This window comes from Paenibacillus xylanexedens (genome assembly GCF_017874615.1).
In the GTDB taxonomy this organism is placed as follows: Bacteria; Bacillota; Bacilli; order Paenibacillales; family Paenibacillaceae; genus Paenibacillus; species Paenibacillus xylanexedens.
In genome coordinates this window covers 1-115,343 of sequence record NZ_JAGIKV010000001.1, presented here as the reverse complement: position 1 = coordinate 115,343, position 115,343 = coordinate 1, and the positions used below count along the sequence as shown (strand labels likewise).

The following is a 115,343-nucleotide window of genomic DNA, read 5'->3' as shown; positions in this document are numbered from 1 at the left end:
GCAATGGCAATTCAGCGTCAGCTGATTGTTGACAAAGTTACACAAGGTGGACAAATTCCAGCATTCGGCTTTGTACCTCCAGGTATCCGTGGTGAAAACGGCGAATTCCGTGATGAGCACAAAGACGATTACTTCACAGAAAATGTGGAAGAAGCTAAAGCATTGCTTGCTGAAGGTATGAAAGAAGAAGGTTACACTACATTGCCAGCTGTTACTTTGATCTACAATACTAGTGATGGTCACGCAAAAATCGCTTTGGCGGTTGCTGACATGTGGAAACAAAATCTTGGTGTTGATGTGAAAACAGAAAACCAAGAGTGGGGCGTATTCCTTGAGAACCGTCAAAACCAAAACTTCCAAGTAGCTCGTGCAGGTTGGTCTGCTGACTACAACGATCCATACAACTTCTTGGAAATGTGGACTACTGGAAACACAAACAATGATTCCAAATTCAGCAACGAACAGTATGACAAAGATGTTAAAGAAACTGTAAAATCTGCTGATCCAGCTGCACGTATGGCTGCATTTGCTGACGCTGAGAAAATCCTGATTCAAGATGAAATGGGCGTTATGCCAATCTATTACTACACTAACGTATCTTTGACCAAGCCTTACCTGAAAGGCGTACAACTTGATTTCAGTGGAGCTATTGACTTCACGCGTGCATATCTGGAAGAGAAATAAGTTGTTCTGAAGTCTAATATGAATACTTCGGGATATATATGTGGAATTCCATATATATCCCGATTTTTTGTATGTGCACCGATTTTCCTTATAATTCTTGAAATTTCCGATAAATGGATTGGACTTTATTTCTGTCTAATTCTACAATCGATTTGTATACAAAATATTGTTTGTGGAGGTGTGCAAGGGTTGGTTAAGTATGTGTTGAAAAAACTATTATTTATGCTGCTATCGCTTTTCATACTCGCATCTGCAACCTTCTTCCTGATGAAGGCTATTCCGGGTGACCCTTTTACATCCGAGAAAAAAGTATCGCCTGAAATTCGGGTCTTGCTGGAACAGAAGTATGGATTGGACAAACCGATGTATGAACAATACCTGAAGTATATGGGTGGAATCATTAAGGGAGATTTCGGAGTCTCAATGAAATATCTCAATCGAGATGTAGCCGGAATGATCGGCGAAACATTCACCGCTTCGCTGAAGCTTGGAGTGTTTGCAATTGTTATCTCCATTATCGTGGGTGTTCTGCTGGGCCTTATTGCTGCAGTTTACCATCGTAAACTCATTGATGATATCACGATGATCCTCGCTGTCATAGGGATAGCTGTTCCGAGCTTCTTGCTTGCTTCACTATTGCAGTATCTCTTTGCTACTAAATTAGGCTGGTTTAACGTTATGGGCTTTGATGGGCCATTGGATTACGTTCTTCCGGTTGCAGCGCTATCTGCATCACCAATTGCCTTTATCGCTCGTTTGACGCGTTCGAGCATGCTTGAAGTCTTACATGCAGATTATATCAAAACAGCTAAAGCCAAAGGTCTGAAATGGCCTGCAATTATGTTTAAACACGTTGTAAGAAACGGTATTCTACCAGTAGTAACTTATGTTGGTCCAATGACAGCGAATATCATCACAGGTTCCGTTGTAATTGAACAGATCTTTAACATCGGGGGAATTGGTAAAGTATTCGTAGAGAGTATCACAAACCGTGATTATACTATGATCATGGGGATTACGATTTTCTATGGTATCCTCCTGATGTTGGCTCGTTTCTTTACGGATATCGCTTACGTGCTGATCGATCCTAGAATTAAGCTGGAAAGCCGGAAGGGGGCATAACGTTGTCTGGCACGAATAATAAAAAGAATGAAACGGCGAACACGAACCTGACTAGTCAGGCAGCGGTTAAACCGCAAGAAAGTGTATCCCTTTTTAAAGATGCCATGTACAGACTTGCAACCAATAAGGCTGCAATGATCAGTCTGAGTGTGTTGGTTCTTGTCGTGATTTTCTCTTTGATTGGTCCAACTTCTTTGTTTACAAGTTATAATTATTATTCCAATGATTTGTTGAATGCCAATGCAGCACCGAGTGCGGAGCACTGGTTCGGTACGGACGAGCTTGGTCGCGACGTGTGGGTAAGAACTTGGGTAGGAGCACGTGTATCCCTTACTGTAGGTTTGGCCGCAGCCTTGATTGACCTTGTTATCGGGGTTATTTATGGAGCGATCATGGGTTTCTACGGTGGACGTGTAGATGGAATTATGAACAAGTTTTCCGAAATCCTCTACTCCTTGCCGTACATGCTTGTTGTAATTTTGTTGCTGGTTGTACTGGAACCAAGTCTGACAACGATTATCATTGCCCTCACCATCACAGGCTGGATCAGCATGTCATGGATTGTGCGTGGTGAAATTATGCAACTCAAAAACAGAGACTTTATTCTTGCTGCAAGGTCCATGGGAGCAAGCACAGGACGTCAATTGTTCCGTCATTTGCTGCCCAATGCAATAGGACCGATTCTTGTAACATTGACGTTGTCCATTCCAAATGCAATCTTTGCTGAAGCGTTCCTGAGCTTCCTTGGATTGGGTGTATCAGCACCAAGATCTTCACTTGGTTCTATGATTAATGATGCACTTACAGGCTGGACGCTATTCCCGTGGCGGATGTGGTTCCCAGCAGGTCTGATGGTTCTTACAATGCTTGCATTTAACTTGCTCGGAGACGGTCTGCGTGACGCACTCGATCCGAAATTACGTAAATAGAAACAGGAGGTGGGATTATGGAGCCGATTTTAACTGTCAAAGACCTGAGTGTGTCGTTCTCAACACGTTCTGGTGAATTTGATGCCGTTAAACATGTGAGTTTTGAACTTGGCAAAGGAGAGACGCTGGGGATCGTAGGTGAATCGGGTAGTGGTAAGAGTGTTACCGCCCAAACCATCATGAAATTGATTCCCTCCCCGCCTTCGAAGGTCAAAAGCGGAGAAATTACTTTTCACGGGCAAGACCTGCTGAATAAGACAGACAAACAAATGGAAGCGATTCGTGGTAAAGATATCGGTATGATCTTCCAAGATCCAATGACTTCATTGAATCCTACCATTAAAATTGGTAAACAAATTACTGAAGTATTGCGCAAGCATCAGAACATGTCCAAACAAGCGGCGAATAAAGCGGCTTTGGAGATGCTGGAACTTGTAGGTATTAAGAATGCGGCTATTCGCATGAATCATTATCCTCACCAATTCTCTGGTGGTATGCGTCAGCGTGCCATGATTGCGATCGCGCTTGCATGTCGTCCATCCCTTCTGATTGCGGATGAGCCGACAACTGCACTTGACGTTACAATTCAGGCTCAAATTCTGGATGTCATGAAAGACATGCAGCAAAAGCTGGGAACATCGATCATGCTGATTACGCATGACCTTGGTGTCGTAGCGGGTATGTGTGACCGTGTTGTTGTTATGAAGGAAGGCGAAGTTGTTGAAACAGGAACAACTGCTGAAATCTTTAGTAACCCTCAACATCCATACACGATTAAATTGCTGAATGCTTTGCCTCGTCTGGACGAGCCCAAAAAGGAAAAACCAGCTCCGGCTGGCATTATCAAAGGCAGCAATAAGCCTCTGGTACAAGTGAAAAACTTGAAACAGTACTTTAATTTGGGTAAAGGTAACATTCTCAAAGCGGTCAATGACGTAAGCTTTGATATCTTTGAAGGTGAAACACTTGGCGTTGTAGGCGAGTCTGGCTGTGGTAAATCCACAACAGGTCGTACCATTCTGCGTCTTTATGAGCCAACTGGCGGAAATGTTAACTTCAACGGAACGGATATCTACAAGTTGTCCCCGCGCAAAATGAAAGAAATGCGTAAAGATATGCAGATGATCTTCCAAGATCCATATGCATCTCTTAACCCGCGTTTCAATGTTATGGATATTATCGGGGAGTCACTCGATATTCATGGTCTGGCTTCCAGCTCTAAAGAGCGCAAGAGACGAGTGGAGGAACTGCTTGATCTGGTAGGTTTGAATCCAAGTCATGCACTTCGTTATCCACATGAATTCTCCGGTGGTCAAAGACAACGGATCGGGATTGCGCGTGCGCTTGCTGTAGACCCTAAATTCATCATCTGTGATGAGCCATTGTCTGCACTGGATGTATCCATTCAGGCGCAGGTCGTTAAATTGCTTGAAGAACTTCAGCAACGTCTCGGCTTGACATACCTGTTTATTGCGCATGACTTGTCAATGGTTAAACATATCAGTGACCGTGTAGCTGTAATGTACATGGGTAAAGTGGTTGAGCTCGCAGAAAGTGAAGAACTATATGCGAACCCTGTCCACCCTTACACCAAAACATTGCTTTCCGCGATCCCTGTACCTGATCCGGAAGTGGAAGCGAACAAACGTCGCATCTTGCTGCCAGAAGAGCATATGAGCCCGATTCAGAATGGATCTGGCGGTCCTGCAAATGATCCGTACAACCTGGAAAATTCTCAATTGATTGAGGTTTCCAAAGGTCACTGGGTTGCAGAACCTTACGTATAATAGGAATATTAAAGCGATATGCTATTATTGATGTATTAAGTGCCGCCGACTCGTTCGGCGGTTTTTTTCGTATTTTAATCACTTTCTTTTGACGAAGCGGCCTTGAATTCGGTACAATCAAGAAAGGCTCTTTGAAGCAGAATAGGAGGCAGACCTCATGAACGGTATTACCGAGGCACTCCGCAGCGGATCAAGACTTGCAGAAGATTATATCTGTTCAAGAGATGCTGCGCGTGGCCTTTACGAGTATGACATTCGCTGGGAATCAGGACTTCAGGCGCGTGCCGAGTGGCTGGACCAATCGGAAAACACACGTATTGATCGTCGTGATCTGGCAGAGTATTTACGTATATATAATAAGCGGGTGAACGACCATGGAGAGGTTCATGCGTCCATCACACGTCTTGCAGAACAAGATGCACTAGTGGTTACAGGAGGACAGCAGAGCGGTCTGCTCACCGGACCACTGTTCGTCATATACAAAGCCGCCAGCGTAGTGGCAGCTGCGCGTGAAGCGGAAGAAAGACTTCAACGCCCGGTAGTCCCATTATTTTGGATTGCCGGTGAAGACCACGACTGGGATGAGGTTAACCACACATATCTGCCTGATCATCTGGGAGACATGAAGAAGGTTAAGTTACAAGGACGATTCGCAGGAAGGGATTCTGTGAGTAATGTTCATGTGGATACGCAGCAGTGGATGAATGTACTCGAACAGGTGGAACATCTTTTACCTGATACGATACATAAACCAGGACTGATGAAATGCATCACAGAGATCCATCAATCCAGTTCAAATCTGAGTGATGCATTTGCCCGCATGATATCTGCTTTGTTTGCCAGCAGTGGACTTGTTCTAATGGATGCATCGGATCCAGATTTACGCAGGTTGGAACAGCCCGTGTTTGAGCGGTTGATACGAAAAAATGAAGTGCTGCGCAGCGCATACACTCAAGGTGCTTCGCTGGTACAACAAGCTGGTTATGCTATGCCTGCCGAAGTGGCGGAGGATGGAGCCAATCTGTTCTACATTCATGAAGGTACGCGTCTGCTCTTGTTGTTGAAGGACGGTTTATATAGTGATCGCAAAGGTTTGGTTTCTTTCTCAGAGGAACGTTTGCTTCAGGAACTGGGAGAACATCCGGAGCGCTTCAGTAACAACGTATTGACACGACCATTAATGCAAGATTCCGTGTTGCCTGTAGCCGCTGTTATTTTGGGGCAAGGTGAAATTGCATATTGGGGTTTGACTCGGGAAGCATTCCGTCAGTTCGGCCTGCAAATGCCCATTTTGTTGCCGCGGTTATCTTTCACCATCATGGAAGATATTCATCACAAACATATGAAACAATATGGACTTTCTTTTCAGGATGTTCAATATCATATGGAAGAAAAGAAGGAGCAGTGGCTCGCGCAGCAGGAGACGTTCCAGGTAGATGAACAGTTTGACAAGGTTCAGGAAGCGTTTCTTGATCTGTATGGACCGTTGCTTGATGAGATCGCGGAGATTCATCCGGGGCTGGAACGAATTGGCGATACCAATTTGAGTAAAATCAACGAGCAAATGCAGTATCTGAAACAGCAGACTCACAAAGCTATCGAAGATAAACATAATGTGAGTCTAAGGCACTGGAACGGCATTCAGAACTCCTTATTCCCAACGGGCAAACCACAGGAACGAGTACATAATGCACTCTTTTACCTGAATCGTTATGGCACCGAGTGGATCGATGAACTGATTAAGGCCTCAAGCGAATTCCTTGGAGAGCATAAGGTTATTGCACTATAGAGCCCTTTATAATAGAAGAAACACCAAAACGAGGAGGATATGATATGACTACACCTGCATTGCAAAACAGTATTGTTAAAGATATGGGACTCGCTTCAGAGGGTCACCTGAAAATTGATTGGGTAGAAGCGCATATGCCGGTACTGAACCGCATTCGTCGCCAGTTCGAACAGGATCTGCCCTTCAAAGGTTTGAAGGTTGCCATTTGTCTTCATCTGGAAGCGAAAACAGCTTACTTGGCAAAAGTGATCCAAGCGGGTGGTGCAGAAGTAACAATTACGCATAGCAATCCATTGTCTACACAAGATGATGTTTGCGCAGCATTGGTGGAAGACGGCGTTACGGTGTATGCGAAGTACAATCCGGAGCCTGCGGAATTCAAATCACTGCAATTGCGTGCGCTTGAGGTGAAGCCTGATCTCATTATTGATGATGGTGGAGACTTTGCAACCATTATTGCATCCGAGCGCCCTGACCTCGCAGCAACAATTCGCGGAGGAGCAGAAGAAACGACAACGGGTATTATTCGTTTGAAAGCATTGGCGAAAGAAGGCCAATTGAAGTTTCCAATGGTTGCGGTTAATGACGCATACTGCAAGTATCTGTTTGACAATCGCTACGGTACGGGACAATCTGCATTCGACGGGATTATTCGTACAACTAACTTGGTTATCGCTGGTAAAAACGTAGTGGTAGCAGGTTATGGCTGGTGTGGTAAAGGTGTAGCGATGCGTGCCAAAGGTCTTGGTGCGAATGTGATCGTAACCGAGATCGATCCAATCAAAGCGGTAGAAGCACACATGGATGGGTTCCGGGTCATGACGATGGTGGAAGCCGCCAAATTGGGCGATTTCTTTATCGCGGTTACAGGCAATAAGGATGTTATCACAGGTGAGCATTACGATGTGATGAAGGACGGAGCGATCCTGAGTAATGCAGGTCACTTTGATGTTGAAGTGAATAAACCTGAATTGGCTAAACGTTCGGAATCGATTCGCACAGTTCGTCGCAACATTGAGGAATATCGTTTTAAAGATGGTCGTAAAATGTACCTTCTTGCAGAAGGTCGTCTTGTGAACCTGGGTGCAGCAGATGGTCACCCTGCCGAAATTATGGATACGACGTTTGCTCTGCAGGCGCTTGGTCTGCGTTATGTAAGTGAGAATTATAAAGACTTGGGTAAAAACGTTGTTAATGTACCTTATGATATTGACCAGCAGGTTGCCAGCTATAAACTTGAAAGCCTGAATATTGGCATCGACTCCTTGTCAGCTGAGCAAGAGAAATACCTGGATAGCTGGAAATTTTAAGCACTATCCAATAATTACAAGCTGATGAAATGGTTCAATAGGTATAGAATGGTTTATTGATGATATGGCTCATGTGCGGGTAGACATACGATTGCCCGTTTAAGGGAAGCGTCTTTGATCCTGAGTGACAGGATCAAGGACGTTTTTTTATGCTGAAAAATTAAAAAATCAAGTCATGCAAGAAGGGTTTTGATTTTTTTGTGCGAATCTATTATGCTTAGGTGGTGGAAAGTGGGGCAAAGTGGGAGAAACGGGTGAGGAGTGAGTGGGCCAATGTTTATGGGGGAGTTCCAACATAGCATTGATGATAAGGGTCGGGTGATCATTCCGGCTAAATTCCGCGAATCTCTGGGACCGTCTTTCGTTGTCACACGGGGTTTGGACCAGTGTCTTTTCGTGTACCCCATGGAGGAGTGGGGGGTCATGGAACAGAAGCTCAAAGCACTGCCATTGATGAAATCTGATGCACGTGCGTTTACCCGGTTTTTTTTCTCGGGTGCAACCGAATGTGAACTGGACAAACAGGGCAGGGTAAATCTGCCGGGCAATTTAAGAGAGTATGCCAAGCTGGACAAGGATTGTGTTGTTCTTGGCGTGTCGAACCGGGTGGAGATTTGGAGCAAAGGCATATGGGAGAGTTATTTCAATCAATCCGAAGAAGCATTCAACGACATTGCCGAAAAGCTGGTCGATTTTAATTTTGATTTATAAAGTCAGGAGGGGTGCAGGTTGTTTCACCACATAACCGTACTCAAAGAAGAGGCAACAGAGGGATTAAACATCAAGCAGGACGGTATATACGTGGACTGCACTTTAGGCGGTGGCGGACATAGCTCCGTGATTGCTTCCAAGCTCGGTCCAGGGGGACGTCTGATCGCACTTGATCAGGATGATTGGGCTTTGGATAATGCTCGCGAGAAGCTCGCAGCTTATGGAGAACGTGTAACATTGGTGAAAACCAATTTTCGAGATCTGGAACAGGTACTCAAGGATCTGGATGTACCAATGAAGGATGGTGCACCACAGGTCGATGGTATTTTGTACGACTTGGGTGTGTCATCTCCGCAATTTGATGAAGGAGAACGTGGATTCAGCTACAATCACGATGCTCCGCTCGATATGCGAATGGACCAGGATGCAATGCTGACGGCCAAAGAGATTGTGAATGAATGGCCAGAAGAAGAGATTGCTCGAATTTTGTATCGCTATGGTGAAGAGAAGTTTTCGAGAAGAATTGCCCGTGTTATCGTCGGAAAACGAGCGCAGTCTACCATTGAGACGACAGGTGAACTCGTGGAACTGATCAAGGAAGGCATCCCGGCGGCAGCTCGCCGTACTGGTGGACATCCTGCCAAACGAAGCTTCCAGGCATTACGCATTGCCGTCAACGATGAGTTGGGTGCGTTTGAAGAAGGGTTGCATCAGGCTGTTCGTTGTCTGGCACCAGGAGGACGTGTATCTGTTATTACCTTCCACTCCCTTGAGGATCGGATATGTAAACAGATTTTAAGCAGTTATCTGGAAAAATGTACATGTCCACCCGACTTTCCGTTGTGTGTATGTGGGGGCAAGGGGTCCCTGCGTTTAATTAACAGAAAACCGCTGATTCCAACGGAAACGGAATTGGCCGAAAATTCACGTGCACGTTCAGCCAAGCTGCGCGTAGCCGAGAAATTGTAGATCAAGAGTGGAGGAGAGAATCGGAGTATGGCATATACACGTGGTAATCTCGCTGTAAAAGAAAAAGCGTCCCAGGAACGTGTGACCCAGCAACGATACAAAGAAACCACCAAAGTGGTGACCCGTCGTACGGGTCTTCCGGCACGCGAGAAGATTTTGTATCTGATTACCCTGGTTGCAGTGATCCTTGTTGGAGGAGCCTTGATGTCTCGTTATGCTCATATCTATGATCTGAACAAGCAGGCACAGTCCACTATTTCGGAAGTCAAGGGGTTTGAGAAGACGATTGCAGACCTGCAAGTGGAAAAAGAAACATTGAACAACCAAGTCATCGCAAATGCAAAACAACTTGGGTACGTTGAAGCTTCCGGTAAGGATGTCATTTTTGTACCTCGCTCAACAAGTACGAAATCAACAGGTACTGAATCGTCCTCGAATACAGCAAGCAGTAAGTAAAGAGGTGTTCCGATGATAAAAAGAATAAAGATGCGCACGTTGCTAATAGGGGGATGTATTACCCTCTTTTTTCTTGTACTCGTAACCCGAATCTTTTTCATTCAAGTAGTGAATGGCGGTGTATGGCAGGAACGTGCGGCCGGTTTGGTAGAGCGGGAACAGACGATTAAGGCTGCACGTGGAACGATTACGGATCGTAATGGTAACATTCTGGCTACCGATGCGCCTGCGTATACGGTTTCCGTTAATCCATTATTAATTAATGAACTCGGAATTCAGGATGTTGTTACGAAGAAGCTCTCTGCCCTTCTTGGGAAAAATGAGAGTGAGATGCGTGCTCTGGTCACAGCGAAGAAAGAAAATGGCGATTTTTTTCAGCAACGTGAAGTACGCAGTGAAGGATATAAGATAAGTCCTGAGCTTGCGGAAAAAGTCAACGAACTGCGTGAGGAATTACAAGAAGAGTACAAGGCTCGTAATGCCATTGTCATGGCTCAAGAATCGAAGCGGTTTTACCCTGAAGAAACACTTGCTTCTCACCTCTTGGGATATATGAGCCGTGATGGGAAAGCTGTCAATGGACTTGAAGTCTCATATGATGAAGCACTGACAGGTACAGACGGATATCTGAATTATCAGAAGGATGCCAAAGGCATTAAACTTCCGGATTCACAGGATAACTATCTGCCACCCCAGAACGGTAAGAACCTTACGCTGACCATCGATGATACGATCCAGTTCTACATTGAGGATGCAATGAAAGAAGCCGTTGCCAAGTATAATCCACTGAGTATGACGGTCATTGCTGCGGACCCAAACACGATGGAGATTCTAGGGATGGCCAACTGGCCAACCTTTAATCCTAATACGTACGGCAGTACGCCCGATCAAAAGAACTTTATTAATCATGCTACTCAATCAATCTATGAGCCAGGTAGTACATTCAAAATAGTTACGCTAGCAGGGGCTGTGGAAGAAAAACTCTTCGATCCCAATGCAAGTTTTGAATCCAAACGCATGTATATCGGTGGTTTCCCGATTAGTGATAATGGTCATTCCTATGGTTGGATCTCGTATCTCGAAGGTGTCAAACGGTCAAGTAACATTGCTTTTGTTAACTTGGGTTACAACATGCTTGGCGGTGAACGTCTGCGTCATTACATAGACGAATTCGGTTTTGGCAAAAAGACAGGTATTGATCTGCCGAGTGAGGCAGCTTCACCGATCAAGCCACTGGTCTACAAATCCGAGATTGCTACCGCAGCCTATGGTCACGGTCTTGTACAGGTAACACCAATTCAACAGGTCGCAGCGATCTCGGCGATTGCCAATGGTGGCAAGTTGCTGGAGCCGCATCTGGTGAAGGAGATCAAGAACCCGAATGATGGGTCCACGGAAGTGATCAAACCTAAAGTTGTTCGTCAGGTGATTTCCAAGGAATCTTCCAAACTGGTGAGTGGTTATCTGGAACAAGTGGTTGCAGACCAGACGATTGGTACCGGTCGTAACGCCTATATTGAAGGTTACCGTGTAGCTGGTAAGACGGGTACGGCAAGAAAGGTTGTTAACGGAGCATACAGCAAGTCAAAAGACGTTGTATCGTTTATTGGATTCGCACCCGTGAATAATCCGAAGATTGCTATACTTGTTGTCATTGACCAACCGGATGGAACCAACATTGGGGGAGGAACCGCGGCGGCCCCGGTGTTCAAAAAGATTGTCAGCCAGACTCTTCAATACATGGGAATACCCAAAGATACAGCCAAAACTCCTGACAAAAAGTCAAAAGAAGTCTCTGTCGTGCAAGCCAAGGCGCCTGACTTGAGTGGCAAGACAGCCAAACAAGCCAGAAGCCAGCTTCTAAGCGCAGGCATTGCTTATGTGACTCTTGGTCAAGGTGATAATGTAATTCGACAGTATCCGGTTGCTGGCGCATCTATGAATCCGGGCCAACGAATCTATCTGCTAACGGAAGAAAGCAGCAAGATGAAGATTCCCGATCTAACAGGTGAATCTCTCCGCGATGCTCTTGAAGTACTTTCTCTCATGAGAGTGGGGGTTACAGTCAAGGGCGAGGGTTATGTCGTGAAGCAAACCGAGCAGGTCGCAGGTGAGCAGAGAACTGTACAGTTGAACTTGCAAACTGCCAAAGCTGCAGTGACAGGTATAGCCGATGAGGCTCCAATCTCTTCTGATCCGTCGTCAGAAGCTGAGGTGAAGGAACAAGAGGCTTCGGGCGGAGAAGGTAAAACCGAAGGAACAGACGAAACAGATAACAATAAGGCTCCTGCCAATGAATCCGAATCCTCTGATAATCCAGCAACAAACGGGGCTTCTCTTCCATAGGGAGCTCTACAGCTTGTTCTAACCCCCGGTTGTCCTGAATATTCATGAATGGAACGAATGTCATGATTTTGGGACGAGTGGGGGGATCTTTTCGTGAAGGGATCAAGCGTAAATCTGCGGCGCAGGCTGCTATGGAGTTTAATGATTTTAGTTTTGTTATTTTCGGCCCTGATGATCAGGCTTGCTTATGTACAGCTCGGGGAAGGCCCTGAATTGTCAGCAAAAGCAGAAGAATCCTGGCGGCGTAATATACCTTACTCAGCCAAGCGAGGGGAGATCCTGGATCGAAATGGAACCTCTCTGGCCTATAATGTGACAACACCAACCATTATGGCCATTCCGGCTCAGGTTAAAGAAGCTGAAACGACAGCTAAAGCGCTGGCCCCATTGCTTGGGATGACGGAAGAAAAAGTGCTGGCAACCATCAAGAAACGAGAACTCATTGTACGACTACAACCCGGCGGCCGCAAAATTACGATGGAGAAAGCTCAGCGCATCCGTGATTTGAAGCTTCCGGGTATCGTTGTTGCTGAGGACAATAAACGTTTTTATCCTTATGATGATTTGGCTGCTCATATTCTCGGCTTTACGGGGATTGATAATCAGGGCTTAACGGGTGTCGAGAAGAAATATGATGATAAGCTGAATGGTTTGAATGGCAGTGTGTCCTACTTGTCCGATGCGGCCGGAAGGCTAATGCCGGGCTCATCCGAGAAGTATGTGGAACCGAAGGACGGCCTTAACCTCAAGCTGACCATTGATAAATCCATTCAGTCCATCATGGAGAGAGAACTGGATCAGGCCATGGTGAAGTTCCAGGCGAACTCAGCATTGGCCATAGCGATGAATCCCAAAACGGGTGAAATTTTGGGGATGTCCAGCAGACCGGGATACGAACCTGCCGATTATCAGCAATATCCCGCGGAGATATACAATCGCAATTTACCGATCTGGATGACCTACGAGCCGGGCTCCACATTTAAGATTATTACCTTGGCGGCGGCGCTTGAAGAGAAAAAGGTCAATCTGCAACAGGATCAATTTTTTGATCCCGGATATGTTGAGGTGGGTGGAGCCCGTCTGCGTTGCTGGAAAAAGGGCGGCCATGGAAGTCAGACCTTCTTACAAGTTGTGGAGAACTCATGTAACCCGGGCTTTGTGGCTTTGGGGCAGAGGCTGGGAAAAGAATCGCTCTTCTCCTATATTAAAGACTTTGGTTTCGGCACCAAGACAGGGATCGACCTCAGCGGAGAAGCCAGTGGAATTCTGTTCAAACTGTCCAGAGTGGGACCTGTCGAGCTTGCAACGACGGCTTTTGGTCAAGGTGTATCGGTAACGCCCATTCAGCAAGTAGCTGCTGTGTCAGCGGCCATCAATGGGGGTAAACTTTACAAGCCTTATGTTACGAAAGCGTGGGTCCATCCGGTCACCGGAGAAGTCATGGAAGAAGCCAAGCCGGAACTGGTTCGTCAGGTGATCTCGGAGAATACATCCAAACAAGTACGTGAAGCACTCGAGAGTGTTGTCGCAAAAGGTACCGGGCGTCCGGCATTCATTGATGGATACCGGGTCGGTGGCAAAACAGGTACAGCCCAGAAGGTTATCAACGGACGTTATTCCTCGACCGAGCATATCGTATCCTTTATCGGATTTGCACCGGCAGATGATCCACAGATTGTGGTCTATACCGCAGTTGATAATCCCAAAGGAATTCAGTTCGGAGGTGTGGTTGCCGCCCCGATTGTGCAGAACATCCTTGAAGATGCTTTGCATTATATGAATGTCCCTGTTCGGAAGGATCAGGTCGCGAAAGAATACAAGTATGGTGAAACCAAAATCGTGACAGTCCCAGACCTGACAGGAGCTACTGTTGAAGATCTGTACGAGGACCTGAACATGAATTTTATGCTGGCGAAGTCTGGCAGTGGTAAATACGTGATTAATCAGGCACCTAAACCTGGGGCGAGGGTAGATCAGGGATCAACCATCCGCATTTATATGGGGAATGTACTGAACGATGCACATGATCACACAAAGGATGAATAAAGGGGTTTAGGGGTAGTTTGAGGCTTCTAGCGCAACAAAATTCATCCAAGTGCGTTTCATTATTGGGTTGTATTGACGATATTAATAAATACAGACATATGTTAAAACAGAAGTATAATTGGAAAAGTGAGGTTATTCATGTGCTTTTAAAACAATTCGCATCGATGCTGACCACCGCCCGCCTCGTGGGCGAATCAAATACAGAATGCCAAAACCTTCAGACAGATTCCCGGCAGGTAAAACCGGGTGATCTGTTTATCTGTCTTCCGGGACATACGGTAGATGGTCATGATTATGCAGAAAAAGCTGTCAATGCCGGTGCAGTTGCATTGGTGGTTGAACGGCAGCTGGATCTGCCTGTACCACAATTGCTGGTGAAGGACAGCCGATTTGCGATGGCTGTTCTGGCAGATTTCTTTTTTGACTCGCCAAGCCAGAAGATGAATATGATTGGTGTAACGGGAACGAACGGAAAAACAACGACCACCTATTTGATTGAAAAAATCATGAGCGATTTTGGACGCAAGACGGGATTGATCGGTACTATTCAAATGCGGTATGACGGTCGCACCTACCCGATGTCAGGAACAACACCAGAGGCGCTTGATCTGCAGCGTAGTCTGCATGATATGGTTCAGAAAGGTACGGACTGCTGTGTTATGGAAGTTTCTTCTCACGCATTGGAACAAGGGCGAGTAAAGGGAACAAATTTCCGTACTGCGGTATTCACTAACCTGACGCAGGATCATTTGGACTACCACCATTCCATGGAGGAATATCGCGGGGCCAAAGGATTGTTCTTTGCACGTCTGGGTAACGGTTATACGGAAGATGTTTCACAGCGTAAATTCGCTGTTATCAATGCAGATGATCCGGCTGCGGCTTATTTCATCTCTGTGACTGCGGCTGAAGTGATTACATATGGCATGGGTGAAAAGGCGGATGTACGCGCATCCCAAATCTCAATCACGTCTCAGGGAACTTCTTTCCACGTGGATACATTTGCAGGCAGCGCGGATATTCGCTTGCGCATGGTAGGCAAATTCAATGTATACAATGCAATGGCAGCCATCTCTGCAGCACTGGTGGAAGGTATTCCGCTGGAAGAGATCAAGCGCAGTCTGGAGACGGTTCCGGGCGTGGATGGACGTGTTGAAGGAGTGGACGAAGGACAGCCATTTGCTGTTATTGTCGATTATGCCCATACACCGGATGGACTGGAGAATGTGCTGCGGACGGTGAAAGAATTTGCCGAAGGGCGTGTAATCTGCGTGTTTGGCTGTGGTGGTGACAGGGACCGTACGAAACGCCCTCTCATGGGGAAAATTGCTGCGAATTATAGTGATTTTGTACTGGTTACTTCCGATAATCCACGGACAGAAGATCCGGATCTGATTCTCAAAGACATTGAACAGGGCCTGATTGAAGAATCCGTTCCTGCTGAACGTTATACGATGATTGTGGATCGGCGCCAGGCGATTCATGAAGCTATTGAAATGGCAAGCCCAGCCGATGTAGTATTGATTGCGGGCAAGGGTCACGAGACCTATCAAATTATCGGCAAAACCAAAACCGATTTTGATGACCGAATCATAGCCAAAGAAGCGATAAGGGGCAAATCCAATTGATAAAAAGAACATTGGCACAATTGGCCGAGATGTGTGGAGGAACATTAAGTGACGTTGCTGCTCATGGCAATGTAATGGTCGAAGGGGTGTTTACCGATTCGCGTAAACCTCTGGAGGGCAGTTTGTTTATCCCGCTAGTGGGTGAAAGGTTTGACGGACACGAATTTGTGCAAGCCTGTCTAGAGAAGGGTGCTGCAGGGGCGATCTGGCAAAAGGATCATGGTACTCCGCCACAAGGAGCTGTCATTATTGTTAACGACACACTTGTCGCATTGCAAGCACTCGCATCTGCTTATCTAACGGAGAATAAAGCTGCTGTTGTTGGCATTACAGGGAGTAACGGCAAGACGACAACGAAGGACATCGTGGATGCGATTCTCTCGACGACGTTTAAAGTGCACAAGACGCAGGGCAACTTCAACAATCACATTGGTTTACCACTGACTGTACTAAGCATGGACCCGGATACCGAGATTATCATTTTGGAGATGGGTATGAGTGGTCGCGGGGAAATTAACGATCTGTCGGTTATTGCGCAGCCTGATGTAGCGGTCATTACCAATATTGGTGAATCACATCTGCTTCAGCTGGGGTCCAGACTGGAGATAGCCAGAGCCAAAGCCGAGATTGCCGCGGGATTGAAGCCTGGCGGGTTACTGATCTACAACGGAGACGAGCCTTTAATTGCACAAGTTCTTGAAGAGCCCACAACGAAACAACCCGATGGATTGCAGCGGTTTACATTTGGTCTGCAAACCGATAATGATGACTATCCTACCGGACTTATGAATGCGCAGAACGGGGTAGTTTTCACCACCAAACAGTCTGGAGAACATGCATTTACGCTACCTCTGCTAGGAACGCATAATGTCGTTAACTGTCTGGCTGCTTTAGCGGTAGCCCGTCATTTCAAAGTGACGACGGAGCAGATTGCAGCGGGATTGTCTCGTTTGAAACTGACAGGCATGCGTATTGAGGTTACTCAAGGCGTTAGTGGTCTAACCCTGCTGAATGATGCATACAATGCAAGTCCAACCTCCATGAAGGCTGCAATCGATGTACTAGAAGGTCTGAAAGGATACCGAATGAAAGTGGCTGTGCTTGGTGATATGCTTGAACTCGGTCCCCAAGAGCAGGATCTGCATTACGGAATCGGAGAGTATATCACATCGGCCAAAATGGACATGGTGCTGGTATATGGTCCGCTATCAGCCAAGATTGCTGAAGGAGCAAGCAAGCATATGCCTACAGAGGCTGTGCATGCTTTTATAGATAAAGAAGAAATGACCCGTTATCTACTGGAGAAACTACATCCCAGAGACGTTGTTTTGTTCAAAGCCTCAAGAGGCATGAAGCTGGAGGACGTGGTCGAAGCACTACAAATAGCACCATTACAGAATCGAGTAGACTAGAGGGGTGAACCCATGGATTTTCAGGTATTACTGTTAACAATCGGCGTTTCATTTATTCTGGCGGTGATTGCCGCACCGCTCCTGATTCCGCTGTTACGCCGGATGAAGTTCGGACAGCAAGTTAGGGAAGATGGGCCTCAGAGCCATTTGAAAAAAAGCGGAACACCTACAATGGGTGGAGTCGTCATTTTAGTTGCGTTCACATTGGCCTTTTTGAAATTTTCGGCAGTCAAGAATACAGACTTTTATGTCTTGCTTGTGGCTACGCTGGGATTCGGGCTAATTGGCTTCCTGGATGATTACATCAAAATTGTATTCAAACGTTCGCTGGGACTGACGGCCAGACAAAAAATGCTGGGCCAATTGTTCTTCAGTGCAGTGATGTGTTTCTTGCTGATTCAGAATGGACACAGCACAGCCATCTCTATTCCGGGAACGTCATTCTCGTTTGACTGGACCGGATGGTTCTATTATCCGTTTGTTGTATTCATGATGCTTGCCATTACCAATGCGGTTAACTTTACCGACGGACTGGATGGTTTGCTGTCAGGGGTAAGTGCGATTGCCTTTGGCGCGTTTGCCATTGTGGCGATGCAAGCTACGTCGATGCCGGCAGCAGTGTGTGCAGCAGCGATGATCGGAGCCGTGCTTGGTTTTCTGGTATACAATGCACATCCGGCCAAAGTGTTTATGGGAGACACCGGTTCTCTGGGGATTGGCGGTGCGATTGGTGCGGTAGCTATTGTAACCAAAACAGAGCTTCTATTTGTCATCATTGGCGGTATTTTTGTTATCGAGATCCTGTCTGTCATCATTCAAGTGGTATCATTCAAGACTCGTGGCAAGCGTGTGTTCAAAATGAGCCCCATTCACCATCACTTTGAATTGAGTGGTTGGTCAGAATGGCGGGTTGTTATTACCTTTTGGGCGGTAGGCGCAATTTTGGCCGCTCTTGGACTTTATCTCAACAAGGGGTTGTAGATCATGAACCATCCTGAATCATATCGCGGACAACAAGTAGTTGTGCTCGGATTGGCCAAAAGCGGCGTACAGGTCGCCAAAGTGTTGGATCGCGCCGGAGCGAAGGTTACAGTAAATGATAAAAAAGAGAGAGATCAATGTCCCGAAGCTTCCGAATTGGAGGCTTTGGGAATTTCTGTTGTATGCGGAGGACATCCGGATGATCTGATTCACAGTGGTGTGAAGCTGGTTGTCAAAAACCCGGGTATCCCATACCATGCAGCTCCTGTGCAGCAAGCTTTGGCATTGGGCATTGAAGTGGTGACCGAAGTAGAGGTTGCTTATCATCTATGTGCTGCACCCATGATCGGGATTACGGGTTCGAACGGCAAAACAACAACAACCACTTGGGTGGGGGAAATGTTGGAACATGCCGGCCTCAACCCGATCGTTGCCGGTAATATCGGAACACCTCTCTGTGAAGCGGCAGAGCAAGCTTCTCCAGATCACTGGATGGTTGTTGAACTTAGCAGTTTCCAGCTCAAAGGAACGGTTGATTTCCGTCCCCGGATTGCCAGCTTGCTTAACGTTGCAGAGACGCATCTGGACTATCATGGGGATCTGGATGATTATGTGGCTTCCAAAGCGAAACTGTTCGCGAATCAGCAGCCTGACGACGTGGCCATTCTGAATTGGGATGATGCGGTATGTCGTGGTCTGGTTCCTTACATCAAAGGCAGATTGCTTCCCTTCTCAATGATTGAGAAGTTGGATGTAGGTGTGTATGCAGATCCTCCTTATGTGGATGGAGAAGAGGATGATGTGAAGCGTCAGATTATCTACGCGGATGAAAAGGGAAATCACCACACCATTATCGACATCGAGAACATTGGCATCGCTGGACAATTCAATGTGGAAAATGCAATGGCCGCTGTGGCCATTGCCGTAGCTGCAGGAGCTGATCCAGCAGTGCTGGCTGCTCCGCTTGCAGATTTCAAGGCAGTTGAACACCGGCTTGAATATGTTCTGGAGCATAATGGCTCTGCATACTACAACAACTCCAAAGCGACCAATTCGAAAGCTACGGTTATGGCCCTGAACTCGTTCAAGGAGCCTGTTGTATTAATTGCTGGAGGGTTGGATCGCGGGTCAGACATGATGGAGTTGTTACCCTTGTTCCAGGAACGGGTAAAAGCTGTCGTTGCAATTGGAGAGACACGGACAAAAATTGCCAAGGTCGCGGAACTTGCTGGATTAAAGCAAATTAAGGTCGTCGATAATGAGGAGGACGCTGCCCGGACGTTAACCGTTGCTGTGCAGGAAGCATCGAAGCTTGCCAGTGCCGGTGATGTCGTTTTGTTATCCCCGGCATGTGCAAGTTGGGACATGTTTGCTTCCTATGAAGAGCGGGGACGCATTTTTAAAGAGGCGGCGCATAACTTGTAAGTAGGGGGGTGGAAAAGCCCCTACTTCCATGCAAGGGGTGGCCTCCTGATGAAACAGACGCGACCGGCACCAGATATTTGGTTGCTGATTTGTATTTTGGCATTGCTTGCCATCGGCATTATTATGGTATATAGTGCGGGCTCGGTGCTTGCCTTTCATGACTATGGCGATTCATTTTATTTTGTAAAAAGACAGGCCCTGTTTGCGGTCCTTGGGCTTGTGGCCATGTTCGTAACTGCTAATGTAGACTACCGGGTGTGGAGGAAATATGCCAAGCCTATATTGATTGCCTGTTTTATTATGCTCATTGCGGTGCTCATTCCTGGAATCGGTGTGGTTCGCGGTGGTGCACGAAGTTGGCTGGGCATTGGTTCGTTCGGTATTCAGCCCTCAGAATTTATGAAGCTGGGCATGATTCTGTTTCTCGCTCACTGGCTGAGTAAGGAACCGGGCAAAATCAAAACCTTCACAACGGGGCTTCTGCCACCGCTGGGATTGATCGGTTTGGCTTTTGGAATTATTATGCTGCAACCTGATTTGGGGACTGGCACCGTGATGATGGGAGCATCGATGCTTATTATTTTCACAGCCGGAGCGCGAATGAAACATCTGAGCTTGCTTGCTCTTGGTGGCGTAGCGGGGTTTGCAGCTTTGATTGCAGCAGCACCCTATCGGTTGCAGCGTATCACAGCGTTTTTGGACCCGTGGTCCGATCCGCTGGGTGCCGGATATCAGATCATTCAATCCTTATACGCGATTGGTCCGGGTGGACTGGCGGGATTGGGACTGGGTATGAGCCGGCAGAAGTACAGTTATGTACCTGAACCGCAAACGGACTTTATTTTTAGTATTTTGGCCGAAGAACTCGGCTTTATAGGTGGAATGATTGTATTATTGTTGTTTCTGGTGCTGGTGTGGAGAGGGATGCGTGTAGCCATGACCGTTCCGGATGCCTTCGGCAGTCTGCTTGGTGTTGGTATCGTAGGTATGGTCGCCGTACAAGTCATTATTAACATTGGTGTCGTCATTGGCATGATGCCTGTTACGGGCATTACATTGCCTCTGATCAGTTACGGCGGATCATCATTGACCCTCATGCTCACAGCACTGGGCATTTTAGTGAATTTATCCCGTTATGCGAGGTGACTATGCGATGCGAGTCGTTCTAAGCGGTGGCGGTACGGGTGGACATATCTATCCGGCCGTTGCCATAGCAAGACAATGCGAGTCGGAGAACCCGGACTCGACATTTCTATACATCGGAGGAACCAGAGGGCTGGAAAGTAAACTGGTTCCCCAAGAAAATATTCCTTTTAAATCCATTGATATTACGGGCTTTCGGCGGAAATTGTCCATAGACAACCTGAAAACGGTCATGCGTTTCATTCAAGGTGTGCGCAAGTCCAAAAAAATGCTGAAGGAATTCAAACCGGATGTTGTGATTGGTACAGGTGGATATGTGTGTGGACCTGTGGTATATGCAGCAACAAAACTGGGAATTCCGAGTATAATTCATGAACAGAACGCCATCCCTGGTCTGACGAACAAATTTTTGATGCGTTATGTGGACACGGTTGCCGTTAGCTTTGAAGGTTCTGAAAAATCATTTTCCGGCGCAAAAAAGGTGATCTACACCGGTAATCCGCGAGCGACTACGGTAGCCCAGGCTAGCCGTGATCGTGGTTTTGCCACGTTAGGTGTACCGATGAACAGCCGTGTTGTTCTTGTGGTTGGTGGCAGTCGCGGGGCAAAAGCAATCAATCAGGCCATGGTGGACATGGCTCCATTGCTGGAACAACTGGATGATGTCCATGTAGTTTACGTTACAGGGGATACCTATTTTGATGAAACGCGTGAAGCCATTCGCAGCTCATTGGGTACGATGCCAAACCACCTGCATGTCCTGCCTTACGTGCACAATATGCCTGAGGTGCTTGCCTGCACATCCTTGATTGTAAACCGCGCAGGTGCATCATTCCTTGCGGAGATTACGTCACTGGGTATTCCTTCGATCCTGATTCCGTCACCTAACGTGACTAATAATCATCAGGAAGCCAATGCACGCACGCTTGAGGGTGGAGGCGCATCACTCACGATGCTGGAGAAGGATCTTACAGGCAAAGTCCTGTATGAAGCCATCGCCAAGATTATGAATGATGAATCGGGACGCAAACGAATGGCTGAAGCCTCCCGGAAACTGGGGAAACCCGATGCAGCTGAAGTGCTTGTTCATGAAATTCAGCGTCTTGCTGCAGGCCGATAAAGTGTGATTGTGGGCGATTGTCACACACAAGACGGGGCTGACATAAGATACCGTATAAATCGTGACCATCGTTCCATGGCGCCAGAACACGGTCTGTAACAACAGAACATACCGTGCTCATCGGTTTTGAAGCAAAGGAGGAAGCAAACATGCATCAGTGGATATCGTTACTATCCCAGAATAATGTTGGCAGAGTTCTTGAAAACGAATCGCTAGCCAAATACACCACATGGAAGATCGGCGGTCCTGCGGATGCACTGGTCATTCCCGAGAATAAAGAGCAGATGATGAATCTCGTTCAATTGCTTCACACGTATCAGATTCCGTGGATGCAACTTGGACGGGGCTCAAACATGCTGGTGTCAGACAAAGGAATACGTGGTGTTGTGGTGAAACCAGGCGAGGGCTTTGATTATGCCGAATTTCACGAAGGCGGTGTAACCGCCGGAGCGGCGCATTCTTTTGTTAAACTCAGTGTGGTTGCTGCCAAAAAGGAATGGACCGGTCTGGAATTCGGCAGCGGTATCCCCGGCACTGTCGGTGGAGCCGTATATATGAACGCAGGTGCCCATGGATCGGATGTGTCACGGATATTCAAATTCGCTGAGATTGTACTGGAGACAGGGGAATTGATACGTTACAGCAAGGAGGACATGGATTTTGCCTACCGCCACTCTGTTCTGCATGACCGGAGAGGCATCGTGCTGGAAGCTACATTCGAACTTCAGCAGGGAGAGCGCAAAGTCATTTCGGAAGCCATGGCGGCTTACAAAGATCGCCGGCGCCGCACACAGCCACTGCAGATGGCATGTGCAGGTAGTGTATTCCGAAATCCACCGGGTGATCATGCAGCCCGCCTGATTGAAGCAGCAGGGCTGAAAGGAATGACCCAGGGAGGCGCACAGGTATCCACCATGCATGCCAATTTCATTGTTAATACAGGCCAAGCAACAGCAGAGGACGTTATCACCCTAATGCAGCAGATACAGAGCACTATATCATCTCAAAACGGTATTAACCTGGTACCGGAAGTCTTCGTAGTGGGTGAGCGGTAAACCCCGGAGGTGATACATTGGACAAATTGGTGATTGAAGGCGGGAAACCCCTCTCAGGATCCATACGCATCCATGGAGCAAAAAATGCCGCTTTACCGATTATGGCCGCAAGTTTGTTGGCAGATGGAGAAGTTACACTGCATAACGTTCCACACTTGCTGGACATTGAAGTGATGCTGTATATCCTGGAACGGCTTGGATGCACGTGTCGGCATGAACAGGGAACAGTGACGATTAATACCTCGTCTATCCGGTCATATGATGTGCCAGAAGATCTAATGAAGCAGATGCGCTCTTCCATTTTTTTGATGGGACCATTGCTGGCTAAGTTTGGGCAAGTGTCAGTGTATCAGCCAGGCGGCTGTGCCATTGGAGAACGCAAAATTGATCTTCACCTCCGGGGCCTGGAAGCGCTCGGAGCTTTGATTGAAGAGCAGGACCAACAGATTATCTGTCATGGGCAGAATCTGGTGGGTACAGATATTCATTTGGATTTCCCGAGTGTGGGAGCGACCGAGAATATCATGATGGCAGCCGTTATGGCTAAAGGGACGACAACCATCTGCAACGCCGCAAGAGAACCTGAAATCCAGGACCTGCAACACTTTTTGAATGCTATGGGTGCAAGCATTATTGGTGCAGGAACGGATACAATCACGATCAATGGCGTTGAGAGACTGAAACCTTGTTCCTATGAGATTATACCGGATCGAATCGTTGCCGGAACCGTGATGATTGCAGCAGCAGCGACACGAGGCAATGTTACGCTTACACACTGCAATCCTGCTCATCTTACTTCACTTATACATGTATTGAAGCGCACTGGTGTTCAAATCACAGTCTGCAATGATATAATGACGGTGAGCTGTATGAGCCGTCCCAAATCAGTAGACCGTATTGTGACTTCTCCGTATCCTTCGTTTCCGACAGATTTGCAATCGCAAATCATGGTGCTGCTCAGTTTGGCAGACGGATTCAGTGTGATGAAGGAAACGGTATTCGAGGGCCGGTTCAAACATGTGGATGAACTGAATGTGATGGGGGCTGATATTTCAGTCGATCTAAACGCAGCATTTATCCGTGGTGTTCCCCGTCTGTACGGGGCTACAGTAGAAGCAACCGATCTTCGTGCAGGTGCAGCCCTGGTCATTGCTGGTCTGGCTGCTCAAGGCAAAACGGTTGTGGAGCAAGTGCATCATATTGACCGGGGCTACGATCAGATCGAGAAGTTATTCCAAAGTCTTGGAGCATCGGTTGAGCGACAGTCGCCCGTTTCGAAACAGTTGGATTTTGCCAATTAACGTCCTTGGCGTCCCCTTCTTGAAAGGAGGGGACCTGAGGCTTTGTGGAGCGCTACTTATGCCTAAAAGTCAAATTCCGGTTCTGAAGAAGAATCGGCCAAAAGGAAACACAAGCCGCAAAATTGTAATTATTCTCTTATTATTATTTATTGTTTTGCTGGCTGTATTATTCTTTCGTTCTTCCATGAGTCGGATTTCGGCAATTGAAATTACGGGTAATGTATATACAGCAACTTCAGAACTGCTGGAGAAAAGCGGGCTGAAAGAAGGCGAACAATTTTTTGGGACAAGTACTGCCGAGGTTATTGAGCGTCTCAAGACCATCAAGGCGATTTCCACCGTTACCGTGGACAAGCAATTTCCGGGGATTATCCATATCAAGGTTCAGGAATATGCCACGGTTGCTTATGAGCTTGGTTCTGACGGTACGCTAAAAGCGATATTAGCCAGTGGGACAAGCTTGACGGTTCCGGCAACAATTGGTGTTGCTGTGGAGAAGCCCATATTGACCCAATGGAAGGATGATGATCCACTCAAAGCCAAACTGAGCCAGGCACTGGCTAAAATTCCGAATGAATTGACGACGGATATTTCGGAAATTATTCCGAATCCAACGCCTTCATTTCCGGATCAGATTCGGATGTATACCAAATCGCAGTTTGAAGTGATTACAACCGTCTCTCTTTTATCGGATAAAGTGGAGTATCTGAATCAGGTGATTGAGACCGAACGGCCTGGGAAAATCACCATGCTTGAGGCAGATACCTATGTCCCTTTCATCCCGGATGACCCGGAAGATGATGCTGAACCAGGAGCAAGCCCCTGATCTTTGCCATGATGAGGCTGGACTGAATATGAAAGCCTAGGCAGGTCGGGGTTTGACCCCGTCAGAGCAATGAAACTTGTTCTTTCTGAGATGAAGAAAAAATGATACACTTGAACTTATGGCACATGAGTTGCCTCCTTCTTTTTTCTTCAATGTTTTATGTCTGGCAACCAGATTTTGACACCCAAAAACATTGTAGAAAAAAGAGGGAAAGCCTGAAGTGTGTTGAATATGTTTTAAGAGTGTTTAAATTCGAACGTAATTTACTATTGGAGTCAGGAGGTGCCACAGACTTGAGCAACAATGACATCATTGTTAGTTTGGACATCGGTACATCCAAAATTCGCGCTATTATTGGGGAAATGAATAATGGAACCTTTAATATTATAGGAGTTGGATCTGCCGACTCGGAGGGAATTCGCAAAGGTGTAATCGTAGATATCGATCAGACGGTGCAGTCGATTCGCAACGCAGTGGATCATGCAGAACGTATGGTAGGTATTCAAATATCCGAAGTGTATGTTGGAATCTCGGGAAATCATATCGGACTGATGAGCAGTCACGGCGTCGTGGCTGTGTCTAATGAGGATCGTGAAATCGGAGAAGAAGACATGGAACGGGTGTTGAAAGCAGCCGAAGTCATTGCAGTTCCGCCGGAACGGGAAATTATTGATGTTGTCGCCAAGCAATATGTTGTGGATGGCTTGGAGGGCATACAGGACCCCCGTGGTATGATTGGTGTTCGTCTGGAAGTTGAAGCAACGATCATTACGGGTGCAAAAACCGCGATACATAATCTTTTGCGCTGCGTGGAAAAAGCGGGTCTGAAAGTAAGCGATCTGGTTCTCATGTCGCTTGGAGCGGGTCAACTGGCTTTGTCCAAAGATGAAAAAACGATGGGTTCAGTGCTTGTTGATATTGGAGCAGGTGCAACAACCATCGCCATTTTTGAAGAAGACAGTCTTGTTGCAACATCAACGTTGCCTATAGGTGGGGAATTCGTAACAAATGATATCGCCTATGGCTTACGCACGTTAACGGATCAGGCGGAGAAGGTGAAACTGAAATATGGCTGCGCCTGGTTGGATGATGCTGCTGCGGATGTGATGTTTAAAGTCACCCGAATTGGCAGTAATGTAGACAAGGAGTTTTCACAGGAGGATCTGGCGGCTATTATTGAACCTAGGGTTCAGGAAATATTCCAGATGATATCCCAAGAAGTGAAGCGTCTTGGTTACAACGAGCTTCCTGGAGGTTATATACTAACGGGAGGTACGGTCTCTATGCCGGGGGTTCTGCAGGTCGCTCAGCATGAGCTTGCTGCTTCGGTACGAGTTGCAGTTCCGGATTATATTGGTGTGCGTGACCCTGGTTTTACAAGCGGAGTCGGCATATTGCACAGTGTAATTCGCAGTTTGCGCATTCGTCCCTCGATCAATAACGGCGGTGGAAATAACAATAATAATAATAACAACAAGAAACCGACCAACCGTCCGAAGCCAAATGCGGCACAGGAATCGGAGCAAAAACCCGGTCTGTTCGAACGGCTGAAGAATATGTTCAGTGAATTTATATAACAGGTTGGATCCATTTCATACATTTCTTGAAGCCGTCTGAATGCGCCGGTACTAAAATAAACGCTTTCGTTCGTCGATATATGAAATTGATTCGGTTCAAATCAAAAATTGGACGGGCCATCCATGCACATTGAGGGGGAGATGGAATAATATGTTGGAATTTGATTTCGAGATGGAGAGCTTGGCTCAAATTAAAGTCATCGGTGTAGGCGGCGGCGGAAGCAATGCAGTCAACCGTATGATTGAAAATGGTGTACAAGGTGTTGAATTTATTACGGTGAATACGGATGCTCAGGCGTTACACCTGGCGAAATCCGAGCATAAATTGCAAATCGGTGATAAATTGACTCGTGGTCTTGGTGCTGGCGCCAACCCGGATGTAGGTAAAAAAGCAGCGGAAGAGTCCCGCGATCTGATCATGAACACGTTGAAAGGTGCAGACATGGTATTTGTTACAGCCGGTATGGGCGGCGGTACAGGTACAGGTGCGGCTCCGGTTATTGCCGAAATCGCTAAAGAGTGTGGTGCACTTACAGTTGGTGTTGTAACTCGTCCATTTACATTTGAAGGACGCAAGCGTTCCAGCCATGCAGAGCAAGGTATTGAAGCTCTCAAGGAAAAAGTCGACACACTGATCGTGATTCCTAATGATCGTTTGCTCGAAATCGTAGACAAAAAGACTCCTATGCTTGAAGCATTCCGTCAAGCGGATAACGTACTTCGTCAAGCTGTACAAGGTATCTCTGATTTGATCGCTGTACCGGGTCTAATCAACCTTGACTTTGCTGACGTCAAAACGATTATGCACGAACGTGGTTCAGCCCTTATGGGGATTGGTGAATCAACCGGTGAGAATCGTGCCGCAGAAGCAGCACGGAAAGCCATTATGAGTCCTTTGCTGGAAACTTCTATTGAAGGTGCTCGCGGAGTAATCATGAATATTACGGGTGGCGTTAATCTGTCCCTGTATGAAGTGAACGAAGCGGCAGAGATCGTAACTTCTGCTTCCGACCCGGAAGTGAATATGATCTTTGGTGCCATCATTGACGAAGACCTGAAAGAGGAGATTAAGGTTACAGTTATCGCAACTGGTTTTGAAGATAAACCTGCTCCACCACCACCAGGACGTAAGCCAGCTCCAGCAACAGCGGAGACGACAGATACGCGTTCGCCGAACCTGCGTCCTTTCGGAAATCAGCCGAGCAATGATCAGCTGGACATTCCGACATTTTTACGCAATCGTTCACGCAATAATAACAACGATTAATACGCAAATCAATTTATTGGAAACCCGGTACTCCTTATGGAGCGACCGGGTTTTTTCTGTTTATTTAGATATCATAGCATACAGTAATGAACAAATTCTGAACAAAGGGCCTGAGCAATTCCGACAAAAAAAGTTGGAACCACACCCCCATGATTAGACAGACTTTGAACAGGGGGCTCCGTATACTTGTGAATATGCTCATGAATATCAGGATATCGGGTACCGGTATTTCGATATGTTGCGCGCAGGCAGGTGAAGACTTTGGTTGTTTATGTGGATCTGATTTTTTTGACAAACCTGTGTATTGACGGTGCACTCATCGGAATGACCGCCTGGATGCGCAAGACAAAGCTGGTTTGGTGGCGATGGTTGCTGTCAGCCATTGTGGGTGCATTATACGTGGTCATGATGTTTGTACCGGAGTTTGATTTTATGTTCACCTTTCTGATCAAGTTCGGGTTCTCGCTGGTCATGCTTACGATTGCTTTTGGTTTTAAAGGTCTGCAGGCTTTTGCGAGGACGCTCGGTACCTTCTATGTGATTAATTTTGTCGCTGCCGGAGGTATTCTGGGTGTGCATTACATGCTTCAGAGCTCCGGTGAGTTGTTTAACGGCATTTGGTTCACGGCTTCTGGCGGTATGTCATTTGATCTGAAAATTGCTTTCTGGTTCACGTTTATCGTATTTTTTGCTGTCCTGTTTTTATTCAAAGCTGTGCAGAGCTCCAAACGGAAAACGGATCGCATGACGACCTATTTGGGTAAAGTTGAGGTCTGCATCGATGAGGTAGTCATTTCTTGTACAGGCCTTCTGGATACGGGCAATCAACTTACAGATCCCTTATCGCGCATGCCGGTCATGGTGATGGAGGTTTCGTTATGGCAAGACATGTTACCCGCTTCATGGAAGGGTAGACTCAAGGACGAGGCGCCGGACAACCTTATTCTGGAGCTGGATCAGGAAAGTTTTCAGTGGCAGGATCGACTGCGGCTGGTGCCTTATCGGGGCATTAACAAAGGGACTGCGTTTATGCTGGCAATGAAGCCGGACCGGGTGAAGGTGACGATGGAGGAAACATGTTATGAGACGACAAGAGTACTCATTGGGCTGGATGGAGGTGTTTTGTCGTCGGATGGGAAATACCAGGCCGTGATTCATCCTGAACTTGTGCAAGACGCTGCTTCTGCGCAGTCTACGGCTCTCTCTGCGGGAGCAACAGAAAAGCCGCTGAATGTGGTATAGGAGGAACGTACATGCTTGTGAAATGGAAACTGGTGGCGCAGCTGCAATATTACCGTCTGTTATTTTTATTGGGACTCAAGAGTGAAGAGATTTATTACATTGGGGGAAGTGAGGCACTTCCGCCGCCTTTGACAAGGGAAGAAGAAGAATTTTTGCTGCAAAAATTATCTTCGGGAGACTCGGCCATTCGCGCAATGCTCATTGAGCGCAACCTGCGTCTGGTGGTGTACATTGCACGCAAATTTGAAAACACAGGAATCAATATTGAGGATTTGGTCTCCATTGGAGCGATCGGATTGATCAAGGCAGTTAATACATTTGACCCGGAAAAGAAAATCAAACTGGCAACCTATGCTTCACGTTGTATCGAAAATGAAATTTTAATGTACCTGAGACGTAATAGTAAGATCCGAACTGAAGTTTCTTTTGATGAACCGCTCAACATTGATTGGGATGGAAATGAACTATTATTATCCGATGTACTGGGTACTGAAAACGATACAATCTATCGGAATATTGAAGAGCAGGTAGACCGGAAACTTTTGCACAAGGCACTGGAAAAATTAACGGAGCGCGAGCGAATGATTATGGAGCTTCGTTTTGGCTTGACGGATGGGGAAGAAAAGACACAAAAAGATGTAGCCGATCTACTTGGAATCTCCCAATCCTACATCTCTCGACTCGAAAAAAGAATCATTAAAAGACTCCGCAAGGAGTTCAATAAAATGGTCTGAAATACATCGTTGGTCAGAATGGGTATTACTGGCAAGGGTGCCAAGTACGAATAAAAAAGCCTGCCCCGGAGATAATGTACATTAATGTTTCTCCTTGGGAGGTAAATCACGATGACCCGAAACAAAGTCGAGATTTGTGGCGTGGACACCGCAAAATTGCCTGTCCTCACCAACACTGAAATGCGGGAATTGTTTCATTCCCTTCAGCAACACCATGATCGCTCAGCAAGAGAGAAATTAGTGAATGGCAACCTGCGTCTGGTACTCAGTGTCATTCAGCGTTTTAACAATCGGGGGGAGTTTGTCGATGATCTGTTCCAGGTTGGTTGCATCGGCCTGATGAAAGCCATTGATAATTTTGATTTATCCCAGAATGTCAAATTTTCAACCTACGCGGTGCCGATGATTATCGGTGAAATCCGTCGATACCTGCGTGATAATAACCCAATTCGGGTATCTCGCTCCTTGAGGGACATTGCTTACAAAGCACTTCAGGTCCGTGACAGCCTGACGAATAAAAATTCCCGGGAACCGACGATATTCGAAATTGCGGAAGTACTGAATGTGCCGAAGGAAGATGTTGTTTTTGCATTGGACGCCATTCAGGACCCGGTCTCGCTTTTCGAACCGATTTATCATGATGGTGGAGATCCGATCTATGTTATGGATCAGATCAGCGATGACAGAAACAAAGATGTGTCATGGATCGAGGAAATTGCACTTCGTGAAGCGATGCATCGTCTTGGTCAGCGGGAAAAAATGATTCTGTCGATGCGGTTTTTCGAAGGGAAAACCCAGATGGAAGTGGCTGATGAAATTGGCATTTCCCAGGCTCAGGTATCACGTCTGGAGAAATCAGCGATACAGCAGATGCAAAAACATGTAAAGTCATAACACGATGTAAAGGCAGAAGGACGATCAATCGGGGCAGTGTATACCGTTGGTCGTCTTTTTGTTTTGGACCGTTTCCACATTCGATGAAAAACAGGACATTTTTCGCCCCTGAAACATATATTGTATAGAAGCGTGAAGAACGGGCAGAAGAGGAATAACAGGGGGCGGGAATGAATGAAAGTAAATACGAGCGAAGTAGCGGCACGAGGCATGAAAATATCGGACTTTCAGACAAAGGATGTCATTAACATTACGGATGGTAAACGCCTCGGTCAGATCAGTGATTTGGAGCTGGATCTGAAGCAGGGACGAATTGAAGCGATTGTTGTGCCAGGGTACAGCCGTTTTATGGGTCTTTTTGGCGGGGGAACGGATCTGGTGATTCCCTGGAGAAACATTGTGAAGATTGGTTCAGATGTGATACTGGTGAAGATGGATGAGGTGAAGGAAAATACGTATGACGAGCGTGATCGCGAAGCGCGCCTGTATGATGAACAGCAGCATAACCGCACAGAGCGAGTGGAACGCATTGAACGGTCGGAACGTAATCAGCGTCGAACGATATAAATGAGACAGAATGTGGCTCATTTGGTACACTGGAAGTGGTGAGGTGAGATAATGGAACCCTTTGTATTGGATAAGGAATTACTTGAACGGACCAAGAACCCAAATTCAGATTTCGGTCCTGATCCGTTATTATTATATGTTGAGCCCTGGACACAGCAATTTGAACAGTTGTCAGTCGGGTTTACGACGAGGCATGGTGGAGTTGGAAAAGTTCCGTATGCTACGCTCAATTGTGCTTATCATGTGGGGGATGACCCTGAAGTTGTACTTAACAACCGCAGGCTTGTAACCGAGAAGCTTGGTTTTGCAGCAGAAGCATGGACCTGTGGAGAGCAGGTGCATGGCAAACATGTAGCTGTAATTACCGCTGAAGATCGGAGCAGAGGATTACTTGATCGTCAATCTGCGTTGCAGGATACGGATGGATTGGTCACGAATGTGCCTGGTGTGCTGTTGACTTCTTTCTACGCAGACTGTGTTCCGCTTTATTTCTATGACCCTGTGCAGCAGGCGGTAGGTCTTGCTCATGCCGGCTGGAAAGGTACAGTCGCGGGTATCGCTGTATCCATGGTGGAGACGATGGAACGGGAGTATGGCAGCCGTAGGCAGGACATTCGAGCTGCAATCGGTCCGTCGATTGGGGATTGCTGTTATGAAGTGGATGAGGCGGTCATGCAGCATGTACGGGTTTGGTTTGATGATTTCCCGGTTAATGATGAATACAAGGATTCTGCTTCTAAACAAGCATATCGAGCCGTGAATAACGGTAAAACGATGTTAAACTTGAAAGAATGTAATCGACACATTATGATGAAAGCAGGAATAATGCCGGATCATATCGAATGTACAACATGGTGTACAAGTTGTCATCCCGAACTATTTTTCTCCTATCGGAAGGAAAGTAGTGTTACAGGGCGGATGGCGAGCTGGATTGGGCTGGAAGAGAGGTGACCCTCTGTGTCATTGGAGGAGCGTATACAACAGGTAAATCAGAAGATCGAGGATGCATGTCGGCGCAGTAACCGTCATCGTGATGATGTGAATGTGATTGCGGTCACGAAATATGTCTCACTTGAAACAACGGGATCGGTGCTGGATCATGGTCTTGAGCATATTGGAGAAAACCGGTGGCAGGATGCACAGGCCAAATGGGAAGCTTTTGGTCAGCAGGGTACCTGGCACTTTATCGGTCATTTGCAGACAAACAAGGTGAAAGACGTGATTGGCAAGTTTCGTTATATCCATTCACTGGATCGTTTGTCATTGGCGAAGGAGTTGGATAAAAAAGCAGCTTCACTTGGCATCCAAGTGGAAACGTTTTTGCAGGTGAATATTTCAGGTGAAGAGAGCAAGTATGGCTTACAGCCTGAACAGGCAAGTTCTTTTTTGCGTGATATTCGTTCGTTCAACAATCTCAAGGTCGTTGGCCTGATGACCATGGCACCTCATGAGGAAGATCCGGAGCTGACGCGTCCCGTATTTCGTGGATTGCGTGAGCTGAGAGATCAACTGAATGGACAAGCCCTTACAGCAGAGCCATTAACTGAGCTGTCGATGGGAATGTCCAATGATTTTGAAGTGGCCATTGAAGAAGGGGCAACCTGGGTACGGCTAGGATCGATTCTCGTAGGAAAAGAGGGGGGTTCACGATGGGCGTAATGAATAAATTTATGAATTTCCTCGGACTTCAGGAAGAGGAAGAGATTGTGGAACGTGAGCGAATGGCTGCGCAGGAGGAAAATGATGCTGAACATCAGGAAGCTGAAACCTCCAGTCTCGATAAACGTAGAAACCAAAGGGGGAATAATGTGGTGAGCATTCATTCCCAGAAAAATGTTAAAGTTGTCCTGTATGAACCGCGTTCTTATGACGAGGCTCAGGAAATTGCCGACCATCTGCGTTCGCATCGTACCGTTGTGGTGAACTTGCAACGAATTCGCCAGGACCAAGCGCTGCGCGTTATTGATTTTTTGAGTGGCACGGTATATGCATTGGGTGGCGGTATTTCCAAAATCGGCGGAAACATTTTTCTCTGTACGCCAGATACGGTTGAAATTCAGGGATCAATTACGGAAATACTGGCTGACAGCGAGCAAGATTATAACAGAATGAGGTGAGCCACTTTTGTATCAGATTGAAAGCGTGTTGTACACGTTATACCAGATTTACTTTTACATGGTCATTGTCTACATATTGATGTCTTGGCTTCCCAATGCGCGGGAAAGCTTCATCGGTGAATGGCTGGGCAAATTAGTGGAACCATATTTAAGACCGTTTCGCCGATTTATACCGCCTTTGTTCGGTGTGCTGGATATTTCCCCGATTGTGGCGCTGATCGTTCTGCAGCTTGCGCTTAATGGGCTGATTTCCATACTCCGGTATTTTGCATATTAGAGGTTGTTCAAAAAGTCCGCTTTTGATTACGAAGGATGCCTAGTGGCATCGTCAGCATCGAATATGGAATTCAGCCGAAATAAGCGGGAGGCTTACGAAGTATGTTTTCTTCGGAAACATTGTAGTTGCTCACGTAGTTTTTTCTACGCTCCGCTACTCCATTTCTAGCTTTATCCCATCTTCTCGGTACTGAAAACCGGTCTTTTTGAACACGGACAATTAGGGTAGGGTGACATAGATGAGCGGTGAAATTTACGAACATTTTAGCCATGATGAGCGAGATTTTGTAGACAAGGCTTCGGATTGGGTTGAGCAGGCAGGTAAGTATCATGACATGAAGCTAACTGACTTTCTTGATCCAAGACAGGTTTTTATCTTAGAGACTCTTGCCAATCGCCGTAACGACGTTCAGATTCGTCTGGATGGTGGTTACGAGGCTGCTGAACGCAAGCGTGCGCTGGTTGCACCTGATTATATGTATCTGGATGATGAGGATATGGGAATGCAGGTGCTCAGTATCACGTCTGATGATCAGAAAATCTCGGAGCTGGAGCATGGGGACTATATGGGTTCCCTGCTCGGGCTTGGGATGAAACGTGGAAAGATCGGAGATATCCAAGTGCTGGAGGACGGTTGCCATACAGTGGTGGCGGCGGAAACCGGCGCTTTTTTATCGCTTCAACTGAATCAGGTGCATCGGTTACATGTGTTCACAGAGTTACTTCCTTTGGATCAGATGCGATGGTCAGAGAGTAAACTGGAGACGATGGACATTACGGTCGCTTCTCTTCGTTTGGATGGAATCTGCGCAGATGTGTATCGGCTTAGTCGCAGTAAAGTGCTGGTGCCGATCAAAGCTGGTCGCTGCCGTGTGAACTGGAAGGTTGAGGAAGATCCCTCCAAATCGCTAAAAGCGGGTGATGTCGTATCCATTCAGGGATTTGGCCGTTTCAAGGTTATGGAACAGGATGGGATGACCAAAAAAGGGCGCTGCCGAGTGAAAATCGGTAAATTTGCCTGAGTCTGTTGCAGGAAAATCCGCTTTCTTGTCGAAATGTTTATCATAAAGGTGTAGAAAATACGCGGTGTATCCGATAAACATTAAGTCAATGCTTTACATGAACGTTGGAGGATGCAATTCTGATCCTGCATTCCGTATACGTTGCCAAGGTTAGGCATCAACGATACGGCCCCTTGGGTGGTACCCATATGCTGCAAACCTTCTCTGGACGGGAAGGAACTTTAACAGGAGGTGGACAGCATGCCATTAACGCCGCTGGACATACACAACAAGGAATTTTCCCGACGTTTGCGCGGGTATGACGAGGATGAAGTCAATGAATTCCTGGATCAAGTCATCAAAGATTACGAAGGCGTCATTCGCGAGAACAAAGAGCTGAGCAATCAGTTGCTGTCCGTTCAGGAAAAGCTGGATCATTTTTCTACAATTGAAGAGACGCTTAGCAAAACGATCATCATTGCGCAGGAAGCTGCTGATGATGTGAAGGGTAATGCGAAGAAAGAAGCGCAGTTGATCGTGAAGGAAGCAGAGAAAAATGCAGACCGGATCGTGAACGAATCATTGGGAAAATCGCGTAAAATTGCTTTGGAAGTGGAAGAACTGAAAAAGCAGGCCTCGATTTATCGTGCCCGTTTCCGCACGCTTGTTGAAGCGCAGCTTGAACTGTTGACTCAGGATGGTTGGGAAGTGCTGGAGAGCCGGGAGCAGGAAGTGCGTGACCGTGAGCGGGAGATGAAAGAAATTTATTAGTCTGTCGCCTGGTTGACTTTTGTCTGCAAAGAGGCTATAACTATATTCATAATGAATAGTGATTCCATGACGGGTTCAGTACGTTATGATCTCATCCCTCAGAGAGTTGGTGGTTGGTGCAAACCAATGGATGAGTTATAGCCGAATATCTCCCCGGAGAAGTGACGCTGAAGCGGTGATCTTGATTGCCGTGTGTAAGCCGAACCGTAAGCCGTACGTTATAACGGCACCCTGCGGTAGTATAGCGGGGCATAAGCGCTGTTGATGACAGAGCATACCCAGGCTTGCCTGGATGTGGTTTGTGATGAACAGAATTAGGGTGGTAACGCGAGTATAGCCTCGTCCCTTTCCAGGGATGGGGCTTTTTTGTGTCCAAAAAAGGCGAACGTCCATGAGGCCCGGAGGGACCTCAAGGAGAGAGCCGCCCGCCGGGGGAGCGAAGCACCCGGCAATACCCGCCTCGCGGTAAGGCCATGCGGGGTTCACGCAGGGAACAGCCGCAAAATGGCCGCCACTACGCACATAAACCCTCGCACATAAGCGCCACCGATCCCCCACTGACAACCCATCCCGGGTGTCCAGAGGGCGGAGCGCCTATGGGGTCCCCCTTGGCAAGGGGGATTGAAACGCTTTTTGTGGACGGTCCAGAATCCAACCAAAGAAAGGAAAGATAATCATCATGCAACGAGTTGACGTCAAAGAGAAGGCACGCGCCAGAGAATTACGCGTGTTAGATAAATGGAAAACGGAGAATACATTCAAAAGATCCATCGAAAACCGGGAGGGCAAGCCAAACTTCGTATTTTATGAAGGGCCGCCTACAGCAAACGGTAAACCGCATATCGGTCACGTACTGGGACGGGTAATCAAGGATTTCGTTGGACGGTATAACACGATGAAGGGTTACCGTGTCGTTCGTAAAGCAGGTTGGGATACACATGGTCTGCCTGTAGAACTGGGTGTACAGAAGAAGCTCGGTATCTCCCACAAGTGGGAAATCGAAGATTACGGCGTGGAGAAATTCATTAACGAATGTAAAGCGAGCGTATTCGAATACGAGCAACAATGGCGTGATCTGACAGAAGGCATCGGATATTGGACGGATATGAATAACCCGTATATCACCCTTGATAACAACTACATCGAGAGTGTATGGAACATCCTGGCGACGATCCACGAGAAAGGCCTATTGTATCGTGGTCACCGTGTGAGCCCGTATTGTCCTTCTTGTCAGACAACACTGAGTTCCCATGAAGTTGCACAAGGGTACAAAGACGTCAAAGACCTGAGCGCTACAGCGAAATTCAAACTGAATGACAGCGGAGAATTTGTACTGGCTTGGACGACAACACCTTGGACATTGCCTTCGCACGTTGCACTTGCCGTGAATCCGGATATGGATTACTCTCGTGTTCGTCAAGGTGATGAAGTGTACATCATGGCAACCAATCTGGTTGAGAAAGTGATGAAAGATGCCAAGGGTGAGTATGAGATCGTTGGTGCACTGAAAGGTGCCGATCTGGTTGGCAAAACGTATGATCCTCCGTTCAACTACGTACAGGCTGAGAAAGCCAACATCATCTTGGGTGCAGGCTTTGTAACGGATGCAAGTGGTACGGGTATCGTACACATGGCTCCTGCCCATGGTGAAGATGACTACCGTGTATGCCGTGAGAATGGGATCAGCTTTGTGAACATGGTGGACCTGGAAGGCAAATTTGTCGCTGAGGTTACTGACTTTGCCGGACGTTTCGTGAAGGATTGTGATATTGATATCGTGAGATATCTGTCTGAGCATGGACGTTTGTTCAGCAAAGAAAAATATGAGCACAGCTATCCATTCTGCTGGCGTTGTGATACACCACTTCTGTACTATGCGATGGACAGCTGGTTTATCCAAACGACAGCGATCAAGGACCAACTGATTGCCAACAACAGTGAAGTGGATTGGTTCCCAAGTCATGTTCGTGAAGGTCGCTTCGGTAAGTTCCTTGAAGATCTTGTCGATTGGAACATCAGCCGTGACCGTTATTGGGGAACACCGCTGAACATCTGGGTGTGCGAGGAGACTGGCGAACAATTTGCTCCACACAGCATTGCAGAATTGCGTGCTCGTGCGGTAGGTGATGTGCCTGAGAATCTTGAATTGCATAAACCATATGTGGATGACGTTAAAGTCATGAGCTCTTGTGGCAAATATGAAATGAAACGTACACCGGAAGTGATTGATGTCTGGTTCGATAGCGGCTCCATGCCGTTTGCCCAGCAGCATTATCCATTTGAAAATAAAGAAGTATTCGAACAGCAGTATCCTGCGGATATGATCTGTGAAGGGATTGACCAGACACGTGGCTGGTTCTACAGCTTGCTGGCGGTTTCCACCCTTTTGACAGGCAAAGCGCCTTACAAAGCAGTTATGGCTACAGGACACGTTCTCGATGAGAACGGACAGAAAATGTCCAAATCCAAAGGTAACGTTATCGATCCTTGGGAAGTGATCGAAGAATACGGTACAGATGCATTCCGCTGGGCTTTGTTGTCTGACAGTGCACCGTGGAATAGCAAACGTTTCTCCAAAGGTATCGTAGGGGAAGCCAAATCCAAAATGGTGGATACGCTGGTCAACACCCATGCATTCCTGACGCTTTATGCTACCATTGATGGATTTGATCCACAGGAGCACCCGTTCCAACTGTCCGCACACAAGCTGGACCGCTGGATTCTGTCGAGACTGAACAGCCTGATCCTGGTTGTAGAAAAAGCGTTGCTGGTTAACGACTATCTGAACTCTTCCAAAGCGATTGAAGCATTTGTTGATGAGTTGAGTAACTGGTATATCCGTCGTTCCCGTGACCGTTTCTGGGGAAGTGGCCTGACAGACGATAAACTGGACGCTTACCGTACATTGACCGAAGTACTGGTGACTACTGCGAAGTTGGTTGCTCCGTTCACACCGATGCTGGCAGAAGACATCTATCTGAACCTTGCAACAGGTGAGAGTGTGCACATGGAAGACTATCCAGTAGCTAATGAAGCACTGATTGATGCAGGACTGGAACAGGATATGGAGACGGCTCGCCGCGTGGTTGAACTTGCCCGTAACGTTCGTAACGAAACAGGCATCAAGACACGTCAGCCGCTGTCCGAATTGATCGTTTCCCTGGATAAAGGCTTTGACCTGGCAAGTTATGAAGAGATCATCAAAGAAGAGATCAATGTAAAAGGAATCCGTACGGAGCATAATGACGCAGAATTCGTTGACTTTACATTGAAGCTGAACCTGAAAGTTGCAGGTAAAAAATACGGTAAAAACGTAGGATTCCTGCAAAACTTCTTCAAGGGAATGTCAGCTGATGAGACGCGTAAAGTGGTTTCGGAGGGTGTGCTGAACATCGTTTCTCCGGAAGGTGAAGAGCTACAAGTGACGAGCGAAGAATTATTGGTTGATAAACAGGCCAAATCAGGTTTTGCTTCAGCATCAGGTTACGGTCTGACGGTTGCACTCAATACCGAAATCACGCCAGCATTGGAACAGGAAGGCTGGGTCCGTGAAGTGGTTCGTGCTGTGCAGGATACCCGGAAACGACTGGACCTGCCAATTGAGAAAAGAGTACGTTTGACACTGGATGTGGATGCATCCCTTCAGGAAGCTATTCAGGCGTTTGATGATGTATTGCGTGAAAATGTTCTCGTAACCGAAGTGACATTTGGTTCGAATGAGTCGATGGAACGCGTTGAAGCCGGAGGCAAATCGATCGGTATTTACATCGAAGCGTAATTCGGAGCATGTCCCATTCAATTAGGACAGAATATAGCGTATAAACAAACGAGCCGCAGAGGCAGGGACATATTCCCTGGTTCTGGGCTCGTTTGTTTTTTAAGCAATAAGGCAATGATTCTATAGTGCAGTCAATCTATATTGATCAAAGGAACTGACCAAAACATGAGCGAACATGACAAGCAAACCGCATCCACTTCACAACAATCAACATCAGATAATCTGAATTCGCATGACAAAATTGAAGAGTTACATACCCTGACGAACCGTCTGGCGAATGAACTGGAACGTTCACGAATAGCGCAATACACAGAATTGCTGAACAGGCCATGGAAATTGATTGGACTTAACCTGTTGTCTGGAGCCGCACGGGGTGTGGGGATTGCGATTGGGTTTACCTTTTTCGCAGCAACGATCATCTACGTGTTACAGGTACTTGGGGCGCTTAATCTTCCTATTGTTGGAGACTACATCGCTGATATTGTGCGCATTGTGCAGCGTCAGCTTGATATGAACACCTACTAAGCGATTAAGCGAAAAAGTAGATGCAAATGATACCAAATTGCAATTAATACGTGTCATCCGTCTCCATATCCGGTTCTAACAGACCATCGCCTTCACGGTTCTCCAGGTACTGGCGATATTGCCGATTGCGCACGATGGAGACGTCATGACCGTAGATATCCGTGGCAACAAAGCTTTCGTACGCTTCAACGCAACCTTCCACTTCATCGGTGGCTTCAATCGCCATAACGTCATAGCTGTCGATATCGCGTCCTTCAGCCATGGCTGGTGAGTTCGATGTGCCCCAGCTTTCAACAATCTGCCACGTGTCTTCACCATCGAAGCCATTTTGATCATCACGCTCGTCCAGACTGGTTCGACCAAATGCCGGGGCAAGGAATTCTTCCTCTACAGGACGGTTTTCGGAGACAACGGTTTCCGGTTGATGTTTTTTGCAGTATTTGGTGTAGGGTACGGCTTCCATGCGTTCATAAGGGATGGGTTGCTGGCAGACCGCACATGTACCGTAATGTCCTTCTTCGATGGAGTGCAGTGCAGAATCGATTCGTTCCAATTGGAATTCATCATGTTCCAGCAGGGAAATATCTTTCTCGCGTTCATACACCTCCGTAGCTATGTCGCCAGGATGATTATCAATCGGTGATAATTCACCTGTCTGTAGTTTGAGGGAGTCACCAAGGCCATAATGTTCGTTCTCCGACAGTCTATGTTCAATATCTCGCTTATCGGTTATCAGTTGGGAACGTAAAAATTGTAGTTGTTCGTTAGTAAAGTGTGACATGATTTTCCCCTTTCTGCTTTCATGCTGGAATCCGGATTTTGACTCTATTGTAGGATGTGCTATTGAGGGCAAGATTACAGAAGGGAAATGTTATCGTTTTTGCCATAAGCATTGCGATGTAGCGCGTCGTGGACGATTTCCAAACAGCTGTGCTACAATAAACAAGTCTGGCGTAAGCCTGGTATCGTTTGGAAAAGACAAGAACGGAGTGACAAACAAACGTGGTGTATTATATCCTCGCTTTTATCGTATTTTTATTGGATCAGGGAACCAAGTATCTGATTGCAACCCGGATGGAACTCAGAGAAGAGATTCCGGTCATCGGCAATTTCTTTGTCATCACATCACATCGTAACTCAGGAGCAGCTTTTGGCATTCTGCAAGACCAGCGTTGGTTCTTTATTGTGGTTACGTTGATTGTGGTCGTTGCCTTGATTTGGTATTTGCAAAAGGTAAAAGATACCCCGCACAAATTGCTGCCTGTGGCGCTTAGTTTGGTGCTTGGTGGAGCAATTGGCAACTTCCTTGACCGGGCATTGACCGGAGAAGTTGTAGATTTTGTACAACTTAATTTTGGAAGTTATACGTTTCCCATTTTTAACATCGCCGATTCGGCAATCTGCATCGGTGTAGGGTTGATCATAGTGGAGACATTGCTTGAAGGACGGCGCGAAAAAGCAGCCGCGAAGATTGAAGGGAATGAACATCATGAGTAATCCGAATAAGGAACAGATTAACGACGAAGAACTAATGAATGGCAATGAACGTATGGAATGGACCGTTGCCGCTGAACATAAAAAAGAACGAATTGACAAATATATTACGGAAGCTGTGGATAACGTATCTCGCTCCCAAGTTCAATTGTGGATCGGAGACGGAATGGTTACGGTAAATGGTGCTGTAGTCAAAGCCAATGCCAAGTTATCCGAAGGGGATCTGATTGAACTACAGATTCCTGAACCGGCTGCCGTTGAGATCATTGCCGAAGATATTCCGCTGGAAGTGGTATATGAAGACAGCGACCTGATCGTGATTAACAAACAGCGTGGTCTTGTGGTGCATCCAGCACCAGGACATACGTCTGGCACACTCGTCAATGCACTCATGCACCACTGCAAAGACCTTTCGGGTATCAATGGAGAGTTGCGCCCGGGTATTGTGCATCGTATCGATAAGGATACCTCAGGCTTGATCATGGCTGCCAAGAACGATCGTGCCCATGCATCACTGGCTGCTCAGTTGAAGGACCATACGGTGAACCGACGGTATATTGCGCTCGTTCATGGTCATCTTAATCATGATCAAGGGACCGTTGATGCACCGATTGGACGAGATACCAATGACCGCAAAATGTATACAGTCACGGAACGCAACAGTAAACATGCCGTTACGCATTTTACCGTTTCAGAGCGCATTAATGACTATACTTTGCTGGATTTGAAACTGGAGACAGGACGTACCCACCAGATCCGGGTTCACATGAAATTTATCGGCCACCCGCTTGTAGGAGATCCAACTTATGGACGGAATAAAGGCATCAAAATGCAAGGACAGGCTCTTCATGCGGCCATTCTTGGATTCGTGCATCCAACAACGGGAGAATACCTTGAATTTTCAGCTCCGATTCCGCAGGATATGGAAGACGTGCTTGCTTCGCTACGCAGTCGTTAACAGCTCCAAGAAAGTACAAATGTTCGGATACTTTGTCCATGGCTTTGATCACGCAAATGCTTCATATTAAAGTGTAGAAATTTGCGTCAAATGAGGAGATGAACAACGTTATGAGTATCGATAAATATCAAGAAACTTACATTCAGACTAATTTTGCCGACCGTATCGGTGGCTCCAACTATGGTAAAGACACGAACATTTATAAATTCGAGAAAATCAAACGTGCCAAAGCTTCGGCCAAAAAAGATTTTCCCGATGTGGAACTGATTGACCTTGGTGTAGGTGAACCGGACGAAATGGCTGATGCAGGCATTGTAGCTGCACTTGCAGAAGAAGCTTCCAGACCTGAGAACCGTGGTTATGCCGACAATGGTATTCCTGAATTTAAAGCTGCTGCTGCTTCCTACCTGAAAAACGTATTCAACGTAGAAGGTATCGATGCAGATACTGAAATCGTGCACTCCATTGGTTCCAAACCGGCTTTGGCGATGATGCCTTCATGCTTCATCAATCCGGGTGATGTGACGATCATGACCGTTCCAGGTTACCCGGTTATGGGTACACATACGAAGTATCTGGGTGGAGAAGTGTTCAACATCCAATTGACGAAAGAGAACAACTTCTTGCCTGATCTGACGGCTATCCCGGAAGACATCGCAAAACGTGCGAAGTTGCTCTACCTGAACTATCCGAACAACCCAACAGGCGCAAGCGCGACGGTGGAGTTCTTCACTGAAGTTGTGGAATGGGCTAAGAAATACAATGTTGTGGTTGTACATGATGCTCCATATGCAGCATTGACGTATGATGGCAAAAAACCGTTCAGCTTCCTCTCGGTACCTGGTGCGAAGGATGTCGGCGTAGAGCTGCACTCTCTGTCCAAGTCCTACAACATGACGGGTTGGAGAATCGGATTTGTAGCGGGTAACCCGCTTGTAGTCAAAGCATTCAGTGACGTGAAGGACAACAATGACTCCGGTCAGTTCATCGCGATTCAAAAGGCTGCTGCTTATGGATTGAATCACCCTGAGATTACGGAAAAAATTGCAGAGAAATATTCTCGCCGTCACGACATGCTCGTTGCCGCATTGAACGAACTGGGCTTCCAGGCTGAAAAACCTAAAGGTTCATTCTTCCTGTATGTAGAAGCACCAAAAGGTGTGGTTGGCGGACGTCGCTTCGAATCCGGCGAAGATTTCTCCCAATTCCTGATCCGTGAGAAATTGATCTCATCCGTACCTTGGGATGATGCGGGTAACTTTGTTCGTTTCTCCGTAACCTTTGAAGCGAAGGGTGAAGAGGAAGAGAAACGTGTTATTGCTGAGATCAAACGTCGTCTGAGCGACGTACAATTTGAATTTTAATCGCATCACCCAATAGTTAAATCATGTACTAACGAAGAGACCGGAAACGGTCTCTTTTTTATGCCCATATTAGAATTTTTTCATTTACTCCCTTTACAAAATTATACAAGCAACATATGATTAGATCTTTACGTTATTTGTTATATACAGAAGTTGTTGTTGAAGGGAGTTATTACAATTGTTATCATCACGAACGAGTACGGTGTCGTCACCGGCTACAGGAACAGGCAGTACAGTGTCAGGATTAATCAGATTGTTAAGACCCAAACAGTGGACTAAAAATCTGCTGTTATTTGCTGCGTTACTATTTTCTTTTGAGGAGATTCGGACTGAAACCATTCTTGCGACGTTGCTTGGTTTTATTCTATTTAGCCTTGTTGCAGGCTGTGTTTATATTTTAAATGACTTTGTAGACCGGGACAGGGATCGACAGCATCCGGTGAAAAAGTATCGTCCTATGGCTTCTGGGCAGGTGAATCCGAGTCATGCTTTGATGTTTGGCATTATTCTATTAATCCTTTCCGTAGGAACGGCCTTCATGATGAACCCTCTATTTGGGGTGTTATGTATCGTCTATTTTCTGTTGAATGTATCGTATTCATTTGTACTGAAACATCTCGTTATTCTGGATATGATGACCATTGCAGCCGGCTTTGTACTTCGTGCCATTGCAGGTGGTGTGCTGATCCATGTGCCATTCACGCCGTGGTTTTTGATCTGTACAATGCTGTTGTCGTTATTTCTGGCCATTGGAAAACGCAGAAATGAACTTACGTTGCTTGAGGGAAATATGGGATCACACCGTAAAGTTTTGGATAACTACTCCATTACGTTACTGGATCAATTCAATACGATTGTGACGACAGCTACGATTATCAGTTATTCCCTGTTCACATTCACTTCAGATCGAACCATTCATCTCATGTGGACGATTCCATTGGTCATTTACGGCATGTTCCGTTACCTGTATCTGATCCACATGAAGAACCAGGGAGGTTCGCCCGATCGTGTGCTGTTTGAGGACAAGCCTATATTAATTACGGTTATGTTGTATGTGATAAGTGTTATTACAATCTTTGCAATCTTTGAATAAAGGCGGAGGGGGATCAGGGTGAAAAGCACGAAAGTCGCAATTTTTGATATTGATAAAACGATCATACGCAGTGATTCTATGTTTCAATTTGTGCATTACGGTGTTCGCCGTTACCCATGGCAGGTATGGAGATTACCTGTCATTGCATTACATACCGTGTTATTCAAGGCAGGCTTCATGACGGTTGAACAAGTCAAACGATCCTACTTTCAAGAAATTGAGCGTATGACTGAAAAAGATCTCGAACATTTCTTTGATACCCGCTTGCGTACGTCCATTTTTGCCGAGGCCAGTGTAGAGATGCAACATCGCAAAGAAGCAGGCTATCATGTTTTGCTGGTAACTGCATCTCCGCATGCCTATATGAAATACTTTAATAATTTTCCCTGGGTGGATCATGTAATTGGAACTGAACTTGTCCGTCATGAGAATGGTTACACATGCAGAGTTGATGGCAGCAATTGCAAAGGGGAAGAGAAGGTACGCCGAATTCAGGCTTATCTGAGTGAGAAGAATATGGTCATTGATTATGACCAGTCGTGTTCCTACTCGGACTCCTTATCCGACCTTCCGGTCATGCAGCTTGTAAGTCAACGATACTTTATTAACAAGCGTGTTCCGGACATGGAGGCATTAACGTGGGGGAAATAAAATCGAATCATACCGGTAAATGGTTGATGCTTGTTTCCGCTTTTCTGACAGCAACGGGTCAATTGTTCTGGAAATGGGGACTAACCGAGTGGATCTACCTGGGTGTTGGTTTTCTGTGTTATGGACTTGGAGCGATTTTGATGATTAAAGCTTTTGCTCTGGAAAAACTCTCAGTTGCTTATCCTCTGATGTGTGCCAGCTACGTATTTGCCTTAATCTATGGATATTTTTTGCTTGGGGAAGAAATTACGGTGCAGAAGCTGGCAGCAGTTGTGTTGCTTGGAATCGGGGTGACATTAACCAGTGTTGATCGATAGCTGGATGGTTGCCGTATTAATTGTCATGACGTTGTGTGGTGCACTGGGTGGGGCCGGACTGAAAGCTTATGCATCCAGTCGCAATCGTCTGCATGTACTCATGGGACTTGGATTCTACGGAACGGGTGCGTTGCTGAATATTGTATTGTTGAAGTTTCTTCCATTAACCGTAGTGTTGCCTGCGAACGCATTAACATATGTGTGGACTCTAATCATAGCGCGGCTGGTATTTAAAGAGACCGTGGGCCCTTTACGCTGGATAGGTGTGGCATGTATTATGGGTGGCTTACTATTACTGGTGTTCTAATTTGAACTAATGATTATTTACACGAGCACTACGATGACAGAATAACCTTCCAATCGCTGTTATCCCCAGATTTTTTTTCCTTTTTTCAAAGGGGAAATCCGGTGATAAAGGCGAACGCTCCGCTTTTTCAGGTCTTTTCTGTCCTCTCCGTTTTTGTGTAAATGATTAGTTCAAATTATGATAGTTTTTATAAAATTTATTGGATGTGAAATGAAAGCATGAACTTTTTAGATCACTTATTTTATAATCGCAGAGCCAACTGGACAGCCTTTTACCTGTTTGCGGGATTTGCGCTGTTCTATGGTTTGATGAACGGCTCGTATGTTCTGTACATTGAAAATAATGCAGAGATGCTGGGGGCATATAGCCCATTTAATACGACGCTGTTTCCAATTAATTTATTCAACTTTGATCCTTCAATGTATTATGGGGACAACAGTTCTTCCGTGATCCATCCGCTGATTTCCTTTCTCGCAGTCACCCTTGCGGCTGTAGCGAAACTGCTGGGGGGCAACTGGTTCTTTCTAATCTTGCAATCGCTGGTGAATGCGGGTTCGGTGGTGCTGGCGTATCTGTTCCTGAGTCAAAAAGAAGATAAACCGACCATCGTACCGCTGCTGTTTGCCTTACTGTTTGGTTTCAGTTCCTACTTAATGTTTACTGCATTGATCCCGGATTCGTATCCGTATGTACAGTTCGTTATTCTGTTGTCGGTGGTTTACATGCAGTATACTCGTGAGCGTCAGGACGTACGTTATGTACCCAATGCATTGCTTGCATCGATTAACTTTGGACTAACCTCGACGAATATCGTACCATTTGCTGCTGCCACATTCTTCAATATGCATGCATGGCGCAATAAGGCGAATTTGAAAAAATACATCGGTATCATGGCACTGGCGGTTCTGATCATCGTCGTATTAACTGGTATTCAGTACGTTGCCTTTGGAGGTAGAAGCTGGATTAGTAACTGGCTGTTGGGCATTCAAAATGGTGGAACCAGCTATGCAACGCCATTCCAGTTCGCTGTTCACTGGAAAGCATTGAACATGCTAACCATTAATCCGATGCTGACACCGAAGATGCATTTACTGGACCCGGGCATGGCAGCCTTTGTTACGGATCTATCTCGTTCCAATCCAATCTATGTGCAGATGACAGGTATCTTTATTTTACTACTGGCGTTCATTGGCTTCATTAAGGGCATTCGTGAACGTGAAGTGTGGACCCTTGTGCCATATATTCTGTTTGCCTTTTTGCTTCATGTAGTCGTGGGCTTTGGCCTGGCTGTATTTCAATACGATATGTACCTGTATGCGGGGCACTATCTGTTTGCGTTCTTCCTGTTGGGTGGAGGTTTTGTGATCAGCCTTCGTCCGGGATTGGGGAAAAAAGTGGTTATAGGCTTGATCATGTTATGTGTTATCGTCACGGCAAGTAACAACATCTATCGCCATGTAGAAACATTAACAACAATCAAACAATCCTATGATCAGTTGGAACAGGAACGCTCAGTGAATTAATCAAAATGTATCGATTCATATAATGAAACGAGAAAAGGCTATTGGATGTAAAGTCCAATGGCCTTTTCTTATTTAGTATCCAGCACATGAGTTAAGCAATAATCTTGGTCTTCTTGGCATTCTCGGCTGAACGTTTGGTGAGACTGCTGAGTGGACGTTTCAAAGCGAGAGCAACAATGAGACTCAGCGCGATGAACATACACAACCACAGAATATCCTTGATGGCAGTAGACCACAATATGCCGCCGACCGACTCACGCAGCAGACTGATCGCATACGTGAAGGGCATGAACGGATTCAATGCCTGGAAAAAGGGTGATGTCATGCTGATCGGGAACGTACCACCCGAGCTGGAGAACTGGAACACCATGAAGATAATGGCGATCCCTTTTCCGATATTCCCAAAAACGGACAGCAGGGTGTACGTTATGGTGACAAATACGGCACTCACCAGCATGGCAAACAGGACAAACCACAGTTTATCTGCGACATATGTACCCAGGATTAAGATATCTCCCAGGGTGACGCATACCGCTTGGAGCAATCCAATGGTTAGGAAAGTAGCAAGACGTCCGAGATACAACTCGTATCCCCGGAACTTGCCCTCTGGATTTTCAGCTTCGGCACGAAGCAGAGAAATCAGCAGTGTTGAGCCAACCCACAGAGACAGCACGCCATAAAATGGTGACATGGCCGATCCATAATTCGGAATCGGATAAAGCTGTTGTTCTTTGATTTGCACGGGACTCGAAAGGAAAGCACTTTCTTCTTCGATATCGCCACGCAAAAGTTTGGCGAGCTCGGCAAACTGGTTATTACCTTCGACTTCCCGAAGTTTGTCAGCAGCCTTACTGATGGCACTTTCCAATGCTGGCAGATCATCACGTACCAGCATGGCAACACGATGTACTCCTTTTTCGACCTCCGGCAGCTGGTTCTGGACAAAATCGGATGCCTTGCCTATCTGTTTCTCGGCATTAGGCAGATCATTACGAACAAAATCAGCTGCTTCGTTCAGTTTGTTTCCCAGCTTGGGCAGATCGTTTCGAATTAATGAAGATACTGTGTTCAGAGCTTGGATAAAACCTTCACTTTTGTTCGCGAGTGTCTCTGATATCTCATGGATCTTAGATTGTATTTGAGGCAGTTCGCTCTGGATTTTTGTCAACTCGGTCTGCCCAAACGTAATTCCTTCTTTGGCTGATGCAAGAATGTCCGCAATATCCGGAATACGATCTTTTGCTCCTTGCAGAGTTTCTGCTGAAGTGGAGAGGGTAGACCTGAGCTTATCCGCACCAGCTGCAAGTGCAGGCGATATTTCACTTTCATAAGTGTTTAAGATATTGCCACTCCCGCTGCTGATGTCCTTCGAGAGAGTATTTAACTGAGCGATGACGTCTGTTGGTGGAGTTGTATTACGACGCATGGCATCACTGATGATACCAGCCAAGCGGATCTGCAACTGAAGTTTATCTGAAATGGAGTTCAGTTGTGGAATTTTATCGGCAAGTGGCTGGCTTGGAAGCAAGTTATTGATGTTGCCCAGTAGTTCTGCCATACTGTCCACGAGTTTTACCGCAACCCCTAAACGTGAAGCAATCCGGTCGAGATCTTCTACTGTAGGAAGGTTATTAAGATCCGAATTTTGCAATTGTGCAAATACGTCTCCTGCAGCGTTAGAAATCTGCTGCACCAGCAGCAGATTTTGGCGGATCGTCGGGCCAATCGTCTGAAACGCTTCTTCACTGGAATCCACGAACTGATCTAATCCCTCTGCAAGCTCAATCCCGTTGCCGGCGATTTGTGATACTTTGTCCAAATCTTGCTCTGCTGCCGTTACGATAGACAGAGCTTTGTTCGTTTTATCCAGCGCCGTTTGGATGACATCTGATACCTGACCAAAGTTTTCATCCACTTCTCGAATGCGTTCTACCGCTTTTTGTATATCCGGTATTCGCCCTTGAATAGCCAGCACTTCGGAAGCCGCCTCATTAATTTGTGGCCAATACTCCTGCACCTTGAGCACATACTGTGCTGCTTCATTGATTTCAGGCAGTTTTTTCTCGATTTCAACGATCTTTTGAGCATCTTTTACAATCTCGGGCATGGCTTTTTCTACTTCCAGAACCTTTTGACCTGCGGCTTGAATAGCCGGAAGATTTTTCTCCAGTGTAAAAATGCCATTCTCCATTTTGCGTAATGTTGGAAGCTGGGAATTAATCTCAACCCCGGCTTCATTCAACTTGGTTAGAACAGCCTCACTGACGGCTTCAGTGAAATTTTCATTGATTTGTGTTGTTATGGCAGATACACCAGAGCCTGTGATTTTAGGAGCAATGGCATTCACCTTTTCATTAACGGTATAGATTACCTCTGGACGTTCCAGCTTTCCGTCAACGATACCTGTAATTTTGGACGAAAAGTCTCCGGGAATGAGCAGGCTGGCATAATATTCTCCTGTATGTACCCCCCGACTAGCCTCAGCTCGATCTACAAAAGTCCAGCCCAGCTTTTTGTTATTTTTGAGGCTGGTTACCAGTTCGTCTCCAATATTAACATGGATTCCTTCAACAGTCGCACCCGCGTCCTCGCTTGTCACTGCAATTTTGATCCCCTGGGTATTACTGTATGGGTCCCAGACGGACTTCACGTTGACCCAGTCATACACCCCGGGAAGTAGAATAATAGCCACAATTAGAAATATACCTGTGGGAACCTTAAGAATATGCAACCAGTCTGTTTTGTAAACGTGCCATATGTGACGCATGACTTCCTCCTAAATGTACATAAATGTAGGGCGTATCTTATTTCCATGTTGTCGCATATTTGTGAATCTTATGTATATCGCATTATTGCAGCATCTAATAATGGGTTCATGTTTATAAACTGTACCCATTTCACTTGGTACTAATTCAGAGCCTTCATATATTGCGTAAAATGAAACTCACTGTCTTTTCTAAAAAGAAGTGTTTTGCCTCTACTTAAGTATAGTCAGAGGTTTATTTTGGTTATATCAAATTTCTCATTTGCCTATGGATAAATATGCAGAAATGTTGTATAATTATGAATAACCAATGAGATGTATTGTGCATGGATGTTTTTCAGCCTAACTGCTGATTCTAAGAAGAACGTAGCAGAGGGTTTTCACCTGCGATGGTGAGGTGTTGACAGGGGGTTGTCTTTCTGTCATAATTCATGAAGACAAACGGACATATTGATTACAGAACCCTGTGAGGTCCTGCAATATGAACGACATGAATAGCACCTTTAAATCAGTCCCGTGAGACTGGCAAGGTAACGTGAACGATACATCGTTTTTTTGCTGCGGCAAATGAAGCGATGTATCCCCGAGAGTAAACTTTCTTCAGAGCGGTCTGAAGTTCGGAGACTCCTTGCCAATAAACACGGCAAGGAGTCTTTTTTTTCTCCTCGTCACGGGGCCATGATGCTGAAGGGAAATCCTGAGGAGGCTGAACGCATGAGCACAGAGACACATGTCATTATGGATGAGACGGCGATCCGCCGCGCATTAACACGGATTGCCCATGAGATATTGGAGAAAAACAAAGGAATCGACGATTGTGTGTTGGTCGGTATCCGTACACGCGGGGTTTACCTGGCAGAACGGATTGCCGCGAAGATTGAAGAAATTGAGGGCGCCAAAGTCCCCTGGGGAGAACTGGATGTGACTCCTTACCGCGATGACCGCTTGGACGAAAATAAAGCGAATCGCAAGGAAATATTGATTATGACACCTGAATCACTTTCGATCCATAACAAAAAAGTGATTTTGTTCGATGATGTGCTCTATACCGGACGGACGATTCGCGCAGCGATGGATGCCCTGATGGACTGTGGAAGACCGCAGAACATTCAGCTGGCTGTACTCGCAGACCGCGGACACCGGGAACTTCCGATTCGACCTGATTTTATCGGCAAGAATGTGCCGACTTCCAAATCAGAGGAGATCGAAGTTGCACTCATGGAAACGGACGGACAGGACGAAGTCAAAATCACTCAGAACCGGGGGGAGCAAGCATAATGATTACACAGACAGCATTGAGAGACCGAAGCTTGCTTGGACTGAAGGAACTTAGTCGAGGAGAAATCGAGTCCATTCTGAACAGAGCGGCTCACTGGGAAGCGCAGAAAGAGAAACTGGTTCCTGTACTGGAATCATGCTTCGTTGCGAACATGTTCTTCGAGAACAGCACACGTACCCGCTTCTCCTTCGAGATGGCAGAGAAACGCCTGGGCGCACAAGTGCTGAACTTTACGGCAGCTGCATCCAGTGTGGAAAAAGGAGAGTCCATCTACGATACGGTACGAACACTTGAGTCGATGGGCATTGATGCAGGGGTGATCCGGCTGAAACCGGCAGGCGTTCTGCAACAACTGGCTCAGAAAGTGAATGTACCACTCGTTAACGCCGGAGACGGCAACAATGAGCATCCTACACAGGCACTGCTGGACCTCTACACGATGAGGAAAGCATTTGGCGAACTGAAAGGCTTGCGTGTTTCCATCATTGGTGACATCCTGCATAGCCGTGTAGCTCGTTCCAACCTGTGGGCACTGCAAAAGTTTGGTGCAGATGTACGCTTCTGTGCACCACAAACGATGCAGGCACCGGAACTCGCAGAGCATGCTCCTTATGTCGGTCTTGAAGAAGCGCTGGATGCAGATGTAGTCATGATGCTCCGTGTTCAACTGGAACGTCATCAACATGGCTTAATTACTTCAGCTGAGGATTATCGCGAACACTACGGATTGACGGAAGAACGGGCATCACGCCTAAAACCAAGCACCATTATCATGCACCCTGCTCCAGTGAATCGCAACGTCGAGGTAGATGACGCGGTTGTGGAGAGTGAAGCATCACGGATCTTCCCGCAGATGGCAAACGGCGTTCCCATCCGCATGGCGGTTATGGAACGTGCGATGAAACTGTAACAGGGTCTGGCTGTAGGTCATAGGCTGACGGTACGGTCGTTCTTATAGAGCAATAAGAGAGTACACGATAAAGAAAATCATCCGGCTTGCCTGGTAAGCCGGACAGAACCGAAGCGGAGGGCAATTATGCTACAGATTATAAAAAACGCGAACGTCTTGAACCAACAAGGGGAACTTGAACGGAAAACCATCATTATAGATGAAGGTAAAATTAAAAAAATCGTTGGTCTGGAAGACCAAGCCGTACTGGATGCCGAAAAGTCAGCGCAAAGTGTGACAGACGCATCAGGCAAACTGGTCATTCCGGGATTGATCGATATGCACGTGCATCTGCGTGAACCTGGATTCGAACACAAAGAGACGATCGAGACAGGTGCCCGTTCAGCAGCACAAGGTGGTTTTACAACAATCGCTTGCATGCCGAACACAAGACCAGTAACAGATACAGCGGAAGTTGTGAAACTGGTATTGGATAAAGCCAAAGAAGCTGATCTGGTTAAAGTGTTGCCTTATGCAGCCATTACAAAAAATGAACTGGGTCGTGAACTTACCGATTTTGCCGCATTAAAAGAAGCAGGCGCTATTGGATTCACAGATGATGGTGTAGGCGTACAAAACGCTCAAATGATGAAGGATGCCATGAGCCTCGCAGCAAGCATGGATATGCCCGTGATCGCTCACTGTGAAGATGACTCACTGGTTGTTGGTGGATATGTGACGGAAGGTGAGTTTTCGAAGCGCCACGGCATCAAAGGGATTCCAAATGAATCCGAAGCTATCCACGTTGGACGTGATATCCTGCTCGCAGAAGCAACAGGAGTTCACTACCATGTCTGTCACGTAAGTACAGAGCAATCGGTTCGCTTGATTCGTCTGGCGAAGTCCATCGGCATTAAAGTAACTGCTGAGGTATGTCCACACCATCTGGTGCTGTCGGATGAAGATATCCCGGGCATGGATGCCAACTGGAAAATGAACCCACCGCTACGCTCACCACGCGATGTGCAGGCTTGTATCGAAGGCTTGCTGGACGGCACGCTGGATATGATCGTAACTGATCATGCGCCACACAGTGAAGAAGAGAAAGCCAAAGGCATGGAGCTGGCACCATTCGGAATCGTTGGATTCGAAACAGCCTTCCCGCTGCTGTACACGAAGTTTGTAGAAACAGGACTGTGGAGCTTGGACTTCCTGGTGAAACGCATGACAGCTGATCCAGCACGTGTATTCCGACTGGATACAGGCAAACTGGAAGAGGGAGCACCAGCCGATATCACGATGATTGACCTGAACGAGGAAAAAGCAGTTGATCCTGCAACGTTTGCAACCAAAGGAAGAAACACACCATTCACAGGCTGGAAGCTGAAAGGCTGGGCCGTACAAACATGGGTGGATGGCAAAAGCGTGTGGAATAACACGGTACAACAGTAAAACGGTAATTTAGTAAATTAATAAATCAGTAACTCTATATCGTTAACTCTTTAAATCAGTAACAGTAAATCTTAACTTTTTTAAAACAACAAATCTTTTTAACTCTAAAACTTAATCTACAACTTTTACACCAGTAACATCTTTTCAACTAACTTGAGGCAAATCATGCCGAGAGTCTAACATACGAAACAAAGCAAAGTTGAATGTCATGATTTTGAACTTGGACACTAACGTAACTGCGGAGTGGGCAGAAAGAACCCGAAGAAGCAAAGCGTTCGCCTTTATCACCGGATTACTCCATTTGAAGAATGGGATCAAAGTAATCCGGGGATAACAGCGATCAAAGGGTTTTCTGCCCACGGAGCCGCACGAAGTTTCCAGAAAGTTCAACCCAATGCATTCAACGTTGATAAACACAGAGGAGTGAAATGGGATGCAGGCACAGGCAAGATTATTGTTGGAAGACGGCACACTGTTCACCGGGAAAGCATTTGGTGCTGAAGGTGAAACTACAGGTGAGGTCGTTTTTAATACGGGAATTACAGGCTATCAAGAGGTGCTTTCGGATCCTTCCTATTGCGGTCAAATCGTAACCATGACGTATCCGCTGATCGGAAACTACGGCATTACGCGTGATGACTTTGAGTCGATTCGTCCATATGTACATGGTTTCGTTGTGCGTCGTCATGAGCCAACGCCAAGCAACTGGCGTGCGGAATATAGCGTAGACAATCTGCTCAAAGAATACGGCATCGTAGGAATCAGCGAAATTGATACACGCATGTTGACTCGCCGGATTCGTCACCACGGCACAATGAAGGGAATTCTCACAACAGGATCGAAGCCTGTGGAAGAACTGCTGGAGATGATGGGAGATACCACCATTGCTGAACTGCGTAACCAGGTGCCAATGACTTCTACAGAGCATGTCTACAACAGCCCGGGAACGGCTGAGCGTATTGTGCTCGTGGATTACGGTGCAAAAACAGGGATTTTGCGCGAACTCAGCAAACGTGACTGTGACGTAGTTGTTGTTCCACACGATGTAACAGCAGACGAGATTCGTCGCCTGAACCCGGATGGAATTCAACTGTCCAACGGCCCTGGGGACCCGAAAGACGTACCACACGCGGTTAACATGATCAGTGAACTGCTTGGCGAATACCCGATCTTCGGCATCTGCCTGGGTCACCAGTTGTTTGCACTTGCGGCAGGAGCAGACACCGAAAAACTCAAGTTTGGACACCGCGGTGGAAACCACCCGGTGAAAGAACTGGAGAGCGGACGTTGCTTCATCACATCCCAGAACCATGGATTTACCGTAAACGAAGAGTCCGTGAAGAGCACGGACCTGGAAGTTACACATATCAACAATAACGATAAGACCATTGAAGGTCTGAAACATAAATCATTCCCGGCCTTCTCGGTTCAATATCACCCAGAAGCAGCCCCGGGACCTTACGATAACAGCTATCTGTTTGACCGCTTCATCGAGATGATTCGTGAGCACAAAATCACTAACCCGCAAAAGCCGCGTCAAGCCGTATTGGCAGCCGCAGTGAAAGGAGCTCAATAACATGCCGATTAACAAAGATCTCAAAAAAATCCTGGTGATTGGTTCCGGTCCAATCGTCATCGGTCAAGCGGCCGAGTTCGACTACGCCGGTACACAAGCTTGCCAGGCACTGAAAGAAGAAGGCGTGGAAGTTGTACTCATCAACAGCAACCCGGCGACCATTATGACGGATACAAACATGGCTGACAAAGTCTATATTGAGCCAATCACACTGGATTTTGTGACCCAAATCATTCGTCAGGAGCGTCCAGACGGTTTGTTGCCAACACTGGGTGGTCAGACAGGTCTGAACATGGCTGTGGAATTGGCACGTGCCGGAGTTTTGGAACGTGAAAATGTGAAATTGCTCGGAACACAGTTAACATCCATCGAGAAAGCGGAAGATCGTGATCTGTTCCGTGACCTGATGCGTGAATTGGAACAACCTGTACCAGAGAGTGTCATCGTAACGACACTTGAAGAATCACTTGAATTTGCGAATGAGATTGGTTATCCAATCATTGTGCGTCCAGCCTATACACTGGGCGGAACAGGCGGCGGAATCTGTGCGAACGAAGAAGAGCTGCGCGAGACGGTGGCAGCGGGAATTCGTTACAGCCCGATCGGGCAATGTCTGGTCGAGAAGAGCATTGCAGGTATGAAAGAAGTCGAGTATGAGGTTATGCGAGACAAAAACGATAACTGTATCGTTGTCTGCAACATGGAAAACTTTGACCCGGTAGGTATTCATACAGGTGACAGTATCGTCGTAGCACCAAGCCAAACATTGTCGGACCGTGAATATCAAATGCTGCGTTCAGCTTCCTTGAAAATCATTCGTGCCCTGAATATCGAGGGTGGATGTAACGTACAGTTTGCACTGGACCCACACAGCTTCCAATACTATGTTATCGAAGTAAATCCACGGGTAAGCCGTTCATCAGCTCTGGCTTCCAAAGCAACGGGTTATCCGATTGCAAAAATGGCTGCCAAAATTGCGATGGGTTACACGTTGGATGAAATTGTGAACCCGGTAACAGGCCAAACGTATGCTTGCTTCGAGCCTACGCTGGATTATATCGTGAGCAAAATCCCACGCTGGCCGTTCGACAAGTTCATCTCGGCGAACCGTAAACTGGGAACTCAGATGAAAGCAACAGGCGAAGTAATGGCTATTGGCCGGACATTCGAAGAGTCGATTCACAAAGCAGTTCGTTCCCTGGAAATTGGCGTACATCGCCTCTACCTGAAGGATGCCGAAACGCTGGACGAAGCTACCCTGAACGAGCGTCTAATCAAAGCAGATGATGAGCGTATCTTCCTGATTGCCGAAGCATTCCGCAGAGGATATACGTTGCAACAGCTACAGGATCTGACCAAGATTGACTGGTGGTTCCTGGACAAAATCGAAGGTCTGATCGCATTCGAAGATCGCATTCGCGAAGAATCCGAATTGTCTTCCGACATTCTGTATCAAGCGAAACGTCTCGGCTTCACGGACCGTGCCATTGCCGAGCTGCGTGCGCAAGGTCAACCTGGCGGCACATTGACGACAGAAGCGGAAATTAGAACTCGTCGGGAACAGGAAAATCTTCGTCCAGTCTACAAAATGGTAGATACATGTGCAGCCGAGTTTGAAGCAACAACGCCATATTACTACTCAACTTACGAGACAGAGAATGAAGTTATCCCTTCAGACAAGAAAAAAGTTGTGGTGCTGGGTTCAGGACCAATCCGGATCGGTCAAGGGATTGAGTTTGACTACTCTACTGTACACGCAGTATGGGCATTGCAAAAAGCAGGCTATGAAGCAGTCATTATCAACAATAACCCGGAGACGGTGTCTACGGACTTTAATACATCGGATCGCCTGTACTTTGAACCGCTCTTCTTCGAAGATGTCATGAACGTGATTGAACAGGAGAAACCAGTAGGGGTTATCGTGCAGTTCGGTGGTCAAACGGCCATCAACCTGGCAGCACCACTGCGTAATGCAGGCGTAACCATTCTCGGAACGGATCTGGAAAGCATCGATGAGGCGGAGGATCGCAAGAAGTTCGAGCGTCTGCTCTCCCGTCTGGAGATTGCACAGCCAAAAGGTAAAACGGTCATTTCCGTTGATGATGCGGTAGAAACAGCTCAAAGTCTGGGCTACCCGGTACTGGTTCGTCCTTCCTATGTACTCGGCGGTCGTGCGATGGAGATTGTATACTCCGATGCTGAATTGCTGACATACATGGAACAGGCGGTTAAAATCAATCCAGAGCATCCGGTCCTGATCGACCGTTACATGATGGGTAAAGAAGTTGAGGTTGACGCCATCTGTGATGGTGAAACGGTATTGATTCCGGGAATCATGGAACATATCGAACGTGCAGGGGTTCACTCTGGTGACTCCATCGCGGTATATCCTCCTCAACATCTGTCCCAGGATTTGAAAGAGAAAATTGTAGAGATTACAATCAAAATTGCGAAAGAACTGAAAACGGTAGGTTTGGTCAACATCCAGTTTGTTATCCATGATGGCCAAGTGTACATTATCGAGGTGAACCCGCGTTCATCCCGTACCGTACCATTCCTGAGCAAAGTAACCAACATTCCGATGGCGAACCTGGCAACACAAGCCATTCTGGGTGTGAAACTAAAAGATCTTGGTTATGTTGACGGGCTGTGGCCTGAATCGGATCATGTATCTGTTAAAGTTCCGGTCTTCTCCTTCGCGAAGCTGCGTCGTGTAGAACCAACCCTCGGACCTGAGATGAAGTCTACAGGTGAGGTTATGGGTCGTGACCCGAATTACGCTAAAGCGTTGTTCAAAGGTCTTATCGGTGCAGGAATGAAAATTCCGGCAACCGGAGCGATTGTTGTGACTGTAGCAGACAAAGACAAGGACGAAGCGGTTCCTTTGCTCGAAGGTTTCTACAGACTGGGTTACAAAATCATGGCAACTGGCGGAACAGCAGCTGCGCTTGAAGCAGCGAACATTCCGGTAACGACTGTGAACAAATTAAGTGAAGGTTCGCCGAACATTCTGGATATGATCCGTAGCGGTGAAGCAAACTTTGTCTTCAACACACTCACCAAAGGCAAAACACCGCAACGTGACGGATTCAGAATTCGTCGTGAAGCGGTAGAGAACGGCATTGTATGTATGACTTCACTGGATACGATTCGTGCGCTGCTGATCATGCTGCAAACGATCAACTTCTCTTCGGAAGCAATGCCTGTCTCTGTAAAATAAATAAGTCTCTGATGAAGGACATCAGTCAGCCTGCGGGCTGGCGGGATGTCCTTTATATCGGGCAAAAACGGAAAAATGAGCAAGTGGAGGGGAGCGCTGGTGATGAATCACACGAATTTCAATGAAATGGCTGGCCGTCTGATGGTGGCACTGGATTACTCTGGAGCGGAAGAAGCGAAAGCATTGGTACAAGCCCTTGAAGGTATTCCCTGTTATCTGAAGGTGGGCATGCAGCTGTTCTACGCAGCAGGACCGGACTTTATTCGGGAGCTGAAATCCAAAGGCTACTCCGTTTTTCTGGATGTGAAAATGCATGACATTCCCAACACCGTTCGTGGCGGAGCTGAGAGTATCACACGTCTGGGTGTAGACATGTTCAATGTACATGCAGCAGGTGGAGCCCTCATGATGCGTGCTGCACGTGAAGGGGCTGATGCAGCTATAGTTGCTGATCCTTCTCTACAGAGACCTGAGATCATTGCAGTCACACAACTGACCAGTACAAGTCTGGAAACGATGAATAACGAGATTGGCATCCCGGGAAGTGTGGAAGCTGCTGTGGTCCGTTATGCAGGACTAGCCCAAGAGGCCGGACTGGATGGGGTTGTTGCTTCCCCGCTGGAAGTGCCCGCAATTCGGGCAGCGTGTGGCAGTGCTTTTCATACCGTTACACCAGGAATTCGTCCAGCGGGTAGCGGTCTGGGAGATCAGACACGCGTCTTGACGCCGGGTGAAGCCATCGCCAGAGGCAGTCATTACATTGTAGTAGGCAGACCCATTACAGGCGCTCCCAATCCGCGTGAAGCGGCAGAAACCATTTTGAAGGAGATGTTGAACGCATGATCGAACTAAATGAGATTCCAAATCATATTGCTTCCCAACTGTTGAAAATTAAAGCCGTGGCGTTACGTCCACAGCAGCCATTTACATGGACATCCGGCATCAAATCACCGATATACTGCGATAACCGCTTAACGATGTCCTATCCCGAGATTCGCAACGATATCGCTGAAGCCTTTGCAACAATCATTCGTAACCAATACCCGGATGCAGAAGTCATTGCAGGTACGGCAACCGCAGGTATCCCGCATGCTGCCTGGGTGGCTCAGAAGCTGGATCTGCCGATGGCCTACATTCGTGATAAAGCGAAAGGACACGGCAAGGAGAACTTGATCGAAGGTCTGATTACCGAAGGACAGAAAGTGGTTGTCATTGAAGATCTGATCTCTACAGGTGGCAGTTCGATCAAAGCAGCCGAAGCTGTACGTGTAGCAGGTGCAACACCGCTCGCCGTACTTGCCATTTTTAGCTACCAGCTGGATAAAGGTGTGAAAGCATTCGAAGACGCAGGAATTCCACTTCAGACGTTGTCTAATTACACGGCGCTGATGGATGTGGCTTTGGCTCAGGGAACGATTCAGGAGAGTGATTTTGAATTGCTCAAATCCTGGCGTGAAGATCCTTCTTCATTTGGTAAATAATATCATTGATAGCTCGAAAAAATGTTCAGGAATGAACGGTATCAAAATTGTAATGATTGCCGTCATAGCGGCAAAACCATCGAATATGCAAGAGGCATCCCGCACTTTGGGGTGCTTTTTTCGTTTGTTCATCAAAATATTAACTTTTTCCCGCTACCGTTGTAAAAAGCTTGTAACTTTTAGTTGGGATCGGTCGTTTATAATTCAGTGTAGGATGGAACAGATTTCTAATTTTAGGTTTTTTGAAGAAATGAACGGGATTTCAAGAAAGGATGAGCGTGATTGCTGGCATGAAGAATTTATTTCTCAGAAAAAGACCTGCCAAGAGCCAGTCAGGCGATGAACATCAACAGGGGGAAACACCGTTGGAGGCATCGACGGAGTCGGGGGAAAATACATACAACAATGAACATGATTACCCGACGAGTGAAACTCCGTTACCTGAAAGTGAAATCGCTTCAGATGAAGTGGCTGCAGCTGCTGTCACTACCGTTGATGAACCCCAGAAGAAGATCAAACCAAAGAAGGATATGCTGCCTCCATATGATGGACCTGTACTGGAGGTGCGTAACGTGCATCGCAGTTTCCAGACAGGCAGTCGCATTATCCATGTGCTCAAAGGCATTGATATGGAAGTGAATCCGCAACAACTGGTCATGCTGAAGGGGCGATCGGGCTCAGGCAAAACAACACTGCTGAATATGCTCGGTGGACTGGATCAGCCTTCAAGTGGAGACATTCTGTTCTCTGGTCAGCCTCTTCAGGATTGGGGAGACCGGCGGCGGACCGCTTTGCGGCGCAAAGAGATCGGTTTTATTTTCCAGGCGTATGCACTCATGCCCTTATTATCTGCTTGGGAAAATGTAGAACTGTCGCTGCGAATGGCGGACGTTCCGCGAGCGGAGTGGAAGGACAGGGTTGGTCACTGTCTGGATCTGGTTGGACTATCCAAACGGGTGAAGCACCGACCTTTCGAGATGTCCGGGGGAGAGCAACAGCGGGTGGCTATAGCCAAGGCGATTGCCCATAGACCCAGATTGTTGCTTGCGGATGAACCTACAGCGGAACTGGATTCCAAGATGGGCGCTCAGGTCATGGCCGTATTCCGCAATATTATTGAAGTAGAACAAGTAACAATATGTATGACTACACACGATCCTACAATTTTGGAGGTTGCGGACCATGTTTATGAAATGGCGGACGGCAGATTTATCAGGTAAAGAGGCCGCTCCGAAGAGGGGGAAACGCGCAGCGATTATTGTACTCGGTGCGATAATGGTTGCAACGATGTCCGGCTGCTCATTGCTGCCGTCAGAAACAGAGGAAGAAGTACTTCCGCCTATTACACCACCAACGATCTCCAAGAAACCGGAATATGAAGTCCGGACGGAAACGTTGGAGAAAAAAGTAAGTGGTAGTGGCAAGATGATGAGTCAGCGGGAAGAGAAGGTGTACTTCACGCTTGATGGCATGCATATCAAAGAGTTAAATGTTAAACCAGGGGATAAAGTGAAAAAGGGTCAACTTCTTGCTGTGCTCGATGTGGAGAGTGTAGAGAAGGAAATCCGTGGCAAGAAACTGGCTATTCGCAAATCCGAAGTTCAAATGAAGGAAACACTCCGCAAGAAGGATGAGATGGACCCGGTAGAGTTCGAAGAATCAACGATTGCGTTTGAAGAACTACGCCAGGAACTCGCTGATCTGGAGGAACAACTGGGCAAAGCCACGTTGACCGCTCCGTTTGGCGGCACCGTTATTGCTGTGCAGGTAGAGAAGGGTGCAGCTGTGAAAGCGTATGATCCGATTGCTACGATTGCGGATACATCGAATCTGGTTGTGGCTGCAACCTTTGCCAAGGAAGATCTGGAGAAGTTCTCAGCGGGTATGAAGGCAGAAGTAGATATTAATGGAGCCGGTAAAGTCGCTGGCAAAATTAAAGTCATGCCTATCGCGGAAGCATCGGGAAGCGGCAGTGGCGAAGGAACGGGGGAAGGCGGGACACCTCCAACCAAGGAAACGCTGGATAAGTATGTTATCGTTACACTTGCAAAAATGCCAAAAGGCGTGGAACGTGGCACACCACTATCGGTCTCGATTGTAACGCAGCGTACCGAGAACGCGATTGTGATTCCTGTATCCGCTTTACGCTCCATCGGTTCAAGAACGTATGTACAAGTCGTGGAGAGTGATGGCAGCAAGCGTGAAGTGGACGTTGAAGTTGGACAGCAGACATCGACAGATGTCGAGATTCTGAAAGGTCTGACCGTAGGTCAGAAAGTAGTGGGACGCTAATGGGGCTGCCATTGCTTCGGCTGCTGTTCCGCAAAATGTGGAACACCCGCTGGATGACCTTCAGCACACTGATCGGATTGATTGTGGCGGTAGCGTTCACCGTCAGTATTCCAATGTATGCCGATGGTGCGTTGAAACGGGTCGTCGCGCAAACGCTGCAGGATAACAGTGAAGGGTTGCCAGCTGGTTCGTTGCTTATGAGTTATCAGGCACCCGGTGGCGTGAAGACAGACACACGGGGTCTGGATGAAGTAGATCGTTATATTCGTGAGGATGTTCCTCGCGACATCGGGTTTCCTTTTCATACGTATGTGAATTCGAGATCCATTCGCAGCACAGAGGTGAGCCCGGAAGATCCAACCAAAGTGGATGCCAGCAGGGCGCGCAGTATGAGTCTGGGTACGATGAGTGGGCTGGATGCACAGGTGAATTACTCTGCCGGGGTGAAACCTGGAAACCAGGTCAAAGATGACATGATCGAGGCAGTCATGTTGGAAGAGGGAATGTACCGTAACGACCTGCATATCGGTGACATTCTGGAATATCCGGTGTATAGCGGTCTTGATATCACGTTACGTGTGAAGATTACGGGTTCCTTCAAGGCAGATGATCCGAACAGCCCTTACTGGGTACAAGGATTTGACGGCATGATGAATGGACTTTATGTGGATGAATCGGTTTTTAATGATGTTTTACTGAAGGAAAAAGGGATTCCACTTCAAAATTCACGTTGGTATTATGCCTTTGATCTGAAAGAAATTCAAACCAGCCAGTTATCAGGTCTGACTTCCATGCTGGAAAGGCTGGATATCGATCTGTACCAGCGGCTGAAAGATACAAAAGTGGACATCACCTTTGGTGATCTGCTCAAGCAGTTCCGCAGTCAGAGTCTGCAGTTGCAGACGATGTTGTTTACCTTGGCAGCACCGATGATTGCGATGGTCTTTTATTTTATTGCGATGAACGCCAGACAGTCATTACAAAAGCAAGAGAGTGATATTGCGGTATTGCGTAGCCGTGGAGCTTCAGCTCGGCAGATCTTCTCTCTCTACCTGCTTGAAGGCATATTTCTGGGCGCTATTGCGCTGGTTATTGGGCCGTTGCTTGGTTGGTTCATGGCCAAGAGTATCGGTTCAGCAAGTGGCTTTCTCTCGTTCGTAGATCGGAAGTCTATTCCGATCGGTGTATCAAAAGAAGCTATTCTCCTGGGCGTAGCAGCGGTCCTTGTTGCGATCATCGCATCACTTATCCCTGCGATAACCTATGCACGGGCAACCATTGTATCTGCCAAACGGCGGCAAGCACGGACAGACCGTGCTCCAGTATGGCAGCGCTGGTTCCTGGACGTTGTGTTGCTGGGTCTGGCCGGATATGGATACTACCTGTTCTATGAACGTCAGATGTTGACCTTCCAGACCGGAATGACAACGGATCAGTTGCAGGTACAGCCGTTTCTGTTTTTTGTACCCGCACTCGCGATCTTTGCGCTCGGACTATTCTTCCTGCGCTTGTTCCCGTGGATATTAAAGCTTATTCAGTTGATCGGTCGCAAGTTTCTCCCGGTCCCGTTGTATCTGACATTAACACAATTATCGCGTTCATCTTCTTCATATTATCCGCTGATGATCCTCCTTGTACTGACACTGGGACTTGGGGTGTACAACTCGGCTGCGGCTCGGACAATTGATCTGAATTCCACTGAGCGTACCTTGTACCGTTATGGTTCTGATGTGATTATGCAGACTGTGTGGGAAGGAACACCTGAGGTTAAACCCGGTGGTTCCGGACAGAACGGCGGTACGGGTGGAGGTCAACAAGGTGGTGGCAATGGAGGAGGAGGTTCTGCTGGTGGTGGTTCCGGCGGAGGCAACGGCGGTGGTGGTGCTCCAGGTGGTGGCGGCGGTTCTTCGCAGCCATCCAAAGTCATCTACTCCGAACCTCCATTCGAAGTGTTCCGCAGATTAGACGGAGTTGAACATGCAGCACGCGTGCTGCAGACCAAAGGCAATATTATCGTCTCTGGTAAATCGGGCGGACAGGGGATGCTGGTCGGAATTGATAATGTGGATTTTGCTCAAGTGGCATGGTTCCGCAACGATCTGTTCCCGGCACATCCCTACAAGTACCTTGACTTGCTTGGTAAATATGAAGGGGCTGTATTGATCTCTTCCAAATTTGCTGACAAGTTCAAACTCAAAACTGGAGATCTCGTCTCCATGGGTGTACAGGGACAGGCGATTGAATTCGTAGTCTTTGGGATCATTCCTTACTGGCCCGCCCAGTATCCGGATCAGATGCCATTTTTCGTGGCGAATCTGGATTATATCTATGATCAGGTACCTTTGATTCCTTATGAGGTGTGGCTGAAAATGGAACCGGATGCCAAAGTGGCTCCACTAATGGGGAAACTCGCAGCAGAAGGCATTGAGTTATCATCTGTACGTGACGTACGTACTGAATTGGTATCTCAGGCTAAACATCCGTCAAGAGGTGGCGTATTCGGGATACTGAGCCTTGGATTCCTGGTATCGGTTATTATCTCGTTGATCGGATACGTGCTGTACTGGTTCTTCAACCTTTCCGGACGTGTTGTGCAGTTTGGTGTATTACGAGCCATGGGGTTATCACGCGCACAACTGAGCGGTATGCTGCTGCTGGAGCAGGTGTTCACAGCGGGGTTATCGATCCTGCTAGGTATTGGGATTGGTCAGGTATCCAGTCGTTTATTCCTGCCATTCCTGCAAACGACGGATAATGTATCTGCTCAGGTACCTCCGTTCCGGATTGTGTTTGAACAGCAAGATATGTTGCAACTGTATGGGGTCACCGTGGTGATGCTGGTCATTGGTGCAACGATGTTGCTCTGGCAGATTCGCAGGCTGCGGGTTCACCAGGCGGTCAAAATGGGAGAGGAGAGGTAAACGTGATCCAATGCGAAGGACTTGTCAAAATTTTTAAATCCAGCGATGTGGAAGTCGTTGCCCTTCAGGGTCTCAACCTGACTGTCAATCAAGGTGAAATGATGGCCATCATCGGGAACAGCGGTAGCGGTAAATCCACGCTGCTGAATATTCTGGGCGGACTTGATCGTCCTACAGCTGGTACGGCTGTTGTGGGAGACTGGGATTTGCTGAAAATGACAGATGCCCAATTGGTCGAATACAAACGTCACACGGTAGGTTTTATCTGGCAAAATAACGGTCGTAACTTGCTGCCTTATCTCACTGCACTGGAAAATGTGGAGACTCCCATGATTCTGGGAGGCAAGCGTGATCGTGCTTACGCGAAACAGTTGCTCGAATGGGTTGGTCTCAAGGATCGGATGCATAACAAATTGCATCAATTGTCAGGAGGAGAGCAGCAACGGGTAGCGATTGCGATCTCATTATCCAATCGTCCCAAAATTCTGCTTGCAGATGAACCTACCGGTTCGGTCGATTCCGAGACATGTGATACAATCATGGGCATTTTCCGAAGAATGAACAAGGAACTCGGCGTTACGATTGTCATCGTTACCCATGACTTGACGCTTGCTGGCAAGGTAGACCGGATCGTAGCGATCCGGGACGGCTTGACCAGTACCGAGTTTGTGAAGCGCAACCCGAATCTGGATGATGAACACAGCTTGTCCGAGGCGGGTATGCCGGACATTCACGAAGCATTTGTCATTATTGACCGTGCAGGGCGACTTCAGGTGCCTAAAGAGTATCTGGAGGCCTTATCCATTGATAACCGGGCTACATTGGAATTTGACGGTGAACGCATTGTTATTACACCGCCAAGATAATTAAGAGGGGGAACTGGGATATGAAGAACAGTATGTGGGGAAAACGTGTTTTAGCCGTCATGGCTACAGCAACGCTGGCAATGCCGCTGATTGCCGGTTGTACGGCAAGTGAGGCCAAGGATACGGAGCAGCGCGTATTGCGTGTGGCTACGATGTGGGGCGGACAGGATGACAGTTACTTCCGTCAGCAATTTACCGATGCTTTTGAACTGACACACCCCAATGTAACGATCGAGATTGTTGCTGCCGTTGATCAGAGCAGCATGTATGGGTACGGTAACACAGAAGAACAGCAGGAAGCTCCGGATACGATGGAAAGTCTGAAGAAGATTATGACTGGGGATAATCCGGTTGACGTCATCGTGGCGGATACCTCTACAGTCAAATCATTAATTCAGGAGAATCTGGTCAAACAGCTGGACCCATTGATGCAGGAAGACAAGTTTGATACCAGTGATATTGTGCCTAGTGTGCTGGAGGGAATTAAGGACCTTGGGGACCAGAGCATCTATGCATTGACACCAACGTTTTCCTCCTCGGCTTTGTTCTATAACAAGGGTATGTTTGAAAAAGCAGGCGTTGAACCACCAACGGACAATATGACTTGGGACGATATTTTCAATCTGGGTACCCGACTTACAAAAGGTGAAGGTAAAGATCACGTATTTGGTTTCACCTTCACGACATATCAGGGTGGTTCGCCGTACTACTCCATGCAGCAGTACTACAGCTCGTTGCAACTGAAGACGTTTGATGACAAAGCAGAGAAGATGACAGTAGATTCTCCTCAATGGGAGAAAGTGTGGAGCACCATCAGCAAACTTGCGATTGACAAAGTTATTCCTAAAGGCGACGAACCGCAGGATCAGAATCCGAGTGGACGTTATGATCCAGTACAGGGTGACCTGTTCCTGAGCGGCAAGGCAGCCATGGCTATTGGTGATTACAGCTATATTAATCAATTAATTGATGCTAATAAAAATGCGGATAAAATGAAAGACTTTACGAAAGTGGATTGGGATGTGGTAACACCTCCAGTTCACCCGGAAGCTCCTGAAATTGGAGGCAGCATCTACTTGAGCAACCTCATGGCGATTAATAGTGCGGCTCAGAACCCGGATGATGCGTGGGAACTGATCAAGTACATGAACAGTGAGGACTGGGCTAAGATTAAAGCACGCAGCAGCTATGAGATGGTATCACGGAAGAGTTTCATTAAGCCCAAAGACGGCCTGGATTATAACATTCAAGCATTCTATTCGCTGAAGCCGATTCCGCCAACAAATACCAATCTGGATAAAATGTATCAAAAATCCCCAGGTTTATGGCAAGTCAATGAAAAAGGTATGGAATATTTCAACCAGGTACTAGAGAACAAAAAGACACCAAAAGAAGCACTTGGTGAGTGGGCAGCTAAAGGAAACGAGATGCTGGAGAAATTGAAAAAGGATCCCAAAGCTACGTTTGAATGAGATTTGATGAAGTAGTCACATCATAAGTTAAGGATAGCCGCTGAAGATTTTAATCTTTGGCGGCTATTTTTATGAAAATGGGGTATTCTACAAAAAGCAGGAATAAATGACGACTCCGGAAAGGACGAGCGGTATGCACTGGGTATATTTCAGCAAGTTGTATGCAACCAAATTTCAGGCAGGATGTCTGGCCAAACGTATGGAGCAGGATGGATGGATTTACGGTCATAATGAACCAGCAGAAGTGGAAGTTTATCGATCACGTAAAGGACGTTATGGTGTACGTTTTATTCCCTGACATTACCCCTTGACTTATTGGGATAGAATGGTGTATATTAATTAAGTCGCTGTTTTAATATTTCTTACTGACGCGGGGTGGAGCAGCCCGGTAGCTCGTCGGGCTCATAACCCGAAGGCCGCAGGTTCAAATCCTGCCCCCGCAATTTAGTTTCACTTGGATGATTCACAGCCATCATCTGCACGTTATACATTATGTCTAGGGCCCTTAGCTCAGTTGGTTAGAGCGGTCGGCTCATAACCGATTGGTCACAGGTTCGAGTCCTGTAGGGCCCATACTCTTAAAACCCTTGCCTAGCAAGGGTTTTTTTCTGTCTGCATATAAGCTCTAGAGGAAAAGGTATCTTGTTAATGGTGTCTTTTTAGTATGCCCTTTTTTTCGAATCACGATGTATGTCCATGCCATATCTCAAATCTCGCATATACTACCTTATCCCAACCCATAGGAGGTAGATTTCATGAGTCAATTTCTTGATGCAAGAACATCTCAGAATGCGAGTTTGGCTAACTCTATTGCAATACCAATTCTGGTTATTAATACACCACAATTATTCGGCCAGATTGGTCTGCAAACAGCAGGAGCAGGGGCAAACCCACGGGTACAATTCAAAGGAACGGTGTCTGTGCAACTTCCTTTGGCACTCGTTGGTGTAACCATCACAATTGTTAGGGGGACTTTGTCTACGGACCCTGTGATCTATTCCGCAACGTCTACGTTCAGCTTGAGTGTCCTTGCACCTCAGATTATTACGTTCTCTGCGGATGATTTCAATCCGCCTATCACACCTCAATTGACGTACACTGCATTTATCAGTTCCAACTTGCTCGGTACGATCCGTGTAGGCCCTGAGAACTTTGATGGAGCCGTGTATTCCGACTAATTAAATGAAAGACATCAATTGACCTGCCCTCAAAAGCAGGTTTTTTTCCTGTTGAAGGGGAAAACTGAACTTCATCGAGTAGGTAGGGTTCTATGATATAATGCATTACAGAGATTGAATGATATTGGACATCAGATAAAACGTGAACATCTGAGAAACGTATGAAATTAGTGATAGAAAGCAGGTTTCCGTTTAATGACGTCAAATGAAAGTCAACGTTTTCGTTACAGTGAAGCTCCGGTATGGGATTGGCAGAGAGCTTATTATGAGCAGAAGGGGCTACAAGCTTGGACAGAGAACCAAGTCCCTCAATATATTACCAGTAATCCGTTGATTGCCACGGCGTATGCAGAGATAATCTTTGGTTTTCTTCAGGACCTCTCGAACAAAGGAAAGATCAGCGAGACCGTAACCATTCTTGAACTTGGAGCGGGTGTAGGGCGTTTGGCACACCAAGTTCTCCTGAAACTGCTTGAGTTAAAGGAATTTGCTGGAATACAGTTACCGCCTTTCAGATATGTGATGACGGATCTCGTAGCGGAGAATGTGCTGGGTTGGCAGGAGCATCCATCCATGCAATCCTTTATTCAACAAGGTATAGTGGATTTTGCACGTTTTGACGCTGTAGCGGATACGGAATTGAATCTGGTCGTTGCAGGCACGGTTATTCGGCCCGGTGATCTGAAACAACCGTTGTTGTTGATTGCCAATTACTTTTTTGACAGCATTCCGCAGGAATTAATCTACATTGGGGATGGCGAGATCTATGAGTGCGATCTGCTTGTTCAGTCTCCGGATCGTCGTCTTGATCTTGATCCCGCTGAGATGCTGAAGAACATGACGCTGAGTTATGAGTATCGCCGAGCACCGGAATACAGTGCGGATAACTATCCGTATCAGGAGCTTATTACATTGTACAAAGAGGAACTGGAGGATTCGCACATTCTGTTCCCTGCAATCGGGTTGTCCTGTCTCGAACGGTTGAACAAGCTGTCACAGTCAGGTTATGTGTTGATTACCGCTGATAAAGGGGATCATCGCCTGGATAACTGGAAGTTTGCAGAGCCACCTGAATTTGTTCTTCACGGGAGTTTTTCTCTAACGGCTAACTACCATGCCATTCAATATGTCTTGGAACAACAGGGTGCCCATACACGATTCACAACACATCATTATAAAGATCTGAATGTTGGGTGTATGTTGATGGTGGACGAACCCATCAGTTATGTGAACACACGTCTGGCCTACCATCGATTTGTTGAACGGTTTGGACCGGATGACTTTTTCAGCATGAAACAATGGGTAGACTCTCGAATAGAGAGTATGGAGTTAAAGCATATTTTACCGTTTTGGCGTCTGGGTGGATATGATGCCGAGTTCCTGATCCACAGTGCGACACACATTTCCGGTCTTCTTCCTGATGCAAGTGATGAGGAAATGCTCGATATTCAGTCTGGAATTCATACAATGTGGTCGTCCTACTATGTGATGGAGCAGCAAGGGGGGCTCGCATTTCTGGCAGGGCAGCTATTATATGAGATGTATATGTATGAGGATGCCAAGCGGTTTCTGGAGATATCATTGGTTGCAGATCCGAGTAACCATAATCCAGCGGTCTTATACGATTTGGCTGTGTGCTGTTACGAACTTGAACTGGAAGAAGAAACCCTGTCATATACGCATAAAGTATTGGCTCTGGAACCTGATCATGAAGAGGCAGTAGCGTTGCTCCAGAGTTTCGAGTTGATCTGAACGGAACAATTTAGTTTGTCTCCTGTATGTAAAATGTTGGTTATGGTTGTATATAAAATTGAAACTTATTTGGGGTGTAATCGTATTAATGGGATATTCAACCAATCATCTGTTTAAGCAGAAAAGGAGACAGAGTTATGAAGAAAATGTTATCCGTTGCATTATATCCACTTGCTTGGGTGCTGGGGGCACTGAGTATCTTATCTGGAAATGAAAACAGTGTCCTATTGGTGAAAGATATCGCTACAGATCGAAGCTATGATGGGCAGGCCATCTATGATAGTATTGAACGTAGAAATGCCTAACTACATATCATTCAACTGTAAAGGTAATTGTTTCACCGAGCAATAACATGAGAACCAATTACTCTTGAAGCGAAGTACGGTGAGCAGGAGTTCTGTTCTGTCAGTACAACCTTTAAGCCGGTTTCGTACCTTATTCAGGTATGAACCGGCTTTTATTTATGAATGGGGGATGCCAGATGAAAATTATCATCGGACAACCGAGGCTCGAACAGGATTTGTTGCAGCTTGAAGCCGAACTCAAGCAACATCCTGATGCGGATATATTGTTTTTTCCTGAAGGTTATCTGAACCAGAATGTTGAGGAAGCTTGCAGGTTGGCGGCTGAATATGGGACCATGATTGTATCAGGTCATCGCAGGTTGCACGAACGTCCAAAGGACCGATCGATTATCATCAGTAAGGCTGGAGAGATTGTATTGGAGAAAGCTAAATATACACCTGCTGAGACGGTTGAGGAACAGGGTTTGGTAATAAGCACTTTGTTGTGTGATGAGCTGGTCCTGCAAGGATTTCGCAACGAGAATATAGAAAATGTGGACATTGTGATGCATTCCATTGGTGTGGGCATGTTCAGTGAAGAGCAGTACAGTGAGTGGGTCGAAGAGGCTCGGCAGATCGCCTTGAAGCATCAATGTATTGTCATGGGGACAAGCCATGCGGATGGTTCGTACCGTGATAGCGAGATCTCCATTCCAATCGCCTATTGCATAACACCTGATGGAGAGGTTGTTCTGGCATCCCGAAGTGATACACGTACTCGTACAATCCTTCTGGACAGAGGAAATACAGACCCTTCACCTCAGGAGTCACAAGAAAAACAACTGAAAATTTCCATAGCCCCATCCGGTTAAATTAACGGGTATGAATCCCAGATGAATGGGCTGATGAACTTGCCGATTCGCCCTGTCACTTGCGCGAAATACGCATATGTTATGGCATACCTTGAAATTCAAAGGAGGCCAATCAAATGAGTCAAGTTGGATACGGTTGTGGCAATGTTGGTGGATTCGGCGGCGGATGGACTTCCACAAGTGCAATTCTCGTGCTTTTCATCCTGCTCGTGATCATCACAAAATCTTTCTGGCTGTAAGTCACGTGTAGAAACGTACAAACAGTAGCTCCGCTGAGACTTCAGCGGGGCTTTTCCTATTTATAAGAAGCAACATATGCCATCCATGACATTTGACAACTGAAAACAATGTGCTTAAAATCACATAAGAGACTATTAACAGAGATTGAAGGGATAGCAATGCCGTTTATTCGCTTTAAAGGATTCACAGGTCCTCAGCTAGAGGAAGTTGTACCTCAAATTACAGAGCAGATGGCCCTAATTACTCATATTCCAAGGGAGAGAATGAAGGCAGAGCGTCATGATGTACAAGCGCTAACACCTTCTCCGGCTTCTATAGAGATTTTGATGTTTCAACGTGACCAGGAGATTCATAATCGGATTGCATCGTCGGTGCAAGCTATTTTGGAAGAAGCATACATGCCGGATGTGCATATTTTCTTCAATATATTGTCACCTACTTTGTATTATAAAAAAGGCAAGCCGCTGACAGATTATCGATTGGATTGAGATTGTGAGGGACGAGCAGAATATTGCTCGTCTCTTTTCATTTACATATTTTTCGTATGTTTAGTAATGGGCTGGTTCCTGTGAACCCTGCTCAACGATAATGAGCATATCGCAGACACAATAAACAAGGCTCCACCGATAAGGTATACCCACCGAACGCCTAGTTGATCTGCGACTAGACCAAAGATGACTATGGATACACCCATAACCGTGGATATCAGGACGCCATGGGTGGCGTATACCTTGGTTAGGGATTCGACAGGTAAACTGCTCTGAAGCGCTGTCTGCTGAGCCACATCACGAATCTGATGAACTGGACCCATGAGTATGCATAACACCAGAGCGAGCCATGGCAGGTTGTTTAGACCATAAACGACGGTCAGCAGGCTGAAGAGAAGAGAACCCATGGTTATGCTAGCGATTAGATGCTTCTGAATACGTTTGGCCAGTGCAAGAGCCAGAATACCTCCAAGCATGGTTCCAGCAGCGTAACTCGAGTTCATGAGTCCCCACCAACCTTCTCCTCGTCCCAGAGCTTCTTTTGCAAAGGCTAGCGTAACAGCTCCGATCCAGATGGAACCCGCAAGAGCCTGGGCAATGTCCATAAGCGTAATCAGTCGTAAGGTTGGATTCTTCCAAAGAATACTCCAACCTTCCCTTAATACATTCCGCGATACAGCAGATTTCTGGGGTTGTTCTACATTCCGTGTGAGCGAGCCCATGGCAATCATGAAGATCAGAACGGCCCAGGACAGGCTTGTAGCTGCCCAGAAGGTCTGTGACGCCCCCCAGTTCATCACGGCGAATCCCGTCATGGCGTAACCGACAATGGTTACAGTCTGATTGGAGAAAGATAGCAGGCTATTTGCTTTTATAAGGTCTTCACCTTGAACCAATCGTGGCGTTAAAGTCTTCAGTAACGGAGTTTCCCATCCGTCCAAGAAGGATAGTATGACCACTCCGAGCAATAGAAGCGGCAGTTGTGAAGTTAATTGATTCAACGAAATGGCTATACAGGTCATGATTAATGTTTTGGCTATGGAAATGCTGATCAATAGTCTGGAGAATGGGAAACGGTTCACAAGTAATGGCAAAGTGAAACCTGCTATTATGCGTGTAATGATCTGAATCAGTGGAAACATTGCAGCAGAGAGTACCGATCCAGTGAGACCGTATATAAATGTAGTAATGACCATAATATATATGACATTAATAAGCGAGAGCAGCGTCTTGGCGGCCCAGTACGGATAAAATGCGATGTTCATGCCAATGATGTCCTTTCCGAAACGATATATCTATATTACGGGCATTGTCATCATTGCACCACAAACAAAGTTATCATTTTCCCGTCATTTCACCACAAAAAAACTGCCCAACAGGGCAGTCATCTTCTAATGCTTATAATTCATGCCATAGCAAGTGTGAAGGCGATAAGCAACATCAGCAGGCTGGTCGTTCTGACCATAGTCATATAAGGCCTGCTGGGTTCGGCTTCGCCCCGGGAAATCCAGCCATAGCGCAGATACCAGCCGAATTTTGGGAAACAGAGATTGATGATACAGAGTACCATGAATATAAAAAAGAGGGTTCTCATACCCATCTTCCTTTCTCACTTACATAACGGATCTTATTTTAACGTTTGCGTCTGGTAAAAAAGACTACAATCAAAATAATAATGATGATAATTAACAGAAATTTCATGTATGTTCCTCCTGGTGAGTAGTTAGGTTATTGTGGAATGTTAGTTATCAACTATTACCCATAAACCACATGACTTGAATAACTATGTTACAATTAAAATATATTGATTTAATATCAACACATTCCGACTGGTTAGTTTTCTCTCCTTATAATGTACGATTGCAGAATATATAAACATTAATGTGTGTGAGATGAAGGAGGAAGGCATGAGCCAACATAATCAACTCTCATTACAATGGGAATTTATCATCTCGAAAGTGAAATCCTCCGTGACGGTGGTCGATGCTACCTTGCCTGAGCTTCCGCTCATGTATGTAAACGAACACTTTACCCAACTGACAGGATACACGTATGAAGAGTCTGTCGGACACAATTGCCGATTTTTGCAAGGGCAGGATACAGACCCGGAAACGGTAATGCAGATTCGTGATGCATTAAAGAAACAACAGTCCATTAAGATTGATATCTTAAATTATACAAAAAGTGGTCAGAAGTTCTGGAACGAACTGAATATTGATCCGATCTTTAATGAATCCGGAGAGTGTTTATATTTTGTAGGCATTCAATACGATATTTCTGAACGGAAGTATGCCGAACAGCAGTTGAAGTTTGCAACTTCCATGGCTGAGATGAATAGCAGAGGGCAATTGGAATTCATCGGAAAGCTGAATCATGAGCTTCGTACCCCGCTTAACGGCATTATGGGCATGATCGAACTTGCCAGTATGGGTGAAACTACGGATGAGCAGAAAGAATATCTGGAGCTTGCACGTCAATCGAGTGAGGCACTGCTGAACATCGTTAACAATAGCCTGGATATGGCGAAACTGGGCAGAGGCAAAATGGATGTCGAAAACATTGAATTTCAGCCGTTGAAGCTGATCCAACAAATTGTGAAGACACATGAGCCTGCGGCACGGAATAAACAAATTCGTCTGCTCTGTCATGCTGATCTGAATGTTCCTGATGTGCTTATCGGTGATCCGCTAAGACTTCGGCAGGTACTGGATAATTTGCTGAGTAATGCAATTAAGTTCACAGAACAAGGTGAAGTGCAATTACAGGTGGATGTGAGGCAACAACTGATGGATACCGTTGTATTGGTATTCTCTGTGCGTGATACGGGAATTGGCATTCCTCAGCATCAGATCGAACAATTGTTTGATGCATTTACCCAGACCGACATCTCCCATGCGCGCCGATTTGGCGGAAGCGGGCTTGGGCTGACCATCTGCAAAGAACTGCTGGAACTGATGAATGGTCAGATTTCGGTGGAGAGTACAGAAGGGAAAGGTACACAGTTTGAGGTGACACTGCCCTTGCTGCGCCAACAGGCCATTCCCAATGTAGGATAATCAATCAAGCAGGACAGCCGGCGGTCTCGGCTGTTTTTTTTATTTTATTGGATTGTTTTACGAACGGGCGTTCTGTTATAATGCAAGTGTTGAATGGGGGAGACACAGCATGAGTAAGAGACGCACAAGAAGAAAACGCAAAGGCAAGCAAGGCTTTAAAAAGCAGGTTCTGACGCTGGTAGCGATGCTGCTGGTAGCCCTCTATGCCTGGGCTGGGGGAGAATGGCCGGAGGAGATACCTAATCCATTCGGTGGGACTAATAATAGTGTAGACCATACCATTACGTTCCCTTCAGAGCGTTATCCCGAAACAGCCAAACATATTAAAGCAGCTATCAAGGCAGGGCATTCGGATGTATGCACCATTGATCGTAATGGAGCGGAAGGCAATCGGGATTTATCACTTAAGGGTGTTCCAGTCAAAAAAGGTAAGGATCGTGACGAGTGGCCCATGGCGATGTGTGCTGAGGGAGGAACAGGTGCAGATATCCAGTACATTACCCCGAAAGATAATCGTGGTGCAGGTTCATGGGTAGGGAATCAGTTAAGTACATATCCGGATGGAACGCGAGTGAAGTTTGTAGTGAAGTAACAACAGGATATGGTTGGGCAGAAAAAAAGGATAGTAAGGCCTTTTTTGTGAGGCAGTGGCAGTATGGTACAGGATAAGTAGAAGAGAAAAACCAGACGTGCATGCGTCTGGTTTTTTGGTATAAAGTGCTGGCATAAATAGATCTAGTTAACGTATCTATACTGGAACTGGAGTTTCAAGGATTATAGAGCCGGCTATACGAGTTGCATTCCACTTAAATGATGAGAACGGATGCTTAACAGACGCGTAACATGTTCAACCTCATCAAACGGTATCCACAGATTTCCGTGAACCGTACGTAAGGAGAGAATGGATGTATCAGCGGTACGCTCGGGAAATCCGGTTACCGTCTGACCGCTTGTATTACGAACCATGATCTGTTGCTTGCGCCGGATGGCAATTTCTACCTCTTTTTTCATAAGTCATTGCTCCTGATTATGAGATGTTAAATCCATATGTCAATGTTTTCAATGGTTAATTTGTCTTCTTTATCTAGTCTATCAGAACTAGGTATAGATTTCCAGAAGAGAAATCAACATTCTTCTAGGTGATTTGTCTTAGCTGTGGATTAGCCGTTTTTGAATGGGGATTACGGGGTTATATTAGGGTAAAAGGAGGGGAACGGAATGACACAATTGATTATTGGGCTGGCCCGTACCGAGAACGAGGCTATAATTATGCTGAATAAGGTCAAAGAGGAAGGGATTAAGGATAAATATTTAGGAGCGGTGGCGAAGGAACAGCTTAATCTGGAGCTGGTGAGCGAAAAGACGGGGCTGCCCAAACCTTTGAAGGGTGCCGGAACAGATGGTGCCTTTGGCGCTCTGAAAGGCATATTGGCTGGTCTGGGGAAGCGAATGGATCAGACGATGTCGATCGGAAATGCAGTGCGTAGACTCGCTGGTAATGAGATTGGGAGTGAGACCGATGATTTGGTGCTTACACTGACTGAAGCGGGGATCTCGGAGGAGGATGCGCGGTATTACGAAGATTGGCTGTTAAAGGACCATATCTTGGTTATCGTGGAGTGCAGTGAGGAAGAAGCGGCTCGTGTTCGACCTATTTTACTTTTTTAGTTTAATTTAAGGCTGATTTTAGGTTTCTTTAATGTTGGGGAGGTATTCTTATCTCACACCTCCCTTAATATAGATTGGTTTACCGGAAGTCCGGGACCGCAACTCGGACTTTCTAGGCACTGTGAGCTGACGCTTGCAGTGCCTGTTTCATTTTTTTATTATTTTTAATAAAAGGTGTTGCAAAGTTAATTAGTTCATGGTAAGATATTTCTTGTCGCCAAGAAATACATAATCCTGCCGGGGTGGCGGAATTGGCAGACGCACAGGACTTAAAATCCTGCGGTAGGTGACTACCGTACCGGTTCGATCCCGGTCCTCGGCATCTTAAAAAGAAAGATCGTATGACGCTTGTTAACCAAGCTGCATGCGATCTTTTTTTGTGTTCTTTAATATGAATGTCACTTCATTGCAGACCACATCACCATGCAGCTCATAAACATAAACCCTGCATAATACATATCAGAAGGGACATTTACCTGACTTTTATGAAGAGAGAGAACAATGGTGTATACTATCTGTAGGCATATATTACCTTTACCTTGCTGAACGATATAGAGTCACAAAACCAATAAAACAATCTTATGGACGGAGGACTCAAGTTTATGTTGAAACAGCTTAAGCCATACAAGGTGTTACAGGAGCGCAGAATCGAAGAACTGAAATCGGATGCGTATCTGCTTGAACACCAGAAATCCGGGGCCAAAATTGTACTTTTGTCCAATCAGGACGACAACAAAGTATTCAGTATCGGTTTCCGCACACCTCCGGAAGATGATACAGGGGTAGCCCATATCCTCGAACACTCCGTGCTCTGTGGGTCCAAGAAATTTCCGGCCAAGGATTCTTTTGTTGAGTTGCTGAAAGGTTCATTGAATACATTCCTTAACGCCATGACGTATCCGGATAAGACGATCTACCCGATCGCAAGCCGTAATGATCATGACTTCCATAACCTGATGGATATTTACCTGGATGCGGTATTGAATACAAATATTTATGAGAATGAAAAGATATTTTTGCAGGAAGGCTGGAATTACAATCTGACCTCTGCAGATGATGAGTTAACCTATAACGGAGTTGTATATAACGAGATGAAGGGTGCCTTTTCTTCACCGGAACGAATGGTGCGCAGAGAAGTGCTGAACTCCCTTTTCCCGGATACCACATACTCCTCCGAGTCTGGCGGATTCCCGGAAGCTATTCTGGATCTAACGTATCAGGGGCTGCTGGATTTCCACACGAGATACTATCATCCTTCCAACAGTTACATCTATCTCTACGGCGATATGGATATGGAAGAGAAGCTGCAATGGCTGGATGAGAACTATCTGAGTGCATATGATCGAATCGAGATTGATTCGGCCATTCAACTTCAACCTGCCTTTGCAGAACGGGTAGACACAGTTAAGACTTACTCTGCGGGAAGTACGGAATCGGAAGTGGATAACAGCTTCTTGACCTATAACGCGGTAATTGGCACAAGTCTGGATAAGGAACTGAACATTTCGTTCCAAATTTTGTTATACGCCCTGCTGAACGCTCCGGGAGCGGTACTGAAGCAGGCGTTGCTGGATAAGGGCATTGCCAAGGACGTCTACGGTTCGTATGATGATAGCCTGTATCAGCCTGTGTTCACGGTTGGACTGAAGAAGAGCAATCTGGCGAGCAAAGAGGATTTCTTGGGAACGGTCAAAGAAGTGCTTGAGCGTGTGGTAAAAGAAGGCTTTGATCCAAAGGCGCTGCTTGCTGGAATTAACTCGTATGAGTTCAATCATAGAGAAGCGGACTATGGCAGAATGCCGAAAGGCCTGATTTACGGATTCTCCTCCCTGCAAAGCTGGTTGTACGATGAAGAAGCACCTTTTACTCATTTGGAAGCCAATGACGTATTTGCTGAACTGCGGACAAAAATGAACGAAGGTTACTTCGAGCAACTGATTGAGAAATATATTTTGCAAAACACACATACTTCCTTTGTGGCGCTAACCCCGGATAAGGGGCTGAACTCACGCAAAGAAGAAGCGTTGAAAGAACGTCTGAAAACCATTCAAGCCGGTCTTAGCGAGGAAGAAGTTCAGACGTTGATTCAGAAAACGGAGGCACTCGCCGAGTATCAGAATACACCTTCAACCAAAGAGCAACAGCAGGTCATTCCGACGTTATCGATTGAAGATATTGAACCAAAAGCCTCTACGTTGCATCAAACGGTGAACCAGGTCGACGGCACAACCATTCTCCATCATAACCTGTACACCAACGGAATTGGTTATCTGAGACTGCTGTTTGATATTAAAGAAGTGCCACGTCATCTCCTGCCGTATGCAGGATTGCTCAAGAATGTACTGGGTTACGTGGATACTCAAAACTACTCGTTTAATGAATTGTCCAATGAAATCCACATCCATTCAGGCGGTATTCATAGCGGGATTGGATCTTATGCTAACGCGCATAAGCACAATGAATTCAAGGCTACCTATGAGTTCAACGCAAAAGTGTTGTATGACAAGCTTGGATTTGCCTTTGATATGATCAAAGAAATCGTGTTCACTTCCCAATTCGATAATTCGAAGCGATTGTATGAGATCATCTCTCAGATGAAAGGTAATCTGCAACGTAATCTGATTAATAGCGGACACTCTGCGGGAATTGGCCGGTCTTCGTCCAAACATTCAGCGGTCGCGGATTTCAGAGAAGCTGTGAGTGGCATTGCCTTTTACCAGTGGCTTGAGGATCTTCAGGCGAACTTTGAGGCTAGAAAAGAAGAGTTATCTTCCAGTCTGCAAGAGTTGACGGGGTATATTTTCAGACCGGAGAACTTGCTTGTTAGTTATACTGCGGATGAGCAGGGATATGAAGGACTGGAGCAACAGGTATTCGATCTGAAAGCGAAGCTGTTCACACATGAGGTTGCCAAGGAAGAGTTTACGTCCACACCGGCTACTCATAAGGAAGGATTCCGTTCTCCTTCAGAGGTGCAGTACGTGGTGCAAACAGGCAATTATATCGACAAAGGATATCAATACACCGGTTCCCTACGGGTCTTGCAGGGTATCCTGTCTCTGGATTACTTGTGGACCAATATCCGCGCCAAAGGCGGAGCTTATGGTTGTATGTCAGGCTTCAGACGGAACGGAGACAGCTACGTTGCATCGTATCGTGATCCGAACCTGGATAAAACGTACAAAGTATATGAAGAGATACCGCAATATTTGACCGATTTCCGGGCAGACGAGCGGGAGATGACGCGTTATATCATTGGTGCGATCCAGGATCTCGATACGCCGAGAACCCCTTATGGCGAAGGAGCATTCTCGCTGGAGTGTTATCTGTCGAATGTGACTGAAGCGGATCTGCAACAGGAACGTGACGAAGTGTTAAACACGAAGGAAAGCGACATTATCGGTTTTGCTGAGCTTTTATCGGCCATACTTGAGCAGCAACAGCGCTGCGTGATCGGTAATGAGAACAAGATTGAGGAACAGAAACAAATGTTTGACGAAACGCTGGATTTAATCAAAAACTAAGCATTAGTCGTTTATTTCCGGATCAAATAGGCGTCAAAGCGAAAGGCACTTTTATGAGCTGGTTTCAACAGCTTATAGAAGTGCCTTTTCTTATGGGGAGGGACTGTCTCCATCCATATGATATGAGAATGTGTGACGCGCTGCGTTATTCAAGTGACAGCGAGCATGTTGTATATTTTCAGGGTCCGCAGATCTTCCTTTGAGATTTTTAATTCATTATATAACTCCTGATTCTCGGGCAGCGGGGTTCTGGAAAACAACATTTTGAGCGCGATAGGCATGAAAGGTCTGAAGGAGACACCAGCCATCAGTCCCCATTTTTTCTCCGATTCCTGAAAAGACGCCAAAATATTAATATATAGATTCTCCAGCGGCGTGGCCTGATTTTTCAAAATCAGCGTGGTGAGTGTATCATAATGCTCGGTGTGGCCCCAATACATATTCTCGCACTCCTGGTAGTTCTCAAAATCCTTCACATTCATATACATCACGGTGCGATAACGGTTGGCATCCGATTGAGCCATCATGTCAATGACACAACGAATGAGACTGTTGTTACGCCCGTCATAGAAGTAAGAATAGAAACGGGTGGAGTTCTTGAAAAAGCTGGACGGGACCGCATTCATCAGGGGAGATGCATGCCTTGGTTCTTGGTACAAGAGTTGCTCCACCTGGATGTTGAGTGCGTTAGCAATATGATGTAACGTGACCAGATCAAGTGTAATATCTCCGCTCTCATATTTGGACAGGGTGCCTTTGCTTTTGAAGATCTGATCCGCAAGCTGTTGAATGGTCAGTCCCCGCCACTTCCGAAAGTTTCGTATTTTCTTGCCAACTTCCTGATTGATATTGTTCATAACCGGTTCTCCTTATGCAATGTTTCTTGAGAGTACGTGAAAATGATGAAAGTCATTCATAAAAATGATGTTATATGAGAAATATATCACTTTTTCACGGAAATACCTATTTTGAAGAAACAATAAACTTCATTTGTTTCGTCAGAATAGATTGTGTTGCATTTGATGCAACTCCTGCATCATGAAATAATAGGTGTAATACGACATGAAACGACAATGAAAAAGTAAAGCAGATAGAGGAGCAGAAGCTATGAAATATAACTTTGATGAGATTATCGACCGCACAGGAACAAATGCCATGAATACGGATGGTTTCCGTCAATATATTTTTAACGCCACAGAGGACATGACTTTTCCATTTAAGGATGAAGAATTTATTCGCATGTGGATTGCAGATATGGAATTTGCCACACCTCCCGAGATTCTGGATGCAGTTAAGGAGCGTCTAGACCGTAGAATTATGGGTTACTCCCAGGTGTTTGATCCGGCGTATTACGAAGCTGTCTCGAACTGGATGAAAAGATACTATGACTGGTCCTTCCCGAAGGAACATTTGGAGACCTCAAACGGGATCATTCCCGCTTTGTATGAACTGGTGGAATATATCTGTCAGTCGGATGAGAAAGTACTGATCGTGACCCCGTCTTATGGTTTTTTCAAGTCAGCAGCGGAGCATAACAATCTTGAACTGGTGTGTTCGGATATGATCAACGAGCAGGGGCGTTACTCGATTGATTTTGAGGATTTTGAAGCCAAGGCCAAGGATGAGAAGGTAAGGGTATGTATTTTCTGTAACCCCCATAATCCGTCTGGACGTGTCTGGACAACGGAAGAGTTACAACGTGTGGGTGAGATCTGTCTGAGGAACAATGTATGGGTCATTTCGGATGAAATTCACTGTGATCTGCTGCGGACGGGTAAGAGACATACGCCACTTGCAAAGCTGTTTCCGGATACGGATCGAATCATTACATGTATGTCTCCGAGCAAAACATTCAACATGGCTGGTCTGATGTTCTCCAATGTCATCATTCCGAACAAAGCACTTCGAGACATCTGGCAGGCACGCCATTATGGTTTCAAAAACCCACTGAGCATTGCTGCCACTCAAGCGGCTTACGAAATGGGTGATGAATGGCTGAAACAATTAAAAGGTTATTTAGACGCCAATTTCGCCTGCGTAGAACAGTATGTGAAGCAACATCTGCCACGGGCTGTTTTTCACATCCCGGAAGCCACGTATCTGGCCTGGATTGATATCTCGGCATATGCTCCCGAACATGTAAGTTTACCTTTATTCTTCGCTGAGCAAGCGGGTGTATTGCTCGAAGATGGTCATATGTTTGTAGCCAATGGTGAGGGTTGTATTCGGTTGAATCTGGCTTGTCCGCGTTCTGTCCTTCAGGAAGGGTTACGAAGAATCAGTAGTGTGCTTGTGAAAGAAGTCGAAGAGGTGCCCGTTCAAGTATAAATTCATCAAGTCATCACGCAACAGCGAGGTGACTTTTTTGTATGAGTATACGGAATGTAGCAAGAATACGGTTTTTTTTGAGGTGAACGTATACCTGATGTGCAATTCTGGTCTGCTGTCCCCGGTTATGTTAAAATGGTGGATAGTCTATGAGTTGCATGACATGCGGCTCTCAGAAGGAAGAGCCCAGTAGTTGGGCTGAACGAAACTGCATTCACCAGGGGAAAGGAGTCTATACATATGTTTGGAAACGATTGGGACAAGGTGCTTCAGGAAGAGACGGAAGCCGAATATTTTAACAAGATTCGTTACACCCTCGCCGCCGAGTACAAAACGCAGACGGTCTTTCCGCCCAAAGAAGACCTGTTCTCCGCACTGAAGCTGACGCCATATCATCAGGTTAAGGCCGTTATTATTGGTCAGGACCCTTATCACGGAGCGGGACAGGCTCATGGATTAAGCTTTTCGGTTAGACCGGGGGTACGTGTACCTCCTTCTCTGAAAAATATATATAAGGAACTTCAGGCAGATCTGGACCTGCCGATTCCGAATCATGGATCTCTGGTTCATTGGGCACAGCAGGGAGTCCTGCTATTAAATGCAGTTCTGACGGTTCGTGAAGGTCAGCCGAACTCCCATCAGGCATTGGGCTGGCAGACGTTTACGGATGCTGTCATTCGTGCGTTGAATGAACGTTCAGAGCCGATGGTATATATGCTGTGGGGCAGTCATGCCCAGAAGAAAGGTGCATTTATTAACAGGGACAAGCACCTTGTACTGGAGTCTACACATCCCAGTCCGCTGGCTGCGCATCGTGGATTCCTCGGCAGTCGTCCCTTTTCCAAAGCCAATGATTTCTTGACCTCCAAAGGTATTGAACCGATCGATTGGAAGATACCTGAAAACTAGACAGATGGAGGTGAGAACATTGCGACATTGGATAGGACGAAAAGTAGCGGTATATCGTGCAACAGGCATACGGGAGCCATTAAAGGGAACGCTGGTCGAGTGGGATGAAGAAGCGGAATGTGTACGAATCGGACCGAAACGGATTAAGGTATCGTTTGACAATATCGCAATGATCAGACCTCTTCCCGAAGAGAGTCTTCCCTTAAAGAAAGCACGTTCTGAAGTACACAAGGTTGGCTATGTGATGAAAAAGGCGATTCAGTTCGAAAATGCGATCTATTTCAAGTCACAGGTTATGATCTGGCGCCGGGCCAAAATTGTAGCGTTATCCACGACGATTCTGCGTCATGACGAGGATCAGGTTGAACTTGCAGATGGTCGAGTTCTTCGTAAAGACAAGCATATGTTTGTCGTACGTTCACGCCGTGGGATACGTTAGTACCACAAAGATTTAATATTCATTTCATGCAAAGATCATACGGATTTAATGTTCTGTCTGTATATTAGGTAATAACAACCCCTTCTAAATTGATGTGTATTGAAATGGGAGCCCGGCCGGCTGCAAACGGTCGGGTATTTTTTTGCCCATTGGTTCTGTTAACCTGTTGTACGTTGTACATACCCATTACAATCATGTTGTATACTATTAAAATAGAAAATTGAACTAAACATTTACACGAGAACGTAGAGGGCAGAAATAACCTGAAGAAGCGAAGCGTTCGCCTTTATCAGCAGATTTTCACCTTTGTAAAATTGAATTAAAAAATCTGGGGATAACAGCGATCGGAAGGTTGTTCTGTCATCGAAGTGGCAAGTGTAAATATTCTTTAGTTCAATCTAAAAAGATCATGAGAAGGAGTGAAACCCAATGAAACGTATAGCTGTTTTTGCAGGCTCCAATCCGGGAAATCACCCCGATTATACAGAGAAGGCTATTCAACTGGGCAAACAGATTGCTGATAGTGGTTATGCACTGGTCTATGGTGGTTCTTGCATGGGCTTGATGGGTGCAGTAGCCGATGCTGCTCTTGAGCAAGGGGGAGAAGTAATCGGGGTTATGCCTACCGGTTTGTTCCGGGGCGAGGTTGTTCATGGAGGGCTCACACAACTGATTGAAGTGGGAACCATGCATGAACGGAAGGCTACGATGGCTGAATTATCCGATGGATTCATTGCACTTCCCGGAGGTATGGGTACATTTGAAGAACTATTCGAGGTACTGTGCTGGGCACAGATCGGTATTCATCGTAAGCCTGTTGGCTTATTAAATGTCAACGGATATTATGGACCGCTGATGAAGATGGTAGAACATAGCGTACAGGAAGGATTCTCCAACACCTCCCATCTCAGTCTGTGGAGTCTGGAAGCTGATCCGGCTGAACTGATCAAACAAATGTCATCCTATATTCCTGCAGAGCTGACTCAGAAGTGGTCACAACTCAACGGGAAATGAGTGCATAGGAAGACGGGCCTGAATTCACTTGTTCCTCGGGAGAATTTTTGATCTGCCCAAGCAAGTTGCGCTACCGGACATAGTCTATAGTGTACTTCGATGAAGAGGGGAGTGTCACTCATGAGCGAACTCAAAGGTACAGGTTACGGATATAGCGGAGGCTTCGGTGGTGGAGCATGGACATCGACAGGTGCAATTCTGGTATTGTTTATTCTGTTGGTTATCATCTCTCGCACATTCATTCTGTAATTCGGTCAGTATCCCGGGACGGGGATCACGCTGCAGAGGCAGCGCCCGAATAAAAAATAACCTTTCCAAAGAGACGTCGGTATCTCCCGGCGTTTCAGGGGAACGGTTTTTTGACGTTTCCAGCATACGTTGAGTATTTGAAAAAGCAAAAACCTGCCCCTGAATAAGGTCAGAAGCAGGAGAGAGCCTCCTGAGCCAATAGCTGCGCAACAAGCAGTCTACACCACAACAGCAGTTTGATCGGGAACACTTAACGATTTCCAGGCGATATATAGCCCGATGGCGGCTGCAATTAAGGAGAGTATTGCTGCAACAATAGCCAGCTGATCCAGTGTACTGGATGAAGTGGAGTTAAAAGAACGCTGATTAGCCGTCTTGCCGGATTTGTTTTTGATATGGACAGATGTTCTGGAAAGCCTGGAAGCCGACTGTAACTGGGATGTGTGAGGACGCGTAGGTATCGATTTTTTCTTTGAGGGATTCAATAGTCAACCTCCTTATAACGGAGTTCAGTGCTTCCATCGTTCATACTATGTTATGTCGATTTTCAGATTGAGTTCGCAAAAATGAGTGAATCCCCAGCCCGTTAGCTGTTGAACCCGTTCGCTAGTATCAGCGAAGCAGGTAACCCATTATACGCTCTGTTAATACAGGTCTAACAAACGGTGTTTATAGTGAGGATCATAGAGTGAAGCTTGAACACAGGAGGCGATGGAATGAGGAACATGGAGATTATTGCCCACCGCGGTGCATCTGCCGTATGCCCGGAGAATACGATGAGCGCTTTTGAACGGAGTCTGGAGCTTGGAGCAACAGGCATCGAAACCGATGTGCAGATGACGAGTGATGGCAGATTGGTACTGATTCATGATGAGACGTTAAGTCGAACTGGCGGCGCAGAAGGTTGGGTTAAGGATACGACATACGATCAATTGCGCACACGGGATGCGGGGTCCTGGTTCCATGCTGATTTCACCGGGGAACGTATTCCTTCTCTGGAGGAGTTATTCAAACTGGTACAGGGGAAAGGAACACTGCTTAATCTGGAATTGAAAAATGGTATTGTGAGTTATAAGGGGATGGAGGAGAAGGTTATAGAGGCAATCCAGGACTGGAATCTGGAGCAACAGGTCGTGCTGTCCAGCTTCAATCATGCTTCGCTCGTGAGATGTAAACGTCTTGCCCCGGAGATTCGTACAGCACTTCTATATATGGAAAAGTTATATCGTCCCTATGATTATGCTGCCAAACTCGAAGCTACCGGCCTTCATCCCTACAAGCTGGCCATCACACAAGAAGATGTTGCTGCTGCATTGGCACATGGCATTGTTACCTATCCATTTACGGTGAATGATCCTGCCGAGATGCAGGCCATGATTGACATGGGCGTGCAAGGGATTATTACCGATGTTCCGGATGTCCTGGCATCCTTACTTACGGTACATGCCCGTTAAACGAGTCTGTATTTTACATGTTCTACATATGCAATGATAAGGCTGTGTTCGAGCTTTTTGGCTCCTGCGCAGCCTTTTTGCGGGTAAAATTGTGTGCAAATCTTCATATATGCAATAAACATGTCCTATTTGTCCATTGCCAGCGCCCGTGGATTCCCTTACAATGGTCTATGGGAATGAGAATCAATATCATTAAAGTTTGGCATTTATAGAGAGGTGATTGTTATGTACATAGGTTTGAGCAGCTCCACTCATAACGAGGGTGGGCGCGTATGAGTTCACAAGCTTCACCAGAAAAACATAATCCGGATTCACCCACAGCGAAGATACACACTCGTCCGTGGGCGGCCACACTTATTCTTACAGGGGGAGTTTTGCTACTCGCTCTGGGTATGGCGTTGTCCATTTCTTTTGGTGCTGCTGATATTAAGCTTAGTGTAGTCTGGAAGGCCATCTTCGACTTCAATCCTGAGCTGACTCCACATCAGATCATATGGGAGATTCGGTTGCCGCGTATTCTTGGCGGGGCGATGGTCGGTGCATGCTTCGCTGTAGCTGGTGCGATCATGCAAGGCATGACCCGTAACCCGCTGGCCGATTCGGGTCTGCTTGGGCTGAATGCGGGCGCTGGATTTGCGCTTGCGATCTGTTTTGCCTTTTTCCCGGGCTTGCCGTTTATGTACATCATTATGTACTCATTCATTGGAGCAGGGCTTGGTGTTCTGCTGGTGTATGGTTTTGGTGCAGCTTCCAAATCAGGCCTTACACCTCTGCGCCTTGTGCTTGCAGGTGCAGCTGTATCAGCGATGCTGTCAGCACTCAGTGAAGGGATCGCATTGTACTTCAGAATTGGACAAGATCTGGCTTTCTGGACAGCCGGTGGTGTAGCTGGAACGAAGTGGTCTCAACTGGAGGTCATGTTCCCATGGGTTCTCGCTGCACTGATTGCAGGTCTTCTCATCTCCCGTTCCATTACTCTGCTTAGTCTCGGAGAAGATATTGCCGTGGGCTTGGGCCAACGTACGGGGCTGATCAAGCTCGTGGGCCTGATTGTTGTACTGATCCTCGCAGGTACGGCGGTGTCCGTCGTGGGTGCGGTTGGTTTTGTTGGACTCATTATTCCCCACCTTACGCGAAAAATAGTTGGGGTGGATTATCGTTGGATTATTCCATGTTCCGCTGTAATGGGCAGTCTGTTGCTTGTATTTGCGGATCTGGCTGCAAGAATGATTAACCCGCCGTACGAGACGCCAATTGGCGCATTGGTTGCCCTAATCGGGGTACCGTTCTTCCTGTATCTGGCGCGTAAAGAAAGGAGGACTCTGTAACGATGGAATCCTCAACAATAATTGGAGCAGAGCGTAAAAAGAGAGCCAAGAGTGCGATTGTCCTTATTGTGCTTGCCCTATTAATTATTACGGCTTTTGTGGTGAGTATGAACACAGGTTTTACCAAGCTTTCCCCGCTTGAGGTGATGCGTACCCTGTTTGGCGGAGGAACGGCGAAACAGGAATTGATCCTGTTTGAATTCCGTCTGCCACGGATTGTGATTTCGGTGCTGGTCGGGGCCGGACTTGCGTTATCTGGTTGTATTTTGCAGGGAGTATCTCGGAATGCGTTGGCAGATCCGGGTATCCTTGGGATTAATGCAGGTGCGGGACTTGTCGTCATGTTATTTGTTTCCTTTTTCCCGACAACCACAGCGGCTCCTGTATTTCTGTTGCCAATTCTGGCCCTGATCGGTTCAGGTTTTGCTGCATTTCTGATCTATGTGCTCTCTTACAAAAAAGGAGAGGGCATTATGCCTACTCGTATGTTACTTACGGGGATCGGGGTAGCCGCAGGGATCAGCTCGGTCATGATCGTGCTTACCTTGCGGCTTAGTCCAGAAAAGTATCAGTTTGTAGCGACCTGGATGGCAGGCAGCATCTGGGGTTCGAACTGGAAATTTGTAACGGCATTGCTGCCGTTTCTAATCGTTCTTGTACCGATTGTTCTGTATAAGGCACGTGTATTGAACGTACTTAATCTGGGTGACCAGACTGCGAGTGGACTTGGGGCTCCAGTTGAGCGTGAGCGGCTGATTCTGCTTGCGGCTGCCGTAGGGCTTGCCGGCTCATGTGTATCTGTGAGCGGGGGCATTGGTTTTGTCGGTCTGATCGGCCCGCATTTGGCACGTCGTCTGGTGGGTCCAAAACATCAGTTCCTGTTACCCGCATCTGCACTGGTCGGCGCATTGCTCGTGCTCGTTGCAGATACGCTGGGCCGTGTCATACTGCAGCCTTCAGAGATACCTGCCGGTATCCTGGTTGCCATTATTGGTGCGCCATACTTCCTGTACCTTTTAAGCAAGACGAAATAGAACGTAATCATCATTGTGTGATTGCATAAGGAGGACTTCAGTCCATGCTTCGCCGTTTCTTTGCCTATTATAGGCCTTACAAAAAGCTCTTTATTCTTGACTTCAGTTGTGCGATTTTAGTCGCCCTGCTGGAGCTGGCATTTCCACTGGCGGTCAACCGGGTAGTCGATGATCTGCTGCCAGGCGGTCGCTGGGACTGGATTCTATGGGCGTGTCTGGCATTGCTGGGCATCTACTTATTGAATTCATTCCTGAACTTCGTGGTTACCTATTGGGGACACAAGCTAGGTATTAACATCGAGACGGATATGCGTAAAAGTCTGTTTAATCATGTGCAGAAGTTATCGTTCCGTTTCTTCGATAATACGAAAACAGGACACCTCGTTTCCCGCATGACTAACGATCTGATGGATATCGGCGAGATCGCCCATCATGGTCCAGAGGATGTATTTATCGCGGTGATGACACTGATTGGTGCATTCAGCATCATGATGAGCATTAACGGGAATCTTGCGGTTTTAACCTTTATCATCGTTCCGCTGATTATTTATCTGTCACTCTACTTTGGTAGCAAAATGTCCAAGGCATTCAGCCGAATGTTTGGTGATATTGCGGACTTCAATGCTCGCGTAGAGAACAATATTACAGGTATCCGTGTTGTTCAGGCTTTTGCTAATGAAGAGCATGAAAAAGCACAATTCGCTGTGAACAACGGTCGTTTCCGTCAGACGAAACTGATTGCATACAAAATCATGGCCTGGAACTCCTCTGTCAGTTATATGCTGATGAAGCTGGTATCCCTCTTTGTCCTGGTATGCGGAACATGGTTTGTCATTCAAGGCAGTATGACCTACGGTCAGTTTATTGCATTTATTATGTTGTCCAATGTGTTCTTGACACCGATCCAGAAGATCAACTCGGTTATCGAGACGTATCCCAAAGGGATTGCAGGCTTCAAACGTTATACGGAGCTGCTTGATATGGAACCGGATGTGGAAGATCGTCCAGGAGCCGTTACGGTATCCCATTTGCGTGGAGATATCCGTTATGAGCAAGTGACCTTTGGTTATTCCGATCAGGAACCTGTTCTCAAAGGTATTGATCTAAACGTACGTGCAGGTGAAACTGTAGCGCTTGTCGGTCCATCGGGGGCAGGTAAAACAACGCTATGCAGTCTGCTGCCGCGGTTCTATGATGTGCTGGAAGGTCGCATCACAATCGATGGGCAGGAGATACAGGATATGACACTAGACTCGTTGCGTAGTCATATCGGAATTGTACAACAGGACGTGTTCCTCTTCGATGGAAGCATTCGGGAGAACATTGCCTACGGTAAGCTGGATGCATCCGAAGAAGAAATCTGGATGGCCGCTAGACGTGCCCAGATGGAACCTTTGATTCAATCCATGCCGGAAGGATTGGATACGTTAATTGGTGAACGCGGTGTGAAGCTGTCCGGTGGACAGAAACAGCGTTTGTCTATTGCCCGTATGTTCCTGAAAAACCCACCAATTCTGATCCTGGACGAAGCCACATCCGCGCTGGATACAGAAACGGAAGCGGCGATTCAGCAATCCCTTGCTGAGCTGTCTGAAGGCCGGACTACGCTGGTTATTGCTCACCGATTGGCTACGATCAAAAATGCAGACCGCATTATTGTCGTTGCTGAACAAGGCATTACGGAGCAGGGACGTCATGAAGAATTACTCGCAGCAGGTGGGGTGTACAGCCGCCTTCACTATGCGCAGTTTGGCGCGTAACCTATCCTATGTGGATGTAACAATGTAAATACGAGAAGTAACGCCATCGTTCTTGACTTGGAAGGAGTCAGGACGTTGGCGTTTTTTTCTTTTTCATGATCAATTGTGGGTCAGGGGTACTGTGCTCATATCTGCCTGTGATCATGGATGTGGAAACGGGTAATATAGTAAAGAGAACACTTAACGTGTAAGATATGTTCATCATCTTGCAAGATGTAGGAGGTACATGATATGCAGTTGAACGATATGCTGAAAATTCTTATAACCTGTCTATTATTTATTCTGATTTGGTGGCTATTGACTCAAGGGATTCGCAAACTTTCCAGTACTCGTGCGGGGTCCGGTTTCCGACTAGGGGGTGGATGGTCCATTGGACTTTTCGTTGTTGGCGCCGTGCCACTCGGTTTTTCGCTATACACAGAGATCTTTGATAAGCGCCTGGATGCCAACATCGGGTTGGGGCTTGCCATGTTATTTGTATGGGCTTATTGTGTGATCTTGTTGTGTGCGGCGTTGGTGGTATGGGGAAGGTACGTGTACAAAAGGGATATGAAGAAGTGAATATTTGGGTTGATCGTGTTGAGCCCGTCAGGAAGTTAAGGGTGAACTAACAGCTGTATTTGTAACAATAAACTGATATGGAACGTTAAATTTAGAAAGAGGTGTTATTAAAGGGGGATTTACAGATGTCCAATCTTCGTCGAGTCCTCATATTGCTCTCAATCCTAATCGTATGCCTTACGGGATGTTCAGGACATATCGAGTGCAACTCCGTGCAGACTCAAGCGAATGCACCAAGTGAAGATGGATTCACTGGTTATGTGGTTGAACGCAAAGACAATTCCATTCTTGTGGTTGATCCTGCATATGAAGATTTCAGTGCGAACGGAGGAGGAAATCGGTATTATCCTGCAAAATGGTTCTCCAATGCGCCTGATCCGCAGATCGGTTCTTATGTTGAAGTCTGGACGGATGGAGGCCCGGAAAATGAACCCTATCCTGGGCAGGACAGAGCAGATAAGATAGCGGTATCTTGTCCAAATACTCCAGATGGTGCTCATCTAAGTGAGCCGGACGCAATTCGGGGTGGACTATACTTACCAGATGGAGAAAAATTACGTGTTCCTGTGATTGAAGATGTACACTATTATCAGGATGCAGGAATGTGGACGATTCGCATGAGAGATGCGATGTCAACGACGAAGAATCAAGATGAGATTGAGATCAGAGTAGAGGATGTAGAGCCAGTAGATTAGCAGAGGGAATATATGATTTTGCACATTGAGATGAGGTTGTTTAAATGGATATTAGGGAGTGTCTTCCCAGTGATAAACATGACTTTGAAGCGGTTAACAAGTTAAATGAATTTAGAAATGAAGAGTTGAAAGTTATCATCCCAGAGCTTATGGAGTGGTTGCAAGACGGGAATTGGCCTATCTATAAGCCGGTAGAGGATCTACTATTGAGACTGGGTGAAGACTTAATTCCTCATATTAAGGATGTATTGCAAACCCAAGATTCTACTTGGGAATATTTTATTTTGGTTGGATTAATTGATCGATTGCCTGTATCTCATCTAAGTATGTTACGTTCGGATTTGGTAAGGATACTTGAGTCTCCTACACATGATGAGATACTAGAGGAGTTGGATGAGGTTGTCTTGGAGCTTTTGGAAAAGATGGAAGTTTGGATACATAGAGACTTGTAATTAGCGTTCTAAGAAAGACTGAAATATTGAAGATGGAGTGATAAAAATTCTAAAATACCAACTTCTTTTCCCTACCTTTTTGAGTTCGGAAATATATTGTTTGCACATTGTTCAACTATTAATTGAATTATTTGATATTTCAGAGAAGGAAGCTTTTCTCAGGATTAATTCTTTTTGGGAAGGCAATGATTTTTTATCAGAAGAAGACCTGATTTTTCATGAGTCCCCTGAGTTTTGGGCAAAAACAATTTATTATGAGGAATGCAATTGGTGGAACTTCTCTGAGAACGAACTAATCCCTAGAAAAATAGATTGAAAATCCAAAACTATAACTAGGCTATAATCTATATGATAAACAAGGAAAACGCCATTATGATTCTATAAAAATGGAAAGGAATCTTCTGCCCATGGAATTATCAAGGTCTCAGCAATTAGCTCAAGAGCATGTAACCAATTATGCAAGAAGCCGCAAAAATGACGCGGAGCAAACCATTAGGGAAATCCTTCGTATGTCCAACATCGAGTTGAAGACATTTGAAAAAGCTATCAATAAACTAAAATCTCATGCAAGTATTGCGCTACACTTTCACCCAGATCGATTAGATCCGACCATGAAAAGCGTTGCTGAAGCACTACTTGAGCAGGGATTTTATAAAAGTCAGTTTGAGACTTTCTTATCAAATGGAAGTGTCTCCGCATTTTCAGGCGGTGAACGTGACGTTTGGGAGAATAAAATGTATGGCGGAGCGTACCAAATAAATGGCTCAACCAATAGTGAACGGCCCAAGTATGGGGCACTCAATGTTATGTTACATCCCGATGGACCTGCTCCGCGTTTTGGATCATGTTACTTCCTTTTATCCACTGAGGTCTCTCAACGTTGCACGTATACATATTTGGATTCTCACCAAGACCCAGAGGAAAAGGGAACGTATGAGGAATTTGACCTCGTTTTGGCTGCTCTCATGAGGGATGTATTCTATAGTGATTTTGCCATTGGTGAAAGAAATCTAACGGTTCAAAAGTTAATCGACCATATGCTCGTCAATCTTGAGAAACCATTTCAAAATCCATCAAACCAAGAGCCAAACCGAAATCTGGACCATTATATCGAAGCTCAGGTTCATGGTGACATTTCCCTTGAAAAAGATGTAAAGATGCTTGTTGCCGACCCATCATTTAAAGGCGCCCATACAGGAAGAATCTTAGAGCAGATATGTTTAAAGTATTCCATTGATCTCCATTGGCACATGGGCTTTACACTATTGGTTGATGACGTTCCAATGGATTTTCGAGGTCCTTCGATGCCTTCACTAGCCAAGAGAATTGCAAAAAATGAATTTATTGATGCAAATATCATTGGTTCTGCGGCTATGGACTTGAAACGAAACCCAAGCCATTGGAGCGATAGAGGAACCTACACAGAAGTTCTACAAGAGTTAAAATTACTCTGGCATGTCTTAGTGAGATATGGAAAGCCAATGGAAGAGTGAAATAGTACTCTAACGACCTTGAGCGCCTAGCCGTTCAAGGTTGTTTTTTATCATTCAAACGGATTACAGACTATACATTTATCTATGAATCTGCTGTCACAAAAACGAACGTATGTTTTATAATTAAATTGACTTTTTGTCCTGACAATAATATATTATTGTCAGGACAAAAAAAGAGGTGAAGCAAATGTCCGCCAAAAAGATGGGGCGCCCTAAATCTGACAAACCCAAAAGCAGAACGATTGATATACGTGTCGACGAGGAAATTATGAACAAGCTCGATATTTCGGCTGAGAAGCTGAATACGAATCGATCAGACATCGTTCGCAAAGGGATTGAGAAGATTTACGACGAGCTCCAAAAATAAAAAAGGAAGCAGCTTGAGTCCCACGAAGAACACGCTGCTTCCTATCCCGCAATCACTTGAATGAGCGACTGCATAAATATCCTACCATGTGTAGAACGTTCATTCAAGTGAGGTGCGAATTGATATACAGGAGGATGCACATGAATTCGATATTAGAAGCATTATATAATGGACGACTTCGACCGGATGAGATGATGATGCCGATACATCCTGAATACCAAGCGTTAGGACGGCAGATTGCAGCTCTGACAGAGCAGTGGAAGAATCGATTGAGCGAGGAAGAATTCCGTGAGCTTGAACAGTTATTTGACCTGTGTGGCAGATGTGAGGGCATGCATACAGAAGCGGCGTTTGCACAAGGTTTTCGTCTGGGTGCTAATATGCTGATTGAAGTCATGAGTCAGCGTGAGGAATCGGTGTTGGAGTTTAACTAAGTTTAACGATGTGAGTAGAGATCCGGTTTACTTTTACAGCTAAATTCTCAGGAAATGACGTGCATACAACATACTCATTTTGCATTATAAAATGGTTTCAAAAATTTAGTATAACAAAGCCCTCCAATCCTCTCTGCATTCAGCAGCAGGGTTCGAGGGCTTCACTTAAACATAGAGTTAACAATATATATAGGAAAGAACTTGTTAAACAAATTGTTCCTTAATTCGCAATATTCCCAGCCATTTTTAGGCGACGCGCAATTTCCTTGAAGTCTTCTTGCGATATACCTGGTGCGAATTCTTCCTCGACCGCAGGAGCTTCAGGAATCGGAAATCCTTCGGGTATCCCTTGGATGACTTCAAGAGGTTGTCCATCTTCGGGGTGAGTTCCTTTCCAGATCTGGCCGATCGTATTGAAATCTTTATCACTATAGGTATACAGCTTGGTGTGTACCCCTTTTTCTTCATATTTGCGAGCCTCGTTGAAGGCTTTGTTGTTCAGTGAAGGGATAGGAACCAGCTTGGTCACATTTACGCCAGTTGCAATCTCAAGTGCTTTCGCATATGCGACAACATGCACGCCGCCACGTACCAGCAGGAAACCAACCACTTCCCGGGCTGCCGGGTGATCCGTCATCTCATATACTTTCATTTTATGGGTACGAGCGCCACATTCTAGGAAGAAGTTATGCAGCAAATCCTCAACCAGATTGCCGCTGTTAAATACATTCGCCCCCGTCCACGGGTTGCCCATGGAGTCGAATGGCATCGCGCCTTGTGCTCCTGCAAGATAGTGATAGGAGAGACGCGCGTCTTTGACCGAACCCAGCGGTGTATCGTCAGGTTCTTTGTATTCTGTAGAACCCCGCAGACAGTGATTGATGCCATGAGACACGAGTTCAACATGACCCAATTCTTCGGCCGTAATGCTCATGACGAGGTCATAGAAGGGCTTTAACTTTTCTTTGGATCGAAAATTAAACGATTGATAGAGGTAGTTGTTCAACGTTGACATTTCTCCGAATTTACCGCCGAGCAATTCTTGTATGGCTGCCGCAGCATTCGGATCTGGCTTCTCGACATTGGGAATCTCAATCAGGATTTCATCCAAGCGTTTGAACATTCGGGTGTAACCTCCTCAAATTAGTATTGCAGATCGTGTAGAGTTTCAGATCGTGGAGTCACTCTGTCATGGCCTATTACACGTCTTATGGGTTTTTTAAACAAAAAATCAACCAAATGGGAATTAAGCATCGCATAACGCATGCCCCAACTCTTCTCCCATTTGTTATTTCCAATACGGTCAAATTTATGTATAATCAAACATTCAAACGAGTCTTCACGTACAAGAGAAGAGAGTCATGAATCCATAAAGGAGTAAGAGATGAACAAGCGTTGGATACAAATAGTTGGGATTGTAATGTTTCTAATGATACAGATGTACATAAGCAGCGAGCCTGCCACAGCATATGACGTTACGAACGAGGTTCAGGTGGATGAACAAACGAGGCAAAGGCTTGAAAAGAAATACGGGTTGGAACGTCCTGAGGAGCCGAAGACACAACAACACTTTTTCTCGGGTGACTGGGGAATGAGTTTCCGGACGGAGCCTCCTGATTCGTTTGACCGACTTGTTCATGTGGTTCCTTTTTCCCTACAGCACTGGCCTGGATCTTTCGTTTATTCGTGTAAAATGAAACCCGGACGGGCAATATAACAGAAACATATTGTCCCAAGGAGTGAGTGAAATGAGAATGCTCATCGTTACCGTCATGTCGGTAGTTCTGAGTTTAGCTGGAATTACATCAGGCACAGGTGCCGCTATCCCTGATTATGCGAAGTGGGGAATTATTGCGGTCAAAGAAACACAGACCAAGTATAATGTGGATATTTTGGACTATAAGCATATCGGTCGCACCTCTCTAACAGCGGATCAATCACGGGAACAGTTCAAGCTATGGGTTCGTGCTAAAGACGGCAAGCAATTCGCAGTCTATGTGAATGTTGATTTTAATCCGTCTACACAGCAATTAAAGAAAGTACAATTTTCCGAATCGGATCGACACTGATCCGCTGGACTTGGTCATTACAAGCCATGTTTTCATATTAGCTATACTGTGGGTTGAACCAGACTGCCTTAATCATTGAGGTGTAAGTCTGGTTTTTTTATTTTACAAAATCCTTTTTTTACTATTGAATAAAGAACTTATGTTCGCATATAATATGAAATACAAACAAACGTTCTTATCGGAGGGATGATTATGCTAGGGAAATATATTGGCCAGATGGTGGAGCTTGTCTACATGGATCGTGCAGGGCAGATTACGCAGCGACAGATTCGAATTAACAGTGTACGTGGCGGGATGATTAGAGCATCAGCGGGAAAAGAAGGTTCGCCCCGAACATTTCTGGAGCAAGGTATTCTGGCATGGCGTCCTGTTACCGATCTGAATGGGGAGGTAAAGTATGCTGAACGACTTTGAACGCAAGATTTTGCGTATTATGGTGAACTATGCAGGACAACGGCGCAGGCTGCCGCGTATGGATGAACTGGAGAACAAGACGGGACGAAGCAGAGCTTACATTCATGAGTCATTGCTGGAGCTTGAACGCACCGGGCACATCGCGTGGGAGAACCGGTCTACTCTGGAAGGGATACAGATTTTACAGGCATGGGAACAGGCACAACAGCCGATTCGCAAAAGCCAACCTTCCGGTGATTCCGTAAAATATTTTACGGACTACTAATTATAATAAGAAAACGCCAACCCGGATAACCGGATCGGCGCTTATTGTGTCACACATAAGACATGTGCATCTATTTTAGAAATGGGGAAGTTGGTCCAGGTTGTTGGTTGGGTCACCGTCGGCATCGCCGCGAATGTACATTTCGCCGTCCTTGCCTTTAAATACATTCACGCCGGCAATAGCGCCAGCCTTTACTTCTGCAAGTGCCTGCTGATAATCCAGTACACGTCCTGCTGAAGTCTGAAAGGCCGTCAGGTCACCGTCACCATTTTTCTGTACGGCTGTGAAGCTCTCGCGTGTCGTTTGATCCATGATGTCACACTCTCCTTATATGACGAGATAGGAATCTGTCTACCTGATTAGCCTATCCGATTTCCTCGGAAGTATGCATCATGTGCTGATAAGACCTGCCAACGTCGAAGTTTTACAAGCTCTTTTTCATACGAACATGCAGAATATCTGCATCATAAAAAGGTTCTTCCGAAATCACTTCATAACCCAGTTTTTCATAGAATTTCTGTGCCTGACACTGCGCATCCAGTACAGAATAGGATAAGCCGAGTTCACGTGCCAGCTCCTCCATCGCGAGCAGAAGCACACGTCCATAACCAAATGAACGATGAGATTCAAGCACTGCGATCCGCTGCATTTTGGCGGTATCCTTGCTGTAATAGATCAGACGTCCTGTGGCTACAGCTTGGCCATCCGTACTTAACAATACATGATGCACATCCGGACTGATGACATCATATTGATCAATCTCAATCTCGGCAGGCACCTGTTGCTCGATCACAAAAACGTGATGGCGAATTCCCAGGGCTTGCTCCAGTTGTTCTTCTGTCGATACATAACTAATCTCAGCTGCCAATTCCATTCCTTCTTTCTGCTCTTGCGCGACATATCAGACTGAATTATACAAAAAAATGTTTTTCCTGTATAGTGAAGTCTGGAACATATTGGGAGAGGAGGGGGTAGTGATGGGCATGACAGGCATCATGGTAATTACATTGCTAATGTCGGTGGCAATGATTACTCTGTTGTATTACGTTACGAAGAAAGCATACTCACGCAAGTGGGATGAAGATGAGTAATTCACCTGTTAACCTTCACGGCAAGACTTCACTGCTTCCTCGCGGAGAATACACATCTTGAATTACAGATTTGGAGTATACGTCCAGCCAGACGGGTAGAGACTCACCATTTTCATTGGGCTGTTGTAATTGTTGGAATTGTACCGTATGTTCATCCCTCTCCAAGCCGCAACCAGTAACGGTTGTAATGAGAATCATAAGCCCAGCAAAGAGAAAGAAGCATTTGGTGAATGTATATTTATTGGATTTTGACCGTTTTGTTAAGTTTCTCATAGGGAATTCACCTCGTTGTAGAAATGGTAATCTTTCCTTTATTGTGCACCATTTCGGGTGAATTATAACCAAATAAATCATTGACAATGAACACGGTTACTTGATATGATACTGTTACTTGATTGGGGAAACAATTATATATCATGATCTGTTAGCTCAGCTGGGAGAGCACTATCTTGACAGGGTAGGGGTCAGTGGTTCGAGCCCACTACAGATCATACACGAGAAGCCTTACAATGTAAGGCTTCTTTTCTTTTTTTCACATACAAAAATAAATGCGTTTCCAAGCGATTCAGTTTCTCTCCTCTTTTTTAAACAAAACTTAAATAAAACATAAATTCAGCGTAAGGTTCGTCTTCTATACTTGGTTCTGAGGTCAATATAGAACAGAAGAAGGAGAGAACTTATGAATTATTCAAACCCATTTACATCAAAGTTAGCCAGAGTAGGGATCGCGGGTACACTGGCTTTAATACTGGCAACAAGCCCACTTGCTAACATGGGGGTTGTTGCCGCGGAAGCAGACCCAGCGCCTGTATCTACGAAGATATATAACACACCGAAAGATTCTCTAGAGCAGACCCCGATTCAATACCAGATCCAGGCTCGGTTGAATGAGAAGGACATGACGATCCAGGGGAGCGAGAAGGTAACGTATCGCAACACAAGCAAGGATGCACTCCAGCAGCTGGTCCTTCATACATATGCTGATGCAAACCTCTCCAAGTCTACACAGGCGAGCATGTACCAACAGCATAATGAGAAGATTAGTGAAGATCACCCGGAGAAGACAGCAGAGGACTTTCTGGGTGGCATCGATATTCAGGCTGTAACCGCAGATAGCCAATCGCTGGACTTCCATAAGGAAAACCAGGCGTTGACCGTGCAGTTGAAAAAGCCCGTTCAACCAGGTGAATGGGTATCATTCCAACTGGAGTTTCAGTTGAACATACCCTATGGCTCACAGCGAGTTTCCTACTACAAAGACATGATCAATGGTGCACACTGGTTCCCGGTGATGTCTGTATACGACGAGGTTAAGCATCAATGGAACAAGGCACCGTATAGTCGAACATTTGAGAGCGATTATTACACCTCATCGGACTTTGAAGTTCAATTCAATGTTCCTGATGAGTATCAGGTAGCCATGCCGGGTACGATCACCACTCAAGACAGTACAGAACATGGTCGTAAAGTTGTTTCTGCTGTGGCCGAGAACACAAGGGAGTTTGTATTCTTTGCTAGTCCAAACCTTCAAGTGGAGAGTGTTACCCGTAACGGTCTGACGGTGGAATACTATTATTACAACGATGATCCATCCAAGAAAAAGATAGTTGACCGCTACATTAATCAGGCATTCAAGGTCATCGATTTCTATAGTGAGAAATATGGCAAGTATCCCTATCCAGAGTTCCGAATTGTCGAGACGTATGTACAAGGTGTTGCCGTGGAATATGCGAGGCTCATCCAGATGGGACAGATTCAAAATGGTGCTGTTCCAGAAGAAGACACAACATTTGTTCATGAAATAGCGCATCAGTGGTTCCATGCATTGATCGGTAATAATTCGGAGACAGAATCCTTCCTGGATGAAGGCTTTGCTGATTTCTCCATGGTGTATTTTGCCGAGAAACAGGGAGACAAGCTAAATGGGTTCAGATCCATACAGTTTGATACTGCGCCCGTAGATATGGCGATTGTGTCAACAAACGATGAAGCTGGGGATTTGGCAAGTTTGGTATATTATCAGAAGGGGCGACAAGCGATCTATCAGCTTTACCGTTCCGTCGGTGAAGAGAAATTTGACGAGTTGATGAGGACATATTTCAAACGCTACGTGTACCAAAATGCAACGGTAGAGGGGCTGCTTCAAACCATTGAAGATGTGCTTGGTAAAGAAATACGTTCAGAAATGCAGATGGCCCTATATCAGCCTAATTTTGTCTTAAAGCCGGAATACCAATTATCACAGGAAGAGACCGCCGCCTATGTGCATGATGTCTTACAAGTGCAATATAAGACTGTCATGGGTATGATCCCTGATCTGCCTTATGAAGTGATGAATCGATTGATGGACAAAGCCCTTCAAGGCGAGGAATTAACCATTGTGCTCAGCGATCAGGTGAGTAAGCTTGCAACTAAACAGCAGGAAGATATGGTTAACCAGTTGACCGGATTCCTTGATATGACTGGTATGAGATACGACATTATACGGGATCGCAAGGAACTGAAGCAAAAGATGAAAAAAGAGATCGGCAACAGCAACCTTATTGTCATTGGCAATGCCAAGTCAAATGGATTGGTGCAGGCTTTAAAATTCAACATTATCGACCGGACGAAACAGACGGGTTTTCCTTGGAAGAATACCATGGATCAACCTCTCGCCGCGGGTGCATATGTTATCAAACATCCCTATAACCAGAATCGATTGATGCTTCATTATTTCTGGAATGAGGATCATCTGAGTGATGCGGCATTTGAAGCTTTTAAGCTGAAAATACAGGAGTCTATCGGATTCACTAACGACTTTTACCAGTACTATGTATTGGATAACCAAGGCAAGGAGCAATCCAATAAAAAAGTTGCGAATCCCATATCTTCACTTTTTGCGGAATAATAAGTAATTGGTTTTTGCAGTTTCTTCGTTCAAACAGGTTAGCCAATTTGTATTGGTTAGCCTGTTTATGTTTTATATGAAAACCAGTCTTAGAATAATAGGCTGTAAGATGGGCATAATGCTTTAACATAAAGGCAACTTCATGAATATACTTATTGGGAGAAAACAATAGGAGGGATTAATATGAAGGATCAACATTATCCGGGCGTACCAATGAAAGGGACAGTTGCTGATTACAACTGTAAAGGAAATAAAGGAATGAACAAAATGAAAGCGTATTCATATAATGCTAGAATTTGTCCTATCATTTGTAATACTCAGGAGCCGGCTGCGAATGAGGGTAATGTTGTTGATTTTTCAATCCTATTAAAGGACACTTCGGATGTTTTATATTCGCGACCGGTACATGGTGATACCCTGCTCACGAAGGAGTTGAGTTCCCATGTCTATGACTGAAAATATTGCTCAGGCAGCACTCGATGCAGCGATGAAGGCAAACAGGGCCGTTGCGCCTTATGATTATTGCGATGCAGAAACCAGACGGATGTACACGCCTCAATTTGATAAAAAAATGGACAATCCTATGTATACCGCTGCAATGGCGGGCCTTCAATCAATTTATTGGTTTCGGGCGATCAAGGTAAAGGGGCTTATCTCTGATGCAAAAGCAGATTATTATGCTACGTATTCTACCAACCATAATAACATCGGAGGAATTGGACTAGCCTACTCGAACAGCCCGACAGGACCATGGACCAAACACGGACAGGTGTATCTCGATACTGTGGTTGGGAATTCGACGGAAACTCCATTTGTGATCTGGAACGATGAAGAACAATTGTTCTTTATGTATTATCAACAAAACGGACTGGGGATCAATCAATCAACGGCACTTGCGACCTCTGTAGACATGATTAACTGGACAAGAGTGGGTTTGATTCTGGACAAACCTCCCGGGTTCCCAGGTGATGGTCACACCGGTTACTTCTCGTGTTTCAGAAATGGTGGCAAATGGATCGGTTTCTCAGTGATGGGCGGTGGGGACTTTGGTCGTAAATGTATCTGGCATTCACATGACGGACGTAGCTGGTTAGCTGATCCAAGACCATTAATGGGTGGGAATGATGCCACATTAAGTGCAGGAGAAAACATTTCGAGACCCAATGCTGGTGTATTTATGTACAAAGGGAGCATGTGGTGGCTGGGTATGTTATCAGCTTATGCTTCCGGTGGGGTTACGACGGTAGCTCGGCCTGCCATTGCCAAGATCAGTGCAGACTTTCGTCAACTGCTGGACAAACCTACAGATATATATTTTCCGGCATTGGATTGGGAAACGACCAACATGCAGTCCTTGATGGTGTCCGTTATGGACGGTGTAGTGTACGTGTATTACAATACCGATCATAATATCGGTGTAGCCTATTCGGTGGGGGTGTAGAGATGGTTATACGTGATGCAGCGGGTCAGATTGTGCCCTTTGGAAAGGTTCACAAACAGCTTGTGGCCGATTTTCTTTACGGAACGTTACCGGATTGGGTGGAGGTGGTGGGCACCCCTACGTTTGAGCCTTTGCCCGACAGAGGGACCATTACCGTTACAACTCCGACAACGGCAGGAGCCACGGCAGAGTTGAAAATGAAACATCTGATTGACAGCTCGAAAGTAACAGCAATTGCAATCACTTTGGAAGCGCTACAATTAAACGGGAACATTGGAATCTCAGTTCAGGTTGGCATTAAATCGAAGGATAGCAAGGCCGGAATCACTTTTTTTCAAAACGTAAATCAGAAATATGGTATGGTCCGTGCCTATAAAGCAGATGGAACGTACACGGATTTTAATCAAAACATGGTGTTCTTCACCACACATGGCGTAGCAGGAGATGAAGCACAGAACCGTAAGAATCTCACTGTGTTGCTCTGTACCGGATTACAGTTCTCAGCTGGGTTCGAGAGACCGTCCGTATGGCTTGGTGCGGATGATCAATATGGCGGTGTTGCTGCTGACCTTAGCGGTGGGTTGTTCCAACATGGAGAACTGCAATGTCTTTTGAAACTGACTACAAGTAAGGCCGAGGCCAAGTATTTCAAATGTGCACAGATGAAAGTGGATATCTGGAGTAACTGATTGGAATGACGGAGGAGTCGTCTGATAAGCGGCTTCTTTTTTTATTTTAATAATAATGTTTACAAACGAAATTAAATTGTGTACAATCAAATTGTTAGCAAAACAAAAAAACAAGAAATTCTGTATAACACATAAAAAAATTAAATGATGAAGAGGAGTTTTCAACCATGAAAACATTATATGAAACAACAGTCATCAATACAGGCGGACGTCAAGGCATCGTACAATCCCCAGATAACGTGTTTATGTTGGATGTTGCTGCACCACCAGAACTCGGAGGACAAGTGACGACAGCTACTAATCCGGAGCAGTTGTTTGCAGCAGGGTATAGTGCGTGTTTTAACTCCGCACTGGAGTTTCAATTGAAGAAACACAAAGTTGAAATTGAAAGAAGTACCGTAGCTGCAACCGTAATGTTGGTGACGGACTCTGAGGATAACGGCGTGAAGCTTCAAGTCGATTTGGAAGTTAAAATCCTTGGTCTGGACGAGGAGACAGCACAGAAGTTTGTGAAACTTGCCCACGACTACTGCCCATATTCCAAAGGAATCAAAGGGAACGTGAATGTTAACGTGGAACTGGCGTAATCACTGATACTAATTTGTTGTTGATAGGGAGCCTCCGAGAAATCGGAGGTTTTTTGGTTTTTTATGCATAAAAATCAATTTCGCACTCAATTGTGGGTTATAATGGTATTAAGTTTACTCAAAACTGCTGAAAGGGGAATGTACTTATGATGGATTTTAGCAAACCACCCCATGGCTCTGAGACCGATACCCACCGTCAGCGTCATCAGGAGAATGAACAGAAATACCTGTCCGGAGGCAAGAGCATTTGGTATGAAATCAGCAACTGGCTCATTCTCGGAGGTATCCTCCTTGTCATATTTTTATTATTTAAATACGTTTTCTAAATAGACACACAACCGGGCGAATCCCCATATGATGCATTACATCAGTAAGCACTTGGGGAAATGGGGAATCCGGGATGGCAAAGGCAAAAGGTAAGAAAGCTCCCGCATTAAAGAGTGATAAAATACGTGTATCCATGAAGTTGGTCACATCGGATATATGCGAGAGATGTAAGACACCATGTACACGAGGCATGGATTACGCTGCACGGATGAGAATTGAAGGGGCTTTAGGCAAGGGCGTTCCCTGTATATTGACCCGCCATACTTCTTCATAAACTCTTCTTATAATCCCGTATATATAACAATTATAGATCAGGGGCATCCTTAAATGAGGATCGCCTCTTTTTGTGCATTCCAAGGGGTGGAAAAAATTCTGGATAAAAAATGAAAAATGATGAAAAACAGCGCAACTTTGTGGATGAATCTGCAGTATAAATGTACAACAGCTAGCAGCAGGGGAGGGAACATTGACGGGATGAAATGGAAACGAATATTGCTTTGTGTCACGGTATTCTCCTTGCTCGGCGGGTCTTTATTGTTTGCAGATTCCGTGAACGAGAAGATTCGAGTTCTCATTAACGGCAAGGAAGCAGCTGACGGAGGTTATTTAATTGATGGAACGACCTACGTTCCTGTAAGGGAAGCCGGAGGCGTCGTCAAATGGGACAGCAGTAACAAGAGAGTAACGGTGATCAAACCGAATGTACATATTTTTCTCTTCAAGGGAGACACTGTATTTGGCAACGTTAACGTAGGTAAGCTGAAATTCAATGTATTTTCACAAGTGGACAGTCTGACAGCAGATGTAGCTGCCGTGAAAGTAACGATCACTAACCCGAGTGGTCAGGTGAAGGATATCCAGTCCCAGGAGCTTACGACCCAGAAGGATAACTTCTGGTTCCGAACATATGATTTTACGTACGATTTCAGTCGTGCCGGCAAGTATCAGGTCGGCTTTCATATTAAAGAAAATGCAAACAGCAGCTACGTCCTGGTAGCGGAGAAAATCATTACAGCGCTGAACGATTGAAGCGAAAGTAACGCTTCCCTTTTAAATTGACCTGGGTCATTGAACATGTTACGATATGCAAGGTTACACAATTTCTATTTATAAAGCGAGGTATTTCAATGAGCGATCACACACATGAACACGGCGATGGCTGCGGATGCGGGCAAGACCACGACCACGACCACGAGCATGAAGAAGTCCTTCTCACATTAACAGACGAGAACGGCCAAGACGTGGAGATGGTTTTGGTGGAGACGTTTGACGTGGAGAAGCATGTTTATGCGCTCCTGCTGGAACGTAACAATCCTGAAGCTGACGGCATCATCCTGCGTATGGAAGAAGAAGACGAGGAAATGGTGCTCTACAATATTGAAGACGAAGAAGAGTGGAACCGCGTTGAAGCGGCTTACAACGAACTCGTTGCATCACAAGAATAGTCATTCTTTTGGAACATAACATGAAGGCTCCTTGATCTCAGGGGGCCTTTTGTTTGTTTTTTAAGAGGTATACGAGCATTTACACCACTGGTTTGAACGACGAAATAGACGGGAAAATGCAAACTCGCTTGTCCCATAAAATAAAAAAGGACCAAGCTAGGGCTTGGTCCTTTAAGGTTATCCCCTGCACAGCGCAAGGAGGTTGTTTTAGAAAATGGCATCGGCTTCCACGATCACTTTAACGTTGGTTACGCTGCGATCTTCGGGTCCTTTGACGGGTAATCCAACTTCGACATGATCGATGATGTAGTCGATATTTTCCTGGGTGATAACCTCACCCGGCAACAGGATCGGAATTCCTGGCGGATAGACATAGATGAATTCTGAAATAATACGTCCTGCGGATTCCTTAAACGGAATCACTTCGGTATCACCGTAGAATGCGTCCCGTGGAGTCAGCATCAACTGTGGAATATCCGGAACTTTAACTACCAGTTCATGGGCCGGGTTCACTTGATAATAGGTACGGGAGAGATCTTGCAAAGCGTTCAGTAAGATATCCACACTATTATCCGTATCTCCTGGCGTAATGAGACACAGAATATTGTACATATCACTAAGTTCAACCTCGATGTTGTAATGTTCACGCAGCCAGTTCTCTGTCTCATACCCTGTAATACCCAGATGGCGAACATGGATCGTTACCTTGGTTGGATCATAGTTGAAGGTCGCTTCTGTACCCAGCAGTTCTCTACCGAAGCAATACAGGCCATCCATATCGTTAATCGAACGTCTGGCAAACTCAGCTAGTTCAATCGCCTTCTGTGCAATCTCACGACCGTGGAGTGCCAGGTTACGTCTTGATGTATCGAGTGAAGCAAGCAAAATGTATGAAGTTGATGTTGAGGTGAGCAGACTCAGGATCGTCTGTACACGCTGTGGATTCACGAACCCATTCTTCGTATTCAGGTTGAGTACGGAACTCTGTGTCATGGAGCCACCAAGCTTGTGGACACTGGTTGCAGCCATATCGGCACCTGCTGCCATCGCAGACAACGGCAGATCCTCATGGAAATGAATGAGTACGCCATGTGCTTCATCAACAAGTACAGGGACTTGGTAGCTGTGTGCCAGCTCAACAATCTCTTTTAGATCGGTAACCACGCCGTAATAGGTCGGGTTAATTACAAGCAATGCCTTGGCATCTGGATGACGCTCAAGTGCGCGACGGATAGACTGTGTAGTCACTCCATGGTCAATGCCCAGATTGGCATCTTGTGAAGGAGAAACAAATACGGGTTTGGCGCCTGAGAAAATAATCGCGGACAGAACCGATTTATGCACATTACGGGGCACAATAATTTTGTCACCCGGTGAGCATACAGACAGAATCATGGTCATAATGGCACTGCTTGTGCCTTGTACACTAAAATAGGTATAATCGGCTCCGAAGGCATCTGCTGCCAAAATCTGTGCTTCCTGAATGACACCGGTTGGCTGATGCAGATCATCCAACGGTGCGATGTTAATCAAATCTATGGAGAAGGCATTATCGCCAATAAATTCACGGAATTCGGTATCCGCTCCCAATCCTTTTTTATGGCCCGGAATATGAAACTGTACCGGATTGAGTGCCGCATGATTTTTTAAAGCGGTAAACAGCGGCGTACGGTGGTGATTCATCAGTGCTGTCACAACCCTTCCTAATAAAATTGGTAAACAAAGATGAGTATAGCAAATGTAGAACCGAATGCAACAGTATAATCGACAATTTTTTAAATTGCCGAGATTTGGGCACATTCCCCACGGTTACACTAAGGATAGGGAATAGGCAAATGAACACCGAAAGGGGAAAAAGAATGCAAACCGATACAAAACCAGCCAAAATTTTGCGATCACCATTTTTTATCGCGATGTGGCTGACACTTTTTCTAGTTGAAATTATCAAAGGAGCCCTGTTGGTAGCTGTTCTGCCCGTGTATATGGACAATATACTGGGTCTGTCTGCAGGCGTCATTGGTGTGGCATTTGCTCTTCAATATCTGGGAGATAATCTGTTCCGTGCACCTTCCGGCTGGGCAGCAGAACGGATCGGGTTCCGCGCAACGATGGTTACAGCATTAATCTGTACCTTAATCGCTGTTATTATGATCCTTTTTCTCAAAAGTGCCGTTGGACTGGCCATGGCCTGTCTGATTCTTGGCATTGGTACGTCACCGCTCTGGCCTTGCGCCATGACAGGGGTGACGGCGATGTCAGGCCCACAGAACAAGAATGGTACAGCAATGGGGGCGCTGGAGATGGCTGCTCTCGGCGGAACGGGGCTTGGACCTATAGGCATGAACTGGCTGCTGGAGCGCACGCATCATGATTATCGCACCATTTTTCTTGTATTAATGGGGTGTGCCATTCTCGTTATTCTGGTGGCCATGATTCTTCCTGGACGTGTCATTGTTGAAGGAGAGCATGCCGAGCAAGCAGCGAAGAATAGTGATGTGAAATATGCAGCCAAACCGAATCTGCTCACGCCGTTCATCCGGCTGCAAAAGAGTGTGAAGGGCACACTGCAACGGGTACGCAGCACGCTTAATGTTAATCCACTGGTGTATCCTGCCTTGTTTATGCAGTCGTTTGTCATCGGGCTGCTCAGTCCAGTAATCACGCTATATACACGCACAGACCTGCACATCTCACCAAATCTTTACAGTTTGTTGCTGATTGCGGGTGGTGGAATAACCGTTATTGCCTTGCTGCCTGTTGGTAAAATGGTAGACAGGTTTGGCACGAAACCGTTCCTGAACGTTGGTTTTTTGATGGCGGCGGCGAGTCTGTTCGCGTTTTCCTCCATAACATCCATTCCGGTGGTGTTTGGTGTTGTCATGCTGGTGGGCATCAGTTATGCCATGATTTTGCCCGCCTGGAATGCTTTTGTAGCCACACTGATTCCCAAAGGGGAGCGGGGTGCGATCTGGGGATTCTTCCTTACATTGCAGGGATCAGGCATGGTTGTAGGCCCCATTGTTTCCGGACTGCTGTGGGACCACGTGAGCCATCCGGCTCCATTCATCGGCAGTGCCATCGTCATGGCAGGACTTGCCGTTGTGCACTTTGTGTTATCCCGCAATCCGTTTCGCACCGTTCCGGCCAAATAAGAAAAAGAAAAGGGAGTTTCACCAGCCGTCTTGGTTGTGGGGCTCCCTTTTTCGCGTCCAATATATCACGATAATCGGGGGCTTGCCCCTGTGCGTCTGCGGAAAGCTGCAATCCGGCGGTCCTTTCGGTGAAAAATAGTCAAATAACCAAGTACCCTTACATAAAATGAAGTATAAAATAGGGTAAGCCGATTGAGTAGAAGCGATTGAAGACGAGGGCCGGAGTTGATCCGGTACAGATGGAGGGAGTGCCGTGAATAAGAGTTATGAAGTTGAATATTGCAATCTGGAGCTGCGGTTCAACCGTCGGCATATCCAAAATTTGATCAGAGACCTTATTCGTGAGGGATATTCACTATATTGGAGCGAGGACGAATCCTTTTTTATCCTGTCAGTCCGGACCGGCCGCAAGCTGGTAAAGCTCCGCTTTCAACAGACACGCACAGGGAACTACAAGATGACTGGAGATTATATCATTAAGGATGCAAAGCTTGCAGAGTGGCTGGAGAAGCTGATTGGAGATACACGCGGGCATGCAGTTGTGAAGCGGTTCAAGGATCAGCAGATGACCGTGGAGAACATTTTATTCGGTGAAGTCATTCGGCTCGTGGAAGTTTCCGGATTCAAACAGCGTGTCATTTTTCAAAAGGAACCTGCGCCGACGGCGGAAGAGATGGAAGAAATGTTCCTCTCGCGTGAAGGTGAGGAAAGGCTCATGTTGCTACGCATGGAAGTGGACGATGAACTGGAACGCCTCTACACGGCCATGCAGATGGATAATATCGAAAAAGCAAATGCTTGCCGTCAAGTCTTAAAACAGTTGTCTGGACATCTGTTAATGTTGGAAGGATGACAAGATAAGGCCGTATTTATGAAAATACGATGAACACCTCAGCAGATTGGGGTGTTTTCTCGTTGCGTAGCTGTGCCACGGGGTTCACTTCTATACATAAAACCGTTAAAATGGGAGTATTGTTGAGAATTTATTTCAATAAAATTAATTGGAGCAAAGGATGGAGGACCAGATGACAAAACAACAAATTGGCGTAATTGGCCTGGCTGTCATGGGCAAAAATTTGGCCCTTAACATTGAAAGTAAAGGTTTCTCAGTATCGGTATATAACCGTTCCCCGGAGAAAACCAATGATCTTCTGAAAGAAGCTGAAGGTAAAAACCTGACAGGCTCATTCTCCATTGAAGAGTTCGTAGCATCCCTGGAATCGCCGCGCAAAATTTTGATCATGGTACAAGCCGGCAAAGCGACCGACGCTACCATTGAACAACTGCTTCCTCACCTGGATGAGGGCGACATCATCATTGATGGAGGGAACGCATACTTCCCTGACACGCAACGTCGCAGCAAAGAGTTGGAAGACAAAGGCATTCGTTTCATCGGTACAGGTGTATCCGGTGGTGAAGAAGGCGCACTGAAAGGCCCTTCCATCATGCCAGGTGGACAGGAAAGTGCTTATAAACTGGTTGAACCGATCCTGACGGCGATCTCGGCCAAAGTCGGTGACGATCCATGTTGTACATATATTGGACCTGATGGTGCCGGACACTATGTGAAAATGGTGCATAACGGTATCGAGTACGGAGATATGCAGTTGATTGGTGAAGCGTACCACTTGCTCAAATCCGTATTGAACGTTTCCGTTGAAGAGTTGCATGCGATCTTTACAGAATGGAATCAAGGAGAGCTGGATAGCTACCTGATCGAAATCACAGCAGATATCTTCTCCAAATACGATCCAGAAACAGGAAAACCAATGGTTGACGTCATTCTGGATGCTGCTGGACAAAAAGGAACAGGTAAATGGACAAGCCAAAGCGCGCTGGATCTCGGCGTACCATTGTCCATGATTACGGAATCCGTATTCTCCCGTTTCCTCTCTGCCATGAAAGACGAGCGTGTGGCAGCTAGCAAAATCCTGAATGGACCAGCGACTGAAGCATTTTCTGGCGACAAAAAAGCGTTCATTGAGAACGTGCGTAAAGCGCTGTTTGCAAGTAAAATCGTATCCTATGCACAAGGATTTGCACAAATGCGTGCAGCTTCCGATGAGTATGGCTGGGATCTGAAATACGGCAACATTGCCATGATCTTCCGCGGCGGATGTATCATCCGTTCGCAGTTCCTGCAAAATATCAAGGAAGCTTATGATAAAGACGCAGCACTGAAAAACCTGCTCTTGGATCCGTACTTCCAAAACATTGTTGAGTCTTATCAAGGCGCATGGCGTGAAGTTGTAGCAGCTGCTGTAAAACAAGGTGTTCCAGTACCTGGATTCTCCAGCGCATTGTCTTATTACGACAGCTACCGTACGGAGCGTTTGCCAGCCAACTTGCTGCAAGCACAGCGTGACTACTTCGGTGCTCACACATTCAAACGTGTGGACAAAGAAGGCAGCTTCCACCACAACTGGATGGAATAGTACCACCGCATATACGAGTCAATGAGATTTGGCTAAAGCGCCTTTAAGTGGTAGCTTTGGCCTGTTGAAAGGCTCATTAAGAGGTTTGGTGTTCCGGTTATTGCCGGTTAACGCCAGGCCTCTTTTTGTTCTTTCCCAGTCCGCAGGGCTGTGTTATGATAGGACAAAAGTGCTCACGAATTGCTTGAATTAAAGGAGTGTACACCTTGAGCAAGTCTAACAATATTATTCTCATCGGTATGATGGGAACCGGCAAATCAACCGTCGCTGACATGCTTGCACGCGAGCTTGGTTACCGATTGATTGATGTGGACGCCGCGGTGGAAAAAGAGGAAGGCTGTACGATTCCCGAACTGTTCACTGGCAAGGGAGAGACGTATTTCCGTGATGCCGAGAGCCGCATGTTGTGCTCGGTATTGGAGAAAAAGTCACAGGTCATAGCGACCGGAGGTGGCGTGGTGCTGCGTTCGGATAATTGTGACGTGATGTCGAATAATGGCTGGGTTGTTGCCTTGACTGCTGATCCGGCAGTGATTGTAGAACGTGTTAGCGCCTGCGACAATCGTCCGCTTCTTGCAGGCAATGCAGAGGAACGCATCAAGACGATTATGGAAGAACGGAAAGACGCATATCGGTTCGCGCATTATACGGTGGATACAACCGAGTTATCCGCTGCTGAAGTGACTCGTTTAATTTTAGTGCATTACCGCGTCTAAGCTTGTGATCATCGAAGTTTGTTGGTTGATAGTTGGTGGCAGATAGAACAAAACGGGCCATATAGGCCCGTTTCTAGGAGTGGAGCAGAGCAGAAGTCACAAGGTTACAAATGACTTCGCTTCTCTCCGGGTTTCTCTAGTCTTCTTGTTGCCACTGAAGCATACCGCCGACCATGTTTGTACAGCCTTCATATCCCAGTTGCTGCAGATATTCACAGGCACGCTCACTGCGGTAACCGCTACGACAGATGATCACGATCTCGCCTGATTTCTCAATCTCAGACAGTCGGTCCGGAATCTGTCCAAGCGGAATATGCTTGGCTCCTTCGATCATGCCTTGCGCGACTTCATCGTCCTCGCGGACGTCTATCATCTGCAGCTTCTCTCCCGCCTGTAAACGGCGGCGCAGCTCAGACGTTTCAATTTCAGCTATTTGTGTCATATTCAGGTCCTCTTTTCTGTATGGACTTAACGCTATAATGATACCCAAGCGATGCACGGAATGTCAATTTGGCCACAATATAATCAATGAAGGAGAATTTCATCCATGGACGTTATTGTTAAACCAACCCCCACGCTGAACGGGGAAATCGGGGCTCTGTCCTCCAAAAACTACACGACTCGCTATTTGCTGGCTGCTGCGCTGGCAGAAGGCACAAGTACCATTCATTTCCCGGCACACAGTGAAGACAGTGACGCCATGCGCAGATGTATTCGCGATCTGGGGGCAGTGCTTGAAGAAGACGACAGCAAGATTGTGATCCAGGGCTTTGGCAGTCATCCCCGTGATGTGCGTGAATTGAATGTTGGGAATGCGGGTGCTGTACTTCGTTTCCTGATGGGCGTTACAGCGCTCTGCCCTGAAGTTACATTTGTGAATACGTACCCGGATTCACTGGGCAAACGCCCCCATGATGATCTGATCGATGCGCTTGGTCAATTGGGTGTAGATGTACAGCACGAACAAGGACGCTTGCCGATTACAATCAAGGGTGGCAATGCGAAGGGTGGACACATTCGTGTATCCGGCTCCGTCAGCTCCCAATATCTGAGTGCATTGTTGTTTGTAACTCCGTTGCTTGCAGAAGACAGCACCATCGAAGTGCTGAATGACCTGAAGTCCAAGGTCGTTATCGGACAGACGCTGGAAGTGCTGGAGCAGGCAGGCATCGTTATCCATGCAAGTGATGATTACATGTCCTTCCGTGTACCAGGTGGACAGGCTTACCAGCCGACGACCTACACGGTTCAAGGGGACTACCCCGGCTCGGCAGCCGTTCTTGCCGCAGCAGCGGTTACACAGTCTGATGTGAAAATTCTGCGCCTGATGGAGCAGAGCAAACAGGGTGAACGTGCCATCGTTGACGTGCTGCGCATGATGGAAGTGCCATTGACACATGAGAACGATGTCGTACACGTTCAAGGTAATGGCAGATTGAAAGCGATCGAATTCGACGGGGATGCCGCGACGGACGCCGTTTTGGCTATGGTAGCCGCAGCAGTGTTTGCGGAAGGCACGTCACGGTTCTATAATGTAGAGAACCTGCGTTACAAGGAATGTGACCGAATCACCGATTACTTGAACGAACTGCGGAAGGCAGGAGCGAACGTTGAAGAGCGTCAAGCTGAGATTATCGTACATGGACGTCCAGAAGGCGTTGAGGGCGGCGTTGAGATTAACGCTCACTACGATCATCGTGTAATTATGGCGCTCACTGTCGTTGGTCTGCGTTCCAAGGAGCCGCTTCGTATTCGGGATGCACACCATGTAGCCAAGTCTTATCCGCAATATTTCGATCATTTGCAGGCGCTTGGCGCCTCGGTTCAATGGGTAAAAGAGTAAATAACTGAAAACCTGTCTTTTGAACACGCACTTTAATTCAGAAAAGGATGGTGCTTGAACATGGAATTTAACAACCCTACTCGTGAAGAAATTGGACAACTTTTGCGCAAGGCAGGCAACATCGCAGTCGTCGGCTTATCAGACAAATCGGATCGCACTTCCTATATGGTGGCAGAAGCCATGCAGAGCAGAGGTTATCGCATCATCCCGGTTAATCCACAGGTGCAAGGTGAAATCCTTGGCGAGACGGTATATGCCACACTCGCGGATATTCCAGAGCCGGTAGACATTGTCAATGTGTTTCGTCGCGAAGAGTTTTGCGCGGATGTCGCTCGTGACGCCGCTGCCATCAAAGCAAATGTGCTGTGGCTGCAGCTTGGCATCCATAGTGATGAAGCGGTCCAGATTGCTGCAGAGAACGGCATGACAGCGGTAACGAATCGTTGTATCAAGGTAGAGGATTCCATCGTTCTGCGCGGCGCTGGACGCGGCTGAGAGGCTCGTTCACCTGTGATCGGATGATCTCCTGATCTGTCCCAATTGAATGAACATAGGATGAATCCCGTTAACTTGAAGTTGACGGGATTTTTTCTGTTCGCGCGCCTAGCCAAGCTAGACATAACTAGCCGGTGAAAGTCCGGTCGAGGTAAGAGCCAAGTCGCCTCGTAGCTGACGGGCAGCTGGTGGAGAAA

General features: G+C 46.3%; 112 protein-coding genes, 4 tRNA genes and 1 other annotated feature (1 of these 117 running past the window's edge). Of the genes, 103 read left to right on the top strand and 13 right to left on the bottom strand.

Going from position 1 to position 115,343, the window contains the following annotated elements:
- From J2Z28_RS00575 to J2Z28_RS00410, 34 genes are all read left to right on the top strand, one after another.
- On the top strand, positions 1 to 684 hold the 3' end of the coding sequence (locus J2Z28_RS00575; protein WP_211080787.1) for a peptide ABC transporter substrate-binding protein. The gene continues 1,014 nt to the left of window position 1, outside the view; 684 of the gene's 1,698 nt are visible here — the last part of the coding sequence; its start codon lies beyond the left edge, outside the window; it ends in the stop codon at positions 682 to 684.
- A 189-nt stretch (positions 685 to 873) separates the two neighbouring features.
- Positions 874 to 1,806: an ABC transporter permease gene (locus J2Z28_RS00570; protein WP_036614893.1), complete on the top strand. Its 933-nt coding sequence runs from the start codon at positions 874 to 876 to the stop codon at positions 1,804 to 1,806.
- A 47-nt stretch (positions 1,807 to 1,853) separates the two neighbouring features.
- Positions 1,854 to 2,735 carry an ABC transporter permease gene (locus J2Z28_RS00565; protein ID WP_370511422.1) on the top strand — a complete coding sequence of 294 codons (882 nt, stop codon included), beginning with the start codon at positions 1,854 to 1,856 and terminating at the stop codon, positions 2,733 to 2,735.
- 17 nt (positions 2,736 to 2,752) lie between these two features.
- Complete coding sequence (locus J2Z28_RS00560) at positions 2,753 to 4,522, top strand: ABC transporter ATP-binding protein (protein WP_036614890.1); 1,770 nt, start codon at positions 2,753 to 2,755, stop codon at positions 4,520 to 4,522.
- Positions 4,523 to 4,679: 157 nt separating this feature from the next.
- Complete coding sequence (bshC, locus tag J2Z28_RS00555) at positions 4,680 to 6,311, top strand: bacillithiol biosynthesis cysteine-adding enzyme BshC (RefSeq protein WP_211080786.1); 1,632 nt, start codon at positions 4,680 to 4,682, stop codon at positions 6,309 to 6,311.
- Between the two features lie 44 nt (positions 6,312 to 6,355).
- Entirely contained in the window at positions 6,356 to 7,621 is a 1,266-nt protein-coding gene (locus tag J2Z28_RS00550) for an adenosylhomocysteinase (RefSeq protein ID WP_211080785.1), read from the top strand.
- A 273-nt stretch (positions 7,622 to 7,894) separates the two neighbouring features.
- Complete coding sequence (mraZ, locus tag J2Z28_RS00545) at positions 7,895 to 8,332, top strand: division/cell wall cluster transcriptional repressor MraZ (protein WP_017687291.1); 438 nt, start codon at positions 7,895 to 7,897, stop codon at positions 8,330 to 8,332.
- A gap of 18 nt (positions 8,333 to 8,350) precedes the next feature.
- Entirely contained in the window at positions 8,351 to 9,301 is a 951-nt protein-coding gene (rsmH, locus tag J2Z28_RS00540) for a 16S rRNA (cytosine(1402)-N(4))-methyltransferase RsmH (RefSeq protein WP_100527056.1), read from the top strand.
- 27 nt (positions 9,302 to 9,328) lie between these two features.
- Complete coding sequence (locus tag J2Z28_RS00535; protein ID WP_017687293.1) at positions 9,329 to 9,757, top strand: hypothetical protein; 429 nt, start codon at positions 9,329 to 9,331, stop codon at positions 9,755 to 9,757.
- Between the two features lie 12 nt (positions 9,758 to 9,769).
- Positions 9,770 to 12,103, top strand: a complete 2,334-nt coding sequence (locus tag J2Z28_RS00530; protein ID WP_211080784.1) for a penicillin-binding transpeptidase domain-containing protein — start codon at positions 9,770 to 9,772, stop codon at positions 12,101 to 12,103.
- Positions 12,104 to 12,196: 93 nt separating this feature from the next.
- Positions 12,197 to 14,149 (top strand): stage V sporulation protein D, encoded by a 1,953-nt coding sequence (locus J2Z28_RS00525; RefSeq protein WP_036614879.1) that lies wholly within the window; start codon positions 12,197 to 12,199, stop codon positions 14,147 to 14,149.
- Positions 14,150 to 14,289: 140 nt separating this feature from the next.
- The gene (locus J2Z28_RS00520) at positions 14,290 to 15,777 is read left to right on the top strand and encodes a UDP-N-acetylmuramoyl-L-alanyl-D-glutamate--2,6-diaminopimelate ligase (RefSeq protein WP_342357449.1); all 1,488 of its coding nucleotides are present in this window, start codon (positions 14,290 to 14,292) and stop codon (positions 15,775 to 15,777) included.
- Positions 15,777 to 17,189 (top strand): UDP-N-acetylmuramoyl-tripeptide--D-alanyl-D-alanine ligase, encoded by a 1,413-nt coding sequence (locus J2Z28_RS00515; RefSeq protein ID WP_342357459.1) that lies wholly within the window; start codon positions 15,777 to 15,779, stop codon positions 17,187 to 17,189. Before J2Z28_RS00520 ends, J2Z28_RS00515 begins: the two co-directional genes overlap by 1 nt.
- A gap of 12 nt (positions 17,190 to 17,201) precedes the next feature.
- Entirely contained in the window at positions 17,202 to 18,170 is a 969-nt protein-coding gene (gene mraY, locus J2Z28_RS00510) for a phospho-N-acetylmuramoyl-pentapeptide-transferase (RefSeq protein ID WP_047843751.1), read from the top strand.
- A 3-nt stretch (positions 18,171 to 18,173) separates the two neighbouring features.
- Positions 18,174 to 19,595 (top strand): UDP-N-acetylmuramoyl-L-alanine--D-glutamate ligase, encoded by a 1,422-nt coding sequence (murD, locus tag J2Z28_RS00505; RefSeq protein WP_211080782.1) that lies wholly within the window; start codon positions 18,174 to 18,176, stop codon positions 19,593 to 19,595.
- Between the two features lie 48 nt (positions 19,596 to 19,643).
- A complete protein-coding gene (gene spoVE / locus J2Z28_RS00500; protein WP_062835457.1) occupies positions 19,644 to 20,741 on the top strand; it encodes a stage V sporulation protein E in 1,098 nt (365 codons plus the stop codon).
- Positions 20,742 to 20,748: 7 nt separating this feature from the next.
- Positions 20,749 to 21,858, top strand: coding sequence for an undecaprenyldiphospho-muramoylpentapeptide beta-N-acetylglucosaminyltransferase (gene murG / locus J2Z28_RS00495; protein ID WP_211080781.1), 1,110 nt, complete (start codon positions 20,749 to 20,751; stop codon positions 21,856 to 21,858).
- 149 nt (positions 21,859 to 22,007) lie between these two features.
- The gene (gene murB, locus J2Z28_RS00490; protein ID WP_211080780.1) at positions 22,008 to 22,913 is read left to right on the top strand and encodes a UDP-N-acetylmuramate dehydrogenase; all 906 of its coding nucleotides are present in this window, start codon (positions 22,008 to 22,010) and stop codon (positions 22,911 to 22,913) included.
- A gap of 17 nt (positions 22,914 to 22,930) precedes the next feature.
- Positions 22,931 to 24,214, top strand: coding sequence for a UDP-N-acetylglucosamine 1-carboxyvinyltransferase (murA, locus tag J2Z28_RS00485; RefSeq protein ID WP_211080779.1), 1,284 nt, complete (start codon positions 22,931 to 22,933; stop codon positions 24,212 to 24,214).
- A gap of 58 nt (positions 24,215 to 24,272) precedes the next feature.
- Positions 24,273 to 25,040: a cell division protein FtsQ/DivIB gene (locus tag J2Z28_RS00480; protein ID WP_211080778.1), complete on the top strand. Its 768-nt coding sequence runs from the start codon at positions 24,273 to 24,275 to the stop codon at positions 25,038 to 25,040.
- Between the two features lie 293 nt (positions 25,041 to 25,333).
- Positions 25,334 to 26,617: a cell division protein FtsA gene (gene ftsA, locus J2Z28_RS00475; protein ID WP_076211532.1), complete on the top strand. Its 1,284-nt coding sequence runs from the start codon at positions 25,334 to 25,336 to the stop codon at positions 26,615 to 26,617.
- Positions 26,618 to 26,768: 151 nt separating this feature from the next.
- Complete coding sequence (ftsZ, locus tag J2Z28_RS00470) at positions 26,769 to 27,884, top strand: cell division protein FtsZ (RefSeq protein ID WP_017687306.1); 1,116 nt, start codon at positions 26,769 to 26,771, stop codon at positions 27,882 to 27,884.
- Between the two features lie 261 nt (positions 27,885 to 28,145).
- Positions 28,146 to 29,126, top strand: coding sequence for a sigma-E processing peptidase SpoIIGA (gene spoIIGA / locus J2Z28_RS00465; protein ID WP_091014080.1), 981 nt, complete (start codon positions 28,146 to 28,148; stop codon positions 29,124 to 29,126).
- Between the two features lie 11 nt (positions 29,127 to 29,137).
- Positions 29,138 to 29,860, top strand: a complete 723-nt coding sequence (sigE, locus tag J2Z28_RS00460) for an RNA polymerase sporulation sigma factor SigE (protein ID WP_017687308.1) — start codon at positions 29,138 to 29,140, stop codon at positions 29,858 to 29,860.
- Positions 29,861 to 29,971: 111 nt separating this feature from the next.
- Positions 29,972 to 30,754, top strand: a complete 783-nt coding sequence (sigG, locus tag J2Z28_RS00455; RefSeq protein ID WP_017687309.1) for an RNA polymerase sporulation sigma factor SigG — start codon at positions 29,972 to 29,974, stop codon at positions 30,752 to 30,754.
- Positions 30,755 to 30,928: 174 nt separating this feature from the next.
- Positions 30,929 to 31,321, top strand: a complete 393-nt coding sequence (locus tag J2Z28_RS00450; RefSeq protein ID WP_017687310.1) for a YlmC/YmxH family sporulation protein — start codon at positions 30,929 to 30,931, stop codon at positions 31,319 to 31,321.
- A gap of 51 nt (positions 31,322 to 31,372) precedes the next feature.
- Positions 31,373 to 32,272 carry a peptidoglycan editing factor PgeF gene (pgeF, locus tag J2Z28_RS00445; protein WP_211080777.1) on the top strand — a complete coding sequence of 300 codons (900 nt, stop codon included), beginning with the start codon at positions 31,373 to 31,375 and terminating at the stop codon, positions 32,270 to 32,272.
- A 6-nt stretch (positions 32,273 to 32,278) separates the two neighbouring features.
- The gene (locus J2Z28_RS00440; protein ID WP_211080776.1) at positions 32,279 to 32,980 is read left to right on the top strand and encodes a YggS family pyridoxal phosphate-dependent enzyme; all 702 of its coding nucleotides are present in this window, start codon (positions 32,279 to 32,281) and stop codon (positions 32,978 to 32,980) included.
- Complete coding sequence (locus J2Z28_RS00435; RefSeq protein WP_211080775.1) at positions 32,971 to 33,438, top strand: cell division protein SepF; 468 nt, start codon at positions 32,971 to 32,973, stop codon at positions 33,436 to 33,438. Before J2Z28_RS00440 ends, J2Z28_RS00435 begins: the two co-directional genes overlap by 10 nt.
- A gap of 7 nt (positions 33,439 to 33,445) precedes the next feature.
- Positions 33,446 to 33,715: a YggT family protein gene (locus J2Z28_RS00430; protein WP_036674839.1), complete on the top strand. Its 270-nt coding sequence runs from the start codon at positions 33,446 to 33,448 to the stop codon at positions 33,713 to 33,715.
- A gap of 238 nt (positions 33,716 to 33,953) precedes the next feature.
- Positions 33,954 to 34,736, top strand: coding sequence for a YlmH family RNA-binding protein (locus J2Z28_RS00425; protein ID WP_076211528.1), 783 nt, complete (start codon positions 33,954 to 33,956; stop codon positions 34,734 to 34,736).
- Between the two features lie 240 nt (positions 34,737 to 34,976).
- Positions 34,977 to 35,486: a DivIVA domain-containing protein gene (locus J2Z28_RS00420; protein WP_017687316.1), complete on the top strand. Its 510-nt coding sequence runs from the start codon at positions 34,977 to 34,979 to the stop codon at positions 35,484 to 35,486.
- Positions 35,487 to 35,543: 57 nt separating this feature from the next.
- Positions 35,544 to 35,836 (top strand) — a binding site (T-box leader).
- Positions 35,837 to 36,165: 329 nt separating this feature from the next.
- Positions 36,166 to 39,264: an isoleucine--tRNA ligase gene (gene ileS / locus J2Z28_RS00415; RefSeq protein ID WP_211080774.1), complete on the top strand. Its 3,099-nt coding sequence runs from the start codon at positions 36,166 to 36,168 to the stop codon at positions 39,262 to 39,264.
- 165 nt (positions 39,265 to 39,429) lie between these two features.
- On the top strand, positions 39,430 to 39,789 hold the full coding sequence (locus J2Z28_RS00410) for a DUF5665 domain-containing protein (protein ID WP_211080773.1): 360 nt from the start codon (positions 39,430 to 39,432) through the stop codon (positions 39,787 to 39,789).
- Positions 39,790 to 39,832: 43 nt separating this feature from the next.
- Here the strand turns inward: J2Z28_RS00410 and J2Z28_RS00405 are convergent, their stop codons facing one another.
- Positions 39,833 to 40,570 (bottom strand): TraR/DksA C4-type zinc finger protein, encoded by a 738-nt coding sequence (locus J2Z28_RS00405; RefSeq protein WP_211080772.1) that lies wholly within the window; start codon positions 40,568 to 40,570, stop codon positions 39,833 to 39,835.
- Between the two features lie 221 nt (positions 40,571 to 40,791).
- On the opposite strand from J2Z28_RS00405, the gene lspA reads away from it, so the two are divergent.
- The 8 genes from lspA to J2Z28_RS00365 all read left to right on the top strand — a co-directional run bounded on the left by lspA (position 40,792) and on the right by J2Z28_RS00365 (position 47,496).
- The gene (gene lspA, locus J2Z28_RS00400) at positions 40,792 to 41,286 is read left to right on the top strand and encodes a signal peptidase II (protein ID WP_017687321.1); all 495 of its coding nucleotides are present in this window, start codon (positions 40,792 to 40,794) and stop codon (positions 41,284 to 41,286) included.
- Positions 41,279 to 42,241, top strand: a complete 963-nt coding sequence (locus J2Z28_RS00395) for an RluA family pseudouridine synthase (RefSeq protein WP_415841434.1) — start codon at positions 41,279 to 41,281, stop codon at positions 42,239 to 42,241. The genes lspA and J2Z28_RS00395 overlap by 8 nt, the downstream gene beginning before the upstream one ends.
- Before the next feature lie 110 nt (positions 42,242 to 42,351).
- Entirely contained in the window at positions 42,352 to 43,605 is a 1,254-nt protein-coding gene (locus J2Z28_RS00390; protein ID WP_036674844.1) for an LL-diaminopimelate aminotransferase, read from the top strand.
- A 202-nt stretch (positions 43,606 to 43,807) separates the two neighbouring features.
- Positions 43,808 to 44,698, top strand: a complete 891-nt coding sequence (locus J2Z28_RS00385) for a decaprenyl-phosphate phosphoribosyltransferase (protein ID WP_211081023.1) — start codon at positions 43,808 to 43,810, stop codon at positions 44,696 to 44,698.
- 18 nt (positions 44,699 to 44,716) lie between these two features.
- Positions 44,717 to 45,349 (top strand): HAD family hydrolase, encoded by a 633-nt coding sequence (locus J2Z28_RS00380; RefSeq protein ID WP_211080771.1) that lies wholly within the window; start codon positions 44,717 to 44,719, stop codon positions 45,347 to 45,349.
- A gap of 26 nt (positions 45,350 to 45,375) precedes the next feature.
- Entirely contained in the window at positions 45,376 to 45,666 is a 291-nt protein-coding gene (locus tag J2Z28_RS00375; protein ID WP_197997836.1) for an EamA family transporter, read from the top strand.
- Positions 45,653 to 45,973, top strand: coding sequence for an EamA family transporter (locus J2Z28_RS00370; RefSeq protein WP_336886750.1), 321 nt, complete (start codon positions 45,653 to 45,655; stop codon positions 45,971 to 45,973). The genes J2Z28_RS00375 and J2Z28_RS00370 overlap by 14 nt, the downstream gene beginning before the upstream one ends.
- A gap of 218 nt (positions 45,974 to 46,191) precedes the next feature.
- Positions 46,192 to 47,496 (top strand): DUF6080 domain-containing protein, encoded by a 1,305-nt coding sequence (locus tag J2Z28_RS00365; protein ID WP_211080770.1) that lies wholly within the window; start codon positions 46,192 to 46,194, stop codon positions 47,494 to 47,496.
- A 91-nt stretch (positions 47,497 to 47,587) separates the two neighbouring features.
- On the opposite strand, the gene J2Z28_RS00360 is transcribed toward J2Z28_RS00365, so the two are convergent.
- The gene (locus J2Z28_RS00360; protein WP_211080769.1) at positions 47,588 to 50,263 is read right to left on the bottom strand and encodes a YhgE/Pip domain-containing protein; all 2,676 of its coding nucleotides are present in this window, start codon (positions 50,261 to 50,263) and stop codon (positions 47,588 to 47,590) included.
- Between the two features lie 711 nt (positions 50,264 to 50,974).
- Between J2Z28_RS00360 and pyrR the strand changes: the two genes are divergently transcribed.
- From pyrR to J2Z28_RS00250, 22 genes are all read left to right on the top strand, one after another.
- Positions 50,975 to 51,538: a bifunctional pyr operon transcriptional regulator/uracil phosphoribosyltransferase PyrR gene (gene pyrR, locus J2Z28_RS00355; protein ID WP_211080768.1), complete on the top strand. Its 564-nt coding sequence runs from the start codon at positions 50,975 to 50,977 to the stop codon at positions 51,536 to 51,538.
- Positions 51,538 to 52,449, top strand: a complete 912-nt coding sequence (locus J2Z28_RS00350) for an aspartate carbamoyltransferase catalytic subunit (protein ID WP_211080767.1) — start codon at positions 51,538 to 51,540, stop codon at positions 52,447 to 52,449. Before pyrR ends, J2Z28_RS00350 begins: the two co-directional genes overlap by 1 nt.
- 126 nt (positions 52,450 to 52,575) lie before the next feature.
- On the top strand, positions 52,576 to 53,880 hold the full coding sequence (locus J2Z28_RS00345; protein WP_211080766.1) for a dihydroorotase: 1,305 nt from the start codon (positions 52,576 to 52,578) through the stop codon (positions 53,878 to 53,880).
- A 433-nt stretch (positions 53,881 to 54,313) separates the two neighbouring features.
- A complete protein-coding gene (gene carA / locus J2Z28_RS00340; protein ID WP_017687333.1) occupies positions 54,314 to 55,456 on the top strand; it encodes a glutamine-hydrolyzing carbamoyl-phosphate synthase small subunit in 1,143 nt (380 codons plus the stop codon).
- A 1-nt stretch (position 55,457) separates the two neighbouring features.
- Complete coding sequence (carB, locus tag J2Z28_RS00335; protein ID WP_211080765.1) at positions 55,458 to 58,676, top strand: carbamoyl-phosphate synthase large subunit; 3,219 nt, start codon at positions 55,458 to 55,460, stop codon at positions 58,674 to 58,676.
- A gap of 102 nt (positions 58,677 to 58,778) precedes the next feature.
- Positions 58,779 to 59,519: an orotidine-5'-phosphate decarboxylase gene (gene pyrF, locus J2Z28_RS00330; RefSeq protein WP_280530791.1), complete on the top strand. Its 741-nt coding sequence runs from the start codon at positions 58,779 to 58,781 to the stop codon at positions 59,517 to 59,519.
- A complete protein-coding gene (pyrE, locus tag J2Z28_RS00325) occupies positions 59,516 to 60,157 on the top strand; it encodes an orotate phosphoribosyltransferase (protein ID WP_036614805.1) in 642 nt (213 codons plus the stop codon). Before pyrF ends, pyrE begins: the two co-directional genes overlap by 4 nt.
- The gene (locus J2Z28_RS00320) at positions 60,108 to 60,500 is read left to right on the top strand and encodes a hypothetical protein (protein ID WP_211081041.1); all 393 of its coding nucleotides are present in this window, start codon (positions 60,108 to 60,110) and stop codon (positions 60,498 to 60,500) included. The genes pyrE and J2Z28_RS00320 overlap by 50 nt, the downstream gene beginning before the upstream one ends.
- Entirely contained in the window at positions 60,430 to 61,377 is a 948-nt protein-coding gene (locus tag J2Z28_RS00315) for an ABC transporter ATP-binding protein (RefSeq protein WP_211080764.1), read from the top strand. Before J2Z28_RS00320 ends, J2Z28_RS00315 begins: the two co-directional genes overlap by 71 nt.
- Positions 61,340 to 62,449 carry an efflux RND transporter periplasmic adaptor subunit gene (locus J2Z28_RS00310; protein ID WP_211080763.1) on the top strand — a complete coding sequence of 370 codons (1,110 nt, stop codon included), beginning with the start codon at positions 61,340 to 61,342 and terminating at the stop codon, positions 62,447 to 62,449. Before J2Z28_RS00315 ends, J2Z28_RS00310 begins: the two co-directional genes overlap by 38 nt.
- Positions 62,449 to 65,370, top strand: a complete 2,922-nt coding sequence (locus J2Z28_RS00305) for an ABC transporter permease (protein ID WP_211080762.1) — start codon at positions 62,449 to 62,451, stop codon at positions 65,368 to 65,370. Before J2Z28_RS00310 ends, J2Z28_RS00305 begins: the two co-directional genes overlap by 1 nt.
- Before the next feature lie 2 nt (positions 65,371 to 65,372).
- Complete coding sequence (locus tag J2Z28_RS00300; protein ID WP_145323112.1) at positions 65,373 to 66,236, top strand: ABC transporter ATP-binding protein; 864 nt, start codon at positions 65,373 to 65,375, stop codon at positions 66,234 to 66,236.
- Positions 66,237 to 66,256: 20 nt separating this feature from the next.
- Complete coding sequence (locus J2Z28_RS00295; RefSeq protein ID WP_211080761.1) at positions 66,257 to 67,708, top strand: ABC transporter substrate-binding protein; 1,452 nt, start codon at positions 66,257 to 66,259, stop codon at positions 67,706 to 67,708.
- 106 nt (positions 67,709 to 67,814) lie between these two features.
- Positions 67,815 to 68,006: a hypothetical protein gene (locus J2Z28_RS00290; protein ID WP_047843730.1), complete on the top strand. Its 192-nt coding sequence runs from the start codon at positions 67,815 to 67,817 to the stop codon at positions 68,004 to 68,006.
- A 71-nt stretch (positions 68,007 to 68,077) separates the two neighbouring features.
- Positions 68,078 to 68,151: transfer RNA gene (locus tag J2Z28_RS00285), tRNA-Met, on the top strand.
- Positions 68,152 to 68,207: 56 nt separating this feature from the next.
- Positions 68,208 to 68,281: transfer RNA gene (locus J2Z28_RS00280), tRNA-Ile, on the top strand.
- Positions 68,282 to 68,463: 182 nt separating this feature from the next.
- On the top strand, positions 68,464 to 68,886 hold the full coding sequence (locus tag J2Z28_RS00275; RefSeq protein WP_074095832.1) for a hypothetical protein: 423 nt from the start codon (positions 68,464 to 68,466) through the stop codon (positions 68,884 to 68,886).
- Positions 68,887 to 69,081: 195 nt separating this feature from the next.
- The gene (locus J2Z28_RS00270) at positions 69,082 to 70,638 is read left to right on the top strand and encodes a tetratricopeptide repeat protein (RefSeq protein ID WP_211080760.1); all 1,557 of its coding nucleotides are present in this window, start codon (positions 69,082 to 69,084) and stop codon (positions 70,636 to 70,638) included.
- 137 nt (positions 70,639 to 70,775) lie between these two features.
- A complete protein-coding gene (locus tag J2Z28_RS00265) occupies positions 70,776 to 70,943 on the top strand; it encodes a hypothetical protein (RefSeq protein ID WP_155985131.1) in 168 nt (55 codons plus the stop codon).
- Positions 70,944 to 71,119: 176 nt separating this feature from the next.
- Entirely contained in the window at positions 71,120 to 71,794 is a 675-nt protein-coding gene (locus J2Z28_RS00260) for a carbon-nitrogen hydrolase family protein (RefSeq protein ID WP_211080759.1), read from the top strand.
- Between the two features lie 116 nt (positions 71,795 to 71,910).
- Complete coding sequence (locus tag J2Z28_RS00255; RefSeq protein ID WP_083679583.1) at positions 71,911 to 72,033, top strand: sporulation protein YjcZ; 123 nt, start codon at positions 71,911 to 71,913, stop codon at positions 72,031 to 72,033.
- A 159-nt stretch (positions 72,034 to 72,192) separates the two neighbouring features.
- Positions 72,193 to 72,522: a DUF1904 family protein gene (locus J2Z28_RS00250; RefSeq protein WP_036614785.1), complete on the top strand. Its 330-nt coding sequence runs from the start codon at positions 72,193 to 72,195 to the stop codon at positions 72,520 to 72,522.
- 41 nt (positions 72,523 to 72,563) lie between these two features.
- On the opposite strand, the gene J2Z28_RS00245 is transcribed toward J2Z28_RS00250, so the two are convergent.
- Together J2Z28_RS00245 and J2Z28_RS31605 are read right to left on the bottom strand one after the other, a co-directional pair.
- Entirely contained in the window at positions 72,564 to 73,787 is a 1,224-nt protein-coding gene (locus J2Z28_RS00245; RefSeq protein WP_211080758.1) for an MFS transporter, read from the bottom strand.
- A 140-nt stretch (positions 73,788 to 73,927) separates the two neighbouring features.
- Complete coding sequence (locus J2Z28_RS31605; RefSeq protein WP_051447369.1) at positions 73,928 to 74,116, bottom strand: DUF6199 family natural product biosynthesis protein; 189 nt, start codon at positions 74,114 to 74,116, stop codon at positions 73,928 to 73,930.
- A gap of 313 nt (positions 74,117 to 74,429) precedes the next feature.
- Between J2Z28_RS31605 and J2Z28_RS00240 the strand changes: the two genes are divergently transcribed.
- Both J2Z28_RS00240 and J2Z28_RS00235 read left to right on the top strand, forming a co-directional pair.
- Positions 74,430 to 75,578: a sensor histidine kinase gene (locus J2Z28_RS00240; protein WP_211080757.1), complete on the top strand. Its 1,149-nt coding sequence runs from the start codon at positions 74,430 to 74,432 to the stop codon at positions 75,576 to 75,578.
- A gap of 109 nt (positions 75,579 to 75,687) precedes the next feature.
- The gene (locus J2Z28_RS00235; protein WP_211080756.1) at positions 75,688 to 76,170 is read left to right on the top strand and encodes a NucA/NucB deoxyribonuclease domain-containing protein; all 483 of its coding nucleotides are present in this window, start codon (positions 75,688 to 75,690) and stop codon (positions 76,168 to 76,170) included.
- Between the two features lie 194 nt (positions 76,171 to 76,364).
- On the opposite strand, the gene J2Z28_RS00230 is transcribed toward J2Z28_RS00235, so the two are convergent.
- Positions 76,365 to 76,589 carry a hypothetical protein gene (locus J2Z28_RS00230; RefSeq protein ID WP_091028538.1) on the bottom strand — a complete coding sequence of 75 codons (225 nt, stop codon included), beginning with the start codon at positions 76,587 to 76,589 and terminating at the stop codon, positions 76,365 to 76,367.
- 207 nt (positions 76,590 to 76,796) lie between these two features.
- Between J2Z28_RS00230 and J2Z28_RS00225 the strand changes: the two genes are divergently transcribed.
- The 3 genes from J2Z28_RS00225 to J2Z28_RS00215 all read left to right on the top strand — a co-directional run bounded on the left by J2Z28_RS00225 (position 76,797) and on the right by J2Z28_RS00215 (position 80,770).
- The gene (locus tag J2Z28_RS00225; RefSeq protein WP_047843724.1) at positions 76,797 to 77,246 is read left to right on the top strand and encodes a general stress protein; all 450 of its coding nucleotides are present in this window, start codon (positions 76,797 to 76,799) and stop codon (positions 77,244 to 77,246) included.
- A gap of 236 nt (positions 77,247 to 77,482) precedes the next feature.
- A tRNA-Leu gene (locus J2Z28_RS00220) sits at positions 77,483 to 77,568 on the top strand.
- 280 nt (positions 77,569 to 77,848) lie between these two features.
- Positions 77,849 to 80,770 (top strand): insulinase family protein, encoded by a 2,922-nt coding sequence (locus J2Z28_RS00215; RefSeq protein ID WP_211080755.1) that lies wholly within the window; start codon positions 77,849 to 77,851, stop codon positions 80,768 to 80,770.
- A gap of 149 nt (positions 80,771 to 80,919) precedes the next feature.
- On the opposite strand, the gene J2Z28_RS00210 is transcribed toward J2Z28_RS00215, so the two are convergent.
- Positions 80,920 to 81,627 carry a helix-turn-helix domain-containing protein gene (locus J2Z28_RS00210; protein ID WP_017687366.1) on the bottom strand — a complete coding sequence of 236 codons (708 nt, stop codon included), beginning with the start codon at positions 81,625 to 81,627 and terminating at the stop codon, positions 80,920 to 80,922.
- A gap of 250 nt (positions 81,628 to 81,877) precedes the next feature.
- Here J2Z28_RS00210 and J2Z28_RS00205 point away from each other — a divergent pair, with 250 nt between their 5' ends.
- The 5 genes from J2Z28_RS00205 to J2Z28_RS00185 all read left to right on the top strand — a co-directional run bounded on the left by J2Z28_RS00205 (position 81,878) and on the right by J2Z28_RS00185 (position 85,709).
- Positions 81,878 to 83,098, top strand: coding sequence for a MalY/PatB family protein (locus J2Z28_RS00205; protein ID WP_211080754.1), 1,221 nt, complete (start codon positions 81,878 to 81,880; stop codon positions 83,096 to 83,098).
- A 240-nt stretch (positions 83,099 to 83,338) separates the two neighbouring features.
- Positions 83,339 to 84,007 carry a uracil-DNA glycosylase gene (gene ung / locus J2Z28_RS00200; RefSeq protein ID WP_047843722.1) on the top strand — a complete coding sequence of 223 codons (669 nt, stop codon included), beginning with the start codon at positions 83,339 to 83,341 and terminating at the stop codon, positions 84,005 to 84,007.
- 19 nt (positions 84,008 to 84,026) lie between these two features.
- Positions 84,027 to 84,446, top strand: coding sequence for a hypothetical protein (locus tag J2Z28_RS00195; protein WP_017687369.1), 420 nt, complete (start codon positions 84,027 to 84,029; stop codon positions 84,444 to 84,446).
- Between the two features lie 429 nt (positions 84,447 to 84,875).
- Positions 84,876 to 85,460 (top strand): LOG family protein, encoded by a 585-nt coding sequence (locus J2Z28_RS00190; protein WP_076250810.1) that lies wholly within the window; start codon positions 84,876 to 84,878, stop codon positions 85,458 to 85,460.
- Positions 85,461 to 85,580: 120 nt separating this feature from the next.
- Complete coding sequence (locus J2Z28_RS00185) at positions 85,581 to 85,709, top strand: sporulation protein YjcZ (RefSeq protein ID WP_211080753.1); 129 nt, start codon at positions 85,581 to 85,583, stop codon at positions 85,707 to 85,709.
- Between the two features lie 218 nt (positions 85,710 to 85,927).
- Here J2Z28_RS00185 and J2Z28_RS00180 read toward each other — a convergent pair whose 3' ends face one another.
- Positions 85,928 to 86,194, bottom strand: a complete 267-nt coding sequence (locus J2Z28_RS00180; protein ID WP_211080752.1) for a hypothetical protein — start codon at positions 86,192 to 86,194, stop codon at positions 85,928 to 85,930.
- A gap of 231 nt (positions 86,195 to 86,425) precedes the next feature.
- Between J2Z28_RS00180 and J2Z28_RS00175 the strand changes: the two genes are divergently transcribed.
- The 10 genes from J2Z28_RS00175 (at position 86,426) to J2Z28_RS00130 (ending at position 95,287) form a co-directional block, all read left to right on the top strand.
- Positions 86,426 to 87,163 (top strand): glycerophosphodiester phosphodiesterase, encoded by a 738-nt coding sequence (locus J2Z28_RS00175; RefSeq protein WP_211080751.1) that lies wholly within the window; start codon positions 86,426 to 86,428, stop codon positions 87,161 to 87,163.
- A gap of 272 nt (positions 87,164 to 87,435) precedes the next feature.
- Positions 87,436 to 88,491, top strand: a complete 1,056-nt coding sequence (locus tag J2Z28_RS00170; RefSeq protein WP_211080750.1) for a FecCD family ABC transporter permease — start codon at positions 87,436 to 87,438, stop codon at positions 88,489 to 88,491.
- 2 nt (positions 88,492 to 88,493) lie between these two features.
- Positions 88,494 to 89,525 (top strand): FecCD family ABC transporter permease, encoded by a 1,032-nt coding sequence (locus J2Z28_RS00165; RefSeq protein ID WP_211080749.1) that lies wholly within the window; start codon positions 88,494 to 88,496, stop codon positions 89,523 to 89,525.
- Positions 89,526 to 89,569: 44 nt separating this feature from the next.
- Entirely contained in the window at positions 89,570 to 91,285 is a 1,716-nt protein-coding gene (locus J2Z28_RS00160) for an ABC transporter ATP-binding protein (RefSeq protein ID WP_076250814.1), read from the top strand.
- A 231-nt stretch (positions 91,286 to 91,516) separates the two neighbouring features.
- The gene (locus J2Z28_RS00155) at positions 91,517 to 91,846 is read left to right on the top strand and encodes a hypothetical protein (RefSeq protein WP_211080748.1); all 330 of its coding nucleotides are present in this window, start codon (positions 91,517 to 91,519) and stop codon (positions 91,844 to 91,846) included.
- Between the two features lie 125 nt (positions 91,847 to 91,971).
- A complete protein-coding gene (locus J2Z28_RS00150; protein WP_211080747.1) occupies positions 91,972 to 92,541 on the top strand; it encodes a DUF3221 domain-containing protein in 570 nt (189 codons plus the stop codon).
- 44 nt (positions 92,542 to 92,585) lie between these two features.
- A complete protein-coding gene (locus J2Z28_RS00145; RefSeq protein ID WP_211080746.1) occupies positions 92,586 to 92,993 on the top strand; it encodes a DUF5071 domain-containing protein in 408 nt (135 codons plus the stop codon).
- A 407-nt stretch (positions 92,994 to 93,400) separates the two neighbouring features.
- Entirely contained in the window at positions 93,401 to 94,486 is a 1,086-nt protein-coding gene (locus tag J2Z28_RS00140) for a DUF3626 domain-containing protein (RefSeq protein WP_211080745.1), read from the top strand.
- A 187-nt stretch (positions 94,487 to 94,673) separates the two neighbouring features.
- The gene (locus J2Z28_RS00135; RefSeq protein WP_047843716.1) at positions 94,674 to 94,853 is read left to right on the top strand and encodes a ribbon-helix-helix domain-containing protein; all 180 of its coding nucleotides are present in this window, start codon (positions 94,674 to 94,676) and stop codon (positions 94,851 to 94,853) included.
- A gap of 140 nt (positions 94,854 to 94,993) precedes the next feature.
- Entirely contained in the window at positions 94,994 to 95,287 is a 294-nt protein-coding gene (locus tag J2Z28_RS00130; protein ID WP_211080744.1) for a DUF6809 family protein, read from the top strand.
- Positions 95,288 to 95,507: 220 nt separating this feature from the next.
- Here J2Z28_RS00130 and J2Z28_RS00125 read toward each other — a convergent pair whose 3' ends face one another.
- Positions 95,508 to 96,410, bottom strand: coding sequence for a manganese catalase family protein (locus tag J2Z28_RS00125; protein ID WP_211080743.1), 903 nt, complete (start codon positions 96,408 to 96,410; stop codon positions 95,508 to 95,510).
- A 261-nt stretch (positions 96,411 to 96,671) separates the two neighbouring features.
- On the opposite strand from J2Z28_RS00125, the gene J2Z28_RS00120 reads away from it, so the two are divergent.
- From J2Z28_RS00120 to J2Z28_RS00105, 4 genes are all read left to right on the top strand, one after another.
- A complete protein-coding gene (locus J2Z28_RS00120; protein WP_211080742.1) occupies positions 96,672 to 97,004 on the top strand; it encodes a hypothetical protein in 333 nt (110 codons plus the stop codon).
- A 31-nt stretch (positions 97,005 to 97,035) separates the two neighbouring features.
- Positions 97,036 to 97,356 (top strand): DUF3889 domain-containing protein, encoded by a 321-nt coding sequence (locus tag J2Z28_RS00115; RefSeq protein ID WP_036614744.1) that lies wholly within the window; start codon positions 97,036 to 97,038, stop codon positions 97,354 to 97,356.
- A 192-nt stretch (positions 97,357 to 97,548) separates the two neighbouring features.
- Positions 97,549 to 97,770 carry a hypothetical protein gene (locus tag J2Z28_RS00110; protein ID WP_017687387.1) on the top strand — a complete coding sequence of 74 codons (222 nt, stop codon included), beginning with the start codon at positions 97,549 to 97,551 and terminating at the stop codon, positions 97,768 to 97,770.
- Positions 97,754 to 98,035 carry a hypothetical protein gene (locus J2Z28_RS00105; protein ID WP_211080741.1) on the top strand — a complete coding sequence of 94 codons (282 nt, stop codon included), beginning with the start codon at positions 97,754 to 97,756 and terminating at the stop codon, positions 98,033 to 98,035. The genes J2Z28_RS00110 and J2Z28_RS00105 overlap by 17 nt, the downstream gene beginning before the upstream one ends.
- Positions 98,036 to 98,110: 75 nt before the next feature.
- On the opposite strand, the gene J2Z28_RS00100 is transcribed toward J2Z28_RS00105, so the two are convergent.
- The 3 genes from J2Z28_RS00100 to J2Z28_RS00090 form a co-directional block, all read right to left on the bottom strand.
- Entirely contained in the window at positions 98,111 to 98,347 is a 237-nt protein-coding gene (locus tag J2Z28_RS00100) for a DUF3892 domain-containing protein (RefSeq protein WP_017687389.1), read from the bottom strand.
- Between the two features lie 112 nt (positions 98,348 to 98,459).
- Positions 98,460 to 98,903 carry a GNAT family N-acetyltransferase gene (locus tag J2Z28_RS00095; protein WP_211081021.1) on the bottom strand — a complete coding sequence of 148 codons (444 nt, stop codon included), beginning with the start codon at positions 98,901 to 98,903 and terminating at the stop codon, positions 98,460 to 98,462.
- Between the two features lie 238 nt (positions 98,904 to 99,141).
- Positions 99,142 to 99,399, bottom strand: coding sequence for a hypothetical protein (locus J2Z28_RS00090; protein ID WP_211080740.1), 258 nt, complete (start codon positions 99,397 to 99,399; stop codon positions 99,142 to 99,144).
- Between the two features lie 145 nt (positions 99,400 to 99,544).
- On the opposite strand from J2Z28_RS00090, the gene J2Z28_RS00085 reads away from it, so the two are divergent.
- The 9 genes from J2Z28_RS00085 to J2Z28_RS00045 all read left to right on the top strand — a co-directional run bounded on the left by J2Z28_RS00085 (position 99,545) and on the right by J2Z28_RS00045 (position 106,505).
- Positions 99,545 to 99,617, top strand: a tRNA-Val gene (locus J2Z28_RS00085).
- 188 nt (positions 99,618 to 99,805) lie between these two features.
- Positions 99,806 to 102,016: a M1 family metallopeptidase gene (locus J2Z28_RS00080; RefSeq protein WP_211080739.1), complete on the top strand. Its 2,211-nt coding sequence runs from the start codon at positions 99,806 to 99,808 to the stop codon at positions 102,014 to 102,016.
- A 183-nt stretch (positions 102,017 to 102,199) separates the two neighbouring features.
- Positions 102,200 to 102,472, top strand: coding sequence for a hypothetical protein (locus J2Z28_RS00075; RefSeq protein WP_211080738.1), 273 nt, complete (start codon positions 102,200 to 102,202; stop codon positions 102,470 to 102,472).
- Positions 102,459 to 103,457, top strand: coding sequence for a glycoside hydrolase family protein (locus J2Z28_RS00070; RefSeq protein WP_211080737.1), 999 nt, complete (start codon positions 102,459 to 102,461; stop codon positions 103,455 to 103,457). The genes J2Z28_RS00075 and J2Z28_RS00070 overlap by 14 nt, the downstream gene beginning before the upstream one ends.
- Positions 103,458 to 103,459: 2 nt before the next feature.
- A complete protein-coding gene (locus tag J2Z28_RS00065; protein WP_047843708.1) occupies positions 103,460 to 104,146 on the top strand; it encodes a hypothetical protein in 687 nt (228 codons plus the stop codon).
- Positions 104,147 to 104,313: 167 nt separating this feature from the next.
- The gene (locus tag J2Z28_RS00060; RefSeq protein ID WP_017687397.1) at positions 104,314 to 104,733 is read left to right on the top strand and encodes an organic hydroperoxide resistance protein; all 420 of its coding nucleotides are present in this window, start codon (positions 104,314 to 104,316) and stop codon (positions 104,731 to 104,733) included.
- A 146-nt stretch (positions 104,734 to 104,879) separates the two neighbouring features.
- A complete protein-coding gene (locus J2Z28_RS00055; protein WP_017687398.1) occupies positions 104,880 to 105,059 on the top strand; it encodes a hypothetical protein in 180 nt (59 codons plus the stop codon).
- 475 nt (positions 105,060 to 105,534) lie between these two features.
- Positions 105,535 to 106,089 carry a stalk domain-containing protein gene (locus tag J2Z28_RS00050; RefSeq protein WP_036614723.1) on the top strand — a complete coding sequence of 185 codons (555 nt, stop codon included), beginning with the start codon at positions 105,535 to 105,537 and terminating at the stop codon, positions 106,087 to 106,089.
- A gap of 98 nt (positions 106,090 to 106,187) precedes the next feature.
- A complete protein-coding gene (locus J2Z28_RS00045; RefSeq protein WP_036614722.1) occupies positions 106,188 to 106,505 on the top strand; it encodes a DUF1292 domain-containing protein in 318 nt (105 codons plus the stop codon).
- Between the two features lie 207 nt (positions 106,506 to 106,712).
- Here J2Z28_RS00045 and J2Z28_RS00040 read toward each other — a convergent pair whose 3' ends face one another.
- Positions 106,713 to 108,188: an aminotransferase class I/II-fold pyridoxal phosphate-dependent enzyme gene (locus tag J2Z28_RS00040; RefSeq protein WP_026080977.1), complete on the bottom strand. Its 1,476-nt coding sequence runs from the start codon at positions 108,186 to 108,188 to the stop codon at positions 106,713 to 106,715.
- Between the two features lie 176 nt (positions 108,189 to 108,364).
- Here J2Z28_RS00040 and J2Z28_RS00035 point away from each other — a divergent pair, with 176 nt between their 5' ends.
- The 4 genes from J2Z28_RS00035 to J2Z28_RS00020 all read left to right on the top strand — a co-directional run bounded on the left by J2Z28_RS00035 (position 108,365) and on the right by J2Z28_RS00020 (position 112,808).
- The gene (locus tag J2Z28_RS00035) at positions 108,365 to 109,657 is read left to right on the top strand and encodes an MFS transporter (protein ID WP_211080736.1); all 1,293 of its coding nucleotides are present in this window, start codon (positions 108,365 to 108,367) and stop codon (positions 109,655 to 109,657) included.
- A gap of 253 nt (positions 109,658 to 109,910) precedes the next feature.
- Positions 109,911 to 110,510 (top strand): hypothetical protein, encoded by a 600-nt coding sequence (locus tag J2Z28_RS00030; RefSeq protein ID WP_036614719.1) that lies wholly within the window; start codon positions 109,911 to 109,913, stop codon positions 110,508 to 110,510.
- Positions 110,511 to 110,682: 172 nt separating this feature from the next.
- Complete coding sequence (gene gndA / locus J2Z28_RS00025) at positions 110,683 to 112,092, top strand: NADP-dependent phosphogluconate dehydrogenase (RefSeq protein ID WP_211080735.1); 1,410 nt, start codon at positions 110,683 to 110,685, stop codon at positions 112,090 to 112,092.
- Between the two features lie 206 nt (positions 112,093 to 112,298).
- The gene (locus J2Z28_RS00020) at positions 112,299 to 112,808 is read left to right on the top strand and encodes a shikimate kinase (RefSeq protein WP_017687406.1); all 510 of its coding nucleotides are present in this window, start codon (positions 112,299 to 112,301) and stop codon (positions 112,806 to 112,808) included.
- Between the two features lie 136 nt (positions 112,809 to 112,944).
- Here J2Z28_RS00020 and J2Z28_RS00015 read toward each other — a convergent pair whose 3' ends face one another.
- A complete protein-coding gene (locus J2Z28_RS00015; RefSeq protein ID WP_017687407.1) occupies positions 112,945 to 113,250 on the bottom strand; it encodes a rhodanese-like domain-containing protein in 306 nt (101 codons plus the stop codon).
- Positions 113,251 to 113,355: 105 nt separating this feature from the next.
- Between J2Z28_RS00015 and aroA the strand changes: the two genes are divergently transcribed.
- Positions 113,356 to 114,651: a 3-phosphoshikimate 1-carboxyvinyltransferase gene (gene aroA, locus J2Z28_RS00010; RefSeq protein WP_017687408.1), complete on the top strand. Its 1,296-nt coding sequence runs from the start codon at positions 113,356 to 113,358 to the stop codon at positions 114,649 to 114,651.
- Positions 114,652 to 114,711: 60 nt separating this feature from the next.
- A complete protein-coding gene (locus tag J2Z28_RS00005; protein ID WP_017687409.1) occupies positions 114,712 to 115,146 on the top strand; it encodes a CoA-binding protein in 435 nt (144 codons plus the stop codon).
- The last annotated feature ends 197 nt before the right edge of the window (positions 115,147 to 115,343 follow it).

Excerpts from the sequence above, each read along its gene's own strand:
- J2Z28_RS00480 (WP_211080778.1), top strand. The coding sequence starts at position 24,273 with ATGCCTAAAAGTCAAATTCCGGTTCTGAAGAAGAATCGGCCAAAAGGA.
- mraZ (WP_017687291.1), top strand. The coding sequence starts at position 7,895 with ATGTTTATGGGGGAGTTCCAACATAGCATTGATGATAAGGGTCGGGTG.
- J2Z28_RS00420 (WP_017687316.1), top strand. The coding sequence starts at position 34,977 with ATGCCATTAACGCCGCTGGACATACACAACAAGGAATTTTCCCGACGT.
- J2Z28_RS00410 (WP_211080773.1), top strand. The coding sequence starts at position 39,430 with ATGAGCGAACATGACAAGCAAACCGCATCCACTTCACAACAATCAACA.
- carB (WP_211080765.1), top strand. The coding sequence starts at position 55,458 with ATGCCGATTAACAAAGATCTCAAAAAAATCCTGGTGATTGGTTCCGGT.
- J2Z28_RS00080 (WP_211080739.1), top strand. The coding sequence starts at position 99,806 with ATGAATTATTCAAACCCATTTACATCAAAGTTAGCCAGAGTAGGGATC.
- J2Z28_RS00360 (WP_211080769.1), bottom strand. The coding sequence starts at position 50,263 with ATGCGTCACATATGGCACGTTTACAAAACAGACTGGTTGCATATTCTT.
- J2Z28_RS00265 (WP_155985131.1), top strand. The coding sequence starts at position 70,776 with ATGAAGAAAATGTTATCCGTTGCATTATATCCACTTGCTTGGGTGCTG.
- J2Z28_RS00035 (WP_211080736.1), top strand. The coding sequence starts at position 108,365 with ATGCAAACCGATACAAAACCAGCCAAAATTTTGCGATCACCATTTTTT.
- J2Z28_RS00250 (WP_036614785.1), top strand. The coding sequence starts at position 72,193 with ATGCCGTTTATTCGCTTTAAAGGATTCACAGGTCCTCAGCTAGAGGAA.
- J2Z28_RS00125 (WP_211080743.1), bottom strand. The coding sequence starts at position 96,410 with ATGTTCAAACGCTTGGATGAAATCCTGATTGAGATTCCCAATGTCGAG.
- ung (WP_047843722.1), top strand. The coding sequence starts at position 83,339 with ATGTTTGGAAACGATTGGGACAAGGTGCTTCAGGAAGAGACGGAAGCC.
- J2Z28_RS00100 (WP_017687389.1), bottom strand. The coding sequence starts at position 98,347 with ATGGATCAAACGACACGCGAGAGCTTCACAGCCGTACAGAAAAATGGT.
- pyrE (WP_036614805.1), top strand. The coding sequence starts at position 59,516 with ATGATCGAACTAAATGAGATTCCAAATCATATTGCTTCCCAACTGTTG.
- murD (WP_211080782.1), top strand. The coding sequence starts at position 18,174 with ATGAACCATCCTGAATCATATCGCGGACAACAAGTAGTTGTGCTCGGA.
- bshC (WP_211080786.1), top strand. The coding sequence starts at position 4,680 with ATGAACGGTATTACCGAGGCACTCCGCAGCGGATCAAGACTTGCAGAA.
- J2Z28_RS00435 (WP_211080775.1), top strand. The coding sequence starts at position 32,971 with ATGGGCGTAATGAATAAATTTATGAATTTCCTCGGACTTCAGGAAGAG.
- J2Z28_RS00105 (WP_211080741.1), top strand. The coding sequence starts at position 97,754 with ATGCTGAACGACTTTGAACGCAAGATTTTGCGTATTATGGTGAACTAT.
- J2Z28_RS00050 (WP_036614723.1), top strand. The coding sequence starts at position 105,535 with ATGAAATGGAAACGAATATTGCTTTGTGTCACGGTATTCTCCTTGCTC.
- murG (WP_211080781.1), top strand. The coding sequence starts at position 20,749 with ATGCGAGTCGTTCTAAGCGGTGGCGGTACGGGTGGACATATCTATCCG.
- carA (WP_017687333.1), top strand. The coding sequence starts at position 54,314 with ATGCAGGCACAGGCAAGATTATTGTTGGAAGACGGCACACTGTTCACC.
- aroA (WP_017687408.1), top strand. The coding sequence starts at position 113,356 with ATGGACGTTATTGTTAAACCAACCCCCACGCTGAACGGGGAAATCGGG.
- J2Z28_RS00225 (WP_047843724.1), top strand. The coding sequence starts at position 76,797 with ATGACACAATTGATTATTGGGCTGGCCCGTACCGAGAACGAGGCTATA.
- spoVE (WP_062835457.1), top strand. The coding sequence starts at position 19,644 with ATGAAACAGACGCGACCGGCACCAGATATTTGGTTGCTGATTTGTATT.
- J2Z28_RS00230 (WP_091028538.1), bottom strand. The coding sequence starts at position 76,589 with ATGAAAAAAGAGGTAGAAATTGCCATCCGGCGCAAGCAACAGATCATG.
- J2Z28_RS00110 (WP_017687387.1), top strand. The coding sequence starts at position 97,549 with ATGCTAGGGAAATATATTGGCCAGATGGTGGAGCTTGTCTACATGGAT.
- J2Z28_RS00140 (WP_211080745.1), top strand. The coding sequence starts at position 93,401 with ATGGAATTATCAAGGTCTCAGCAATTAGCTCAAGAGCATGTAACCAAT.
- sigE (WP_017687308.1), top strand. The coding sequence starts at position 29,138 with ATGCTTGTGAAATGGAAACTGGTGGCGCAGCTGCAATATTACCGTCTG.
- J2Z28_RS00190 (WP_076250810.1), top strand. The coding sequence starts at position 84,876 with ATGAAACGTATAGCTGTTTTTGCAGGCTCCAATCCGGGAAATCACCCC.
- J2Z28_RS00365 (WP_211080770.1), top strand. The coding sequence starts at position 46,192 with ATGAACTTTTTAGATCACTTATTTTATAATCGCAGAGCCAACTGGACA.
- J2Z28_RS00270 (WP_211080760.1), top strand. The coding sequence starts at position 69,082 with ATGACGTCAAATGAAAGTCAACGTTTTCGTTACAGTGAAGCTCCGGTA.
- J2Z28_RS00005 (WP_017687409.1), top strand. The coding sequence starts at position 114,712 with ATGGAATTTAACAACCCTACTCGTGAAGAAATTGGACAACTTTTGCGC.
- J2Z28_RS00065 (WP_047843708.1), top strand. The coding sequence starts at position 103,460 with ATGGTTATACGTGATGCAGCGGGTCAGATTGTGCCCTTTGGAAAGGTT.
- J2Z28_RS00450 (WP_017687310.1), top strand. The coding sequence starts at position 30,929 with ATGAAAGTAAATACGAGCGAAGTAGCGGCACGAGGCATGAAAATATCG.
- J2Z28_RS00395 (WP_415841434.1), top strand. The coding sequence starts at position 41,279 with ATGAGTAATCCGAATAAGGAACAGATTAACGACGAAGAACTAATGAAT.
- J2Z28_RS00060 (WP_017687397.1), top strand. The coding sequence starts at position 104,314 with ATGAAAACATTATATGAAACAACAGTCATCAATACAGGCGGACGTCAA.
- J2Z28_RS00055 (WP_017687398.1), top strand. The coding sequence starts at position 104,880 with ATGATGGATTTTAGCAAACCACCCCATGGCTCTGAGACCGATACCCAC.
- J2Z28_RS00290 (WP_047843730.1), top strand. The coding sequence starts at position 67,815 with ATGACGACTCCGGAAAGGACGAGCGGTATGCACTGGGTATATTTCAGC.
- J2Z28_RS00150 (WP_211080747.1), top strand. The coding sequence starts at position 91,972 with ATGTCCAATCTTCGTCGAGTCCTCATATTGCTCTCAATCCTAATCGTA.
- J2Z28_RS00295 (WP_211080761.1), top strand. The coding sequence starts at position 66,257 with ATGAAGAACAGTATGTGGGGAAAACGTGTTTTAGCCGTCATGGCTACA.
- J2Z28_RS00210 (WP_017687366.1), bottom strand. The coding sequence starts at position 81,627 with ATGAACAATATCAATCAGGAAGTTGGCAAGAAAATACGAAACTTTCGG.
- J2Z28_RS00530 (WP_211080784.1), top strand. The coding sequence starts at position 9,770 with ATGATAAAAAGAATAAAGATGCGCACGTTGCTAATAGGGGGATGTATT.
- J2Z28_RS00215 (WP_211080755.1), top strand. The coding sequence starts at position 77,849 with ATGTTGAAACAGCTTAAGCCATACAAGGTGTTACAGGAGCGCAGAATC.
- J2Z28_RS00235 (WP_211080756.1), top strand. The coding sequence starts at position 75,688 with ATGAGTAAGAGACGCACAAGAAGAAAACGCAAAGGCAAGCAAGGCTTT.
- pyrF (WP_280530791.1), top strand. The coding sequence starts at position 58,779 with ATGAATCACACGAATTTCAATGAAATGGCTGGCCGTCTGATGGTGGCA.
- J2Z28_RS00240 (WP_211080757.1), top strand. The coding sequence starts at position 74,430 with ATGAGCCAACATAATCAACTCTCATTACAATGGGAATTTATCATCTCG.
- ileS (WP_211080774.1), top strand. The coding sequence starts at position 36,166 with ATGCAACGAGTTGACGTCAAAGAGAAGGCACGCGCCAGAGAATTACGC.
- J2Z28_RS00305 (WP_211080762.1), top strand. The coding sequence starts at position 62,449 with ATGGGGCTGCCATTGCTTCGGCTGCTGTTCCGCAAAATGTGGAACACC.
- J2Z28_RS00155 (WP_211080748.1), top strand. The coding sequence starts at position 91,517 with ATGCAGTTGAACGATATGCTGAAAATTCTTATAACCTGTCTATTATTT.
- J2Z28_RS00560 (WP_036614890.1), top strand. The coding sequence starts at position 2,753 with ATGGAGCCGATTTTAACTGTCAAAGACCTGAGTGTGTCGTTCTCAACA.
- J2Z28_RS00075 (WP_211080738.1), top strand. The coding sequence starts at position 102,200 with ATGAAGGATCAACATTATCCGGGCGTACCAATGAAAGGGACAGTTGCT.
- J2Z28_RS00345 (WP_211080766.1), top strand. The coding sequence starts at position 52,576 with ATGCTACAGATTATAAAAAACGCGAACGTCTTGAACCAACAAGGGGAA.
- gndA (WP_211080735.1), top strand. The coding sequence starts at position 110,683 with ATGACAAAACAACAAATTGGCGTAATTGGCCTGGCTGTCATGGGCAAA.
- murB (WP_211080780.1), top strand. The coding sequence starts at position 22,008 with ATGCATCAGTGGATATCGTTACTATCCCAGAATAATGTTGGCAGAGTT.
- J2Z28_RS00260 (WP_211080759.1), top strand. The coding sequence starts at position 71,120 with ATGAAAATTATCATCGGACAACCGAGGCTCGAACAGGATTTGTTGCAG.
- mraY (WP_047843751.1), top strand. The coding sequence starts at position 17,202 with ATGGATTTTCAGGTATTACTGTTAACAATCGGCGTTTCATTTATTCTG.
- J2Z28_RS00040 (WP_026080977.1), bottom strand. The coding sequence starts at position 108,188 with ATGAATCACCACCGTACGCCGCTGTTTACCGCTTTAAAAAATCATGCG.
- J2Z28_RS00375 (WP_197997836.1), top strand. The coding sequence starts at position 45,376 with ATGCTTGTTTCCGCTTTTCTGACAGCAACGGGTCAATTGTTCTGGAAA.
- J2Z28_RS00130 (WP_211080744.1), top strand. The coding sequence starts at position 94,994 with ATGAATTCGATATTAGAAGCATTATATAATGGACGACTTCGACCGGAT.
- J2Z28_RS00145 (WP_211080746.1), top strand. The coding sequence starts at position 92,586 with ATGGATATTAGGGAGTGTCTTCCCAGTGATAAACATGACTTTGAAGCG.
- J2Z28_RS00120 (WP_211080742.1), top strand. The coding sequence starts at position 96,672 with ATGAACAAGCGTTGGATACAAATAGTTGGGATTGTAATGTTTCTAATG.
- pgeF (WP_211080777.1), top strand. The coding sequence starts at position 31,373 with ATGGAACCCTTTGTATTGGATAAGGAATTACTTGAACGGACCAAGAAC.
- J2Z28_RS00205 (WP_211080754.1), top strand. The coding sequence starts at position 81,878 with ATGAAATATAACTTTGATGAGATTATCGACCGCACAGGAACAAATGCC.
- J2Z28_RS00535 (WP_017687293.1), top strand. The coding sequence starts at position 9,329 with ATGGCATATACACGTGGTAATCTCGCTGTAAAAGAAAAAGCGTCCCAG.
- pyrR (WP_211080768.1), top strand. The coding sequence starts at position 50,975 with ATGAGCACAGAGACACATGTCATTATGGATGAGACGGCGATCCGCCGC.
- J2Z28_RS00090 (WP_211080740.1), bottom strand. The coding sequence starts at position 99,399 with ATGAGAAACTTAACAAAACGGTCAAAATCCAATAAATATACATTCACC.
- J2Z28_RS00015 (WP_017687407.1), bottom strand. The coding sequence starts at position 113,250 with ATGACACAAATAGCTGAAATTGAAACGTCTGAGCTGCGCCGCCGTTTA.
- J2Z28_RS00115 (WP_036614744.1), top strand. The coding sequence starts at position 97,036 with ATGAGAATGCTCATCGTTACCGTCATGTCGGTAGTTCTGAGTTTAGCT.
- J2Z28_RS00135 (WP_047843716.1), top strand. The coding sequence starts at position 94,674 with ATGTCCGCCAAAAAGATGGGGCGCCCTAAATCTGACAAACCCAAAAGC.
- J2Z28_RS00550 (WP_211080785.1), top strand. The coding sequence starts at position 6,356 with ATGACTACACCTGCATTGCAAAACAGTATTGTTAAAGATATGGGACTC.
- J2Z28_RS00255 (WP_083679583.1), top strand. The coding sequence starts at position 71,911 with ATGAGTCAAGTTGGATACGGTTGTGGCAATGTTGGTGGATTCGGCGGC.
- J2Z28_RS00070 (WP_211080737.1), top strand. The coding sequence starts at position 102,459 with ATGTCTATGACTGAAAATATTGCTCAGGCAGCACTCGATGCAGCGATG.
- J2Z28_RS00350 (WP_211080767.1), top strand. The coding sequence starts at position 51,538 with ATGATTACACAGACAGCATTGAGAGACCGAAGCTTGCTTGGACTGAAG.
- J2Z28_RS00245 (WP_211080758.1), bottom strand. The coding sequence starts at position 73,787 with ATGAACATCGCATTTTATCCGTACTGGGCCGCCAAGACGCTGCTCTCG.
- J2Z28_RS00045 (WP_036614722.1), top strand. The coding sequence starts at position 106,188 with ATGAGCGATCACACACATGAACACGGCGATGGCTGCGGATGCGGGCAA.
- ftsZ (WP_017687306.1), top strand. The coding sequence starts at position 26,769 with ATGTTGGAATTTGATTTCGAGATGGAGAGCTTGGCTCAAATTAAAGTC.
- sigG (WP_017687309.1), top strand. The coding sequence starts at position 29,972 with ATGACCCGAAACAAAGTCGAGATTTGTGGCGTGGACACCGCAAAATTG.
- J2Z28_RS00390 (WP_036674844.1), top strand. The coding sequence starts at position 42,352 with ATGAGTATCGATAAATATCAAGAAACTTACATTCAGACTAATTTTGCC.
- J2Z28_RS00165 (WP_211080749.1), top strand. The coding sequence starts at position 88,494 with ATGGAATCCTCAACAATAATTGGAGCAGAGCGTAAAAAGAGAGCCAAG.
- J2Z28_RS00310 (WP_211080763.1), top strand. The coding sequence starts at position 61,340 with ATGTTTATGAAATGGCGGACGGCAGATTTATCAGGTAAAGAGGCCGCT.
- J2Z28_RS00275 (WP_074095832.1), top strand. The coding sequence starts at position 68,464 with ATGAGTCAATTTCTTGATGCAAGAACATCTCAGAATGCGAGTTTGGCT.
- J2Z28_RS00405 (WP_211080772.1), bottom strand. The coding sequence starts at position 40,570 with ATGTCACACTTTACTAACGAACAACTACAATTTTTACGTTCCCAACTG.
- J2Z28_RS00315 (WP_211080764.1), top strand. The coding sequence starts at position 60,430 with ATGAGCGTGATTGCTGGCATGAAGAATTTATTTCTCAGAAAAAGACCT.
- J2Z28_RS00170 (WP_211080750.1), top strand. The coding sequence starts at position 87,436 with ATGAGTTCACAAGCTTCACCAGAAAAACATAATCCGGATTCACCCACA.
- J2Z28_RS00185 (WP_211080753.1), top strand. The coding sequence starts at position 85,581 with ATGAGCGAACTCAAAGGTACAGGTTACGGATATAGCGGAGGCTTCGGT.
- J2Z28_RS00175 (WP_211080751.1), top strand. The coding sequence starts at position 86,426 with ATGAGGAACATGGAGATTATTGCCCACCGCGGTGCATCTGCCGTATGC.
- J2Z28_RS00425 (WP_076211528.1), top strand. The coding sequence starts at position 33,954 with ATGAGCGGTGAAATTTACGAACATTTTAGCCATGATGAGCGAGATTTT.
- J2Z28_RS00160 (WP_076250814.1), top strand. The coding sequence starts at position 89,570 with ATGCTTCGCCGTTTCTTTGCCTATTATAGGCCTTACAAAAAGCTCTTT.
- J2Z28_RS31605 (WP_051447369.1), bottom strand. The coding sequence starts at position 74,116 with ATGAGAACCCTCTTTTTTATATTCATGGTACTCTGTATCATCAATCTC.